Annotated in this window: 107 protein-coding genes and 1 tRNA gene (2 of these 108 only partly in view); 46 read left to right on the top strand and 62 right to left on the bottom strand. The window is 65.9% G+C overall.

Going from position 1 to position 111,073, the window contains the following annotated elements; all coding sequences use genetic code 11:
* Together OIK44_RS18390 and OIK44_RS18385 are read right to left on the bottom strand one after the other, a co-directional pair.
* Positions 1 to 453 carry the 5' end (the start) of an ABC transporter substrate-binding protein gene (locus OIK44_RS18390; RefSeq protein ID WP_273672788.1) on the bottom strand. It extends 573 nt beyond the left edge of the window, so only the first 453 of its 1,026 coding nucleotides appear in the window; the start codon lies at positions 451 to 453; the stop codon falls past the left edge of the window.
* A gap of 34 nt (positions 454 to 487) precedes the next feature.
* Positions 488 to 1,366 carry a TauD/TfdA dioxygenase family protein gene (locus OIK44_RS18385; RefSeq protein WP_273672787.1) on the bottom strand — a complete coding sequence of 293 codons (879 nt, stop codon included), beginning with the start codon at positions 1,364 to 1,366 and terminating at the stop codon, positions 488 to 490.
* A gap of 219 nt (positions 1,367 to 1,585) precedes the next feature.
* Between OIK44_RS18385 and OIK44_RS18380 the strand changes: the two genes are divergently transcribed.
* On the top strand, positions 1,586 to 1,867 hold the full coding sequence (locus OIK44_RS18380) for a hypothetical protein (RefSeq protein ID WP_273672785.1): 282 nt from the start codon (positions 1,586 to 1,588) through the stop codon (positions 1,865 to 1,867).
* Positions 1,868 to 1,939: 72 nt separating this feature from the next.
* On the opposite strand, the gene can is transcribed toward OIK44_RS18380, so the two are convergent.
* From can to OIK44_RS18345, 7 genes are all read right to left on the bottom strand, one after another.
* Positions 1,940 to 2,611 carry a carbonate dehydratase gene (can, locus tag OIK44_RS18375; protein ID WP_273672783.1) on the bottom strand — a complete coding sequence of 224 codons (672 nt, stop codon included), beginning with the start codon at positions 2,609 to 2,611 and terminating at the stop codon, positions 1,940 to 1,942.
* A 104-nt stretch (positions 2,612 to 2,715) separates the two neighbouring features.
* The gene (gene dnaJ, locus OIK44_RS18370; protein ID WP_273672781.1) at positions 2,716 to 3,849 is read right to left on the bottom strand and encodes a molecular chaperone DnaJ; all 1,134 of its coding nucleotides are present in this window, start codon (positions 3,847 to 3,849) and stop codon (positions 2,716 to 2,718) included.
* A gap of 146 nt (positions 3,850 to 3,995) precedes the next feature.
* Positions 3,996 to 5,945 (bottom strand): molecular chaperone DnaK, encoded by a 1,950-nt coding sequence (gene dnaK / locus OIK44_RS18365; protein ID WP_273672779.1) that lies wholly within the window; start codon positions 5,943 to 5,945, stop codon positions 3,996 to 3,998.
* 100 nt (positions 5,946 to 6,045) lie between these two features.
* A complete protein-coding gene (grpE, locus tag OIK44_RS18360; RefSeq protein WP_273672778.1) occupies positions 6,046 to 6,573 on the bottom strand; it encodes a nucleotide exchange factor GrpE in 528 nt (175 codons plus the stop codon).
* Between the two features lie 430 nt (positions 6,574 to 7,003).
* The gene (hemH, locus tag OIK44_RS18355; RefSeq protein ID WP_273672776.1) at positions 7,004 to 8,113 is read right to left on the bottom strand and encodes a ferrochelatase; all 1,110 of its coding nucleotides are present in this window, start codon (positions 8,111 to 8,113) and stop codon (positions 7,004 to 7,006) included.
* Positions 8,114 to 8,274: 161 nt separating this feature from the next.
* Entirely contained in the window at positions 8,275 to 9,942 is a 1,668-nt protein-coding gene (recN, locus tag OIK44_RS18350) for a DNA repair protein RecN (RefSeq protein ID WP_273672775.1), read from the bottom strand.
* A gap of 28 nt (positions 9,943 to 9,970) precedes the next feature.
* Positions 9,971 to 10,873 (bottom strand): NAD kinase, encoded by a 903-nt coding sequence (locus OIK44_RS18345; protein WP_273672773.1) that lies wholly within the window; start codon positions 10,871 to 10,873, stop codon positions 9,971 to 9,973.
* A 248-nt stretch (positions 10,874 to 11,121) separates the two neighbouring features.
* Between OIK44_RS18345 and OIK44_RS18340 the strand changes: the two genes are divergently transcribed.
* The 4 genes from OIK44_RS18340 to gloA all read left to right on the top strand — a co-directional run bounded on the left by OIK44_RS18340 (position 11,122) and on the right by gloA (position 13,928).
* Positions 11,122 to 11,499 (top strand): VOC family protein, encoded by a 378-nt coding sequence (locus tag OIK44_RS18340; protein WP_273672771.1) that lies wholly within the window; start codon positions 11,122 to 11,124, stop codon positions 11,497 to 11,499.
* A gap of 98 nt (positions 11,500 to 11,597) precedes the next feature.
* Positions 11,598 to 12,932 (top strand): PQQ-dependent sugar dehydrogenase, encoded by a 1,335-nt coding sequence (locus tag OIK44_RS18335; protein WP_420213867.1) that lies wholly within the window; start codon positions 11,598 to 11,600, stop codon positions 12,930 to 12,932.
* Positions 12,933 to 13,013: 81 nt separating this feature from the next.
* Complete coding sequence (locus tag OIK44_RS18330) at positions 13,014 to 13,439, top strand: OsmC family protein (protein WP_273672770.1); 426 nt, start codon at positions 13,014 to 13,016, stop codon at positions 13,437 to 13,439.
* 81 nt (positions 13,440 to 13,520) lie between these two features.
* Complete coding sequence (gloA, locus tag OIK44_RS18325; protein ID WP_273672769.1) at positions 13,521 to 13,928, top strand: lactoylglutathione lyase; 408 nt, start codon at positions 13,521 to 13,523, stop codon at positions 13,926 to 13,928.
* A gap of 19 nt (positions 13,929 to 13,947) precedes the next feature.
* Here gloA and OIK44_RS18320 read toward each other — a convergent pair whose 3' ends face one another.
* On the bottom strand, positions 13,948 to 14,880 hold the full coding sequence (locus tag OIK44_RS18320; protein WP_273672768.1) for a LysR substrate-binding domain-containing protein: 933 nt from the start codon (positions 14,878 to 14,880) through the stop codon (positions 13,948 to 13,950).
* 90 nt (positions 14,881 to 14,970) lie between these two features.
* On the opposite strand from OIK44_RS18320, the gene OIK44_RS18315 reads away from it, so the two are divergent.
* The gene (locus OIK44_RS18315; RefSeq protein WP_273672767.1) at positions 14,971 to 15,456 is read left to right on the top strand and encodes a DMT family transporter; all 486 of its coding nucleotides are present in this window, start codon (positions 14,971 to 14,973) and stop codon (positions 15,454 to 15,456) included.
* Positions 15,457 to 15,548: 92 nt separating this feature from the next.
* Here the strand turns inward: OIK44_RS18315 and OIK44_RS18310 are convergent, their stop codons facing one another.
* The 4 genes from OIK44_RS18310 to OIK44_RS18295 form a co-directional block, all read right to left on the bottom strand.
* Positions 15,549 to 16,850 carry a TolC family outer membrane protein gene (locus OIK44_RS18310; RefSeq protein WP_273672766.1) on the bottom strand — a complete coding sequence of 434 codons (1,302 nt, stop codon included), beginning with the start codon at positions 16,848 to 16,850 and terminating at the stop codon, positions 15,549 to 15,551.
* 101 nt (positions 16,851 to 16,951) lie between these two features.
* Positions 16,952 to 17,275, bottom strand: a complete 324-nt coding sequence (locus OIK44_RS18305) for a rhodanese-like domain-containing protein (RefSeq protein ID WP_273672764.1) — start codon at positions 17,273 to 17,275, stop codon at positions 16,952 to 16,954.
* Positions 17,276 to 17,286: 11 nt separating this feature from the next.
* Positions 17,287 to 17,940: a protein-L-isoaspartate O-methyltransferase family protein gene (locus tag OIK44_RS18300; protein WP_273672762.1), complete on the bottom strand. Its 654-nt coding sequence runs from the start codon at positions 17,938 to 17,940 to the stop codon at positions 17,287 to 17,289.
* Between the two features lie 171 nt (positions 17,941 to 18,111).
* On the bottom strand, positions 18,112 to 18,768 hold the full coding sequence (locus OIK44_RS18295; RefSeq protein ID WP_273672760.1) for a TetR/AcrR family transcriptional regulator: 657 nt from the start codon (positions 18,766 to 18,768) through the stop codon (positions 18,112 to 18,114).
* Positions 18,769 to 19,841: 1,073 nt separating this feature from the next.
* On the opposite strand from OIK44_RS18295, the gene OIK44_RS18290 reads away from it, so the two are divergent.
* The 4 genes from OIK44_RS18290 (at position 19,842) to OIK44_RS25715 (ending at position 21,635) form a co-directional block, all read left to right on the top strand.
* Positions 19,842 to 20,270 carry a hypothetical protein gene (locus OIK44_RS18290; RefSeq protein WP_273672756.1) on the top strand — a complete coding sequence of 143 codons (429 nt, stop codon included), beginning with the start codon at positions 19,842 to 19,844 and terminating at the stop codon, positions 20,268 to 20,270.
* A gap of 318 nt (positions 20,271 to 20,588) precedes the next feature.
* Positions 20,589 to 21,173 (top strand): RNA polymerase sigma factor, encoded by a 585-nt coding sequence (locus OIK44_RS18285; RefSeq protein ID WP_273672755.1) that lies wholly within the window; start codon positions 20,589 to 20,591, stop codon positions 21,171 to 21,173.
* Positions 21,170 to 21,409, top strand: coding sequence for a hypothetical protein (locus tag OIK44_RS18280; protein ID WP_273672754.1), 240 nt, complete (start codon positions 21,170 to 21,172; stop codon positions 21,407 to 21,409). Before OIK44_RS18285 ends, OIK44_RS18280 begins: the two co-directional genes overlap by 4 nt.
* Before the next feature lie 31 nt (positions 21,410 to 21,440).
* Positions 21,441 to 21,635, top strand: coding sequence for an ImmA/IrrE family metallo-endopeptidase (locus OIK44_RS25715; protein WP_420213866.1), 195 nt, complete (start codon positions 21,441 to 21,443; stop codon positions 21,633 to 21,635).
* 165 nt (positions 21,636 to 21,800) lie between these two features.
* Here OIK44_RS25715 and OIK44_RS18275 read toward each other — a convergent pair whose 3' ends face one another.
* From OIK44_RS18275 to OIK44_RS18255, 5 genes are all read right to left on the bottom strand, one after another.
* On the bottom strand, positions 21,801 to 22,073 hold the full coding sequence (locus tag OIK44_RS18275) for a DUF4242 domain-containing protein (protein ID WP_273672753.1): 273 nt from the start codon (positions 22,071 to 22,073) through the stop codon (positions 21,801 to 21,803).
* Positions 22,074 to 22,291: 218 nt separating this feature from the next.
* Positions 22,292 to 23,104, bottom strand: a complete 813-nt coding sequence (locus OIK44_RS18270) for an extracellular solute-binding protein (protein WP_273672751.1) — start codon at positions 23,102 to 23,104, stop codon at positions 22,292 to 22,294.
* An 11-nt stretch (positions 23,105 to 23,115) separates the two neighbouring features.
* Entirely contained in the window at positions 23,116 to 25,269 is a 2,154-nt protein-coding gene (locus OIK44_RS18265; RefSeq protein WP_273672748.1) for a TonB-dependent receptor, read from the bottom strand.
* A gap of 138 nt (positions 25,270 to 25,407) precedes the next feature.
* Positions 25,408 to 26,853 carry a hypothetical protein gene (locus tag OIK44_RS18260; protein ID WP_273672746.1) on the bottom strand — a complete coding sequence of 482 codons (1,446 nt, stop codon included), beginning with the start codon at positions 26,851 to 26,853 and terminating at the stop codon, positions 25,408 to 25,410.
* A gap of 121 nt (positions 26,854 to 26,974) precedes the next feature.
* Positions 26,975 to 27,865 (bottom strand): LysR family transcriptional regulator, encoded by an 891-nt coding sequence (locus OIK44_RS18255; RefSeq protein ID WP_273672744.1) that lies wholly within the window; start codon positions 27,863 to 27,865, stop codon positions 26,975 to 26,977.
* 106 nt (positions 27,866 to 27,971) lie between these two features.
* Here OIK44_RS18255 and OIK44_RS18250 point away from each other — a divergent pair, with 106 nt between their 5' ends.
* From OIK44_RS18250 to OIK44_RS18230, 5 genes are all read left to right on the top strand, one after another.
* Positions 27,972 to 28,394 (top strand): DoxX family protein, encoded by a 423-nt coding sequence (locus OIK44_RS18250; RefSeq protein ID WP_273672743.1) that lies wholly within the window; start codon positions 27,972 to 27,974, stop codon positions 28,392 to 28,394.
* A gap of 160 nt (positions 28,395 to 28,554) precedes the next feature.
* Positions 28,555 to 28,815, top strand: coding sequence for a YkgJ family cysteine cluster protein (locus tag OIK44_RS18245; RefSeq protein WP_273672742.1), 261 nt, complete (start codon positions 28,555 to 28,557; stop codon positions 28,813 to 28,815).
* A gap of 236 nt (positions 28,816 to 29,051) precedes the next feature.
* Entirely contained in the window at positions 29,052 to 30,734 is a 1,683-nt protein-coding gene (locus OIK44_RS18240; protein ID WP_273672740.1) for a methyl-accepting chemotaxis protein, read from the top strand.
* Positions 30,735 to 30,895: 161 nt separating this feature from the next.
* Complete coding sequence (locus tag OIK44_RS18235) at positions 30,896 to 31,672, top strand: DeoR/GlpR family DNA-binding transcription regulator (protein ID WP_273672739.1); 777 nt, start codon at positions 30,896 to 30,898, stop codon at positions 31,670 to 31,672.
* Between the two features lie 30 nt (positions 31,673 to 31,702).
* Positions 31,703 to 32,857, top strand: a complete 1,155-nt coding sequence (locus OIK44_RS18230; RefSeq protein WP_273672738.1) for an MFS transporter — start codon at positions 31,703 to 31,705, stop codon at positions 32,855 to 32,857.
* A 13-nt stretch (positions 32,858 to 32,870) separates the two neighbouring features.
* Here OIK44_RS18230 and OIK44_RS18225 read toward each other — a convergent pair whose 3' ends face one another.
* From OIK44_RS18225 to OIK44_RS18210, 4 genes are all read right to left on the bottom strand, one after another.
* Positions 32,871 to 35,090 carry an ATPase, T2SS/T4P/T4SS family gene (locus tag OIK44_RS18225; RefSeq protein ID WP_273672736.1) on the bottom strand — a complete coding sequence of 740 codons (2,220 nt, stop codon included), beginning with the start codon at positions 35,088 to 35,090 and terminating at the stop codon, positions 32,871 to 32,873.
* Positions 35,087 to 36,340, bottom strand: coding sequence for a sensor histidine kinase (locus tag OIK44_RS18220; RefSeq protein ID WP_273672734.1), 1,254 nt, complete (start codon positions 36,338 to 36,340; stop codon positions 35,087 to 35,089). Before OIK44_RS18220 ends, OIK44_RS18225 begins: the two co-directional genes overlap by 4 nt.
* Positions 36,337 to 36,987, bottom strand: a complete 651-nt coding sequence (locus OIK44_RS18215; protein WP_273672733.1) for a GTP-binding protein — start codon at positions 36,985 to 36,987, stop codon at positions 36,337 to 36,339. The genes OIK44_RS18220 and OIK44_RS18215 overlap by 4 nt, the downstream gene beginning before the upstream one ends.
* 82 nt (positions 36,988 to 37,069) lie before the next feature.
* On the bottom strand, positions 37,070 to 37,816 hold the full coding sequence (locus OIK44_RS18210; RefSeq protein ID WP_273672732.1) for a carbonic anhydrase: 747 nt from the start codon (positions 37,814 to 37,816) through the stop codon (positions 37,070 to 37,072).
* A gap of 292 nt (positions 37,817 to 38,108) precedes the next feature.
* On the opposite strand from OIK44_RS18210, the gene OIK44_RS18205 reads away from it, so the two are divergent.
* The 4 genes from OIK44_RS18205 to OIK44_RS18190 all read left to right on the top strand — a co-directional run bounded on the left by OIK44_RS18205 (position 38,109) and on the right by OIK44_RS18190 (position 43,268).
* Positions 38,109 to 38,942: an undecaprenyl-diphosphate phosphatase gene (locus tag OIK44_RS18205; protein WP_273672731.1), complete on the top strand. Its 834-nt coding sequence runs from the start codon at positions 38,109 to 38,111 to the stop codon at positions 38,940 to 38,942.
* 7 nt (positions 38,943 to 38,949) lie between these two features.
* Positions 38,950 to 40,770 (top strand): DNA helicase RecQ, encoded by a 1,821-nt coding sequence (gene recQ, locus OIK44_RS18200; RefSeq protein WP_273672991.1) that lies wholly within the window; start codon positions 38,950 to 38,952, stop codon positions 40,768 to 40,770.
* A 73-nt stretch (positions 40,771 to 40,843) separates the two neighbouring features.
* Complete coding sequence (locus tag OIK44_RS18195) at positions 40,844 to 41,812, top strand: LysR substrate-binding domain-containing protein (protein ID WP_273672730.1); 969 nt, start codon at positions 40,844 to 40,846, stop codon at positions 41,810 to 41,812.
* Between the two features lie 169 nt (positions 41,813 to 41,981).
* Positions 41,982 to 43,268 (top strand): Glu/Leu/Phe/Val family dehydrogenase, encoded by a 1,287-nt coding sequence (locus tag OIK44_RS18190; RefSeq protein WP_273672728.1) that lies wholly within the window; start codon positions 41,982 to 41,984, stop codon positions 43,266 to 43,268.
* Positions 43,269 to 43,386: 118 nt separating this feature from the next.
* Here OIK44_RS18190 and trmB read toward each other — a convergent pair whose 3' ends face one another.
* The 3 genes from trmB to OIK44_RS18175 all read right to left on the bottom strand — a co-directional run bounded on the left by trmB (position 43,387) and on the right by OIK44_RS18175 (position 45,055).
* Entirely contained in the window at positions 43,387 to 44,067 is a 681-nt protein-coding gene (gene trmB / locus OIK44_RS18185) for a tRNA (guanosine(46)-N7)-methyltransferase TrmB (protein ID WP_273672726.1), read from the bottom strand.
* Between the two features lie 107 nt (positions 44,068 to 44,174).
* Positions 44,175 to 44,248: transfer RNA gene (locus OIK44_RS18180), tRNA-Gly, on the bottom strand.
* A 399-nt stretch (positions 44,249 to 44,647) separates the two neighbouring features.
* Entirely contained in the window at positions 44,648 to 45,055 is a 408-nt protein-coding gene (locus OIK44_RS18175; protein ID WP_420213865.1) for a helix-turn-helix domain-containing protein, read from the bottom strand.
* A 289-nt stretch (positions 45,056 to 45,344) separates the two neighbouring features.
* Between OIK44_RS18175 and OIK44_RS18170 the strand changes: the two genes are divergently transcribed.
* The 4 genes from OIK44_RS18170 (at position 45,345) to OIK44_RS18155 (ending at position 48,426) form a co-directional block, all read left to right on the top strand.
* Positions 45,345 to 45,785, top strand: coding sequence for a hypothetical protein (locus OIK44_RS18170; protein WP_273672724.1), 441 nt, complete (start codon positions 45,345 to 45,347; stop codon positions 45,783 to 45,785).
* Positions 45,786 to 46,476: 691 nt separating this feature from the next.
* Positions 46,477 to 47,355 (top strand): hypothetical protein, encoded by an 879-nt coding sequence (locus OIK44_RS18165; protein ID WP_273672723.1) that lies wholly within the window; start codon positions 46,477 to 46,479, stop codon positions 47,353 to 47,355.
* Positions 47,356 to 47,494: 139 nt separating this feature from the next.
* Positions 47,495 to 47,947 carry a hypothetical protein gene (locus tag OIK44_RS18160; protein ID WP_273672722.1) on the top strand — a complete coding sequence of 151 codons (453 nt, stop codon included), beginning with the start codon at positions 47,495 to 47,497 and terminating at the stop codon, positions 47,945 to 47,947.
* Between the two features lie 74 nt (positions 47,948 to 48,021).
* Complete coding sequence (locus tag OIK44_RS18155) at positions 48,022 to 48,426, top strand: hypothetical protein (RefSeq protein WP_273672721.1); 405 nt, start codon at positions 48,022 to 48,024, stop codon at positions 48,424 to 48,426.
* 163 nt (positions 48,427 to 48,589) lie between these two features.
* Here the strand turns inward: OIK44_RS18155 and OIK44_RS18150 are convergent, their stop codons facing one another.
* The 17 genes from OIK44_RS18150 to OIK44_RS18070 all read right to left on the bottom strand — a co-directional run bounded on the left by OIK44_RS18150 (position 48,590) and on the right by OIK44_RS18070 (position 67,931).
* Positions 48,590 to 49,285, bottom strand: coding sequence for a DUF4197 domain-containing protein (locus OIK44_RS18150; protein WP_273672719.1), 696 nt, complete (start codon positions 49,283 to 49,285; stop codon positions 48,590 to 48,592).
* A 92-nt stretch (positions 49,286 to 49,377) separates the two neighbouring features.
* Entirely contained in the window at positions 49,378 to 50,964 is a 1,587-nt protein-coding gene (locus OIK44_RS18145) for an SEL1-like repeat protein (RefSeq protein WP_273672718.1), read from the bottom strand.
* A gap of 6 nt (positions 50,965 to 50,970) precedes the next feature.
* Complete coding sequence (locus OIK44_RS18140) at positions 50,971 to 53,154, bottom strand: putative bifunctional diguanylate cyclase/phosphodiesterase (RefSeq protein ID WP_273672717.1); 2,184 nt, start codon at positions 53,152 to 53,154, stop codon at positions 50,971 to 50,973.
* Between the two features lie 7 nt (positions 53,155 to 53,161).
* Positions 53,162 to 55,252, bottom strand: a complete 2,091-nt coding sequence (locus tag OIK44_RS18135; RefSeq protein ID WP_273672715.1) for an HDOD domain-containing protein — start codon at positions 55,250 to 55,252, stop codon at positions 53,162 to 53,164.
* Positions 55,253 to 55,489: 237 nt separating this feature from the next.
* Positions 55,490 to 56,773 (bottom strand): multidrug effflux MFS transporter, encoded by a 1,284-nt coding sequence (locus tag OIK44_RS18130; RefSeq protein ID WP_273672713.1) that lies wholly within the window; start codon positions 56,771 to 56,773, stop codon positions 55,490 to 55,492.
* A 62-nt stretch (positions 56,774 to 56,835) separates the two neighbouring features.
* Positions 56,836 to 58,050 carry a THUMP domain-containing class I SAM-dependent RNA methyltransferase gene (locus tag OIK44_RS18125; protein ID WP_420213864.1) on the bottom strand — a complete coding sequence of 405 codons (1,215 nt, stop codon included), beginning with the start codon at positions 58,048 to 58,050 and terminating at the stop codon, positions 56,836 to 56,838.
* Between the two features lie 81 nt (positions 58,051 to 58,131).
* Positions 58,132 to 58,749, bottom strand: a complete 618-nt coding sequence (locus OIK44_RS18120) for a 2-hydroxychromene-2-carboxylate isomerase (protein ID WP_273672711.1) — start codon at positions 58,747 to 58,749, stop codon at positions 58,132 to 58,134.
* Positions 58,750 to 58,759: 10 nt separating this feature from the next.
* Entirely contained in the window at positions 58,760 to 59,191 is a 432-nt protein-coding gene (locus OIK44_RS18115) for a CopD family protein (protein WP_273672708.1), read from the bottom strand.
* Positions 59,192 to 59,255: 64 nt separating this feature from the next.
* A complete protein-coding gene (locus tag OIK44_RS18110; RefSeq protein ID WP_273672706.1) occupies positions 59,256 to 60,521 on the bottom strand; it encodes a glutamate-5-semialdehyde dehydrogenase in 1,266 nt (421 codons plus the stop codon).
* 10 nt (positions 60,522 to 60,531) lie between these two features.
* Complete coding sequence (gene holA, locus OIK44_RS18105; protein WP_273672704.1) at positions 60,532 to 61,548, bottom strand: DNA polymerase III subunit delta; 1,017 nt, start codon at positions 61,546 to 61,548, stop codon at positions 60,532 to 60,534.
* 9 nt (positions 61,549 to 61,557) lie between these two features.
* Positions 61,558 to 62,118 carry an LPS-assembly lipoprotein LptE gene (locus OIK44_RS18100; RefSeq protein WP_273672703.1) on the bottom strand — a complete coding sequence of 187 codons (561 nt, stop codon included), beginning with the start codon at positions 62,116 to 62,118 and terminating at the stop codon, positions 61,558 to 61,560.
* Positions 62,119 to 62,136: 18 nt separating this feature from the next.
* Positions 62,137 to 64,779 (bottom strand): leucine--tRNA ligase, encoded by a 2,643-nt coding sequence (gene leuS, locus OIK44_RS18095; RefSeq protein WP_273672702.1) that lies wholly within the window; start codon positions 64,777 to 64,779, stop codon positions 62,137 to 62,139.
* A gap of 238 nt (positions 64,780 to 65,017) precedes the next feature.
* A complete protein-coding gene (locus tag OIK44_RS18090) occupies positions 65,018 to 65,344 on the bottom strand; it encodes a barstar family protein (protein WP_273672699.1) in 327 nt (108 codons plus the stop codon).
* A 1-nt stretch (position 65,345) separates the two neighbouring features.
* Complete coding sequence (locus OIK44_RS18085) at positions 65,346 to 65,774, bottom strand: ExbD/TolR family protein (RefSeq protein WP_273672696.1); 429 nt, start codon at positions 65,772 to 65,774, stop codon at positions 65,346 to 65,348.
* An 8-nt stretch (positions 65,775 to 65,782) separates the two neighbouring features.
* Positions 65,783 to 66,487, bottom strand: a complete 705-nt coding sequence (locus OIK44_RS18080) for a MotA/TolQ/ExbB proton channel family protein (RefSeq protein ID WP_273672695.1) — start codon at positions 66,485 to 66,487, stop codon at positions 65,783 to 65,785.
* Positions 66,488 to 66,505: 18 nt separating this feature from the next.
* Positions 66,506 to 67,315, bottom strand: a complete 810-nt coding sequence (gene dapB, locus OIK44_RS18075) for a 4-hydroxy-tetrahydrodipicolinate reductase (RefSeq protein WP_273672693.1) — start codon at positions 67,313 to 67,315, stop codon at positions 66,506 to 66,508.
* Between the two features lie 16 nt (positions 67,316 to 67,331).
* Positions 67,332 to 67,931 (bottom strand): outer membrane protein assembly factor BamE, encoded by a 600-nt coding sequence (locus OIK44_RS18070; RefSeq protein ID WP_273672692.1) that lies wholly within the window; start codon positions 67,929 to 67,931, stop codon positions 67,332 to 67,334.
* A 76-nt stretch (positions 67,932 to 68,007) separates the two neighbouring features.
* Here OIK44_RS18070 and fur point away from each other — a divergent pair, with 76 nt between their 5' ends.
* Positions 68,008 to 68,436: a ferric iron uptake transcriptional regulator gene (fur, locus tag OIK44_RS18065; RefSeq protein WP_273672691.1), complete on the top strand. Its 429-nt coding sequence runs from the start codon at positions 68,008 to 68,010 to the stop codon at positions 68,434 to 68,436.
* A 42-nt stretch (positions 68,437 to 68,478) separates the two neighbouring features.
* Here fur and hrcA read toward each other — a convergent pair whose 3' ends face one another.
* Both hrcA and OIK44_RS18055 read right to left on the bottom strand, forming a co-directional pair.
* A complete protein-coding gene (gene hrcA / locus OIK44_RS18060) occupies positions 68,479 to 69,495 on the bottom strand; it encodes a heat-inducible transcriptional repressor HrcA (RefSeq protein WP_273672690.1) in 1,017 nt (338 codons plus the stop codon).
* 79 nt (positions 69,496 to 69,574) lie between these two features.
* Positions 69,575 to 70,282, bottom strand: a complete 708-nt coding sequence (locus OIK44_RS18055) for an HAD family hydrolase (protein WP_273672689.1) — start codon at positions 70,280 to 70,282, stop codon at positions 69,575 to 69,577.
* A 250-nt stretch (positions 70,283 to 70,532) separates the two neighbouring features.
* Between OIK44_RS18055 and OIK44_RS18050 the strand changes: the two genes are divergently transcribed.
* Both OIK44_RS18050 and OIK44_RS18045 read left to right on the top strand, forming a co-directional pair.
* Positions 70,533 to 71,123 carry a hypothetical protein gene (locus OIK44_RS18050; RefSeq protein WP_273672687.1) on the top strand — a complete coding sequence of 197 codons (591 nt, stop codon included), beginning with the start codon at positions 70,533 to 70,535 and terminating at the stop codon, positions 71,121 to 71,123.
* A 67-nt stretch (positions 71,124 to 71,190) separates the two neighbouring features.
* A complete protein-coding gene (locus tag OIK44_RS18045) occupies positions 71,191 to 71,826 on the top strand; it encodes a hypothetical protein (protein ID WP_273672686.1) in 636 nt (211 codons plus the stop codon).
* Between the two features lie 219 nt (positions 71,827 to 72,045).
* Here OIK44_RS18045 and rsmA read toward each other — a convergent pair whose 3' ends face one another.
* The 4 genes from rsmA to OIK44_RS18025 form a co-directional block, all read right to left on the bottom strand.
* Positions 72,046 to 72,825 carry a 16S rRNA (adenine(1518)-N(6)/adenine(1519)-N(6))-dimethyltransferase RsmA gene (gene rsmA, locus OIK44_RS18040; RefSeq protein WP_273672684.1) on the bottom strand — a complete coding sequence of 260 codons (780 nt, stop codon included), beginning with the start codon at positions 72,823 to 72,825 and terminating at the stop codon, positions 72,046 to 72,048.
* Between the two features lie 30 nt (positions 72,826 to 72,855).
* A complete protein-coding gene (gene pdxA, locus OIK44_RS18035; protein ID WP_273672683.1) occupies positions 72,856 to 73,938 on the bottom strand; it encodes a 4-hydroxythreonine-4-phosphate dehydrogenase PdxA in 1,083 nt (360 codons plus the stop codon).
* Positions 73,939 to 73,942: 4 nt separating this feature from the next.
* Complete coding sequence (locus OIK44_RS18030) at positions 73,943 to 75,301, bottom strand: peptidylprolyl isomerase (protein ID WP_273672680.1); 1,359 nt, start codon at positions 75,299 to 75,301, stop codon at positions 73,943 to 73,945.
* Positions 75,302 to 75,407: 106 nt separating this feature from the next.
* Positions 75,408 to 77,633, bottom strand: coding sequence for an LPS-assembly protein LptD (locus OIK44_RS18025; protein WP_273672677.1), 2,226 nt, complete (start codon positions 77,631 to 77,633; stop codon positions 75,408 to 75,410).
* A 98-nt stretch (positions 77,634 to 77,731) separates the two neighbouring features.
* Between OIK44_RS18025 and OIK44_RS18020 the strand changes: the two genes are divergently transcribed.
* The 4 genes from OIK44_RS18020 (at position 77,732) to OIK44_RS18005 (ending at position 82,034) form a co-directional block, all read left to right on the top strand.
* Positions 77,732 to 78,790 (top strand): aminoglycoside phosphotransferase family protein, encoded by a 1,059-nt coding sequence (locus OIK44_RS18020; protein WP_273672675.1) that lies wholly within the window; start codon positions 77,732 to 77,734, stop codon positions 78,788 to 78,790.
* Positions 78,791 to 78,853: 63 nt separating this feature from the next.
* On the top strand, positions 78,854 to 79,561 hold the full coding sequence (murU, locus tag OIK44_RS18015) for an N-acetylmuramate alpha-1-phosphate uridylyltransferase MurU (protein ID WP_273672673.1): 708 nt from the start codon (positions 78,854 to 78,856) through the stop codon (positions 79,559 to 79,561).
* The gene (locus OIK44_RS18010; RefSeq protein WP_273672670.1) at positions 79,558 to 80,892 is read left to right on the top strand and encodes an aminopeptidase P N-terminal domain-containing protein; all 1,335 of its coding nucleotides are present in this window, start codon (positions 79,558 to 79,560) and stop codon (positions 80,890 to 80,892) included. Before murU ends, OIK44_RS18010 begins: the two co-directional genes overlap by 4 nt.
* Entirely contained in the window at positions 80,889 to 82,034 is a 1,146-nt protein-coding gene (locus tag OIK44_RS18005; RefSeq protein ID WP_273672668.1) for an FAD-dependent monooxygenase, read from the top strand. The genes OIK44_RS18010 and OIK44_RS18005 overlap by 4 nt, the downstream gene beginning before the upstream one ends.
* 21 nt (positions 82,035 to 82,055) lie before the next feature.
* On the opposite strand, the gene OIK44_RS18000 is transcribed toward OIK44_RS18005, so the two are convergent.
* Entirely contained in the window at positions 82,056 to 83,078 is a 1,023-nt protein-coding gene (locus OIK44_RS18000) for a M20/M25/M40 family metallo-hydrolase (protein ID WP_273672666.1), read from the bottom strand.
* Positions 83,079 to 83,212: 134 nt separating this feature from the next.
* On the opposite strand from OIK44_RS18000, the gene OIK44_RS17995 reads away from it, so the two are divergent.
* On the top strand, positions 83,213 to 84,172 hold the full coding sequence (locus OIK44_RS17995; protein ID WP_273672664.1) for a GGDEF domain-containing protein: 960 nt from the start codon (positions 83,213 to 83,215) through the stop codon (positions 84,170 to 84,172).
* Here the strand turns inward: OIK44_RS17995 and OIK44_RS17990 are convergent.
* From OIK44_RS17990 to OIK44_RS17980, 3 genes are all read right to left on the bottom strand, one after another.
* On the bottom strand, positions 84,169 to 85,629 hold the full coding sequence (locus OIK44_RS17990; RefSeq protein ID WP_273672663.1) for an NAD(P)(+) transhydrogenase (Re/Si-specific) subunit beta: 1,461 nt from the start codon (positions 85,627 to 85,629) through the stop codon (positions 84,169 to 84,171). The genes OIK44_RS17995 and OIK44_RS17990 overlap by 4 nt on opposite strands.
* The gene (locus tag OIK44_RS17985; protein ID WP_273672987.1) at positions 85,626 to 85,961 is read right to left on the bottom strand and encodes an NAD(P) transhydrogenase subunit alpha part 2; all 336 of its coding nucleotides are present in this window, start codon (positions 85,959 to 85,961) and stop codon (positions 85,626 to 85,628) included. The genes OIK44_RS17990 and OIK44_RS17985 overlap by 4 nt, the downstream gene beginning before the upstream one ends.
* A gap of 86 nt (positions 85,962 to 86,047) precedes the next feature.
* Positions 86,048 to 87,160: a Re/Si-specific NAD(P)(+) transhydrogenase subunit alpha gene (locus OIK44_RS17980; RefSeq protein WP_273672662.1), complete on the bottom strand. Its 1,113-nt coding sequence runs from the start codon at positions 87,158 to 87,160 to the stop codon at positions 86,048 to 86,050.
* Between the two features lie 371 nt (positions 87,161 to 87,531).
* On the opposite strand from OIK44_RS17980, the gene OIK44_RS17975 reads away from it, so the two are divergent.
* Both OIK44_RS17975 and mnmA read left to right on the top strand, forming a co-directional pair.
* On the top strand, positions 87,532 to 88,011 hold the full coding sequence (locus OIK44_RS17975) for an NUDIX hydrolase (protein ID WP_273672660.1): 480 nt from the start codon (positions 87,532 to 87,534) through the stop codon (positions 88,009 to 88,011).
* A 26-nt stretch (positions 88,012 to 88,037) separates the two neighbouring features.
* A complete protein-coding gene (gene mnmA / locus OIK44_RS17970; RefSeq protein WP_273672659.1) occupies positions 88,038 to 89,144 on the top strand; it encodes a tRNA 2-thiouridine(34) synthase MnmA in 1,107 nt (368 codons plus the stop codon).
* Here the strand turns inward: mnmA and OIK44_RS17965 are convergent.
* From OIK44_RS17965 to OIK44_RS17955, 3 genes are all read right to left on the bottom strand, one after another.
* On the bottom strand, positions 89,127 to 89,540 hold the full coding sequence (locus tag OIK44_RS17965; protein WP_273672986.1) for a response regulator: 414 nt from the start codon (positions 89,538 to 89,540) through the stop codon (positions 89,127 to 89,129). The genes mnmA and OIK44_RS17965 overlap by 18 nt on opposite strands.
* Before the next feature lie 43 nt (positions 89,541 to 89,583).
* Entirely contained in the window at positions 89,584 to 90,360 is a 777-nt protein-coding gene (locus OIK44_RS17960) for a 5'-3' exonuclease (RefSeq protein WP_273672657.1), read from the bottom strand.
* 110 nt (positions 90,361 to 90,470) lie between these two features.
* A complete protein-coding gene (locus OIK44_RS17955; RefSeq protein WP_273672656.1) occupies positions 90,471 to 91,142 on the bottom strand; it encodes a glutathione S-transferase in 672 nt (223 codons plus the stop codon).
* 156 nt (positions 91,143 to 91,298) lie between these two features.
* Here OIK44_RS17955 and OIK44_RS17950 point away from each other — a divergent pair, with 156 nt between their 5' ends.
* Entirely contained in the window at positions 91,299 to 92,903 is a 1,605-nt protein-coding gene (locus OIK44_RS17950; protein ID WP_420213869.1) for an FMN-binding glutamate synthase family protein, read from the top strand.
* A 72-nt stretch (positions 92,904 to 92,975) separates the two neighbouring features.
* On the opposite strand, the gene OIK44_RS17945 is transcribed toward OIK44_RS17950, so the two are convergent.
* The 4 genes from OIK44_RS17945 to OIK44_RS17930 are packed head-to-tail and all read right to left on the bottom strand — an operon-like array spanning position 92,976 to position 95,650.
* Entirely contained in the window at positions 92,976 to 93,188 is a 213-nt protein-coding gene (locus OIK44_RS17945) for a hypothetical protein (protein WP_273672654.1), read from the bottom strand.
* 20 nt (positions 93,189 to 93,208) lie between these two features.
* Positions 93,209 to 93,481, bottom strand: coding sequence for a DUF6587 family protein (locus tag OIK44_RS17940; protein WP_273672652.1), 273 nt, complete (start codon positions 93,479 to 93,481; stop codon positions 93,209 to 93,211).
* Position 93,482: 1 nt separating this feature from the next.
* Positions 93,483 to 95,375 (bottom strand): ferrous iron transporter B, encoded by a 1,893-nt coding sequence (gene feoB / locus OIK44_RS17935; RefSeq protein ID WP_273672650.1) that lies wholly within the window; start codon positions 95,373 to 95,375, stop codon positions 93,483 to 93,485.
* Between the two features lie 2 nt (positions 95,376 to 95,377).
* Positions 95,378 to 95,650 carry a FeoA family protein gene (locus OIK44_RS17930; RefSeq protein ID WP_273672649.1) on the bottom strand — a complete coding sequence of 91 codons (273 nt, stop codon included), beginning with the start codon at positions 95,648 to 95,650 and terminating at the stop codon, positions 95,378 to 95,380.
* 360 nt (positions 95,651 to 96,010) lie between these two features.
* On the opposite strand from OIK44_RS17930, the gene OIK44_RS17925 reads away from it, so the two are divergent.
* The 3 genes from OIK44_RS17925 to bfr all read left to right on the top strand — a co-directional run bounded on the left by OIK44_RS17925 (position 96,011) and on the right by bfr (position 97,776).
* Positions 96,011 to 96,226, top strand: coding sequence for a (2Fe-2S)-binding protein (locus tag OIK44_RS17925; protein WP_273672985.1), 216 nt, complete (start codon positions 96,011 to 96,013; stop codon positions 96,224 to 96,226).
* 8 nt (positions 96,227 to 96,234) lie between these two features.
* Entirely contained in the window at positions 96,235 to 96,945 is a 711-nt protein-coding gene (locus OIK44_RS17920; RefSeq protein ID WP_273672648.1) for an energy transducer TonB, read from the top strand.
* Between the two features lie 360 nt (positions 96,946 to 97,305).
* Positions 97,306 to 97,776 (top strand): bacterioferritin, encoded by a 471-nt coding sequence (gene bfr / locus OIK44_RS17915; RefSeq protein WP_273672647.1) that lies wholly within the window; start codon positions 97,306 to 97,308, stop codon positions 97,774 to 97,776.
* Between the two features lie 84 nt (positions 97,777 to 97,860).
* Here the strand turns inward: bfr and OIK44_RS17910 are convergent, their stop codons facing one another.
* Positions 97,861 to 98,475, bottom strand: a complete 615-nt coding sequence (locus OIK44_RS17910) for a glutathione S-transferase N-terminal domain-containing protein (RefSeq protein ID WP_273672644.1) — start codon at positions 98,473 to 98,475, stop codon at positions 97,861 to 97,863.
* A 182-nt stretch (positions 98,476 to 98,657) separates the two neighbouring features.
* Between OIK44_RS17910 and purB the strand changes: the two genes are divergently transcribed.
* From purB to OIK44_RS17865, 9 genes are all read left to right on the top strand, one after another.
* A complete protein-coding gene (gene purB, locus OIK44_RS17905; protein WP_273672642.1) occupies positions 98,658 to 100,037 on the top strand; it encodes an adenylosuccinate lyase in 1,380 nt (459 codons plus the stop codon).
* A gap of 117 nt (positions 100,038 to 100,154) precedes the next feature.
* Complete coding sequence (locus tag OIK44_RS17900; RefSeq protein ID WP_273672640.1) at positions 100,155 to 100,679, top strand: cytochrome b; 525 nt, start codon at positions 100,155 to 100,157, stop codon at positions 100,677 to 100,679.
* 19 nt (positions 100,680 to 100,698) lie between these two features.
* The gene (locus OIK44_RS17895) at positions 100,699 to 101,256 is read left to right on the top strand and encodes a YceI family protein (protein ID WP_273672638.1); all 558 of its coding nucleotides are present in this window, start codon (positions 100,699 to 100,701) and stop codon (positions 101,254 to 101,256) included.
* A gap of 28 nt (positions 101,257 to 101,284) precedes the next feature.
* Positions 101,285 to 101,854, top strand: a complete 570-nt coding sequence (locus OIK44_RS17890) for a YceI family protein (RefSeq protein ID WP_273672637.1) — start codon at positions 101,285 to 101,287, stop codon at positions 101,852 to 101,854.
* Positions 101,855 to 102,063: 209 nt separating this feature from the next.
* Positions 102,064 to 102,333 carry a GlsB/YeaQ/YmgE family stress response membrane protein gene (locus OIK44_RS17885; RefSeq protein WP_273672636.1) on the top strand — a complete coding sequence of 90 codons (270 nt, stop codon included), beginning with the start codon at positions 102,064 to 102,066 and terminating at the stop codon, positions 102,331 to 102,333.
* Positions 102,334 to 102,547: 214 nt separating this feature from the next.
* A complete protein-coding gene (locus OIK44_RS17880; RefSeq protein ID WP_273672634.1) occupies positions 102,548 to 104,707 on the top strand; it encodes a S46 family peptidase in 2,160 nt (719 codons plus the stop codon).
* A 180-nt stretch (positions 104,708 to 104,887) separates the two neighbouring features.
* Positions 104,888 to 106,576 (top strand): M14 family zinc carboxypeptidase, encoded by a 1,689-nt coding sequence (locus OIK44_RS17875; RefSeq protein ID WP_273672632.1) that lies wholly within the window; start codon positions 104,888 to 104,890, stop codon positions 106,574 to 106,576.
* Positions 106,577 to 106,690: 114 nt separating this feature from the next.
* Positions 106,691 to 108,823 (top strand): FUSC family protein, encoded by a 2,133-nt coding sequence (locus OIK44_RS17870; RefSeq protein ID WP_273672630.1) that lies wholly within the window; start codon positions 106,691 to 106,693, stop codon positions 108,821 to 108,823.
* Positions 108,824 to 108,933: 110 nt separating this feature from the next.
* Positions 108,934 to 109,857 (top strand): EamA family transporter, encoded by a 924-nt coding sequence (locus OIK44_RS17865; RefSeq protein WP_273672627.1) that lies wholly within the window; start codon positions 108,934 to 108,936, stop codon positions 109,855 to 109,857.
* Positions 109,858 to 109,867: 10 nt separating this feature from the next.
* On the opposite strand, the gene OIK44_RS17860 is transcribed toward OIK44_RS17865, so the two are convergent.
* Positions 109,868 to 111,073, bottom strand: partial view of a S9 family peptidase gene (locus OIK44_RS17860; RefSeq protein ID WP_273672625.1) — the 3' portion only. It continues 741 nt past the right edge of the window; only the last 1,206 of its 1,947 coding nucleotides appear in the window; the start codon falls outside the window, past its right edge; the stop codon is at positions 109,868 to 109,870.

Here is a 111,073-nt window from a genome sequence, read left to right as displayed (position 1 = left end):
CGTCACGGCCGGCACGGCGATGCGGTCCTTGTCCGTCAAGTCGGCCAGCGTCTTCACCTTCGGGTTGTTGCTGATCAGGTAGTAGGGGAAGTTGCCCAGCGAGGCGACGCCCTTGACGTTCTGCTTGCCCGCCGTGCGGTCCCACATCGTCAGCAACGGCCCCAGGCCGGCGCTGGCGATGTCGATCGAACCGGACAGCAGCGCGTCGTTGACGGCCGGCCCGCCCGACAGCTTGATCCACTCGACCTTGGCGTCGACGCCCTCGCGCCTGGCGTATTTTTCGATCAGCTTTTGCTCCTGCGCGATGTTCAGCAGCAGATAGGTGACGCCGTGTTGCTCGGAGATGCGGATGCGCCCCTCGGCCAAGGCCGGCGCCGCCGTCATCAGCGCGCCGCACATCAGGGCCAGGCCGGCGGCCAGCAGGCGTTTCGGGATCGGGGCAAGCAGGGACATGGGCACTCCATAAAAAGGTGGTAAAGCGGAAAAATCAGAAGGGGATGTCGCCTTCGATCGTCGTGCGGTACAGCCTGCGGCGCTGCGTGGCCGGGCAGCCCGCCGCCAAATGCAGCAGCGAGCGGTTGTCCCAGAACACCAGGTCGCCCGGCAGCCAGCGGTGGCGGTAGATGTGCTCGGGCTTGACGCTATGGGCGAACAGTTCGGCCAGCAAGTCCCGGCTCTCGTCGTCCGGCAAGCCGACTATGCGGGTCGTAAAGTGCTCGCTGACGAACAGGGCGCGCCGCCCCGTTTCCGGATGCACGCGCACCACCGGATGGACGACCGGGCGCACCTCGTCGATCTGCGCCTGGGTCAGCGGCGGGCGGAAGGGGTTGCGGCGCTGCAGCTCGGCATACTGGGCCAGGTAGTTGTGCTCGGCGCGGGCGTTGCGCACGGCGTGGCGCAGCGCCACCGGCAGGCTTTCCCAGGCCAGGTGCATATTGGCGAACAGTGTGTCGCCGCCATCCTGCGGCAACTCCTGGGCATGCAGCATCGAGCCCAGGCTGGGCACCTCCTTGTACGACAGGTCCGAATGCCAGAACTGGCCGGCGTCGCCCAGGCCCGTCGGCTGGCCATTCTCGAAGATATTGGAGATCTGCAGCACCTGCGGATGCCCCGGCAACTGGAACTGGCGCAGCACATGGATTTGCAGCGGGCCGAAGCGGCGGCTGAAGTCGATCTGCTGCTGCGGCGTGATGCGCTGGGCGCGGAACACCAGCACATGGTGGTCCAGGTGGGCGTGGTGGAGGCGGCGGAAATTGGCGTCGCTGAGGGGCTGCGCCAGGTCGAGGCCGACCACTTGCGCGCCCAGCGGCGCATCGAACAGTTCGATCCGGAAATGCGCGGCGGCGGGGGCAAGGACGGCGGACATGATGGGCGTTCGGGAGCTGAAAAGCCCAGTCTATGCCGGCCCGCGGCATCTGCAAACGAAGCATATCCGATATGAATATGCGGATTCCGGCCCGCTTTATGTATAATTTAACGTTTCCGAAAGGAAATTTTTACATTATTAAGCGGCCCAGCGCCGGCATCAGGGAGAGAAAACATGATTATTTGGGGTTCAGGCGGTAACAACATGGATCTGGGACAGGTGGATACGCGTGCCTGCCCAAGCTGCGAAAAAGAGCGTCCCTTCAATTTGCTGCTGCAATACAAATACCGCCACGTGTATTACTTCCGCTGGGTGTCGAAGCGGGTGTATCACGTCGCCTGCAGCGTCTGCAACCGCGGCGCCCAGGTCGACACGAAAGAGACGCAAGCGAAGCTGGAGAAGGATCCGATTCCCTTCATGACGCGCAGGGGTTGGATGTTCCTGGCCGCCCCCTTCGCCGCCGTGTTCCTGTACGCCTTCCTGCAACCGCTGCTGGGTTAACGGCGCGCGGACCAGGCCGCGCACCCGCCGGGGCGCCGGCGCCGATGCGGCGCCGGCCCGGCCCTGGCCGCGTCAGGCGATGGCCGCGTAACGGTGCAGGCGCTGCGCCAGGCGCGGCGCCAATTCATGCGCGGCGCCGACGGTGATGTCTAGGTCGTTCAGCAAGCCGTCCTGCAAACCGTACACCCAACCGTGCACGCTCACTTGCTGGCCGCGGTCCCAGGCATCCTGCACGATCGTCGTCTGGCACACATTGACCACCTGCTCGGTCACGTTCAGCTCGCACAGGCGGTCGGCGCGCTGGCGGCTCGTCAAGACGTCGCCCAGGTAGCGCTCGTGCTTCTGGTGCACATCCTGCACGTGGCGCAACCAGTTGTCGGCCAGGCCGATGCGCGTGCCCGTCATCGCCGCGTGCACGCCCTTGCAGCCGTAGTGGCCGACGATGATCACATGCTTGACCTTGAGCACGTCGATGGCGAACTGCAGCACCGACAGGCAATTCAAATCGGAATGCACGACAACATTCGCGATGTTGCGGTGGACGAAGACATCGCCGGGCGCCAGGCCCAGCAACTCGTTCGCCGGCACGCGGCTGTCCGAGCAACCTATCCACAGGTACTCGGGCGACTGCTGGGATTCCAGCTTCTTGAAGAAATTCGCCTCCTTGGCCACCATTGACTCGGCCCAGGCGCGGTTGTTCTGCAACAGCGAGGCCAGAGCCGATACGCTTTTCGGTTCGTCCATATTCTCCCATTCACATGTAATAAGACCGCAGAAGCGCCCGAAAAGGGCGATTCCGCGGTCCGTCAGACAGGGGCGCCGGGGCGCCCGATCCCTCTTCGACAGGCTTACTCGAAGAAGTCCTTGACCTTGTCTTTCCAGGTTTTGCTCTGCGGACTATGCTTGGCGCCGCCCTCGCTGGTCGACTTCTCGAAGTCGCGCAGCAAGTCCTTCTGTTTTTCCGTCAGCTTGACGGGCGTTTCGATGGCCACGTGGCAGAACAGATCGCCCGCGTAGCCGGAACGCACGCCCTTGATGCCCTTGCCCTTGAGGCGGAAGGTTTTCCCCGACTGGGTGCCTTCAGGAATCGTGAACGACACCTTGCCCGACAGCGTAGGCACTTCGATCTCGCCGCCCAGGGCCGCTTTGGTGAACGAAATCGGCATTTCGCAATGCAAATCGTCGCCTTCGCGCTGGAACACGGCGTGCGGCTTGATGTGGATTTCCACATACAGGTCGCCCGCCGGGCCGCCATTCGTGCCCGGTTCGCCGTTGCCGGACGAGCGGATGCGCATGCCGTTGTCTATGCCGACGGGAATTTTCACTTCCAGCGTCTTGTTGCGCTTGATGCGCCCCGCGCCGCCGCACGGCGCGCAGGGGTCGGTGATGACCTTGCCGCTGCCGTGGCATTTCGGGCAGGTTTGCTGGATGCTGAAGAAACCCTGCTGCATGCGCACCTGGCCGTGGCCGGCGCAGGTCGAGCAAGTCGACGGCGCCGTGCCCGGCTTGGCGCCGGAACCGTGGCAAGTGTCGCACTTGTCCCACGATGGCACGCGGATGGTCGTGTCGAAGCCGTGCGCCGCCTGCTCCAGCGTAATTTCCAGATTGTAGCGCAAGTCGGCGCCGCGGTAGACCTGCGGGCCGGCATTGCGGCTGCGTCCGCCGCCACCGCCGAAGATGTCGCCGAAGATGTCGCCGAAGCTGTCGGCGAAGCCGCCCGCGCCGCCGCCGAAGCCACCGCCGCCGCCCATGTTCGGATCCACGCCGGCGTGACCGTAGCGGTCATACGCGTCGCGCTTTTCCGGATTGGTCAGCATCTCGTAGGCTTCTTTGACTTCCTTAAACTTTTCTTCCGATTCCTTACTGTCCGGATTGCGGTCCGGATGGTATTTCATCGCCAGCTTACGATAGGCTTTCTTGATCTCTTCTTCCGAAGAGTTCTTCGCGACACCGAGTGTCTCGTAAAAATCACGCTTTGCCATGTTGTCGGCACCTTGCAGTCTATCTACTGATGTACTAATTACACGAAAAAGCCGAGTCGAGTACCGTTCTGGACGGTCGCTCGGCTCGGCATGTCAGCGCGGCATCCGCCGCGCCGTAGCGCACGACCTAAAAGTCGTTAAACAGCTCACTTACTGTCTTTAACTTCCTTGAAGTCGGCGTCGACGACGTCGTCTTGCTTGGCGTTCGACTCAGCCGCGCCGGACGCTTGCTGCTGCGCGCCTTCGGCGCCGCCGGCGGCCGCTTGCTGCGCCTGCATGTCAGCGTACATCTTCTCGCCCAGCTTCTGCGAAGCCGTGGACAGCGCGGCAACCTTGGCGTCGATCTCGGCCTTGTCGGCGCTCTTCAGCGACGTTTCCAGGTCGGTGATCGCGGCGTCGATTTTTTCCTTCTCGCCCGCTTCCAGCTTGTCGCCGTACTCGACCAGCGATTTGCGGGTCGAATGCACCAGCGCGTCGGCCTGGTTGCGCGATTCCGCCAATTCCTTCACTTTCTTGTCTTCTTCGGCGTTCAGCTCGGCATCCTTGACCATCTTCTGGATTTCCGCCTCGGTCAGACCGGAGTTGGCCTTGATCGTGATCTTGTTTTCCTTGCCGGTCGCCTTGTCTTTCGCGCCCACGTGCAAGATGCCGTTGGCGTCGATGTCGAAGGTCACTTCGATCTGCGGCGTGCCGCGCGCTGCCGGCGGGATGCCTTCCAGATTGAATTCGCCCAGGCCCTTGTTGCCGGCGGCGATTTCGCGCTCGCCCTGGAACACCTTGATGGTCACGGCCGGCTGATTGTCGTCGGCCGTCGAGAACACCTGGCTGAACTTGGTCGGGATCGTGGTGTTTTTGTGGATCATCTTGGTCATCACGCCGCCCAGGGTTTCTATACCCAGCGACAATGGCGTGACGTCCAGCAGCAGCAAGTCCTTGCGCTCGCCCGACAGCACGGAACCCTGGATGGCCGCGCCGACGGCGACCGCCTCGTCCGGGTTGACGTCCTTGCGCGGGTCCTTGCCGAAGAATTCCTTGACCTTTTCCTGCACCTTCGGCATACGCGTCATGCCGCCGACGAGGATGATGTCGTCGATGTCGGACACTTTAACGCCGGCATCCTTGATCGCGGTGCGGCAAGGTTCCATCGTCGCGCTGATCAGCTCTTCCACCAGCGATTCCAGCTTGGCGCGGGTCATCTTCAGGTTCAGGTGGACCGGCGCGCCATTGGCCATGGCGATGTAGGGCTCGTTGATTTCCGTCTGTTGCGAGGACGACAGTTCGATCTTCGCGCGCTCGGCCGAAGCCTTGATGCGCTGCAGGGCGATCGGATCTTTTTTCAGGTCCAGACCGTTGATCTTCTTGAACTCTTCGATGATGTAGTCGATGACGCGCTGGTCGAAGTCTTCGCCGCCGAGGAAGGTGTCGCCGTTGGTCGACAGCACTTCAAATTGTTTTTCGCCATCAACGTCGGCGATCTCGATGATCGACACGTCGAAGGTGCCGCCGCCCAAGTCGTAGACGGCGATCTTGCGGTCGCCCTTTTCCGTCTTGTCCAGGCCAAAGGCGAGGGCAGCGGCGGTCGGTTCGTTGATGATGCGCTTGACGTCCAGGCCGGCGATGCGGCCGGCGTCCTTGGTGGCCTGGCGCTGCGAGTCGTTGAAGTAGGCCGGCACCGTGATGACGGCTTCCGTCACTTCTTCGCCGAGGTAGTCTTCGGCCGTTTTCTTCATCTTGCGCAGCACTTCGGCGGAAATTTGCGGCGGCGCCAATTTCTTGTCGCGCACGCCGATCCAGGCGTCGCCGTTATCGGCCTTCATGATCTGGTAAGGCATCAGCGCGATGTCTTTTTGTACTTCTTTCTCGTCGAACTTGCGGCCGATCAGGCGTTTCACGGCGAACAGCGTGTTCTTCGGGTTGGTGACGGCCTGGCGCTTGGCCGGCGCGCCGACGAGGATTTCGCCATCTTCTTGGTAAGCAATGATCGACGGCGTCGTGCGCGCGCCTTCGGCGTTTTCGATTACCTTTGGCTGACCGTTTTCCATGATGGAAACGCAGGAATTCGTGGTTCCCAGATCGATACCGATAATTCTACCCATGATTTTTTTTCCTTATTTGCTAAAGTTCAGATGGTTCTTATATGTGGAAAAACTGTGTGCTTTCAAGATGTCTTGATGCCGCACGGCTTATTATTTGTATTTATTTTGCTTGCGCGGTGGTAACGATGGCCGGACGCAACAGGCGGTCCGCAATCATATATCCTTTTTGCAACACTGCCACGACCGTATTCGCCTCCTGCTCCGCCGGCACCACGGCGACGGCCTGGTGCTTCATCGGATCGAGCTTCTCGCCCTGCACCGGCATGATCTCCAGCAGGCGGTTTTTCTCGAACGCGGACGACAACTGCTTCAGGGTCATCTCGACGCCCTCTTTCAAGGAGTCCAGCGACGGCGACTCCACCGTCAAGGCCATCTCCAGGCTGTCCTTGACCGGCACCATGGCTTCGGCGAAGCTTTCGACGGCGAATTTATGCGCCTTCGCGACGTCTTCCTGGGCGCGGCGGCGGATGTTCTCGCCATCGGCCTTGGCGCGCATGAAGGCGTCGTGCATTTCAGCAAGACGGGCTTCCGTGCTGGCCAGCTGCTCTTCCAGGGTCGGTTCGGCGGGAGTCGATGGCGCGGCCTCGGCCTGCGCATTAGGTACAGCGGGGTTTTCCTGATCTTGCATCTAAAAGACTCCTACAATCAATGACTTAAATTAGTTTGGCGATACTTCTTTACAACACTCCCGGCAGATGGGGCTATATCCTACTGTTTCAAGGGATATACCAAACCGGACTGCGGCGGGGGCGGCGGCGCCGTTACAAAACTTTGCCGGCGGGGAGATTCTCTTTTGCGCCACAGCGTCTACTATGTAGATGACAGACTGCTGAGCACGCAACACACGCCGTTCCGGGAGCGCATCATGAAAGTGCCGATCATCGCCGCCACCATCCTCGCCTACGCCATCCTTGCCGCGGCGTGGATATGCTACAGCGAACTGGCGCTGCCCTGAGCCGGCGGCAAGCGGCAATTGCCCGCAAGTTCACGCGACAGCCGGCTATTTTAACAGCGTCGCCGCCGCCCCCGCCACTGCGGCCATGCGCGGCGTCCCCGGCCTACTGCCGCGCGCCCAACTGCAGGGCCGCCGCGCGGGCCGCCGCGGCGTCGCGCTGCCCGGCCTCGCGCTGGGCCGCCGTCTTCATCGTCGGCCAGCCGATGATGTGCTGCTCGGCAATTTCAGCGAGGCCGGCGATGAAGGCCGGCGCCTCGTTCAGGCAGGCGATGTAGTGGAACTGCTTGCCGCCGGCGGCCTCGAAATCGTGCCTGGCCTCCATCGCGATCTCTTCCAGCGTTTCCAGGCAATCGCTGGTGAAACCGGGGCACAGCAGATCGACGCTGGTGACGCCGTCGCGGGCCAGTTGCTGCAAGGTGGGCGCCGTGTACGGCTGCAACCACTCGGCCTTGCCGAAGCGCGACTGGAACGTCACCACATACTGCTCCGGCGCCAGGCGCAGCTTGGCGGCCAGCAGCCGCGCCGTCTTCAGGCACTGGCAATGGTAGGGGTCGCCCAGCAACAGCGTGCGCTTGGGCACGCCATGGAAGCTCATCACCAGCTTGTGCGGGCGGCCGTTGGCCTCCCAGTGCGCCAGCACGGCGTCGCGCAGGGCGTCGATATACCCCTCGTGGTCGTGGTAATTTTTAACGAAGCGCAACTCCGGCACATTGCGCACCTGCGCATAATGGGCGAACACAGCGTCGTAGATCGAGCCGGTGGTCGTGGCCGAATACTGCGGATAGGCGGGCAGGATGGCGACCCGCTCGCAGCCCTCGGCCTGCAGCTTGGCCAGCACCTCGGGCAGCGACGGCGAACCGTAGCGCATCGCCATCACGACGCTGACGCCGTCGTGGCCGCGCTCGCCCAGGGCGCCGCGCAGCAACAGCGCCTGCTTCTGCGTATGCACCTTCAGCGGCGAGCCCTCGCGCGTCCAGATCGAGGCATACTTCTGCGCCGACTTACCCGAGCGGAACGGCAAAATCAGCAAATTCAAGATGAACCACCAGAGCAGGCGGGGGATTTCGACGACGCGCGGATCGGACAAAAACTGCTTCAGATAGCGCCGCACGGCCGAGCGCGTCGGCGCGTCGGGCGTGCCCAGGTTCACCAGCACAACGGCGCTGCGGTCGACACTGCCGTGAATATAAGAAGGTTCGGGAAGAAAGGACATGGGGGCGTCTAAAGGCGGTGAACGGAAACAGCCTGCATTATAGACACATTGGGGTCAGGTCTAGACATGGCGGTTTTCGGCGCAGAAACCGCCATGTCTAGACCTGACCCCTGTTGTTTTTTAGGCTAAAACCGTCATGTCTAGACCTGACCCCATTGTTGCTAAGAGGCGAGCAGCTCGCGCGCGTGCTTGCGCGTGGTGGCGGTGATTTCCAGGCCGCCCAGCATGCGCGCCACTTCTTCGACGCGCGCCTTGGCGTCGAGGATGTCGATGCGCGATGCCGTCTTGCCGCTCGCTAGCGTGCTTTTCGCCACCTGGAAGTGTTGGCTGGCCTGGCTGGCCACTTGCGGCAGGTGGGTCACGCACAGCACTTGGCGCTCTTGCCCCAGGCGCTTGAGCAGGCGGCCAACGACTTCGGCCACGCCGCCGCCGATGCCGCTGTCGACTTCGTCGAAGATCAGCGTCGGCGTCGTCGTCGCGTTCGAGGTGATGACGGAGATCGCCAGCGCGATGCGCGCCAGTTCGCCGCCCGACGCCACTTTGGCCAGCGGCCGCGGCGCCGTGCCGGCGTGCCCGGCAACGAGGAATTCGATGTGTTCGAGGCCGCCGCCGCTCGGCTCGCAGGGGTGCAGCGCCACTTCGAAGCTGCCGCCGCCCATGTTCAGTTCCTGCATCGCCGCCGTGACGGCGCCGCCCAGCGCCTGCGCCGCCACGCGCCGCGTCAGCGACAGTTTGCCGGCCTCTTCCAGGTAGGCGGCCAGCTGACCTTCCTCTTGCCGGCGCAAGCCCTCGATGTCGCTGGCCTCGGCCAGTTGCTGCAGCTTGGCCGTCAGCCTGGCGTGCTCGTCGCACAGTTCTTCCGGGGCGACGCGGAATTTGCGCGCCATGCCGTGCAGCGCTTCCATGCGCGCGTCGAGCCGGCGCAGCCGCTCGGGGTCGAGTTCGACCCGGTCCAGGTAGGTGTTGAGCGCGTAGACGCCTTCCTGCAGCTGGATGCGGGCCGATTCGATCAGGTCGATGACCGGCTGCAGCGCGGCGTCCACCGACACCAGCTTGCCCAGTTTCTGGTTCAGCAGCGACAGTTGCGACAGGATGGGCTGGTCTTCCTGCTCGGACAGGGCGCCCAGCGTTTCCTGCGCCCCTTCGAGCAGGCTGGCCGCGTGCGACAGGCGGCTGTGCTCGCCGGTGATGTCGGCCCACTCGCCCGGCTTGGCGGCGAGCTTTTCCAGTTCGCCCACCTGCCATTCGAGGCGCTCGCGCTCGTAGAGCACGTTGGCGGCGTTGCTTTCGTATTCTTCGCGTTGTTTGACGAGGGCGCGCCAGCTTTTGTAGAGGCCGGCGACGGCACGCGCGCCCGCCTCGGCGCCGCCGTCGCGGCCGGCCGCCTGGGAGTCGAGCAGGGCCCGCTGCGCCTCCGTTTTCAGCAGCGACTGGTGGGCGTGCTGGCCGTGGATGTCGACGAGCAGGTCGCCCAGTTCGCGCAGCTGCGCCGCCGTCGCCGCGATGCCGTTGATGTAGGCCTTGCTGCGCCCGGCGTTGTCGATGACGCGGCGCAGCAGCGCGCCGCCCTCGTCGCTGGCGAATTCGTTGGCCGCCAGCCAGGCGCCGGCCTGGGCGCCGACGCCGAAGTCGGCCGTGATGTCGGCCTTGGCCGCGCCCTCGCGCACGACGCTGGCGTCGCCGCGCCCGCCCAGCGCCAGCGTCAGCGCGTCGATCAGGATGGACTTGCCGGCGCCGGTTTCCCCCGTCAGCACGCTGAAGCCGGCGGAAAATTCCAGTTCTATCGAATCGACTATGACGAAATCGCGGATGGACAGTGTGCGGAGCATGGGCGCTTTGTGTGAGGGTGGATGGGGGCTAGTGCAGCTTGCCTTCGCCGGACGGGTATTCGTTCCAGTGCAGTTTTTCGCGCAGCGTGTCGTAGTAGCTCCAGCCTTGCGGGTGCAGGAAGGTGATCGTGTGCGGCGAGCGGGTGATGACGATGCGGTCGTTCTGGATCAGGCTGGCGAAGGTTTGCATGTCGAAGTTGACGCTGATGTCGCGCCCGCGGACGATTTGCACTTCGATGCGGCTGCTGTCGGGCAGCACGATGGGCCGGTTCGACAGGGCGTGCGGGGCGATCGGCACCATGACGATGCCGCCCAGCGTGGGGTGCAGCAGCGGCCCGCCGGCCGACAGCGCGTAGGCCGTCGAGCCGGTCGGCGTGGCGATGATCAGGCCGTCCGAGCGCTGGTTGTACATGAAGTGGCCGTCGACGTCGACGCGCAGTTCGGCCATGCCGGCGCCGGCGCCGCGCGCGACGACGACGTCGTTGACGGCCATGCCGGTGTGGATGGCCTGGCCGTCGCGCAGCACGCTGCCTTCGAGCAGGGTGCGGCGCTCGGCGCGGAATTTGCCGCCGAGGATGTCGGCCAGCACCGGCAGCATGCGTTCGAGGGGAATGTCGGTCATGAAGCCGAGCCGGCCCTGGTTGACGCCGATCAGCGGCACGCCGTAGGGCGCCAGCTGGCGCGCCATGCCCAGCATGGTGCCGTCGCCGCCCATGACGATGGCGGCGTCGGCCTGGGCGCCGATCTCGGCCGCGCTCAGCGCCGCCACGCCGGGAAAGGCCAGGTGGGCCGCCGTCTCCGCCTCGAAGACGACGCGCCGCCCCTGGCCGCGCAGGAAGTCGAGCAGCGTTTGCACCGACTCCTCGATGCCGTCGGTGTGCTGGCGCACGACCAGGGCGATGGTGTGGTTCTTGGCAGGCGTAAGGGGCATAGCAATCTCGGGAAATGTTTACCTGTGGAAATATCTAGTAAAGTAGCATATCATGCAACCTTAGCTAAAGCTTCAAGCCGAAATCCCCACCGCCGGCCGTTTTCCCGGGGGAACGACATGCCGGGCGCCAGCGCGTCCACGCATCGACATACTGTATATATTCACAGTATAGAGCGGACTGGGCCTGGCTGCAAGTGGGGCGCGTAACGACCTCTCTCTCTAAAAAAAACGATTCGAGGAAACAGAGTATGGCAAAAGTATTGGGCGTGGGCGGGATTTTTTTCAAATCGAAAGACCCGAACGGGCTGCTGGCCTGGTATCAGCAGCATCTTGGTTTGCCGCGCGAGTCCTCGGATTACGCCAATTTCTTCCCGAAGATGATGCCGCAGGGCGGCTGCACCGTGTTCAGCCCGTTCGAGGATGCCACGACGTATTTTTCGCCGTCCGAGAGCGGCTTCATGTTCAACCTCGTCGTTGACGACCTCGACGGCGCGCTGCGCCAGGTGCGCCTGGCCGGCGCCGAGCTGGTCGGCAAGATCGCTTCTTACGAATACGGCCGCTTCGGCTGGTTCCTCGACCCGGACGGCAACAAGGTCGAGTTGTGGGAGCCGTCCGCGTCGGAGTAGGCGCCGCAATCGCGCGACCGCCGCGCCGGCAAATCGCTAAGATGGTGGCAGCAGATAGGCAGGCAGCGATCCCCTCCACCGCACAGCGAGGCGCCACCATGGGCAACAGCGAAGGCCGCAAGATCCGCTGGCCGCAGCGCGCGGCGCTGCTGGCCGCGCTGTGCGCGCTGGCCGCCCGCGCCGCCGTGCCGATGCCGCCCGGCTTCGGCCCGAACCCGGCGCTGCCCGAGCCGCGGCATTCGCTGATTCCGACCATCAACGCCGCGCCGGCCAAGCCCTGGCAGGGCGACGCCCGGCCGCTGGTGGCGCCCGGCTTCGCCGTCAGCGCCTACGCCCGCGACCTGGCCCATCCGCGCTGGCTGTACGTGCTGCCGAACGGCGACGTGCTGGTGGCCGAAACCCAGGCCCCGCCCAAGCCCGCCGACGGCAAGGGCATCAAGGGCTTGATCCTGCGCTCGCAAATGAAGAAGGCCGGCGCGGCCGGCGACAGCGCCAACCGCATCACCCTGCTGCGCGATATCGACGCGAACGGCGTCGCCAAGACCCGCAGCGTGTTCCTGCAGGGCTTGAATTCGCCGTTCGGCATGGCGCTGGTCGGCGAGGACTTGTACGTGGCCAACACCGACGCGCTGCTGCGCTTCCCCTACCAGCAGGGCCAGACGGCGATCACGGCGGCGGGCGTGAAAGTGATGGACTTGCCGGGCGGACCGCTCAACCATCACTGGACCAAGAACCTCGTCGCCAGCCGGGACGGCGCCTTTTTGTATGTCGCCGTCGGCTCGAACAGCAATGCCGGCGAGCGCGGCGTCGAGGCGGAGGCCGGCCGTGCGGCGATCTGGCAGTTCGAGCGCGCCAGCGGCAAGGCGCGCCTCTACGCCAGCGGCTTGCGCAACCCGGTCGGCATGGATTGGCAGCCGCACAGCGGCGCGCTGTGGGTCGCCGTCAACGAGCGCGACGAACTGGGCGACGACCTGGTGCCCGACTATATGACGCAGGTCAAGGACGGCGCCTTCTACGGCTGGCCCTACAGCTACTTCGGCCAGCACGTCGACGCCCGCGTCAAGCCGCCCCGCCCGGACCTGGTGGCGCGCGCCGTCGCGCCGGACTACGCGCTGGGCGCGCACACGGCGTCGCTGGGGCTGGCGTTCTACGACGGCCAGCTGTTCCCCGCATCCTTCCACGGCGGCGCCTTCATCGGCCAGCACGGCTCGTGGAACCGCAAGCCGCACAGCGGGTATAAGGTGATCTTCGTGCCGTTCAGCGAAGGCCGGCCGTCCGGGCCGCCGCAAGACTTCGTCGCCGGCTTCCTCGACGAGTTCGGCAACGCCCGCGGCCGCCCCGTCGGCGTCGCCGTCGACGGCGCCGGCGCGCTGCTGGTGGCCGACGACGTCGGCAACGTCGTCTGGCGCGTCACGCCGGCCGCGCGCCGCTAGCGGCCCTGTATGTGCGGCATCGCACGGAAGGGAGAGTTGAAGCGGCGCATGATGGATTCTTAACAAGAACGGGAGTACATCATGAAAAAGTCAGGAACAGCGGTCTGGAGCGGCAACTTGAAAGAGGGCATGGGCAGCATCTCGACGGAAAGCGGCGCGCTCGACAACGTCCAGTACGGTTTCAATGCGCGCTTTGAACAGGGGCCCGGCAGCAATCCCGAGGAATTGATCGGCGCGGCCCACGCGGCCTGCTTCACGATGGCGCTGTCGGGCCAGCTGGGCGAGGCGGGCATGACGGCGCAGCGCCTGATGACGACGGCGACGGTGACGCTGGACAAGGGCGCCGACGGCTACGCCATCACGGAAGTGCACCTGAACCTGGTGGCGACGATAGCGGGCGCCAACCAGGCCGCGTTCGAGGCGGCGGCGCTGCGCGCCAAGCTCGGCTGTCCCGTGTCGAAGCTGCTGAACACCCACATCACGCTCGACGCCCGCCTGGAAAACTAGGCCGGCTGCGGCCGGCCCCGGCACGGAAACGCCAAAGCGCATAGAATTCTGGTTTTTAGCCCCACACCACCAAGGATTACGATGCGTATTTTGCACACCATGCTGCGGGTCGGCGACCTCCAGCGCTCGATCGACTTCTACACCGCCGTGCTCGGCATGAAACTGCTGCGCACCAGCGACAATCCCGAGTACCAGTACACGCTGGCCTTCCTCGGCTACGGCGCCAACCCGGACCACGCGGAACTGGAACTGACCTATAACTACGGCGTGCACAGCTATGACCACGGCAACGCCTACGGCCACCTGGCCATTTCCGCCGACAACATCTACCAAGCCTGCGAGGCCGTCAAGGCGAACGGCGGCAACGTCACGCGCGAAGCCGGTCCGGTCAAGGGCGGCAACACCGTGATCGCCTTCGTCACCGACCCGGACGGCTACAAGATCGAACTGATCGAGCGCAAGTTCGACGGCCAGGGCGGCGGCCTGTAAGCCCTGCCTGGGACGCCGGCTAGCCGCCGGCACCGCCGGACGTTACCGCGTCCCGCTCCAGCGCGGCGCCGCGCAGGGCCACGCGCAACCAGCTCAGGCCGGCGTCGCCCTCGGCCCGGCTATGCCAGATTTGCTCGAACACAAACGGCGCGATGGCGAACGGCGGCTCCACCAGCGCCAGCCCGGCGGCGCCGCCGCGCAAGGCGCGCCGCGCCACCGTCAGCACCAGATCGGTGCCGGCCAGCACGGCCGGCGCCACCGCCCAGTGCGGCAAGCGCAGCGCGATGCGCCGCGTCCAGCCGTGCCGCGCCAATTCCGTATCGACCTCCGTCGCCATCGCCCGGTCCCCCGACGCCACCAGCACGTGCGGCCGCGCCAGATAGGCGTCCAGCGTCAGCGCCGCGCCGTCCGGCAGCGTCGCCGCGTCCAGCGCGCAGACGAAGCGCTCCTCCAGCAGCGTCTCGCGGCGCAGCGTCTCCGGCGTGTGCGGAAACACGCCCAGCGCCAGGTCGATGTCGCCGTCGACGACGCCGGCCGCCATCGACTCGCGGCTGGCGTAGACCACGCTCAGGTCGATGCCGGGGGCCTCGGCGCGCAACCGCCGCATCAGCCCGGGCAAGACGATCGCCGCGCCGTAGTCGGACATCGCCAGGCGGAAGGTGCGGCGCGCCGTCGCGGCGTCGAACACGGCCCCGCCCAGCACGGAGCGGACATGCTGCAAGGCGTCCGCGAGCGGACGCGACAATTCCAGCGCGCGCGCCGTCGGCTGGAAGCCGCCGCGTCCGCGCACCAGCAAGGGATCGTCCAGCAGCGCGCGCAGCCGCCCCAGCGCGTGGCTGACGGCCGGCTGGCTCATGTGCAGGCGCGCGGCCGCGCGCGACAGGTGGCGCTCGCTCAGCAGCGCCTCCAGGATGACCAGCAGGTTCAAGTCGACGGCGCGCAGATTATTCATTTCATGCATACATTGATGACAAAATACGAATTGGAGTTAATGTTAGCGACATAATACTATGGGCGCCCATTGATCTGAAGGAGCTCCACCATGCACAACCTCTTCGCGCTGCTGGCCTTGCCCATCGCCCTGGTCGCCGGCGCCGTCGTGCCGCTGCAGGCCGGCGCCAACGGCGCGCTGGGCCGCGCGCTCGGCCATCCGCTGTGGGCCAGCGTCGTCTCGCTGGGCGTCAGCGCCATCGTCGCCGTCACCGTCATGCTGGTGCTGCGCGTGCCGGCGCCGGACTTCGCGCTGGCCGCCCGCGGCCCGGCCTGGGGCTGGCTGGGCGGCGTCGCCGGCGTGTTCTATCTGACGGCCGCGCTGATCCTGGCGCCGCGCCTGGGCTCCGGCCCGTTCATGGCGGCCGTCATCGCCGGCCAGATGCTGGCCTCGCTGGCGCTGGACCGCTACGGCTGGTTCGGATTCGCGGCCAAAGCGGCCACGCCGCCGCAATTGCTGGGCGCCGCGCTGATCATCGCCGGCGTCATCAGCATGCAGTGGCCGGCGGCGGCGGGCCTTGCCGCCAAGACGGCGTAAGGCCGGCAAAACCGGCGGGGGAAATAGACAGGGGCGACGAACCGGGGTGAGCCCGGTTCGTCGCCCCTGTTTTTCGGGACGGCGGCGGCGCCTTAGCGCTGCAGCAGGGAATTGACGGCGGCCAGGTCCGCTTCCTTCAGCGTGCCGGCGGCCGACTTCAGGCGCAGGCCGTTCATGATCGTATCGTAGCGCGCCTTCGCCAGATCCTTTTGCGTCGAGAACAGTTGCTTCTGCGCGTTCAGCACGTCGATGTTGATGCGCACGCCAACCTGGTAACCGAGCTTGTTCGACTCCAGCGCCGACTTGCTCGACACCTCGGCCGCTTCCAGCGCCTTCACCTGCGCCAGGCCGCTGTTGACGCCCAGGTAAGCCTGGCGCGCGCCCTGCGAGGCGTTGCGGCGGGCCGACTCCAGGTCGCTGCGCGCCTTGTCTTCCTGGGCGATCGATTCGCGCACCTTGCTCGTCACGGAGAAGCCGCTAAACAAGGGCACGTTCCAGCTCACGCCGATGGCGTTGTTGTTGCGCCCGCCGGAGCCGGTGGTGTAGGTGTGGCCGGCGTTGGCGACCAGGTCGACGGTCGGATAGTGGCCGGCGCGGCTGCGGGAAATATCGCGCTTGGCCGACTCCAGCGACAGTTGCGCGCCGACGACGCCATAGTTTTGCTGCTCGGCCGAGGCGATCCACGGCTCCACGGCGGCCGGCTCGGGACGGCTGATGGCCACGCCGGCGCGCATCGGCGCCAGCGCCGTCGGCGCATCGCCGATAATCGTTTGCAGCGCGGCGCGCTTGATGTCGAGGTCGTTGAGGGCGGCAAACTCCTGCGCCACCACCAGATCGTAAGCGGCCTGCGCCTCGTGGGTGTCGGTGATGGTTTGCGTGCCCACCTCGAAATTGCGCTTGGCCGAGGCCAGTTGCTCCGTCGTCGCCACTTTCTGCGCCTGGGTCGCGCCCAGATTGTCCTGCGCCGTCAGCACGTCGAAATACGCCTGCGCGACGCGCGTGATCAAGTCCTGCTGGGCCTGCGCGAACTGCGCCTGCGACGCGGCCTCGGCCAGCTTGCTTTGCTGGTACTGCTGCCAGTTGGCCCAGCGGAACAGCGGCTGCGACAGCGTCAAATTATAGGTATTGGTGTGGCTGGAAACCGTCGCGCCGCGCGAGGCGCCCAGCATTTCATCATGCCCGCGGCTGTTGCTGCCGGAGATGGCGGCGACCGGCAGCAAGCCGGCCAGACCCTGCGGCACCTGTTCCCGACCCACGGCAAGTGCGGCGCGCGCGCTGGCGTACTGCGCGTCGTTGGCCAGCGCCTGCTGATACACTTGAACGAGGTCGGCCGCCTGTGCACTGAGCGAGAAAAAAGCGCCAGTAATGAGCACGGCGATAAGGGGTTTCCGCATTGAATTTCTCCGTTGAAATCGTCAAAAAAAATTATCGAATCACAGCTAGTGTCGTGCACCGGAGAAAACGCCGCCGCGGCCGTGGCCGGGCGGTATCCGGATCAATACTTCGGCATTGCGCCATCGACTTGCAGCGCCCAGGCATGCACGCCGCCCGTCAAATTGCTGACGCGGGCAAAGCCGTTGCGCTCCAAGAAGGCCGCGACCTGCATGCTGCGCGCGCCGTGGTGGCAGATGCAGACGATGGCCGCGTCCTCGTCGAGGTCGTCGATGCGGGCCGGAATCGTGTTCATCGGCATCAGCGTCGCGCCGTCGATATGGCAAGTGTCGAATTCCCACCCCTCACGCACGTCCAGCAACAGCGGGCGCGGGCGGGAAGGGTCGGCCAACCAGGCGGCGAGCTCGGGGGCGCTCACGTGGTCCATGGTTGAACCGCTTAAAACGTGAAACGGGACGGCGTCGTCGCCAGCGTCAAGGGCTTGACGCTGGTTTCGAACAACTTCACCGTATCGTAGGCGGCCTCGGAAACCCGCGTGATCAAGTGCGCCGACATGACGGGCGCGCTGCCGACGACGGCCAGGATGCGGCCGCCCACCTTAATCTGCTGCATGAACGCCTCCGGCAACACCGGCACGCTGGCGGAAATGACGATCACGTCGAAGGGTGCGCCCTTGGCCCAGCCCTGCGCGCCGTCGCCCAGTTCCACGGTGACATTGCTAACGCCATTCTCGGCCAGGTTCTTCTCGGCCAGCGCCTTCAGCTCCGGCGAGATTTCGACGCTCGTCACATGGCGGCCCTTGAAGGCCAGCAAGGCGGCCATATAACCGGAGCCGGTGCCGATTTCCAGCACGTTTTCATGCTTTTTCAAGCCCACTTCCTGCAAGATGCGCGCCTCCAGCTTCGGCGTGAACATCGCCTCGCCGCCCGGCAGCGCGATCTCGGTATCGACGAAAGCCAGGTTCTTGTAGGCCAGCGGCACGAAATCTTCGCGCTTGACGACCGCCAACAGGTCCAGCACGTCCTGGTCCAGCACGTCCCAGGGGCGGATTTGCTGTTCGATCATATTGAAGCGGGCTTGTTCGATGTTCATCTTTAGACTCGGTGAGAAAAATAATAATCCGCCATTTTATCGCTGAACTGACGGATAGCGCATGTTAACGACAATGACGGTGCGGCGCAGGAATTTGCGACGATCTGCAGATTTAAGGGAGTGAACATTAGAAAAACGGCAACCGGACGGGTTCTGGCCGCAGCGCCAGCCTCACGGCGCGGCCACCGCGACGGCGCCGTCGGCGCGCAAACCGCGCAGGCTCAGCTCGATGAAAGCGGCCATATACGCCTGCGTGTCGATGTTCTTTTTGTCGCAAGGCAGATACGAATTGTTCCACATCATCAGCATGATGATGGGCGCGCTAAGGATATTCGTCACCAGGGCTGCGTCGACGGGACGGAACTCGCCGCGCGCGACGCCGCGCTCGATGATGCGCGCGACCAGCGCGTTGCCGCGCGCGACCACCTCCTCGTTATAGAAGACGGCCAGCTCGGGGAAATTACCCGACTCCGTCATCATCAGCTTGGTCAGGCCGCCCGAGCTGGACGAACCGACCTTTTCCCACCACGCCATCAAGATGGAGCGCAACAAATTCACGCTCGACTCGTCCGTGGCAAGGCCGCCCTCGGCTTCGCCAATCGCATGGACAATGTTTTCCCGCACCACGGCCTTGAACAACTCCTCCTTGTTCTCGAAATACAGGTACAGCGTGCCCTTCGACACGCCGGCGCGCTTGGCGACATCCTCCAGCCGGGTCGAGGCGAAGCCGCGCTCGACGAACAAAGCCAGCGCGGCGGCGAGCAACTCCTGCGGACGGGCATCCTTGCGCCGCTCCCAGCGCGGCTTGCTATCTATCGGGTCTTGCATATCATTCCATCCAGCTACTTACTTTTGAGTCATTAATATAGACCCCTGCGCGCTTAGCGTCAAGCGCGGGCGTTGGTGTTACGTTCGAATAGAGTCTTGAATGGAAGAGCAGAGGCCTGAATGCGGGAGCGGGTCCAAAGAATAAAACCTTGAATGGGTGAATCGTGTGGCTGCTCACCCTTAAAATCATAATGTTGTGCTCGCTAAAGCGCGGAGATCGACCTTGACGGAATTGCTGGTCCTTGACTTCAGGCCGACCGATTGGCCGGCAAAGCGCCATCAGACACTACGGTCCCGATCATGGCTGCAAAACGTGGTTGGCGATCCAGGAGCAGCCGTATCGGACCTGAAGCCGACGCACATTGTTTGGCGCGGCCAGATAGTCTGGCACTGTGGTCCGCAACTTTGATGATGCTGGCGATTTCCCGCTTGGAACATCCGTACCGAAATGGGGCCGCAGAACTTCATGGATTTTACGCATGCATAATCTTTTATTGGTCAAGCAATCCTCCGGAAAATCCGGCAAGTCGCCACAGTTACTCCCTTGCTGCATGCGTCCTTCAGTCGCTCGCAGGGCATTTCGCTTGACATCGGACTCTCGACCGAAGGCGCCTAACTTTACGCTGACGCAATTACGCCTTGCTGCTACCTGAACGATGGAAAATTGCTGCCTTTTACACCGGGCTCGCCCCCCCCTTTGTAACTATGATGGACCGCAAGGATAGACGTCATATGCGGAGTTATATTGATCAGAGGCCGCTCACATCGACGTTCACACCGGCTCGAACATTTCCATCGCTTACGGGCCGGTAGCAAGACAGCTTGGATGCGGCTCATCACCAATGTCGTGTTGTGGAAGGCCAAAACATTCGGTGTGCATACGCCGATGTATGTGCTGGCCGATCTGGAGCGAATTCGCGGTAAACGCGTTACCTTTCGCTGAGTCACAGACTGATGGCTTATAAAAATCTGGCGATCACACCACAGGATTATTTTCAAGACGGAAATCCTTTTAATTAATCAGTTATTTCCCCTCTGATTCACGTTGGGCTCCGACTGCAGAAAGGCTAAAAATGACTACAAAAGATTGGCTGGAAATTCTGGTGGTTCCGGTGACGCTCGCTCTGCTAGCGCTCGTTTGGCCGCTCATTCAAAGTTGGAGCCGCAAGAGGGCGTTCATGAGTCTAATTCAAAGGGAACTTCGCGAGCTTGGCCCCTACCCGGAACTCGCAGTGAAAAACGATTGGGCTGATCATCTTCAAAAAACATTTGTTCATCAGCGAATCTTTCAGGATGCCTCGACCAATCGGGATTTACTACTCAGCCTCGCCCCCAATGTCACCTACTATCTATCCCAACTGTGGAACGCGCATGCAATGAGGGACTACGCCCAATGGCACCATTGCCTGAAAAAGCTGCTGCCTTTTGACAAGACCACAAGCCTGGCCACAATACTTGCAAAATGGGAGCAGTTGCAGGTGGGGTATGAGGCGAAATCGTAACCGGATGCATAGCAGCGTTACCGGTATCTTAACTGGAATTTCCGTTGCCGTGACCTTGGCATTTCCAATTTGTGGATCGTGTGGATCGGCCAAAAGTCCCAACGCAGGATAGGTTTCAAGTTTCGTGCAATCATGTTCCACATCACAGCATGGCCCTGTTTCGCGCCAAGGCCATGCTTGACGAATTAATCGCACGAAACTTGGCACCTATAGGTTCCCTCCAAGACGATGCCGTGGACGCTTGTCGAGCGAAAAATTCTTAAGGCAGGAACGTCCACTGTGAGCTGCTGAAGAGTCTTAGGAAGGAAGCGCCCGTCCATGCCTGCGATTCCAGAATCCGAAGAGCGCTTGACTAAGGCTGAAGTGGAGGCTGCCCTCGCTGCCTTTCAAGCGGCTGACTGGCAACGTGCCAAGATCATTGCGACCATCTTTTGCGCCGGGTTGACTGGCTGGGCTGCTGACGATCTGTTACAGGAGGCAATGTTCAAACTGCTTAGTGGTACACGGGTCTGGCCACGCCACATTCATCCGTTGGTGGTGCTCAAAACCGTCATGCATAGCATTGCGAGTAACGCGCGCAAACGCAACGAGCTAAGCCCTATCGACGCGAACGTGGTCGTGGACCCGTTTGAAGTCGACGTGGACGACAAAACCCCAGCCGCTCACGGTACGGTGACTGTGACACCGGAAGACGACACATCAAGCAAGCAGCAAATCGCTGCCCTCTATGCGGCCCTTGGCGGCGATGAGGACTTGGAATTATTGGTGCTCATATGGGCAGACGGCATGCGTGGGGCGGAAGCACGCGAAGAGCTGGGATGGGATGAGAAGAAGTATGACGCGGTTCGCAAACGGCTGCTCCGCAGGCTTGCGGCGCTGGATCCTCACCGGAGGAAATCATGATGACCAAAGCAATAAATGAATTTGAGAACTTCATCGACGCTGTGGTCGATGAACTGATTGCAATACCAGACGACCAAGTGCTGAACGACGTTGTCCCTGCTACGGTACAGGCGGAAGGATTGCGCCGTCTCCAGGCGGCGAAGGTACAAGCAGGGCAAGTTCGACTTGCTGCTGCAAAGGCAGCCGTTTCAACCGTCAGCGCGTGGCCGAGGCCATTGCCTTCGATTCAAACGTAGAAGCGATCTATGAAGCGATGATCGACTGCTATTGCTCGTAGGCCACCATGATCGTGCAATCGCCACTATCAATCCGTCAGGGGTGCGCGGGCGCGAGCGTTTTTCCGTTGCGCATGAGCTGGGTCATTGGCATCTTCATAGAGGCAGTTCCTCCCACTGCAGGGCTGATGACCCTAGCGCGAATCTTTCGTCTGACCGAGCGCATGAGAAAGAGGCGGACAGTTGAGCGTTTCAAGAAGAGCGAACCTATCCACAGTCCGCAGATCCGAAGAAGTCTCCTGGCCAACGGCAGCTACTTCCAGCCTAATGCTGCCAGGATACTTCCTGGTAGTGCTGCAACCGAATTCCGGTTAGTAGAGGCATTCTGCCGCCAGGCAGTGGCTTAGCGGCACTACTCCGCCGTAGTGGGATCAATTACCGAGGTCACTTCGGACACGCGGTTTGCGGGGAAGCCGCCTTGCTGGGCATGTTCGCGAACCAGCTCTTCATTCGCAGCGATGTAAACGCAGTAGATTTTGTCGCCAGTAACATAGCTTTGGAGCCATTGAATTTGCGGCCCCATCTTGCTTAGCACGCCACACGACTTCTGCGAAATGGCTTGAAGTTCTTGCCCTGATAACTTTCCGGCCCCCGGGATATCACGTTCAATAACGTACTTTGGCATGGCACTCTCCTTAGATGATTTCCGGGCGAACACTACACTCGCCGGCTCCGCTCGTCATATATGTCGCGACACCTAATAGTTATACACTACACGGGCCGGTTAGCATTGTTAAAATTACCATGGAATACCGATATGTTATAACTGTTTGCTTCATTGTGAAGCTCTTGACCTAAAGACTCAGGCTGGCTTCAGCGGGCCAAAAATGCCCCAGCCGGCGATTACTCGTTGGCCGGCAAGCCGACGCTATGGAAACCGTGTTCTTCCAGCACGCGCTGGCCGGCGGGCGACAGGACGAACAACGCGAATGCCGCCGCCGCCGGCCCGGCCTGCGGCGCGACCGCCAGGCCGTAGTCGGCCACCGGCGCCAAGGCCGGCAGGGCCACGCTTTTGAGCGCCGAGCCGGCGCCTTGCCGCATGCCCGAGCAATAGCCCAGGGCCATGTCGATGTCGCCGGCGGCGATCAGCGCGGCCGACGACGGCGGCGACGGCCGCTGCGGGTCGGGTGGCCCGCCATAGCGTTGTTGCGCGCGCGCCGTCAGCGCGGCGTAAGCGCCCGGGTGCTCCACATCAAGGCGACGGAACAGTTCCCAGGCATAGTCGCCGCCGGGGTCGGATTTCGGCGTGGAGGTGGCCACGCGCGTGGACGGCGCCAGCAGCAGCGCCAGCACCGTGTCGCTGGTGACGGGCGTGCCGGCCTTGACCAGCGCGCACATATTGTTGCGGGCGAAGAGCACCGCCGGTCCGGCTAGGCCCGCCCGGCTCAGCGTCTGCGCATGGGCCAGCGCGGCCGACGCGTAGACGTCGTAGGGCTGGCCCTTTTCGATGCGTTCGCGCAGCCAGCCGGCGGGACCGTTTTCCATCGTCACCGGCGACTCCGGGTGCAGCGCCTGCCAGCGCGCGATGATGGCGCCGAAGGCTAGGCGCAGGCTGCCCGCGGCGAGTACGTGGACAGGTTCGGCCAGCACGGCCGAGGGCGCCAGCGCCAGCAGCAGCGCGGCGGCCACGCGCCGGCAGGTGGGGTGGATGGCCATGTTTGTTTCCCTTATAAATTCATTTGCAGCGACGCCTGCACGGTGCGCGGCGCGCCCAGCGTGCCGGTGCCATTGCCGGTGCCGCTGTAGCCGTTCTGGCCGCCCGGCGCGATGTTGGCCCAGTAGCGCCGGTCGCCGACGTTGTTGAGCGCCAGGCGCCAGGTGGCCGCCTGGCCCAGCACGGCGCCGGCGTAGCGCAGGCCCAGGTCGGCCGTGCCGTAGCCGCTGACCCAGGTGCTGTTGCTGTTGTTGCCGGGGCGGCGGCCCGTGCCGCTGACGCTGACGCTGAGGAACAGGCCCGGCACGGCGCCCAGCCGGTAGTCGGCGACGGCGCTGGCGACGCGGCGCGCCAGCCCGAGGATTTGTTTGTCGCCGCCGCCAGCCTGGCCGGCATTGCGCAGCCGGGCATCGAGCAGGGTCAGGCCGGCAAACACGTTGAGCTGCGGCGTGGCCGCGCCGGCCGCGCCCAGTTCAAGGCCGCGGTTGATTTGTTCGCCCAGCAGCTTGTAGCGCTGGTCGGACGGGTCGGTCGCGGCAAACGGCCGGGCGATGCGGAACACGGTGGCGCTCAGGTTCAGTTCGCGCCATTGTTGCTTGTAGCCGGCTTCCCATTGTTTGCTGCGGTAGGGCGCCAGATTCTCGCCGGCATTGCGCGTGCCGCTGGGCGCCCCGTCGCCCTGCTGGAGGCTGTCGGCGTAGCTGAGGTAGACGCTGCCGGCCGGCAGCGGCTTGAACATGACGCTGGCGGCCGGACTGAGGCCGCGGCCGCTGTAGCGGCTGGTGGTGGCGCCCAGCTTGTTGAAATTGCTCACCTCTATCCAGCTCTGGCTGGCCGCCAGCGTCGCCGACCAGCGCGCGTTAATGCGGACGGTGTCGCCCAGCGTCAGCGTTTGCTGGCGGGTGTGGACTGAGCGGTAGTGTTTGCCGAAGTCCGGCCATTGCGGTTCTTTGAAGGGCTGCGGGCGCTCCAGGCTGGCCGAGCCCAGCGTAATGGCTGCCGTGTTGTAGGGGGTGTAGCGATCCCAGCCGAAGCCGGTGCTGGCCAGCACCAGTTGGTGGGCCAGTCCGCCCGCTTGCAGTTGGCCATCGAGGGCGAAGGTGTAACTGCCGATCGTGTCGCGGCTGTATGTGGTGGTGGCGGCCGTGGTCGTGTAGTTGCCGGCGTTGCTGGTGAGCGTGTTCGACGGCGCCGTCGACGCGCGCCGGCCGATCTGGCGCTGGACGCCGCCGCGCCAATACCAGCCGCCGCCCAGGCCTTGGCGGAGGCGGGCGCTGACGGTGTCGGTCACATTGTCGTCGCCGGCATAGGTCTGGCCATAAGGCCGCGTCGGATCGGGGGCGGCCGGGAAGTCGACCTTGTTGGCCAGCAAAAACGTGCCGGCGTAGCCTTTGCGCAGGTAGCGATAGGTGCTGGCGTTGGTTTCCAGCACGGTGTCGGCGCCCAGGCGCGCGTCGATGGCAACGCTGGCCAGCCGGCGCCGCAGGCGGCTGCCGTCGACATAGCCTTCGCCGCTGTCGTCGAGCAGGTTGAGGCGATAGCCGAAACGCTCGGCGGCGCCGAAGCTGCCGCCGAGGTCGGCGTGCGCCAGCAGACCGCCCGCGCTGGCATAGCCGACGCTGAGCCGGCGCAGCGGCGCGGCGGTCGGACGCTTGAGCACATAGTTGAAGGTGCCGGCCGGATTGGCCGGCCCGTACAGGGCGCCGGCCAGGCCGTTGAGCACTTCGATGCGCTCGAACTGTTCGGCGGGATAGTCGGTCGTGGCGGCAATGTTCATGCCGTCGATGCGCGTGTTTTGCACGACGCCGGCCTGCAAGCCGCGCGTTTGCGGCCGCACGTTCTCGCCCTGCACCGACGGCAGGTGGCGGAAGGCGTCGCGCACGCTTTTCATCTGCTGGTTTTCGATCAGCTCGGCCGGCACCACGCTGACGGCATGGGGCGTGTCGAGCCAGGCCCGCTGGCCGAGCGGGCCGAGGCCGACGCTGTCGACGCGATATGGGCCGGTCCCGGCGCTGCGCTTGCCCACCAGCAGGACGGTCCCCGCGTCCGGCAGCGCGGCGCCGGTTTCCTGCGCCGAAACCGGATGGGCCGCCGCCAATGCGGCCGCGGCCGACAGTAGCGCGGGGCTGGCGGCGCCGGAAAGCCGCCTCAAAACGGGGTACCACATGGGAATCTCCTACGATGTCTGCGCTTGATGGCGCTGTATACTAGCGTATATAGCGATTCCCGCAGGCATCATTTCGCTTGCCGACTCACCCTGAAGTCAAGGAAATCCCACAAGGCGGACCGGCCGCACCGCCCCGCCTCACTGGGGCGGCAGGGCCTTGGCGGGCGCGGCGTCCGCCTTCAGCGCGTCGACGCGCCCGCGGACGATGGCTTGCGCGAACTCCTCGGCGAAGCCGGGCGCCATGCGCCACCCCTGCCCGCCCGCGTCGCGTTCGAAGCTGAATTCGCCCCGCAGGATGGTGGTGGAGCCGACGCCGATGGCGGCCAGCAACGGGTCGTTGCGCTCGACCAGCAGGCGGCAGGCATATTGCGTGCCGGCCTTGACGGCGCGGCAGGCGCCCAGCGGCTCCAGCTCGGCGATCTCGCGCGCGCGCTCGGGCGCGTTGGGGCTGAGCGCGCCGGGACGGCGCATGTCGGCCAGCATGCGCTCGCGCCGCCCGTGCGCGGCGGCGCCCGGCAGCGCCTCGACGCCGGCGCGGAAGGCCCGCTCGACATTGTCGCGTCCCACCGGCTCGGCCTTGTTGCCGAAGTGGCCGTCGGCGTCGATGTGGCTGAAGCGCGCCTCCACCATGGCCCGGTCGGCTCCGGTGATGGTGAACGCGTCCTTGCCGACGGCCGAGGGGGCGATCGTATAGGCATATGGCATCTTTTCGCCGTGGACGTCGAGCGTGCCGGCGCAGCCGCGCACCCGCTTGGCCGCCGCGTAACCGATTTCCTGGATGTCGCCCAGGGTTGGCCGGTCCACCGGCACGTCGAGGCCGCCGTGCAGGATGTCGGAGCGCGCCGCCACTTGCGCCCTGAACAGCATGCCCTTGACCGAGCGGGTCGTCGCCTCGGCGTCGCAGGCGGGCGCCGCGTCGGGCGTCAGCATATTCCAGCTGGTCGCGCCGACCACGACGGCCAGCCCGGCCAGCCACAGCCAGGGCGAACCCGGCAATAGCTGGCGCCAGAAGGCCGCGTAATACGCCTTGCGCAGCTTTGCCAGGATCTCGGCGGCATCTTCCACGATCTGCACCCGTTCGCGCGCGCTGTCGACCAGGCGCTCGGCGCGCACGCGAACTTGCAACGCATCGAACTGTTCGCGTTCCAGCAACTCCGTCATCACCATCCAGGCCAGCGCCGCCGCCGGCGAGGTGAACGCCTCCCCCGTCGGCACCTCCGGCAGCGCCTTGTCGCGGTCGGCCTCGTCGAGCAAGCCTTCGACGTGCAACGTTTCCAGGACGTCGCGGTTCATGCTGCCGCGCAGCACATGCAGGCTCTTCAGGGTCTGCTCCAGCACCGCCTTGCGCTCCTCGAACGCTTCGCCCATGCGCCTGGCCAGCAGGCGCTCGGCGGCCTTTTCCTCCAATTGCTCCTCGGATACGACGCCGCGAAACAGCAGCCACAGGAGGTTGCGGACCAGATCCGCGTCGTCGGCGATCTCGCCGTATTGCGGGTGCGCCAGCGCCATGTCACGCTGCGCTTCGCTGATCAGGTCAAGCGAAATCAAGCTGTCAAAGGGGGATGGATGCGTGTCGGTCGTCATGGTTTCTGCAGTCAAATAAGTTGCGCTTATTGACTATAATATAAGAAATACCACGCAAGCCCGGTTCCGTAGGCCACGCAAGCAACAATGTTATTTTTTTAACTCACGCTGCCGCCGCGCCTCACTGCTGCTTGAGGCGCTTGATGAACCAGCGACCGGCCGGGCCGGGCGGCGCGTCCTTGCGGTGGATCGCGCGCATGGAAAACACGGGGCCAACCGCCGGGTCCGGCTCCAGCTCGATCTGCATCAGCGCGCCGCGCGCGAGATCGTCGGCGACCATCGGCAACGGCATGCTGCCCCAGCCCAGGCCGGCCAGCAGGAAGGCGTGCTTCGCGCCCAGGTCGGCCAGGCGCCACGTCTGCGCCGCCAGGACGCCGAAATGCCGCCCCTCGGTCAGCGTCGAGCGGTCCGTCAGCACCAGCTGGACGTGGGCGGCGGCGACGCTGTGCGCAATCACGCCGCCCAGCGCGGCCAGCGGATGCCCGGGCGCCACCACCCTGACGGCCGGCACCGACAACAGGTATTCGGCGTTGCAGTCCTGCGGCAGGTCCGGCAGCGAACCGAGCACGCCGATGCGGCAGCGGCCGTCGAGCACCGGCTGCAGCACGGCGCCCAGCGCCTCCACATGCAGGCGCAGCGGCGTGCCGGGAAACGCCGCGTGGAAAGCGCGCACCACGTCCGTCAACGCGGCGATCGGGTACATGACGTCGACCACCACCGCCAGTTCCGGCTCCAGCCCCTCGGCCAGCGTGCGCGCCTTGGCCTTGAAGTCGTCCATGCTGCCGGCCGCGACGCGGGCGGCGCCCAGCAGGGCGCGCCCGGCGTCCGTCAACTGCGGATAGCGCCCGCTGCGGTCGAACAGCGCCAGGCCGATCTGCAACTCCAGGTTCGCCAGCGTCTGGCTGACCACGGATTGCGCCCGCCGCAGCTTGCGCCCCGCCGCCGAAAAACTGCCCTCGTCGGCGGCGGCGATAAAGGTGCGCAATTGATCCATCGACATTCCATCCAGCATGTATCGCCCCATCAGATATATATCATCGAAATATATAGGCTTCCGCGATACATTGCCAGTCTTTACTATGAACACATCGCCTCACCAACAACCAGGAGCCAACACCATGAACACCACGACCACCGCACAAACGTCCCTGCCAACCATCGGCCGCATCCTGATGGCCGCCATTTTCCTGATCAGCGGCGTGGGCAAAATCGCCGCGCCGGCCGCGACGATAGGCTACATCGGCGCGATGGGCCTGCCCTTCCCCACCCTCGCCCTGCTCGGCGCGATCGCAGTGGAAATCGGCGGCGGCCTGGCCCTCGCGCTGGGCTTGCAGACGCGCCTGACGGCACTGGCCTTGGCCGCCTTTTCCATCGTCACCGGCCTGGCCTTCCACCACGCCATCGGCGACCAGAACCAGATGATTCACCTGCTGAAAAACTTCGCGATGGCCGGCGGCCTGCTGCAAGTGGTGGCCTTCGGCGCCGGCGCATACAGCCTCGACAACCGCAAAGCCGCGCCTGCGCTGTCGCGCGCCGCCTAAGCGGCAGCAGGCAAGCCGCACCGCCCCCGATCCGCGCAGGATGGGGGCGGCGGGCGTGTATACTTGGGGTTTGGCGCATTCCGAAATGGAAATGCCGCCCCCATCGATAACCATTCCCGGAATGTCCGCTGGCCAGCCGCTTGTCAACTAAAGAGATACTATGAACTGTCGTGATGGTTGTGGCGCCTGCTGCACCGCTCCTTCCATTTGCAGTCCGATACCTGGAATGCCCGATGGGAAACCTGCCGGTGTCAGGTGCGTCCAGCTTGGGGACGACAATCGCTGCCGCATCTTCGGGAAACCGGAACGGCCACCGTTCTGCGGCGGGTTGCAGCCGTCGGAGGAAATGTGCGGGACCAGCCGCGAACAAGCTATTCGCTGGCTGGACGAATTGGAGCGCGCTACCGCGCCTGCAAACTGAAAGACGAAACTGATATTGGCGTGCTTAAATGACGCACGCAGTTGCGCACTAGGTTGAAGCACGCCGAAGACCAAAGCCAAACCCGCGAGCGCCCTCCCGGCAAGCCGCATCACTTTCCACGCACACCTGTGCCGCGCAACTCCATAGCCCTAACGACCTAGTCAGAACAGCGCATGCTGGAAAACGGCAAAGGGGCGTATATTCAATGCGCTCTACATGGAAAAAGATCGTGGAAAATGAACTTCTCAGAATTGAAAATCGGTACCCGGCTGACGCTCAGTTTCGGCGCCGTCTGCTCCCTCCTGATCCTTATCGTCGCCATCGGCCTGGCGAAGTTGGCGGTGCTTAACGACGGCACTTCCGGCATCGTGCATAGCAATTGGCCGAAGATTTCCATGGCCTCGCAGTCCATGACGCAGATCAACAACATCGCCGTTGCGCTGCGCAATATGATGCTCAACGACGACAAGGCCGATTACCAGAAACAGGCCGTCATCATCGAGCAATCGCGCGCCGTCATCAAAGACAATATCGATCAATTGCAGCGCGCGATGGTGACGGACAAGGAGAAGGAGCTGTTCCAGCAAATCGCCGCCCATCGCAGCACCTATCTGGTCGGCCAGGAACATCTGGTCACCCTGATCGCGGCGGACCAGCGTGAAGATTCCAGAAACTATCTGAACCATGAATTGCGTCCGGCGCTGGCCGCCTACAAGGACGCCGTCAACAGCATGATACGTTACCAGGTCGAGCACATCGAGGCGGCCGGCGCGCTGGCCGACGCCACCTACGCCAGCGCGCGCAAGCTGATGCTCGCGTTCGGCGCGGCGGCCTTGCTGCTGGCGGCCGCCGTCGGCCTGCTGATCACGCGCGGCCTGCTCAGGCAGCTCGGCGGCGAACCGAGCCACGCCGCCCACATCGCCGAAACCATTGCGCAAGGCAATCTGGCCGTGGCGCTGGACGTCAAGGCGGGCGACCACGGCAGCCTGATGTTTGCGATGCAGTCGATGCGCGACAAGCTCGTCCACATCATCGGCCAGGTGCGCAGCGGCACCGAGACGATCGCCACGGCGTCCACGCAAATTTCCGCCGGCAATATGGACTTGTCCAGCCGTACCGAACAACAGGCCAGCGCGCTGGAGCAGACGGCGGCGTCGATGGACGAGCTGACCAGCATCGTCAAGCGCAACGCCGACAACGCCCAGCAAGCCAACGAGTTGGCGGCCTCGGCGTCGGCGGTGGCGGTCCAGGGCGGCGCCGTGGTGGAGCGCGTCGTCGCAACCATGCACGACATCAATACCTCGGCCGGCAAGATCGGCGACATCATCGGCGTCATCGACGGCATCGCCTTCCAGACCAATATCCTGGCCCTGAACGCGGCCGTCGAGGCGGCCCGCGCCGGCGAGCAGGGGCGCGGCTTCGCCGTCGTCGCCGCCGAGGTGCGCAATCTGGCCCAGCGCAGCGCCGCCGCCGCCAAGGAAATCAAGACCCTGATCGGCGACTCCGCCGAGAAGGTGGCCGCCGGCAGCAAACTGGTGGGCCAGGCCGGCACGACGATGCAGGACATCGTCGCGCGCGTGAAGCGGGTGGCCGGCATCATGAACGACATCACGGCCGCCAGCCAGGAGCAGAGCGATGGCATCACCCAGATCAATCAGGCGATCTTCCAGATGGATGGCGTGACGCAGCAGAATGCGGCGCTGGTCGAGCAAGCCGCCGCCGCCGCCGAGTCGCTGCAAGACCAGGCCCGCCGCCTGACCGAGGTGGTCAGCGTGTTCCAGTTCGACACGCTGGCTGCGCCGGTGCCGGCGCAGCGCCTGCCGGCGCCCGCCAGGCCCCTGCCGCCCGCACGCAAGCCGCAGCAAAGACTGGCCGGCGATGCGGCCGCGGCTGAAACGGCGGCGTGCATGAACGAGTAAGAACGAACTCCGCAGGAAATAGCAGGGAGTGTTTTGGGGGGCAGACTTGACGGTCTGTCCCCTTTTTTTCATCCATGCCAGCGCTTGGCCACGGTAGGAAACGCTTGACTAATTTTGCACGTTTTCGTATATTTATGCGCATTCATGCACGATTCAAGCTTATGTCGACTCCCAACCTGCTGCTCAAAGAACGCCACGCCCTGATCCAACAACGCTTGCTGGCCGAAGGCCGCGTGCTGGCGCTGGACCTGGCCACGCAATTGAACGTGTCCGAAGACACGATACGGCGCGACCTGCGCGATCTGGCCGCGGCCGGTTTGTGCAAGCGCGTCTACGGCGGCGCGCTGCCGCTGCCGCCGACGCCCGGCACGCTGAGCGAACGCCGCAGCGAGGCGCCGGACCGCAAGGGGCGCCTGGCCCAGGCCGCCATCGGCCTGGTGCGCGCCAACAGCGTGCTGTTCTTCGACGCCGGCTCGACCAATCTGGCCATCGCCGAGGCCCTGCCGGACTTGCCGCTGACGGTGGCGACGAATGCGCCGGCCATCGCCATCGCCCTGCTGGACCGGGCCAATATCGAGGTCATCCTGATCGGCGGGCGCATCGACCGCGGCGCCGGCGCCAGCCTGGGCGCGAAGGCGCTGCGCGACGCCGAACTGATCCGCGCCGACCTGTGCTTCCTCGGCGCCTGCGGCGTCGACGCCGACGCCGGCATCACCGCCTTCAGCCACGAGGAGGCCGAGTTCAAGCGCGCCGTCGCCGCCATGAGCCAGACCGTGCTGGTGGCCGCCACCAGCGAAAAGCTGGGCACGGCCGCGCCGTTTTCCGTCCTGCCCGCCGCCCGCCTGAGTCATCTGGTGGTCGAGCACGACGTCGCCGCCGAGCGCCTCGACGCCTTCGCCGCGCTCGGCGTGCAACTGCTGCGCGCCCGCCCCGCCTGAACCGCCTTCCACCCTACACGAGACGCCTATATGAACCCCATCGGTCCCCCGCAACGCCGCGCCACCCGCCTCGTCTTCCTCGCCGCCGGCCTGGCCATGGCCGCCTGGGCGCCGCTGGTGCCCTACGCCAAGGTCCGCCTCGGCTTGAGCGAGGGCACGCTCGGCTTGCTGCTGCTGTGCTTGGGCGCCGGCTCGCTGCTGGCGATGCCGCTGACGGGCGCGCTGGCGGCGCGCTTCGGCTGCCGCCGCGTGATCCTCGCCTCGGGCGCGCTGCTGTCGCTGGCGCTGCCGGGGCTGGCGCTGGCCGCCAGCCCCGTGCAACTGGGCCTGGTGCTGCTGCTGTTCGGCGCCGCCATCGGCACCTTCGACGTCTGCATCAACATCCAGGCCGTCATCATTGAAAAGGCCGGCGGCGGCGCGCTGATGTCGGGCTTCCACGCGCTGTTCAGCGTCGGCGGTTTCGCCGGCGCCGGCCTGATGGCCCTGCTGCTGTGGCTGAGGCTGGACCCGGCCTGGGCCTGCGCCGCCATCGTCGCGCTGCTGGCGGCGCTGCTGCGCGCCGCCAGCGGCCACCTGCTGCGCGACGCCGAGCCGGACGGCCGCGCCGCGCCGCTGTTCGTCATGCCGCACGGCTCGGTGATCGTCATCGGCCTGCTGTGCTTCATCGTCTTCCTGGCCGAGGGCTCCATCCTCGACTGGAGCGCGCTGTTCCTGACCGGCAGCCGCGGCGTCGACGCCGCGCGCGGCGGCCTCGCCTACGCCGCGTTCGCCATCGCCATGACGGCCGGCCGTTTCAGCGGCGACTACATCGTGCGCCGTTTCGGCGGCCAGCGCGTGCTGCTCGCGGGCGGCCTGTGCGGCGCCGCCGGCTTCTTTCTGACGGTGCTGGCGCCGTCCGTGGCCGGCAGCCTCGCCGGCTTCGTGCTGATCGGCCTGGGCGCGGCGAACATCGTGCCGATCCTGTTCACGGCCGCCGGCAAGCAGCGCGCCATGCCGGCCAGCCTGGCCGTGTCGGCCATCACCACGCTCGGCTACGCCGGCATCCTGGCCGGGCCGGCCGTGATCGGCTTCGTCGCCCACGCCACCAGCCTGAGCATGGCCTTCGCCGGCCTCGGCTGCGCGCTGCTGCTGGTCGCCGCCAGCGCGCGCATCGGCGCCCCCGCCGGAAGCGGCCCAGGGGGCTGACCCCGGCTTGCCATCAGCCCGGCCCCAGCACGCGCAACACCTCGTCGAGCGTCGTCACGCCGCTCTGCACCTTGTAATAGGCGTCGTCGCGCAGCGTCGAAAAGCCCTGGCCGCTGGCATAGGCGGCCATTTCCGTGACGGGCGCGACGGTGGCGATCAAATGCCGCAGGTGGTTGTCCGGCACCAGCAATTCGTACAGGCCGAGCCGGCCCTTGTAGCCGCTGCCGTGGCAGGCCGGGCAGCCGCCGCCCCGGTAGGCGCGCGTGATGCCGCTGGCGAAGCGCCCGCCCAGATGCTTGAGCAACTGCGCGTCCGGGTCGACTTCCACACGGCAGAAATCGCAGCTGCGGCGCACCAGCCGCTGCGCGATGACGGCCTCCAGCGCCGTGGCGATGACGAAGGGTTTCAAGCCCAGGTCGAACAGCCGCGACACGGACGCCAGCGCGGAATTCGTGTGCAGGGTAGAGAACACCTGGTGCCCCGTCAGCGCCGCGTGGAAGGCCACCTCGGCCGTCTCGAAGTCGCGGATTTCGCCGATCAGGAGCACGTCCGGGTCTTGCCGCAAAATGGAGCGCAAGATCAGCGGGAAGGTCATGCCGATTTTCTCGCGCACCAGCACCTGCCCCGCCGTGTCGAGGTAGTACTCGACCGGGTCTTCGATGGTCAGGTAATTCTTTTCCGACGTGGCGTTGTTTTGCAGCAGGCTGTACAGCGTCGTCGTCTTGCCGCTGCCCGTCGGCCCCGTGGCCAGGATCATGCCCTGCGGCTTGCCGCAGGCGCGGCCGATGCCGGCCAGGTCGGCCGGGCCGAAGCCCAGTTCGTCGAGTCGGACCACGGCGGCGTTGCGGTCGAGGATGCGCATGACGATTTTCTCGCCGTTGATCGTCGGCAGCGAGGAGACGCGCAAGTCGACGACGCGCTTCGGCGTCTTCACGGCCAGGCGGCCGTCCTGGGGCCGGCGCCGCTCGGAGATGTCGAGTTCGGCCATGACCTTGATGCGCGACACGATGGACTGGTGCATATTGTGCGGGATCTGGATCTTGTCGCTGAGCACGCCGTCGATGCGCAGCCGCACCACCACATTCTTCGCCCGCGGCTGGATGTGGATGTCGGACGCGCCCAGCCGGATCGCCTCGACCAGGATGGAATTGACGAGGCGGATGGCCGGCGGCTCGTCCGTGCCCTGCAGCAGCTCCTCCAGGCTTTGCTCGTCCTCGTCCTCGATGAGGATTTCGATGCCCTCGTAGGGGTCGGCGGCGCCGAACTCGCCGGCCGCGTCGGCAAGCTCGCCGGCGCCGCAGCCGTAGACGTCGGCGATCTTGCGCTGGATCGCCGCCATCGCCGCCAGCACCGGGGCGATTTCCAGCCCCGTCACGAAGCGCAGGTCGTCGAGCAGGCCGACGTCGAGCGGGTCGGCCATCGCCAGCGTCAGGCGCCGGCTCTCTATCTTCAGCGGCACGATCTGCTGGCGCTGGCACAGCGCCGTCGGCACCAGCGCGGCGACGCCGGGGTCGACGCTGAACTCCTCCAGCGCCACCTGCTGGATCAGCAATTCCTTGCCGATGAACTCGTGCATCGCCTGCTCCGTCAACCAGCCCCGTTCGACGATCAGCTTGATCATCGGCGCCTTGCGCTGCTGCTGCACGCGCATCAATTCCTGCACCTGGGCGTTGTTGAGCATGCCGCGCTTGTTCAGCATGACGGCCAGCTGGCTGCGGTTGGACACGCCGAACTTCGCCAATTGCTCGATTTCCGCCCGCTTCGCCTGGTTGTCGCGCTTCAGGCTGTTGTTTTTCTGGATCAACTGGTGCTGCTCCAGGGCCAGCGCGACGGTGACGCGCAGGTCGTCGTCGTCCCAGGGCTTGAGGATGAACTTGTAGACGGCGCCGCTCTTCATCGCGGCGACGACGGCGTTGACGTCGGCGTGGCCGGTGAGCATGATGCGTATCGTGTCCGGGCACAGCGCCCGCGCCCGCTTCAACAGCTCGCCGCCCGTCATGCCCGGCATCATGTAGTCGCTGACGAGCAGGTGGAAGGCTTCGGCGCCCAGCAGCGCCAGCGCCTGCTGCGGGTCCTGGCACAGCACGACGTCGTAGTTTTCCTGGCGGAAGACGCGGCGCAGCGCCGCCAGCACGCCGGGCTCGTCGTCGACCAGCAGCAGGCGGTAGCGCGGCGGCGCGGCGGCCGCCCCCTCGGGCGCGGCGGCGTCCGTGAACAGGTGGCTGTAGCTCACGGCGGCCCCGCCAGCGGCAGCTCGACCGTGACGCGGGTGCCGGCCGTGGCGCCGCGCCCCAGCGCGATGGCGCCGCCGTGGGCGGCGGCGATGTCGCGCGCCACCGTCAAGCCCAGCCCCATGCCGGCGCCCACGGCGCGCGTCGTGAAAAACGGCTCGAACACGCGCGCCGCGATGGCCGGCGCGATGCCGCAGCCGTCGTCCTCGACGACGAGGCGGATGGCGGCGCCGTCGACGCCGCCGCTGACGCGTATCAGGCCGGCGTCGGCGACGGCCAGGCGGGCGTTGTGCAGCAGCGCCAGCAGCATCTGGCGGATGCGCCCGGCGTCGCAGCGCAGCGCCGGCATGGGCGCCAGCCGCACCTCCAGCGTCACCGTGTCCGGCAATTGCCCGGCGACGATGGCGGCGGCGGCGCGCACCGCCTCGGCCACGTCGGCCGGCGCGGCGCCGGCGCTGTCGACGCCGGCATAGGCTTTCAGGTTCTGGACGATGTGGGCGACGCGGTCGGCGCCGGCGCCCGACTCGGCCAGCAGGGCCGGGAAATCCTGCAGCAGCGCGTCGACGTCGTGGCCGCGCCAGGCCGCGTCGGCGGCCGCCGCGTCGCCGCGGCGGTAGGCCAGCAGCACCTCGGCCAGCGCGCCCACATACTCCTTGGCGCTGCCCAGGTTGCTGCGGATGAAGCCGATCGGGTTGTTGATCTCGTGCGCCATGCCGGCCGCCAGCGTGCCGACGGCGGCCATTTTCTCCGTGTGGAAGATCTGCCGCTGGGCGTGCTCGATGGCCTGCGTCTGCGCCGCCACGCGCTCCTCCAACTGGGCCGACAGCGCCCGGTAGCGCCGCTCCGACTCCAGCAGGGCGACATGCTGGGCCTGCAGCGCGTGGTAGTCGGCGTGCGCCGATTCCACATGCAGCTCGGCCGCCATGCGGTAGCGCTCGGCGACGGCCAGCACCAGTTCCAGCCAGGCGGCCGCATCGGCCACCCCGGCGGCCGCGCCGCTCAGGCGGCCGAGCACGTCGATGCCCAGCCGCAGCGGCGCCTCGGCCGCGGCGTCCGGCGCGCCGTCCGGGCCGGGGCCGTCGCGCCCCGGGCCATCGAGGCCCGGGCCGAGCACGCGGGCGCCGCCGGCGTCGCGCACTTCCCAGCGCGGCCCCAGCGCCCGCTCCAGCAGGGCCGGCAAGTGGCCGCGCGGCAGCGCCCGCAGCAGCTCGGCCAGCGTCGGCTCGCGGTCGAAGCGGGCCGGCGCGTTCACGGCCGCGCCCCCAGCGCCGCGCAAAAGGCGGCGCGCGTCAAGCCGTGGGCGGCGCCCAGCGCGAACTGGCGGTCCAGGCTGTCGTACAGCCCGTCCAGCAGGGCGGCGAAGGTGGCCAGCACGCCGCCGCCCTCGAGCGCGGCGGCGAACAGCAGCGGCCACGGCGCCTGCGCCCAGCGCGCCGCGATTTCCGCCTCGCTGAGGATGTCGGGCAGGTCGCGCTTGTTGAATTGCACCACCAGCGGCAGGACGGCGCCGTCCAGGCCGAGGATGGCCAGGTTGGCCATCAGGTTTTCGAAGGAGCTGGCGTTGTTGCTGGCCTGGTGGCGCCGCGAGTCGGCGACGAAGACGACGCCGTCGGCGCGCGACAGCACGGCCTTGCGCGTGCCGTCGTGGGCCACCTGGCCGGGCACGGTGAACACCTTGAACTTGACCAGCAGGCCGGACGGCGCCGTGAAGCCCAGCGGCAGCAAGTCGAAAAACAGGGTGCGGTCGCCATCCGTCTCCAGCGTCATGATGTCCCCCTTGAGCTCGGCCGCCAGCAAGTCGTGCAGGCGCGTCAGGTTCGTCGTCTTGCCCGACATGGCGGGGCCGTAATAGACCAGCTTGACGGTCAGGCGGCGGCGTTGTTCATCCAGTTCGGCCATGATGGATCGGCATACCTCGGGGCGGCTCGGGGGCGGGCGCGGCGCGCGGGACGGATGTGTGCGCGGACGCGCCCGGGCGCTGCTATTCGCTCGCTTCCACCGTGCGCCCGTTCAGGGCTTGCACCGGGCGGGCGTTCATCGGATACAGTTTTTGGAAGGACTTCAATTGCGCGGCCGACAAGCTCACCGGCTGCTTCAGCACATGCCACAGCACGCCCTCGCTGCACGGCGGCGTCGTCAGCGAGCCGACATAGGCGTAATAGCCGCGCCGGGCCGGCAGCACGGCTTCCGGATTGATACCCTCATCCAGCTCGCGGCTCTCGTTCGCCTTGGCCGGCAGCGCGTCGAATACGCCCCGCAGGGCCGGATTGCTGGCGCCCTTCTGGAACAGCACGGCGACGACGGCCAGCTTGCCGGCCTCGCTCTTGTGGACGAAATGGGCCACCAGCGGATAACTGACGCCGTTGACCTTTTCCTCGCTGGGCGTGTGGAAGTGGAATTGCAACAGCTTGTAGTCGCCGTCCGCCAGGCGTATCGCGCCGCCCTCGGCCAGGTTCACCTGCACCGTGTGGCCGTTGTTGACGACGCTGGCGCCGCCGGGCGCGTAGGCGAAGTCGATGGGCGCCAGCTTGGCCTGCCGGGCGCCGCGGATGTCGATGGGCGATTGCTGCTTGCCCAGCTTGCAGCCGGAGAAGCCCTCGTCGAGCTCGCTCCAATGGGCCGGCCCGCCATGGCCCTGGTAAGTCCAGTGCGCGGGCTTGTCTTCGGCCAGCGCGACGCTGCAAACTGCGCTCAGGCCACAGGCCACCAGCATTGAATTGAATTTCATCAGAAAATCCTTTCAGCGTTTGTCAGACTACGGAGGAAGTTACTACCGGGAAGGGAGCCACGGTCCGGGCCATGCATCTGAACAATGGCAACACCGATGCTAGCGCGGCCATGCGCGCCGGTCAACCGCCGTGCGCGCCATGTGTGCACGGCGCCGCACCGGCCGCGCGGCCGCGCGCCTGCGCTGAATCAGATTCGCCGGCCGCTATCGTGGTAAGCTTCGACCCCGCGCAGCGGTCAGGCGCCATCCGCGCCTCCCCCTCAACAAACTAGTACGTACCAGAACAAAATTTATGGATTTCATTCTCGCGCTCAAAGCCGTCATCATGGGGCTGGTGGAAGGTTTCACCGAATTCCTGCCCATTTCCTCGACCGGCCACCTGATCCTGGCCGGCAGCCTGCTCGACTTCACGGGCGAAAAGATCAAGGTCTTCGAAATCGTCATCCAGGCCGGCGCCATCTTCGCCGTCTGCTGGGAATACCGGGCCAAGATCGCCAGCGTGCTAAGCGGCCTGGGCAGCGACGCCAGGGCGCGCAAATTCGTCCTCAACCTGCTCATCGGCTTCCTGCCGGCGGCCGTCCTCGGCCTGATCTTCGCCAAGAAAATCAAGGCCGTGCTGTTCGCCCCGGTGCCGGTGGCGCTGGCCTTCATCGTCGGCGGCGTCATCATCCTGCTGGTCGAGCGCCACGCCCGCGCCAACCCGGTGTCGGTGCGCATCCACGCGGTCGACGACATGAGCATGCTCGACGCCCTCAAAGTGGGCCTGGTGCAAGCCTTCGCGCTGATCCCCGGCACCAGCCGCTCCGGCGCCTCCATCATCGGCGGCATGGCGCTGGGCCTGTCGCGCAAGGCCGCCACCGAATTCTCCTTCTTCCTGGCGATCCCGACCCTGCTGGGCGCCACCGTCTACTCGATCTACAAGGAGCGCGCGCTGCTGTCGCTGGCCGACCTGCCGCTGTTCGGCGTCGGCACGCTGGCCGCCTTCGTCTCGGCCTTCCTGTGCGTGCGCTGGCTGCTGCGCTATATCAGCACCCACGACTTCACCTTCTTTGCCTGGTACCGCATCGTCTTCGGCCTGGTGGTCATCGCCAGCGCCCATTTCGGCTGGGTAGTGTGGGCGGATTAAAGCAATGATGAACCAGGACCTACAAGCGCAAGCGCTGCACCAGCTGCAAACCGTCTTCGGCTATCCGGCCTTCCGCGGCCAGCAGGCGGACATCGTCGACCACGTGTCGCACGGCGGCGACGCGCTGGTCCTGATGCCGACCGGCGGCGGCAAGTCGCTGTGCTACCAGATTCCGGCGCTGCTGCGCGACGGCGTCGGCGTCGTCATCTCGCCGCTGATCGCGCTGATGCAGGACCAGGTCGACGCCCTCGCCGAGGTCGGCGTGCGCGCCGCCTTCCTGAACTCAACCCAGACCTACGAGGAAGCCAGCCGCATCGAGCGGCTGGTGCGCAGCGGCCAGATCGACCTGGTCTACGTGGCGCCCGAACGCCTGATGACGCAGCGCTGCCTGGACCTGTTCCAGGCCTCGAAGATCGCCCTGTTCGCCATCGACGAGGCGCACTGCGTGTCGCAGTGGGGCCACGACTTCCGTCCCGAATACATCAAGCTGTCGGTGCTGCACGAGCAGTTCCCCGACGTGCCGCGCATTGCCCTGACGGCGACGGCCGACCCGCAGACGCGCGCCGAAATCGCGCTGCGCCTGCAACTGGCCGACGCGCGCCAGTTCGTCTCCTCCTTCGACCGCCCCAACATCCGCTACCAGATCGTCGAGAAGGCCAACGGCCGCAAGCAGCTGCTCGACTTCATCACCACCGAGCACGGCGGCGACTGCGGCATCGTCTACTGCCTGTCGCGCAAGAAGGTCGAGGAGACGGCCGAGTTCCTCAACGAGAACGGCATCCGCGCCCTGCCCTACCACGCCGGCATGGACTACGCCAAGCGCAGCGCCAACCAGGCCCGCTTCCTGCGCGAGGAGAACATCGTCATGACGGCGACCATCGCCTTCGGCATGGGCATCGACAAGCCGGACGTGCGCTTCGTCGCCCACCTCGACCTGCCCAAGAGCATCGAGGGCTACTACCAGGAGACGGGACGGGCCGGCCGCGACGGCATGCCGGCCAACGCCTGGATGGCCTACGGCCTGCAGGACGTGGTGCTGCAGCGGCGCATGATCGACGAGTCGGACGCCGACGACGGCTTCAAGCGCGTGCTCGGCGTCAAGCTCGACGCCATGCTGGGCCTGTGCGAAACCCTCAGCTGCCGGCGCATGCGCCTGCTGGAATACTTCGGCGAGCCGGCCACGCCCTGCGGCAACTGCGACACCTGCCTGATGCCGCCGGTGTCCTTCGACGGCACGGTGCCGGTGCAGAAACTGCTGTCGGCCATCTACCGGGTCGACCAGCGCTTCGCCGGCGGCCACGTCATCGACGTGCTGCGCGGCGTCGAATCGGAGCGCATCAAGACCTGGCACCACGACTCGCTGTCGGTGTTCGGCATCGGCGCCGAGCGCAGCGAACTGGAATGGAAGGCGATCCTGCGCCAGTCCATCGCGCTGGGGCTGGTGACGGTCGACCACGAGCAATACAGCTCGCTGAAGCTGACCGACGCGGCGCGCCCGGTGCTCAAGGGCGGCCAGAAGGTGCAGCTGCGGCAGTACCAGAAACCGCTCAAGACCAAGCGCACCTCGACGGCCGCGAAAGGCTACGCCGAGACCGACCTGTCGACCCAGGAACAGGCGATTTTCGACAAGCTGCGCTGGTGGCGCGTCGAAACGGCGCGCACCCACAACGTGCCGGCCTACGTCATCTTCGTCGACGCGACGCTGCGCGAAATCGCCAAGGCGCGCCCGACCTCGCTGGAACACCTGCGCGGCGTCTCCGGCGTCGGCGAGAAGAAGCTGGCCTCCTACGGCGAGGAAATCGTCGCCATGATCAGCGAAATGCTGTAAGCGGCGGGCGCGCAATCCGCACAATTGCGCGCGGTTCGCGTGCAATTGCGGCCAAAGCCGGTTACGATCACGCATGGAAACCAAATGGCTGGAAGACTTCATCTCGCTCGCCGAGACCAACAACTTTAGTCGCTCGGCGGCCTTGCGCCACGTGACCCAGCCGGCGTTCTCGCGGCGCATCCAATCGCTGGAAAACTGGCTCGGCACCGACCTCGTCGACCGCACCTCCTACCCGACCAGCCTGACCCCGGCCGGCGTGGTCTTCTACGAGCAGGCGCTGGAAATGCTGGGCCAGATCAACGGCGTGCGCGCGCTATTGCGCGGCAAGCGCGCGGCGGCCCAGACCAGCGTCGACTTCGCCGTGCCGCACACGCTGTCGCTGACCTTCATGCCGAAATGGCTGACGGCGCTGGAGCACGGCTTCGCGCCGATCAACAGCCGGCTGATGGCCCTCAACGTCCACGACGCCGTGCTGCAACTGGTCGACGGCGGCTGCGACCTGCTGCTGTGCTACCACCACCCGCGCCAGCCGGTGCAGCTCGACCCGGGCAGCTACGACATGCTGGTGCTGGGCCGCGAGGCGCTGCGCGCCTACGCCCGCTGCGACAAGGCGCGCACGCCCGACTTCGCCCTGCCCGGCAGCGCCGCCGAACCGCTGCCCTTCCTGTCCTACACCAACAACGCCTACCTGGGGCGCATGGTCGAACTGATACTGACGGACGCCAGACAGCCGCTGCACCTGGCAACCTGCTACGAGACGGACATGGCCGAGGGCTTGAAAATGATGGCGCTGGAGGGGCGCGGCGTGGCCTTCCTGCCCGAGTCGGCCGTCACGCGCGAACTCAAACAGAAGCAGCTGGCGCGCGCCGACGGCGGCGCGCCGGGCTGGGAAATCGACATGGAAATCCGCCTCTACCGCGAACGCCCGTCGCCGCAGCGGCCGGGCAAGCCGATGGTCGAAAGCCTGTGGCAATACCTGGAGCAGGCGCAGAAAAGCCGCGCCGGCAAGCGCCGCGCGCGCGCCGCCGCGCCGCGCCAATAAGCCGCCGCGGGCGGCCGGGCACCATACCACTTCAACAACTATGCATGATACGCATAGTTAAATGCGCACAAAGCATTAGCCTGCCCCTGGCACTTGGCCTACGATTCGGCTCTCGCTGCGCGCGCGCGTTTGCGCGACGCCACTCAACGTATCGTCAGGAGCATGAAGCATGACCCGTCAACACGAACTGCCTTCCTATCTCAATCCACAAGAACTGGGACCTTGGGGCGTCTACCTTGAACAAATCGACCGCGTCACCCCCCACCTTGGCAGCCTGTCGCGCTGGGTGGAAACGCTGAAGCGGCCAAAGCGCATCCTGACAGTTGACGTACCAATCGAGCGCGACGACGGCACCATCGCCCACTTCGAAGGCTACCGCGTGCAGCACAATATGTCGCGCGGCCCGGGCAAGGGTGGCGTGCGCTTCCACCAGGACGTGACCCTGTCCGAAGTGATGGCCCTGTCGGCCTGGATGACGGTCAAGAACGCGGCCGTCAACGTGCCATACGGCGGCGCCAAGGGCGGCATCCGCGTCGATCCGAAAACCCTGTCGCGCGGCGAACTGCAACGCCTGACGCGCCGCTACACCAGCGAAATCAGCATCATCATCGGACCGACCAAAGACATTCCTGCACCGGACGTCAACACCAATGAACAGGTGATGGCCTGGATGATGGACAGCTACTCCATGATCGGCGGCAATATGTCGACGGGCGTCGTGACCGGCAAACCCATCTCGCTCGGCGGCAGCCTGGGCCGTCGCGACGCGACCGGCCGCGGCGTCTACGTCGTCGGCTGCGACGCCGCCGCCAAGATCGGCATGTCGATCGAAGGCGCCAAAGTCATCGTCCAGGGCTTCGGCAACGTCGGCGGCGTGGCCGCGCGCATGTTCGCCGAAGCGGGCGCGAAAGTGGTGGCAGTGCAAGACCACAAAACCACCGTCGTGCATCCGGGCGGCCTGGACATTCCACGCCTGCTGGCCCACGTTGCCGAAGTCGGCAGCGTCGAAGGCTTCCCCGGCGCCGACAGCTTCGTGCCGCGCGAACAATTCTGGGGCATCGACTGCGACATCCTGATTCCGGCCGCGCTGGAACAGCAGATCACCGCCGAAAACGCGGGCCAGATCCGCGCCAAGATCATCCTGGAAGGCGCCAACGGCCCGACCACGCCGGCCGCCGACGACATCCTGACCGACAAGGGCGTGCTGATCATTCCAGACGTGCTGGCCAACGCCGGCGGCGTCACCGTCAGCTACTTCGAGTGGGCGCAGAACTTCTCCAGCTTCTTCTGGACCGAAGAGGAAATCAACTCGCGCCTGACCCGCATCATGCGCGAAGCCTTCGACTCGGTATGGCAAGTGTCGCAGGAAAAGAAAGTGTCGATGCGCACCGCCACCTTCATCCTCGCCTGCACCCGCGTGCTGCAAGCGCGCGAAGTGCGCGGCCTGTACCCATAATGCGGCAGCGGGCGCCGGCGCACATGTGCCGGCGCCCGCCGCAAGCGCGGGACGTAAAAAAAGCAGACCTCGGTCTGCTTTTTTTACGTCCGCGACAGCCAGGTGCCGCGGCCGCGCCTTACTTCTTGACGAACACCAAATCCCACACGCCATGCCCGAGCCGCAAACCGCGGTTCTCGAACTTGGTCAGCGGACGGTAAGCCGGCTGCGGCGCATAGCCTTCCGCGGTGTTGGCCAAACCCTCCTCGGCGCCGAGCACCTCCAGCATCTGCTCGGCATACTCCTGCCAGTCGGTGGCGCAATGCAGATAGCCGCCCGGCGCCAGGCGCTCGGTCAGCAGCTTGACGAACGGCCCCTGGATCAGGCGGCGCTTGTTGTGGCGCGCCTTGTGCCACGGGTCGGGGAAGAACACATGCACGCCGGCCAGCGAATTGGCCGGAATCATATGCGTGAGCACCTCCACCGCGTCGTGCTGGATCAGGCGCAGATTCGTCAGCTCCTGTTCGCCGATCTGCTTGAGCAGGCTGCCGACGCCGGGCGTGTGCACCTCGACGCCGATGAAATCCTTCTCCGGCATGCCCTTGGCGATGTGCGACGTCGTGTCGCCCATGCCGAAGCCGATTTCCAGCACCGTCGGCGCGCTGCGTCCGAAAGCCTGGGCGAAGTCGAGCGGCGCCTTGTTAAATTCGAGCAGGAACTGCGGCCCCAGCGTTTCCAGCGCGCGCGCCTGGGCGATCGACAGACGGCCGGCGCGCGTGACGAAGCTGCGGATGCGGTGTTCGGTCGGATCGTACATCATTGGCCGGGCTGGGCCGTTTTGGGGCGTATCTGAGGACATGGGAATGAGGGAGGTAACGGGTAAAAGAACTGCCGGGGCGCCGCTGCGGCGTCGAACCAAGGCGAATCTGGAGCGGGTGAAGGGAATCGAACCCTCGTCGTAAGCTTGGGAAGCTTCTGCTCTACCATTGAGCTACACCCGCGAAGCCTGCATTTTACGCGGCTTTCATCGCTGTTGCAACGCCGCATCATGGCTACTGTGATGGAAAACAAGATGGCCGATTTTATTGAGATGTGATGGCCGAATAAACAACAGCTTCCTCCAAAAGCGGAAGTCCTGCTTTCCCCGGAATTCGCCTCGAAGCAGTTACTCAAACCAGCTATCTTCTATAGTTTTTCATACTTTTACTCTTTATTTTTAGGGGCATTGCACTTTTTAGTGTCATCGTAATTTTTTACTCCAACTCACTAATTTTGCGCACGAACCGTAAGAAGAATAGGGAATTACACGGCATCTTTCCTCAATAAATTTATGAAATTTCAAATAATTCGATCCCGTATTTTTCCCATCTAAGAAATTTCTTATCTAAACACTATTATCCTCAGCGCTGATCGTCAACAGAAGCGAATCTAGTGCTTCGTGTTCGTTTGCTGGCAGGATTGACCCGGTCAGATTGACCCGTCCTCCATACCCTCGCGAACGCCGCGCCCCTGTCGTAAGACCCCTCTAACCCCAATTCCTTTAAGTCCTCACGAATCTGTTTTAGCGTGCGCCGTTGCTTGCGCGTCCGTGCTGCTTCAGTCTTGAGTAGCGCGGAAAGCTGGAACGCGTATTTGTCGATGGCGCGGGTGGAACGCCGCTCGGCGTAGGCCGGCTCTATGGTTTCCGAGCGCAGGTAGCGTCGAACGGTGCTTCTGGAGATGCCCAAACGCCTGGCGATCTCTCTCAATGGGACCTGGTCGCGAATGTGCCAGCGTCGAATAATGCCTAGTAATGCCACGTCGATCACTCCAATTCCCCACTCAATGTAGTGAGTAGGATTGTGTCTTATACGTGGGTCAGTTCGGCTTGCAAATTATGCGGTGAAGTGAGTCAGATTTCGCTGCAAATCAATAACATGCTGAGGGGACAGAATCGCTATTAACATCAGATGCTGGATCGTCTAAAAAACAAAAATTTTAAGCAGCCAGCACACAGCGCAGCGGCACCCGTTCCCTGCACTTTGAGTAATTACTAAAGAATAAAGTGATTCTGTCGTTAGTAGAGGTACGAAATCCCTCGTTATCCTAAATATACATATGAAAACCTATCTTTTTGCAGCTATCACCGTCGCATTGGCCGCCTGCTCCTCGCCCCCGACCCAACCCACGACGTTCAACGTCAACAGCGCGGACTTTTCCACCGCCTCAAACGAGAATCTTTGCTCCGTATATGGGTACCGTGCCAACCGTTCAGGCGAGGCCAGAGGGGAATTGATGAAGCGCGGAGTTTTCACCGCTAAAGATTGGGCAAATATCGATGCTCACATTGTTATTCCTGGCATGTCAGAATGTGCAGTCAACGCTGCGTACTTTGTCAGCGTGGCGAAGGTGGAAGGAGCTGTAGATGCATCAGGCAAGCGGATCAGTAGGACGCTAGTTTATGCGTGCAATACATCACCTGTTCCAAACTGTCCTTACACGCAAGTGACATTCCAGAATGGCGTGGTCGTTTCAGTGACACCTAGAAGCACACTTTAAACGCTCGTTGTACCTCTGGAAAGAACCGAAGTTGCGGTCGTGAGTCTCACATGCCCTCATGACGAATCCAGGCGTTGACGCAGAAATTTCTGAGACTGATCCCTCGGGGCGGTCAGAATTTTCCCTGCAAATGTGGGTTCGGCAGGAATCCCCGTTCGCACTGAGCGACAGCACGGCCAACAGTCAGATTTTTCGGTCTGCCATCACAGCGTATCAGTAGCTTTTTCGACTAAACGTGGGGTCGGAAATGTGATGGCAAGTAACTTTTTGATTAAGGTGGAGTTTTGGTGTGATCGCATATTCATGCGCTTCAGAGTCGCACGAACAGTGGCTCTTGACGAGGTGGAGGAGCTTGGGAAGCTTCTGCTCTACCATTGAGCTACACCCGCGAAGCCTGCATTTTACGCGGCTTTCATCGCTGTTGCAACGCCGCATCATGGCTACTGTGATGGAAAACAAGATGGCCGATTTCACTGAGATGTGATGGTTTTCTCGCCCGGCACTATTAACCATTACGGACAAGCAAATTCATTAAAGTGCATGGCGCCGATTTTATTCGCGCCCGCAACCGCCTGCATACCGGTATTTATGTATGTGTGTTGCCATTCCTGTCGTAGATAGGACACAATGCGGCCTGAATATGTTTCGACATCCGGAAAGTGAAATCCCTATTCTTCAAAAGGAAGATGACATGAGCAATTTAAGCATTCCGCAAACCGCCAAAGCAATTGCGGTGTTTTCCCATAGCCGGATAGTGCCAATTTTCTTTGCGGTATTCGCAGTGATCCTGGCAGCAGTGTCGGGTTTTGTGCTGTATCTGGGTACGACCCTTCCCCAAAAAACGCTGAACGACTCCGCTGCCGTGACGCTGCGTAACGGCGCCAAACTGGGGACTCACAGCAATATAAACATTATCTATGGTGCTGCGGCCTTTCTGGCGCTGCTGGCGCTGTTGGTGCTGGTGATGCGCGCGGTGATGCTCAAGCGGCAGAAGAGCCGTTTTGAACTGCATGAAGACGGTGTGGTCCACGAATCTGCCGGCACGCGCAGCTACGCCGCATTTGCCGACATCCAGGACTTGTATCTATTCGCAGCCGGAAAAACCGCCATGGCCGGCATGATCAATAATTTTGCGTATCGCACGGGCTCCGACAAGCCGTGGATACTGGCGTCTGGAGAACTCAAGGGCTTCTATGATTTCATGGACGAGTTTCGCTCCCGTTACGTGTCGCACCGTATGCCCGTTTTAAAGCAGAAGCTTGCCGACGGCAAGCGCGTGAACTTCCACTACATTAGTAGCGGCGAAGTTTACAAGAAGCGATTCTTCGGCGATTTCCTGAATTTCAAGACCCAGGAACTGGCGTTGTCGGCCGAGGGGCTGCATGTGGACGGAGTAACCTGGCCTCGCGCAAGCCTGAAGTGCATGAATCTGAATGATTGGACCGAGAAAGTGACCATCAAGGATACGGCGGGCGGCACCGTGTTTTCTTGCATCGGTACGGGCATCCTGAGTTTCGATCTGTTCACCAATATGATCGACGAAGAGATCATTCAGACATCGTATGCCTGACAGGGTCTGCGCGGCCCGGGTGTGCTTTCGGTCTTGCGTGCCGCGAGCGCGCGGTGGCCGCAGAGACGAGATCAATGGGGCTTCCACGTCAAGGAATATGCCGCGTCGCTAGTGGCCACATAGATATTGGAAGATTTGCATGAGTAACTCCATTGCAGTAAACAAGTGGCTGAAAATGGCAAAAGATGATGATGTTGTTGTTGATCCCAGCAACATTAATCACGAAGCGATAGAAAACATGTGGTGCTTTTCGCCTTTAGAGGATGAAGCGCCAACGATCAATGCAGAAGATATTGTCGATTTCATCAGTCAGGTTATCGAGGATAGAAGGAGAAAGCTAAGAGATAAAGAAATGCTGTTCTATTGCTGGCATGACTTTCAATGTAGCCAGCTTCGCTTCAGCCTTGTTTCAAGATCACATGGTCGGCTTCCATTTGGCTGCGAGTTGAGCGAAACGAAAGAGTTATCGATCATTGCGAACCGCGTGGTGAACGAGGACTGGCGCAACGACGACCACATGCAAGACGCCTTGGAACAAGAGCATGGGCAACAGCGTTTCGCTCTGCAGGTTTTTGTTACGAATGTTCCATGAGTCAGCTCTTACCGACAAGGCTCTGCAGGTTTGCATTTGTGCTTGCGGGGAGACGGCGTTGATAGCCTGCGGCTTTGATTGACGATAGCGAATATTGCAGCAATTCCGTGCAGACACGACAATTTGGCCGGCGAAATGATAAGCTTACAACTCATACCAACGCACAGTCAGGCGCGCACATGAAAGAAAACGAGGCACTTACAACGGCCGGATCAACGGCAGCGGAGGATGCATCGGCCGAGCGGCGCGCAGCCATGCGGGCCCATGCCAAGGCCGACAAATTCCACGTCAAGATTTTTCTCGGCGTGTTCGCCGCCAGCTTCGTCGGCCTGTGCACGTATGCCATGCTGTTTGAAAATGAAAACGGCAACGGCCTGCTGTCGGCCGTTTTCCCCGCTGCAGTGATTTCCCTGCTGATCGGCGCGATCCTGCTGGCCGCCATCAAGACCGCCATCCGGGTCGCGGCGCACTTTCGCTAGTGTCCTGAATCACAAGTTCGTTGAATCATAAATGTGACGAAATCGGCCTGAGACCAGGAGCAAAGCACAGCAAGGCCGGGGCCTTGCGCGCATTTGCGACGCAGTATCAGGGTGATTCTCGCCATATTTATTCAACGAATCTGTGATTCAGGACACTGGCCGCTCACTTCAAGCTGCCGAACACCTTGCTGATGATGGCGCTGCCATACGAAATCGGATCGCGGCGTATGGCTTTTTCCTCTTCGCCTATCATCAGGTACAGGCCGTCGAGGGCGCGCTGGGTCACATAGCTTTCCACCGTGGCTTGCTGTTGCGGCACCAGGCCGGCCTTCGCCACCTGTCCCATCGTCGCGTTGTATTTGCCGGCCAGCCCGGAGCGGTCCGTCACCGATTTCACCATCGGCAAAAATTTGACGGCCAGCGGCGCGGATGTCTTTTCCTTGAAAAAATCCGTCACCGAGGTGTCGCCGCCGGTCAGGATGTTTTTCGCGTCGGTCACGCTCATCGACTTGACGGCGTTGACCAGCAGCGGCTTGGCCAGCGGAATGGCCGATTCCGCCGCCCGGTTCATCGACAGTACCAGCTCGTCGAGCTGCTGGCCACGGCCCGTCATTTTCAGCAGCGGGCGGGCTTGCTCCAGAATGCCGGGAAGCTGGATTTTGACCTTGTCGTTGTTGAGGAAGCCGTTCTCGACGCCGAGCTTGGCAACGGCCGCGGCCGACCCGGCCTCCAGCGCCGCCTTCAGCCCGCTGTTGGCGTCCTGTTTACTGATGCTGTCCAGGGGGCCGGCGATGGCGGCGGCGGCAAACGCCAGCGCGCACGTCAGCGCGGCGGCACGGGGGAGGTTCAAACGTGGCATGGTTTTTCCTTTGGAGGGAGGATATTGTGTCCACGACATTAACACATCCCGCGCCGCCCTGATGCCGCATCGGCGGCGCCGGGCAACGGGGTTCAGCCGGGCAGCAGTTCCAGCCGCTGGCGGGCGTGCGCGAGCTCGCCCGCACCCATGCGCGCGGCCGCCTGGCGCATGAATTTGGCGGCGCCCTCGGCGCCGTTTTTGTCGGCCATCGACAGCCACAGGTAAGCTTGCACCGGGTCGGCCGGCGCGCCCTGGCCGCTGGCATACATCAGCCCCAGGTTGAGCTGGGCGCGGGCGTGGCCCTGCCGGGCCGCCTTCACATACCAGGCGTGGGCGGCGGCGTAGTCTTGCGGCACGCCCTGGCCGTTGTCGTAGCGCAGGCCAAGCGTGAACTGGGCCAGCGTGTGGCCCTGCCCGGCCGCCTTGCGATACCAGGCCAGCGCCTGGGCGCCGTCGGGCGCCGGGCCGTCGTCGCGGTCGTGCAGCAGCGCCAGCATGTATTGCGCGGCCGCGTAGTCCTGTTCGGCGGCGCGGCGATACCAGGCCAGCGCCAGGGCCGCGTCGCGCGGCACGCCCTGCCCCGTGTCGTAGCGCAGGCCGAGGTCGAACTGGGCGCGCAGGTGGCCCTGGTCGGCCGCCTTGCGATACCAGAACACGGCTTCCTGGTGGTCGGCCGCCATGCCGTAGCCGTGGTCGTACAGCAGGCCGAGGTGGTATTGCCCGGCCGGGAAACCCTGCTCGGCCGCCTTTCTGTACCACTGCTGCGCCAATCCGTAGTCTTGCGCCACGCCCTGGCCGTGCTCGTAATGCAATCCCAGATTGTTTTGCGCCCCGGCGTGGCCTTGCTCGGCCGCCTGGCGATACCAGTCCAGGGCCTGGGCCTCGTCGCGCGGCACGCCCTGGCCGTTGTCGTAGATCAGGCCCAGGTTGAATTGCGAGCTGGCATGGCCCTGCGCGGCGGCGCGGCGATACCACAGCACCGCCTTCTGGCTGTCCTGGGCCACGTTCTCGCCCTTGTCGTAGCGCAGCGCCAGGTTGAACTGGGCCGGCGCGTAACCCTGCTCGGCGGCCTTGGCGAACCAGACCAGTCCCTGCTGGCGGTCTGGCGCGACGCCCTGGCCGTTGTCATAGCGCAGCCCGAGCTTGAACTGGGCGCGCGCGTGGCCCTGCTCGGCGGCCTTGCGATACCAGGCAATGGCCAGGCCGAAGTCCTGCGGCACGCCCTTGCCGTTGTCGTACATCATGCCGAGGTTGTTTTGCGCGCCGGCGTCGCCCTGCTCGGCCGCCTTGCTGAACCAGTGCATGGCCTGGGCGCTGCTGGGCGCGACGCCGTGGCCCTTCGCGTACAGCCAGCCGAGGTTGTACTGGGCCGCCGCGTAACCCTGCTCGGCGGCCAGCCGATACCAGTGCGCGGCCTGCTCGTAGCTCTGGCCGACGCCCTGGCCCTTCTGGCACATCACGCCGAGGTTGTACTGGGCCTGCTCCAGCCCCTGGGCCGCCGCCAGGCGATACCAGGCAAAGGCTTGCGCGTGGTCTTGCGCGACGCCCTGGCCGTTGCAGTACATGAAGCCGAGGCTGTGCTGGGCGTTGGCGACGCCGCGCTCGGCCAGCGCCTTGACGCGCAGGTATTCGGCGCTGGAGTGGGCGGCGTCGGCCGCGCTGCGGTTCGCTGTCTGCATGTATCCTTAGGCCCGCTGCGCCTGCAGCACGGCGATGAAATTCTCCAGCGAGATCGGGCGGTGGTACAGATAGCCCTGCATCGTCGAGCAGCCGCTGGCCTGCAGGTAGCGCGCCTGCGCCTGCGTCTCGACGCCCTCGGCGATCAGGTGCAGGCCCAGCCCGCGGGCGATCGAGATGATCGCCAAGATCACCGGGAAGTGGCCGTTTTCGTCGTGGATTTCCTTCACAAACGACTGGTCGATCTTGATCGTGTGGATGGGGAAGCGGTGCAGGTAGGACAGCGAGGAGTAGCCGGTGCCGAAGTCGTCGATGGCCACGGAAACGCCCAGCAGGCATAGTTTGTTGAGCTGTTCGATGGCGTACTGCGGGTTGCGGATGCAGATGTTTTCCGTGATTTCCACTTCGATCTGCGCCGGCGCGATGCCGTAGCGGCCCAGCGCGCCGCGCATTTTTTCAAAGAAGTCGCCGCGGTCCAGGTATTGCGGCGACAGGTTCAGCGACAGGCGGACGTGCTCGCCGCCGGCCGCGTTCCAGCGCGCCAGGTCGCGGCACAGGGCGTCCAGCATCCAGTCGGAGATCGGCAGCATCAAGCCGTTCTCCTCGGCGAAGGGGAGGAACTCGCCGGCCGACAGCAGGCCGCGCTGCGGGTGGTTCCAGCGCATCAGGCCCTCGGCGCCGACGATGCGGCCGGTGGCCACGTCGACCTGCGGCTGGTAGTACATTTCCAGCTCGTTCAGTTCGAGCGCCTTGCGCAGGCTCTGCTCCAGCGCGATCTTCTGGTGCGACGCGTCCAGCATCGAGTTATGGTAAAAACTGTGGCCGTTCTTGCCCAGCGCCTTGACCTGGTACATGGCGATGTCGGCGTGGCGCAGCAGCTCGTCGATGGTTTCGCCGTCGCCGGGATAGATGGCGATGCCGATGCTGGCCGAGATGTGCACTTCGTGGCCGTCCAGGTCGAAGGGCTGGTGCAGGCTTTCCAAAAACTTGTCGGCGATGGCTTTCGCGTCCTGGCGGTCGCGCAGCTCCGGCAGCACGATGGTGAACTCGTCGCCGCCCTGGCGCGCCAGCGTGTCGCCGCGGCGCAGGCAATCCTTCAGGCGCAGCGCCACCTGCTGCAGCAGCTCGTCGCCCTTGACGTGGCCGAGCGTGTCGTTGACCAGCTTGAAGCGGTCCAGGTCGATGAACATCACGGCCAGCTCGGCCTGCTTGCGCTTGGCCTGGATCACGGCCAGGCCGAGGCGGTCCTTGAACAGCATGCGGTTCGGCAGGTCCGTCAGGATGTCGTGGTAGGCCTGGTAGGAGATCACTTCCTCGGCGCGCTTGCGGTCGGTGATGTCGCGCGCCACGCCGTAGGTGCCGAAGAAGGCCTGCCGCCGGGAGCCCTGCTCGGGCGCCGGCATGCCGATCGCGTGCATGCCTATCATCGTCAGGGTGTTGCTGAAGGTGCGGTCGCCGCCGTTGCCGGTGCGGCACTTCAGGCGCAGCTCGACGTGGCGCGAGACGCGCTCGTCGAGGCGCCGCTCGCTCATCGCGTAGCGGGCCCGCTCCTGGTCCTCGTCGTGCACCAGCGTCGCGTAATGCCGGCCGATCAGCTCCTCGCGGCTAAAGCCCAGCAACTGCTGCACGCGGTCGTTGACGAAGGTGATGCGGCCCTCGTGGTTCAAGGTGTAGATGATGTCGGGCGAGCTGTCGACCAGGTAGCGGTACATCTTTTCCGAGTTTTCCAGCTGCGCGGCGATGCGCGCGTTGTCGAGCGCCAGCCGGCGCTTTTGCAGCGCGTTGTCGACCGTCTTCAACAGCTCCTCGCGGCTGTAGGGCTTGCGCAGGTAGTCGTAGGCGCCGCGCTTCAGGGCGCCGATGGCGGCGTCGATGCCGACCTCGCCGCTCATGACGATGACATCGCCCTCGATGCCGCGGTCGTTCATGTAGTCCATGATCTCGTGGCCGCTCATGTCGGGCAGGCGCAGGTCGAGCAGGATCAGGTCGAAGCGCAGCTTGGCCAGCTCTTCCAGCGCCTCGCTGCCGCAGGTGGCCGTGACGAGCTGGTAGTCGCGCCCGCGCAGCAGTTCGTACAGCGAGGCGAGCAGCCTGGGCTCGTCGTCGACCAGCAGGATGCGCGCGCCCTGGCCGGGGGCGCAGGCGGCGGCGTCGGCGGCGATGTGGATGGCGGCGGCGGAGTTCGCGTTCATTCTGGCCTCAGGCGGGGTCGAGCGCCCGCGTCACCGCGCCGGGCTGCCGGCTGGCGCCGCCGCGGGCCGGCAGCAGGATTTCGAACGAGGTGCCGTTGCGGCCGCTGCGGCAGCTGATCATGCCCTGCATCTTCTTGACGAGGCCGTGGACGATGGACAGGCCGAGGCCGTGGTGGGCGCCGTCCTTGCCGCTGCGCACGGGCGAGAACAGGTTCGCCAGCACCTCGGCCGACAGGCCGGGGCCGCTGTCGCTGACGCACAGCTCGACGTACAGGCGGCGTTCGCGGTTGACGTGGCCGCGGTTGCAGATTTCTATGGTGCCGCCGGCCGGCATCGCCTCGACGGCGTTCTTGACGAGGTTCACCAGCACTTGCTTGAGCATGTCGGCGTCGGCCTCGACCTCGGCCGGCTCGTCCAGCATGCGCGCGACGATCTGCACCGAGGCCGGCACGAAGCCGGTGGCGCGGAACAGGCGCAGCACCTCGGCCGCCACGCGCGCGGCGTCGGCGACGCGGCCGCCCTCGCTGGGCTGCAGCTCGGCCAGGCCGCCGACGAGCTGGCCGACGCGGTCGATTTCCTCGTTCAAGATGGCCATTTCGCCGACGACGGCTTCGTTGCGCGCCAGTTTGCTGTCGAGCACGCTCAGATAGTTCTTGATGATGGCCAGCGGATTGTTCACCTCGTGGACGACGCGGCGCGAGGCCTCGCGGTATTCCTCGGCGACGTGGGCCAGTTGGCGGCGCGCGTGGCCGCGCTCGCTCATCGACGTCTCCAGCGCGACGGCGGCCTGGTGGCCGAACGATTGCAGGAAGCGCTCGCGCTGCTGGTAGCCGGCCACCTGCCAGGCGTGCACGCCGCCGATCAGCACGCCCAGGCAGCGCTGGCCGGCCAGCAGCGGCAGGCAGACCAGGCTGTCGGTGCCGAGGATGCGGAACAACTGGTCCTCGACGATGCCCAGCGCCGCGTCGGCGCGGCCGACGAAGGCGAGGCGGCGCTGCAGCGCGGCGGCCGCCAGCGGCCCGCCCTTGGCCAGCGGGATGGCGAATTCGGCCAGGCGCTGCTGCTGTTCGCCGCCGGCCGCGCCGACCAGGGCCAGGCCGGTGGCGTTCTCCAGCAGCACGACGGTGGTGCCAAAATCGAACAGGATGCGCGCCGAGCGGGTGATCGAGTCGAGCAGGCCGGCCTCGCCCTGCTGGCGGGCGAAGGTCTGGCCCATTTCCGACACCAGCACCATATTGCGCACCTCCTCGGAGAGGCGCTGCTGCACCGGGTCCGGCGGCGCCGGCGCGACGGCCGGCGGCGCCGCCACGTCGTCGGCGCCGGCCAGGTCGATGCCGAGCTGCTCTGCCGCCTTCGCCACCTGGCGCGCGGCCGCCTTGGCGATGATCGCCAGCGCGCTGTCGCCCAGGCCGCACAGGCGCGACGCGTCGGCGATGGCCGTCTGCTGCTCTTCGTGGCAGCACAGCAGATGCGCCAGGCGGACGATGCGGATCAGCGGGTGGGCCGACTCCAGCCGCGCCACCGGCTCGTGGTGGTAGAGCACGCTGTCGGCCAGGAAGGAATCCAGATGCCAGCGCTCGATCAGCCAGGCGCCCGCCTCGGAATGGGTGATTTGCAGGGTGCGCTGCTCGACGGCGCACAGCGCGTCGTCGTCGCGCGCCATGAAGTTGAAGCCGTACTCCTTCGGCGCCGTCGCCAGCAGCGCCAGCCGGCCGACGTTGTGCAGCAGGCCGGCCAGGTAGGCTTCCTCGACGTGGGCGTAGCCGCTCGCCTTGGCGATGTCGCGGGCGAGCACGGCCGCCGTCAGCGAGCTTTTCCAGAAGGCGCGCAAGTCGGTGCCGGCGGAATGGGGGAAGCTGTTGAAGGTCTGGAACACCGACTCGCTGATGACCAGCGTCTTGATCATGTCCGTGCCCAGCGACACCAGCGACTGCTCCAGGCCGACGTTGCGGCTGTGGCGCTGGTAGGCCGAGCTGTTGGCCACGGCCAGTATCTTGCTGGTCATGCCGGCGTCCTTGGCGATCAGCGCCGCCAGCTCCGGCATGCCGGCGTCGTCCGCCTGCAAGTGCTCGATCAGCTTGATCAAAATCTGGGGCATGGCCGGCAGCCTGGCAATCAACAGGCGATTGCGGATATCGTGGTCAGAATGATGCATCGTATCAAGCACTGCCGCCAAAAGAAGGTCGGATCGGAGGGGCGCTGAACGGCGCAGCGCGGCCATGTTTTACTGAAGCGGCCTTCCGTTTAGCACGGGCCGATTCCACAAAAAAGCAATATTAGCATAAAGCACCGAATAACTTGCAATTAAGAAAATTTAGTTAAGGATTACTTATGCCTACGGCGCCGCCGCGGACGCGCGCCAGCGCTCGCGGAACAGCCGCGACGTCAGCCACAGGCCCAGCGAAATCAGCGCGCAGGCCAGCTGGCCGCCGGCCAGCCACAGCACCGAGTGCGACAGGAAGGGCGCGACGACGCCGGCCACGACGGCGCCCAGCAGCGTCTGGGCGAACGATTGGCAGGACGCCACCGTGCCGCGGATGTGCGGGAACAAGTCCATCGCCAGCATCGTCGCGCCCGGCGCGACGAGCGACATGCCGAAGGTGTAGAAGAACATCGGCGCCACCGACCACGGCAGCGCCGGCGCGAAGAACAGGTGGTAGCCGACGTTGCAGGCGGAGGCGCCCAGCAGCAGGCAAAAGCCGTAGCCGATCTGCCGCGCGAAGCTGATCTTGCCGGCGATGCGGTTGGCCGCCAGCGCGCCGAGGAAGATGCCGCCGACGGAGGGGATGAACAGCCAGCCGAACTGGTCCGGCCCGAGGTGCAGATGGCGCGGCAGCATCACCGGCGCGGCCGTGATGAACAGGAACAGGCCGGCGAAATTGAAGGCGACCACGCCGGCCTTCATGTGGAACAGCGGCGCGCGCAGGATCTGCCGGTAGTTGCGCGCGATGTAGCGCGGATTGAAGGGCTGGCGCTTGTCCGGCGGCAGCGTTTCCGGCAGGCGCTTGTAGCAGAACCACAGCAGCAGCAGGGTGTAGGCGAACAGGAACAGGAAAATCGCCCGCCAGTCCAGCAGCTTGACGATCCAGCCGCCCATGATGGGGGCGATCGCCGGGGCGATCGAGAAAATCATCGTCACCATCGACAGCAGGCGCGCCGCCGGCGCGTCCGAATACAGGTCGCGGATGATGGCGCGGCCGACGACCACGCCGGCGCCGGCCGAGACGCCCTGCAGCACGCGGAAGGCCCACAGGTAATGCACGCTGCTGGAGGCGGCGCAGCCGAGCGTGCCGATGGCGAACAGCGCCAGCGATCCGAGGATCAGGTTGCGCCGGCCGAAGGAGTCCGACAGCGCGCCGTGCCACAGCACCATGCCGGCGAAGGCCAGCATGTACAAGGTCAGCGACTGCTGCACCTCGATGGCGCTGGCGTTCAGCGAGCCCTGGATGGCCGGGAAGGCCGGCAGGTAGGTGTCGATCGAGAACGGGCCGAGCATGGCCAGCAGCGCCAGCATCGTCGCCAGCGCGCCGCGGCTGAGCGGCGCCATGTGGCTGGGCGGCGGCGGCGGCACCGGCGCGACTGGGTCGGCCGGCAACAGCGGCGTGGGCGTGGGGAACATGGACATCCTCGGGTGCGGCGCGGGCCGCGGCAAAGCGCCCCGCGCGGGTCGGTCGAATCGCGTCAGGCCGCGGCGGGGCCCTTCGGCTTGGCTTCTTCGCGGCGGTTGTAGCCGGCCACCATGTCGAAGCGGAACAGGCGGCATTCCAGCGCGCCGTTGAAGAACGGCGTCTTGCGCGCCTCCTTCAGGCGCAGCAGCTTGGGCAGGCCCAGGTCGGCCGTGAACAGGAACACGGTCCAGCCGGCGAAGCGCTGCTTGAGCGTCGTGCCCATGGCCGAGTAGAACGACGCCGACAACTCGTCTTCCGGCAGCGTGCTGTCGCCGCGCACGCCGATACGCTCGCCGTATGGCGGGTTGGTCAGCATGATGCCGGCGCCCTCGCGCGGCGGCTTGACTTCCTGCGCCTCGATCTGCTTCAGCGGCACCTCGAACATGACGCCGGCGCAGCGCAGGTTATGGCGCGTCATCGCCACCATGTCGCCCGAGATGTCGCTGCCGAAAATGGTCGGCTCCAGCGGCAGCGGGTTCGGCTTGATGGCCTTCTTCAGCGCGTTCCAAGGCTGCGGCTTGAAGTCGTTGAAATTCTCGAAGGCGAAGTTGCGGCTGGCGCCGGGCGGAATGCCCTGCACCATCTGCGCCGCCTCGGCCAGGATGGTGCCGGAACCGCACATCGGGTCGAACAGCACCATGCCCGGCTTCCAGCCCGACACGCGCAGCAGGCCGGCCGCCAGGTTTTCGCGCAGCGGCGCGTCGCCCGTCTCCTCGCGCCAGCCGCGCTTGAACAGCGCCTCGCCCGAGGTGTCCAGGTACAGCGTGAAGGTGTGCGCGTCGAGGAAGCCGACGATGCGCATGTCCGGCGTCTTGGTGTTGACCGACGGGCGCTCGTTGAACTGGTCGCGGAAGCGGTCGCAGATCGCGTCCTTGATCTTCAGCGTGGTGAATTCCAGGCTGCGCAGCGGCGACTTGACGGCGGTGACGTCGACGCGGATCGTGTGGTGCACGCCGAACCAGTCTTCCCACGGCTGGGCCAGCGCCAGGTCGTAGATGTCGTTCTCGGTCTTGTAGCCCGAGTGCGCCATGCGCATCAGCACGCGCGAGGCGATGCGCGAATGCAGATTGACGCGGTAGGCGTCGCTCAGCTCGCCGGAGCAATGCACCCCGCCCGGCACCTGGTTGTGGACTTTCAGGGTCGCGCCCTGTTGCTGGGCGATCTCGCCCAGTTCTTCGGCCAGCGCCGCTTCCATGCCGCGCGGGCATGGGCAAAAATAGGAAGCCATGTAGGTGTACCTTTTATCCGTTGAAAATCAAAAAAACATGGGCGCAAGCGCCGATATAGCATAAAACCCGGGGTCGGCCCCCTAACCCTGGCCGGCCGCGCCGGCGAAGGCGCGCTCCAGGAAGTCCAGCCGGTCCTGGCCCCAGTAGCCTTCGCCGTCGACGATGTACCAGGGCGAGCCGAACACGCTGGCCGCCGTCGCGTCTTCCGTGTTGCGGTCGTACTCGGCCTGCACGCTGGCCGTTTGCGAGGACTTCAACAATTGGCGGCCGTCCAGCTCGCAGGCGTTGGCGATCTGCACCAGCGTTTCGTCGTCGCCGATGTTGCGCTCCTCGGCCCACATGCCGGCCATGATGGCTTGCGCCAGACCGAGGGCGGCGTCGACGCCCAGCGCCAGCCGGGTCGCAATGATCAGCCTGGCGGCGGCCTCCGGCGACACGGGGTAGAACTTCGGCTGCAGGTTCAGCGGAATCTGCAGGAAGGCCGACCAGCGCGCCAGCTCCGCCAGGCGGTAAGCCTGGCGCTGCGGCGCGCGCTTGGCCAGCGGCAGGCCGCCGGACACGCCGAACACCTTGCCCAGGTCGAAGGGGCGCACCTCGATCTGCACGCCGTGCCGCTTGGCCAGCGCCACCATGCGCGCGTGGCCCAGGTAGGCCCACGGCGAATGCGGGGCGAAGAAATATTGGCAGACTTTGCTCATGCGGCCCCCGTCAGAAAGGCTTGACGACGACCAGCACGACAATCGCCAGCAACAGGATCACCGGCACCTCGTTAAACCAGCGGAACCAGACGTGGCTGCGCTTGTTGACGCCGTTCTCGAATTTTTTCAGCAGCGAACCGCAGGCGTGGTGGTAGCCCAGCACCAGCGCGACGAAGGTCAGCTTGGCGTGCATCCAGGCCGGCATCTTCATGCCGCCGGCGGCGCCGCCGTACTGCAGCCACAGCAGAACCAGGCCGAACACCAGCGCCGGCAGCGCCAGCACCGTCATGAAACGGTACAGCTTGCGCGCCATCAGCAGCAGGCGTTCGCTGGTCACCGTCTCGCTTTCCTGCGCCAGATTGACGAAGATGCGCGGCAGGTAGAACAGCCCGGCGAACCAGGAGGTGACGAAGACGATGTGTAAGGCTTTGATCCAGAGCATGAAGTTCCCGGTGTAGAGAGTGGAAGCATGGCGAAACCGGCGGCGCCGCCGCGGGTCCGGCAAGCTAGTTGCGTACTTCGCCGTGGCCGAACACCACGTATTTGAGCGAGGTCAGGCCCTCCAGGCCGACCGGTCCGCGCGCGTGCAGCTTGTCGTTCGAGATGCCGATTTCGGCGCCCAGCCCGTATTCGAAGCCGTCGGCGAAGCGCGTCGAGGCGTTCACCATCACGGACGAGGAGTCGACCTCGCGCAGGAAGCGCATGGCGGCGCTGTAGTCCTCGGTGACGATGGCCTCGGTGTGCTTGGACGAGTAGCGGTCGATGTGGTCCATCGCCTCGTCGATGCCGGCCACCACTTTCACCGACAGGATCGCCGCCAGATACTCGGTGCGCCAGTCCTCCTCGGTGGCGGCGGCCAGGTGCGGATAGCCGGCCAGCAGCGCGTGCGCCTCGGCGTCGGCGCGCAGCTCGACCTGTTTTGTCGCGTACAGCGCGGCCAGCTTCGGCAGCACCTGCGCGGCGACCGGGCGCGCCACCAGCAGCGTCTCCATCGCGTTGCACGGGCTGTAGCGCTGGCACTTGGCGTTGAAGGCGATCGCCAGCGCCTTGTCCAGGTCCGCCAGGGCGTCGATGTAGACGTGGCAGATGCCGTCCAGGTGCTTGATCATCGGCACGGTCGCCTCTTCCATCAGGCGCGCGATCAGGCTCTTGCCGCCGCGCGGCACGATGACGTCGACGTACTGCGGCATGGTGATCAGCGCGCCGACGGCGGCGCGGTCGGTGCTGTCGACCACCTGCACGGCGTCCTCCGGCAGGCCGGCGCCGGCCAGGCCCTCCTTGACCAGCTTGGCCAGCGCGCGGTTGCAATGGATCGCCTCCGAGCCGCCGCGCAAAATCGTCGCGTTGCCGCTCTTGATGCACAGGCCGGCCGCGTCGATGGTGACGTTCGGCCGCGCCTCGTAGATGATGCCGATGACGCCCAGCGGCACGCGCATCTGCCCGACCTGGATGCCGCTCGGGCGGAATTTCATGCCGCTGATCTCGCCGACCGGATCGGCCAGCGCGACGATCTGCGTCAGGCCCTCGACCATCGTGGCGATGGCGCCGTCCGACAGCGTCAGGCGCTCCAGCAGCGCCGGCGCCAGGCCGTTGGCGCGCGCCGCGTCGAGGTCGAGGCGGTTGGCCGCGCGCAGCAGATCGGCATCGCGCACGATGGCCGCGGCGATCAGCGTCAGCGCGCGGTTGCGCGTGGCGCCGTCGGCCTTGGCCATCGCCCGCGAGGCGGCGCGCGCCTGCCGGCCGAGCTGTTGCATATACTGTTCGATATCCATCGTCACTCCCTTAGCCCCGCGCCACTTTCAGCGCCAGTTGCAGCATTGCGTCCCAGGCGTCGCCGGCGTAGGCCTTGGCGCGCAGCCCCTTGATCATCTTGTCCACCTGCGCCGCCTGCCGCAGCGCCGCCTCCAGCGTCGGCAGCGCGATGCGCCGCAGGGCCGGGTCCATCATGCGCTCGCGCGGCCCCCAGATGCGGTACTCCTTCAGCAGCGCGCCCAGCGGCCGCCCCTGCGCCATCCCGGCCTTCAATTTTAACAGCGTGCGGATTTCCTCGGAGACGGCCCACAGCACCAGCGGCAGCGCCTCGCCCTCGCCCTTCAGGCCCTCCAGCATGCGCACCAGCCGCGCCGCGTCGCCCGACAGCATCGCCTCGCTGAGCTTGAAGACGTCGTAGCGCGCCACGTTCAGCACGGCGTCCTGCACCTGCTCGTGACTGAGCTTGCCCGCCTCGTGCAGCAGGCCCAGCTTCTGGATTTCCTGGTGCGCCGCCAGCAGATTGCCCTCGACGCGGTCGGCGATGAAGTCGACGCTGTGGCGCTCCGCGCTCTGCCCCTGCGCGGCCAGGCGGCCGGCGATCCAGGCGGGCAGCTGCGGCCGCTCGACGGCGGCGATTTCGATGTAGACGGCGGCCTGCTGCAGGCTGGCGACCCAGGCCGCCTTCTGCGTCGCCCAGTCCAGCTTGGGCAGGGTGATCAGCGTCAGATTGTCCGGACTGAGGTCGCGCGCGTAGCTTTGCAAGGCCGCGCCGCCGTCCTTGCCCGGCTTACCGGTCGGGATGCGCAGCTCGATCAGCTTCTTGTCGCCGAACAGCGACAGCGCCTGGTTCGCCGCCAGCAGCTCGCCCCACTTGAAGCTGCGCTCGACGGTCAGCACCTCGCGCTCGGAATAACCCTGCGCGCGCGCGGCGCGGCGGATCTTGTCGGCCGCCTCCAGCGCCAGCAGATGCTCGTCGCTGCTGATCACATACAGCTGCGCCAGCGGTTTACCGAGATGGCCGTCCAGCGCTTCAACCCGCAATTGCATCGCGCTATCCTAAGGCTTGGCCGGCGCGGCCGGCACCACCGACATCGCCGGCAGCACCGGCTTCACGGCCGCGATACGGCGCAGCATCTGCTGCACCATGTCCGTCTTCATGTCGCGGTACAGCAGCGCCTCTTCCGTCTCCTTCGCCAGCAACTGCGATTCGTTGAAGGTGATCGGACGCGTCAGCGCGATGGTCGTCGGCCCCAGCAACTCGCGGCCCTCGCGGTCCAGCACGCGGAACACGATCGTGTAGCTGAGCAGGTACTCGCGCACCCGGCCCGTGCCGCTCAGCGACAGGATGGTCTTGCCGCGGGTCTTGTCCGGGTCGCTCAACACGTCGACGACGCCGTCGGCGCCGGCGCGCGCCGACACGATCTCGGTGCCGCCGTTGGCGCGGATGTTGCGCTTCAAGTCGATCGCCAGCGGCGACGCGTCCGGCAGCGTGACGAACAGGGTCGCGAACGGCAGGTTGAAGCTGCCGTCCGAGCCGCGCAGGTGGAAGCCGCAGGCCGACAGCGCCAGCGCCGCCAGCATTACCAGGCCGAGCAGACGGCCCCGTTGCATCGTCATGAAGTCGCTCATCGTCGTTTACACCACTATGCTGATTAACTTGCCCGGCACGACGATGATCTTCTTCGGCGTGGTCTCGATGTACTTCTGCACACTCTCGCAGGCCAGCGCCTGCGCTTCGATGCTGGCCTTGTCGGCGTCCTTGGCGACGGTGATCGAACCGCGCAGCTTGCCGTTCACCTGGATCATCATCTCGATCTCGGCCTGCTCCAGCGCGGCCGGGTCGACCTGCGGCCACGGCGCGTTCAGGATGTCGCCGTGCACCTTGGCGTAGCCGAGCTCCTGCCACAGCACATGGGTGATGTGCGGCGCGACCGGATTCAGCAAGCGCAGGAAGATCGACAAGCCCTCGGCCAGCAGCGCGCTGGAGGCGGCGCCGTCGTCCAGCTTGGCCGACTCCAGCGTGTTGAGCATCTTCATGCAGGCCGACACGACGGTGTTGTACTGGATGCGCTTCAAATCATAGTCGGCCTGCTGCAGGATCTTGTGCAACTCGCGGCGCAGGGTCTTCTGCGCCTCGCTGGCGGCGGGGGCGGCGGCCGAGGCCAGCGCCTGCGCGATGCGCGGCGACTGCGCGTAGCTGTAGGCCCAGACCCGGCGCAGGAAGCGGTTGGCGCCCTCGACGCCGCTGCCCGACCACTCCAGCGTCTGCTCCGGCGGCGAGGCGAACATCGTGAACAGGCGCGCCGTGTCGGCGCCGTACTGCTCGATCTGCGCCTGCGGGTCGATGCCGTTGTTCTTCGACTTGGACATCTTCTCGGTGCCGCCGATATGCACGGCCTGGCCGTCGGCCTTCAGCGTGGCGCCCTGCGGGCGGCCCTTGTCGTCCAGCGTCAGGTCGATGTCGGCCGGATTGAACCAGGTCTTCTTGCCGGCCGCGTCCTCGCGGAAATAGGTTTCGTTGAGCACCATGCCCTGCGTCAGCAGATTGACGAAGGGCTCGTCGAACTTGACCAGGCCGAAGTCGCGCATGATCTTGGTCCAAAAACGGGCGTACAGCAAATGCATGACGGCGTGCTCGATGCCGCCGATATACTGGTCCATCGGCATCCAGTAATCGTTGCGGGCGTCGACCATCGCGTCCTTGCTGCCCGGCGAGGTATAGCGCATGTAATACCACGAAGAATCGACGAAGGTATCCATCGTGTCCGTCTCGCGGCGCGCCGGCTTGCCGCACTGCGGACAGTCGCACTTCAGGAAAGCCTCGTGCTTGTTGAGCGGGTTGCCGCTGCCGTCCGGCACGCACTCTTCCGGCAGGATCACCGGCAAATCCTTTTCCGGCACCGGCACGACGCCGCAATCGGCGCAATGGATCATCGGGATCGGCGTGCCCCAGTAACGCTGGCGCGAAATGCCCCAGTCGCGCAGGCGGAACGTGACCTTCTTCTCGCCCAGGCCCAGCGCGGCCAGGTCCAGGGCCACCGCGTCGACGGCGCCGGCGTAAGCCAAGCCGTCATACTTGCCCGAGTTGACGCAGACGCCGCTGTCCTTGTCGCCGTACCACTCCTGCCAGGCCCCGGTCGAATATTCCTTGCCCTCGACGGCGATCACCTGCTTGAGCGGCAGCGCGTATTTTTGGGCGAACAGGAAATCGCGCTCGTCGTGCGCCGGCACGCCCATGACGGCGCCGTCGCCGTAGGTGATCAGCACATAATTGCCGACCCAGACCTCGACCTGGGCGCCGGTCAGCGGATGGCTGACGAACAGGCCGGTCGGCATGCCCTTCTTCTCCATCGTCGCCATGTCGGCCTCGATCACGCTGCCCAGCTTGCACTCGGCGATGAAGGCGGCCAATTCCGGGTTCGACTGCGCGGCGTGGGTCGCCAGCGCGTGCTCCGGCGCGACGGCGCAGAAAGTCACGCCCATCACCGTGTCCGGGCGGGTCGTGAACACATACATCTTGCCGTCGCCGATGGCGGCGCCGGACGCGTCCTTGATCTGGTGCGGGAAAGCGAAGCGCACGCCGGTCGACTTGCCGATCCAGTTGGTCTGCATCGTGCGCACGCGCTCGGGCCAGCCCGGCAGCTTGTCGTCCACATAGGCCAGCAACTCGTCGGCATAATCGGTGATGCGGGCGTAATACATGGGGATTTCGCGCTTCTCGATGAGCGCGCCGGAACGCCAGCCGCGGCCGTCGACCACCTGCTCATTGGCCAGCACGGTCTGGTCGATCGGATCCCAGTTAACGGTGCCGGTCTTCTTGTAGATGATGCCTTTTTCCAGCATCTTCAGGAACATCCACTGGTTCCACTTATAGTATTCGGGGGTGCAGGCCGTCATCTCGCGCGACCAGTCGATCGCCAGGCCCATCGACTCCATCTGCTGCTTCATGTGGGCGATATTCGAATACGTCCACTGCGCCGGCGGCACATTATTGGCCATCGCCGCGTTTTCGGCCGGCATGCCGAAGGCGTCCCAGCCCATCGGCATCAACACGTTATAGCCATTCATCCGCAGATAGCGGTACATCACGTCATTGATCGTATAGTTGCGCACGTGGCCCATATGCAGCTTGCCCGAAGGGTAAGGCAGCATCGAGCAAGCGTAATACTTGCCCTTAGGGAAACGCGGGTCGTGCTCGACGGCTTTATAGGCGTCGATCGCCTTCCAGTGGGATTGGGCGGCTTGTTCGACGTCGGCGGGACTATATTTATCTTGCATGATGTGCGGCCAAAAGTGAATATGAACCGAACATTATACTGGTTCGCGCCTGCGCCGCTAACAGCAGGGGACAAGCAGGGGACAGACCACGCCAACAGCAGGGGACAGACCACGATTTATGTGCACTAACAGCAGGGGACAGACCACGATTTCCGTGCAATATTTCCTTGGAAATATTGCACGGAAATCGTGGTCTGTCCCCGGACTACTACGGAAATCGTGGTCTGTCCCCGAACTACTAGCGCAGCACCAGCTTCAGCGCCGGCTTTTCGCCGTAGTCTTCGTAGCGTTCGTTGATGCCGGCGATGCAGAAGGTCATTTCTTCGAGGATGTCGGGCGCCTGCTGGCGCATGGCCTCGGCGTCCTGCACGACGACGTCCAGCGTGTCGTCGGCCTTCAGCAGGAATTGCGTCATGCCGTCTTCGTCGCGCAGGTAGCTCAAGCAGTCGACCCAGGCGTCCATGGTGTCGGCGTAAAACTCGGGAAAGCCGAAGGCGTGCCGGCATTGTTCGTGGAAGCTGCTCCAGTCGGTGATGGCGCTGCCGTTGAGTGTGGCGCTAGGCATATTATTTCTTTTCTTTGTGTGGGTCGGTGACAAAACTGAGCTTGCTCAGGCCGTTCGACTGGGCCGCCGCCATCAGTTGCGCCACCGCTTCGTAGCGGGTGGCCTTGTCGGCGCGCAGTTGCAGTTCCGGCGGCTCCGGCAGCGCGGCGGCCTGCGCCAGGCGCGCCTCCAGCTGCGCCGGCGTGACGGCGTCGTTGTTCCAGAAGACGCCGCCGTCGGCGTCGATGGCCAGCGTCACCGTCGCCGCCGGGTTCAGCGGCGCGGCCGCCGCCTGGGCACGCGGCAGGTCGAGCTTGACGGCGTGCGTGAACATCGGCGCGGATATGATGAAGATGACCAGCAGCACCAGCATCACGTCGACCATCGGCGTGACGTTGATGTCGGCCATCGGCGGCTGTTGCCGGTGGTGGTTGAAGCTGCCAAAAGCCATCGTGCCTCCTAGTTGCCGTACGCCGCCAGCGCACGCGCGCGCGCCCCCGTCGTCAGGTAGACGTGCAAGTCGTGGGCGAACGCGTCCAGCTCGGCCAGGGTCAGGCGGTTGACCCGGTTAAATCCGTTATAGGCCAAAACGGCGGGAATTGCCACCATCAGGCCGATGCCAGTCATGATCAGGGCTTCGCCGACGGGACCGGCGATCTTGTCGAGCTGCATTACGCCGGCCGTCGAGACGGCCGCCAGCGCATGGTAAATACCCCAGACGGTGCCGAGCAGGCCGACGAAGGGCGCCGTCGAGCCGATCGACGCCAGCACCGTCAGGCCGCTTTCGAGACGCTGGGTGCCGCGGTGGATGGCCAGGCGCAGGATGCGGGTGATTTGCTCGGCCGGCTCCATTTCGCCGCCCAGCGAGTGCGCGGCGCCGCCCGCCAGATGGGCGGCGCCGTGCCGCGCCAGCGGCGCGTACACTTGCTCCGGGTCGGCCAGCGCCAGCGCGGCGACGGCGTCGCCCATGCTGGGCGCGGCCCAGAACGCGTCCAGCGCGGCGGAGCTGCGGCGCACCCGCCACGCGCTCCAGCCCTTGGAGAGGATCAGATACCAGCTCACCAGCGACATCAGCAGCAGCAAATAGGCGACGGCGTGGCTGATCGCGTCGCCCTGCGACCAATACCGGGCCAGGCTGAAATGGTTTTCCAGGGTAGGGTTCATGGTCGCCCGGATTTCCGCTTAGCGCTTCAGCGCCAGCACGTCCTGCATGTCGTACAGGCCATTGGCCTTGTCGGCCAGGAAGCGCGCGGCGCGCAACGCGCCGTGGGCGTAGGTGACCCGGCTGCTGGACTTGTGGCTGATTTCGATACGCTCACCGATGCCGGCGAACAGCACCGTGTGGTCGCCGACGATGTCGCCGCCGCGCACCGTCGCAAAGCCGATCGTCGACGGGTCGCGCTCGCCGGTGACGCCTTCGCGGCCGTAGACGGCGCAATCCTTCAAGTCGCGGCCCAGGGCGTCGGCCACCACTTCGCCCATCTTCAGGGCGGTGCCGGACGGCGCGTCGACCTTGTAGCGGTGGTGCGCCTCGATGATTTCGATGTCGTAGCCCTCGGACAGGCTTTTCGCCGCCAGTTCCAGCAGCTTCAGCGTGACGTTGACGCCGACGCTCATGTTCGGCGCCAACATGATGGCCGTCTTCTCGGCGGCGGCGGCGATGGCCGCCTTGCCGGCGGCGTCGAAACCGGTGGTGCCGATGATCATCTTGATGCCGTGCTCGGCGCAATACGCCAGGTGCCGCAGCGTGCCTTCCGGACGGGTGAAGTCGATCAGGTAGTCGGCGCCCGCCAGGCCTTCGGCCAGCTCGACGGCGATGGGCACGCCGGCCGGCTTGCCGAGGAAGGCGGCGGCGTCCTGGCCGATGCCGGGCGCGCCGGCAACGTCGAGGGCGCCGGCCAGCGTCGCGTCGGGCGCCTCGGCGATCGCTTCGATCAGGATGCGGCCCATGCGGCCGCCGGCGCCGGCAATGGCAATTTTCAGTACAGTCATCGCTACTCTCCCGGAATTATTTGGTCGCGCCGGGCGTGGCCGGGACGGGCGCCGGAACCGGCGCGGCGGCGGCCGGCGCCGGATCAACCTTGGCCTCGGTCTTGGCCTCGGCCTTGGCCTTGGCCACGGCCGGGCCGGCGATGCGGGCGATGTATTCCTTCTCGGTCGGCAAATTGCCGCCCTCGAAGCGCTCCACCTTGCCGTCCTTGAAGAAGACCACGACACGGCTGGTGGTCAGCTCGCCGTTGCCCTTGGCCAGGCGGAACGGGTAGTCCCAGCGCTCGGCGTGGAAGATATCGGTCAGCAAGGGCGTGCCGAGAAGGAAGCGCACCTGCTCGCGGGTCTGGCCCACTTTCAGCTGCGCCAGCATCTCTTCCGAAATGAAGTTACCCTGCTGAATCACCGGACGGTAGGGCGAGAAAATCCACAGGAACTTTTGCAGCGGCGTGATCGACGTCGTTTGCGCGCCGTCGGCGGCGACGGGCTTGTCGGCCGGCGCGCCACGGCTCGCACAACCGGACACTGCCAGCGCGGCACAGACCAGGCCGGCGAGCAAGGGCGCCTTAAATTGAATACGGTGCAAGAAAGATGGCGATAAAGCCGTTGTTACGCGCATAAGTGACCTCAATTCGATTGAGCATAAGTGCTAAAACGCTATATGATAAAGCACATGAACCAACTCCGAGCAAAACATGAGTAACAATCCTACCGACCTCAAAGCCAGCGGCCTGAAAGCCACCCTGCCCCGCCTGAAAATCCTGGACATTTTCCAGAACAGCAGCGTCCGCCACCTGACGGCGGAAGACGTCTACAAAGTCTTGCTGGCGGACAATATGGACGTCGGCCTGGCCACCGTCTACCGGGTGCTGACCCAGTTCGAGCAGGCGGGCTTGCTTAACCGCAATCATTTCGAAACCGGCAAGGCCATCTTCGAGCTCAACGAAGGTTCCCACCACGACCACCTGGTCTGCCTGGACTGCGGCCGCGTCGAAGAGTTTTTCGACGACGAGATCGAGCTGCGCCAGCAACGCGTGGCCGAGGCGCGCGGCTTCAAGATCGCCGAACACGCGCTGGCGATCTACGGCAACTGCGTCAAGACGGCCTGCCCGCACCGGGCCTAAGCGGCGTCGGGGCGGCGCGGCCCCGGCGGGCGAGCGCCCCCTTCAATGATGGCTGAGCGCGTTCGATAACAGCTTGGCCGTGATGTCGACGATGGGGATCACGCGCTCGTAAGCCATGCGCGTCGGCCCGATCACCCCCAAGGTCCCGACGATCTTGCCGTTGACCTCGTATGGCGCCGTAACGACGCTCATCTCGTCCATCGGCACCAGGTTCGATTCGCCGCCGATAAAAATCTGCACCCCCGTCGCCTTGCTCGACACGTCCAGCAATTGCATCAGCCCCGTCTTTTGCTCGAACATGTCGAACATTTGCCGCAGCGAACTCATATTCGACGACAAATCGCTGACGCTGAGCAGATTGCGCTCGCCGGCGATGATCATGTCGTCCGAATGGTCGGCCATCGCCTCGCTGCCGGCCTCGACGGCCGCCTGCATCAAGCGCCCCATATCGTCGCGCAACTGGCGCAGCTCGCCCTGCAGGCGGATGCGCACGTCGTCGAAGGACAGGCCGCCGTAATGCTGGTTGATGTAATTGGCCGACTGCACCAGTTGCGCCGGCGTGTAGTCGGCCTCCGTCAGCAGCATGCGGTTTTGCACGTCGCCCGTCGGGCCGACGATGACGAGCAGGATGCGCTTTTCCGACAGGCGCAGGAACTCGATCTGCTGGAACACGGACTCGCGCCGCGGGCTGAGCACGACGCCGGCGAACTGCGACAGCGAGGACAGCATCTGCGCCGCGTTGGCGATCATTTTCTGCGGCTGCTGGAACTGCAGGCGCATGCCCGCCTCGACCGAATGCTCGTCGATGTGCTGCACCGTCAGCAGCGTGTCGACGAAGATGCGGTAGCCGCGCGGCGTCGGGATGCGCCCGGCCGAGGTGTGCGGGCTGGCCACATAGCCGAGCTCCTCCAGGTCGGCCATGATGTTGCGGATGGTCGCCGGCGACAGCTCTAGGCCGGAAATTTTCGACAGCGCCCGCGAACCGACCGGCTGGCCGTCGGCGATGTAGCGCTCGATCAAGGCTTTGAGCAGGGTTTGGGCACGGATATCGAGTGGCATAAGTCTCTTCTCGGCAGACGCGGGCTGCGTTTACTCAGTGTGAAACGCCATTATGCACGCTGGCAGGCGCGCCGGCGCATCATTCTTCGGCGTGGCCGTCGAGCCAGCGCAGAAGATCGTCAAATGAGGCGCAAATGGCGTCCGGGCGGATGCCGGCCGCCACGTGCTCGCTGCTGGCGCGGCGGTTCATCCACAGCGCGCGCATGCCGGCGTTTTGCGCCCCCGCCACGTCCAGCCGCAAATCGTCGCCGACATACACGGCCTCGGCCGGCGCCACGCCCAGCGCCGCGCAGGCGGCCGTGAAGATGGCCGGGTCCGGCTTGGCGCGGCCGAACTCCCTGGCCGCCAGCGACACCGTGAAATGCCCGGCCATGCCGATCACGTCGAGGTCGGCGACGCCATTCGAGATCGAGCCGAGCAAGACCCGGCCGCGCAGCCGCGCCAGGCCCGGCAACACGTCCGCATACGGCGTGACGGCATTGCGGGCGGCCTGGAACAGCGCCATCGCCGGCTCGACCTTGGCGACGTCCTCGCCGGCCGCCTCGAAGGCGGCCAGCAGGCCGATGCGGCGCAGCTCGCCCAGGTCGACGAGCAACTGCGGCCGCTCTTCCAGCAGCGCCAGGCGACGCTGGCGCAGCGCGTCGATCGAGAACTGCCGGGCCACGCCGGGCGCGTGCTGCCCCAGCCAGTCGTGCAATAGCAACTCAGCGCGGGCGATGACGGGGCCGATCGGCCACAGGGTGTCGTCGAGGTCGAACAGGATGGCTTTCGGGGGGATCGGGGGCATAAACGGCAGAATGGGTTCGCAACAGATGGCGGTATTGTCGCATTTATCCGCGCGGCGGACAGCGGCCCCCCGCCGCCTTTGCGCTGGCGCCGCGCCGCAAAGGCGCTTCAAGCAAAAAATTGTTACAGGGAGATACAAGAGACAGGGCAACAATGTTGCTGGATAGACTAAAATGGCTGCCGAAAACCTTGAACCACGCGGCGCCGGCATCCGAGTTGCGCTTTGACCTTATTCGTTTTTTGGAGAAAGTATGAAAAGTTTGTATCTGCGCACGATCGTCGCCCTGGCCTGCGTCGCCGGTTTGGCCGCGTGCGGCGGCAAAGGCAATGGCAACGTGGTCCTCGGCGGCAGTGTCGTCGGCCTGAAAAAAGACGGCCTCGTGCTGATGAACGGCAGCGCCACGGCGCCGGTGCCCAAAGGCGCCAGCGGCTTCACCTTTACCCAATTGATCGGCTCCGACACGCAGTACGACGTGAGGGTCAAGACGGACCCGCAAGCGGCCCATTGCACCGTACAGGGCGGCAGCGGCAAGTCGTCGAACTACAATGTCAATAACATCGTGGTGACCTGCGTCACCGAACACCACCCGCTGGGCGGCGAGGTTAGCGGCCTGGACGCGACGGAGAGCCTGACCATCCTGAAAGCGCCCGAAACGCTGGCGATTACGAAAAACGGCCCGTTCACGCTCAAGGATGTCGATGACGGCGACGCCTACGCGGTGAGCCTGCTGCCCGCCTCCATTCCCGCCGCCAAAAAATGCGAAGTGACGAACGGCGGCGGCGTGATGGGCAAAGATCCCATCAACAACGTGAAGGTCGTCTGCGTGCCGAAGCCGGTCTAGGCCGCCTCCCCGCTTTCGGCGCGGCCCGCGGGCCGCGCCCTCCCCATCTTATTCCCTGGAGACTTACATGAAGTTATCTTACCTGCGCGCCAGCGCCATCCTGGCCGCCACCCTGGGCCTCGCCGCCTGCGGCGGCAAGCAATCCTTCGACGTCAGCGGCGTGATCATCGGCCTCACTCAGGACGGCCTGAAGCTGTCGAACAATGGCGAAATACTCGAACCGAAAAAAGGCGCCACCAGCTTCACCTTCTCGCAGCGCGCCGACTACGGCCAAAACTATGACATCCGTATCGAGAAGTCGGCACAGCACATGCAATGCGGCATTTCGGGCAATACCGGCTCGGCCGGACATTACACCTCCATTTCCGCCGTGGTCAGCTGCATCCTGAATAGCAACTCCCTCAGCGGCACCGTGGAGGGCCTGCCGCCCGGCCAGATCATCCGCCTCGCCAACGGCACCGTCGGCACCGTCGACGTGACGGGCGGCGCGGACGCCAGCAAGTTGACCCCGTTCGCCTTCGCGGCGCCGGTCTACTATGACGCGCCGTACAACGTTCAGGTTGTGCCTATCCCGCCTATCGTGCCGCCGCCGGCGACAGCCAAGCCGCTGACGGTCAATTGCACCGTGAGCGCCGCCAGCGGCGCCGGCATCATGCCGGACGGACCTGTCAAGACGCTGGAAGTGAAGTGCACGCCGAAATAAAGGCGCGGGGAGAGATATTCAAATATCGAATGATTGGTATTTGAAATATAAATTGGAGTTATATGCGGCGATGCAGCATACTGCATCTGTCTCCTCCAACTCTTCCAAGAATTGGATTTAGCCCGCTTTCACCAGCGGGCTTTTTTTTGCCCGAAAATTGCCTGGCAGAGCGCGCTTGAACGGCAAACTCGCCCCTCAAGCTTACCCGCCCGGCAACGCTCAGACCGGCGGCTGCAGCAGGTTGGCCAGCGCCACGTACTGGGCCAGGCCCACCGTCTCCGGGCGCAGCGTCGGATCGATGCCGGCCGCGGCGATCTGCGCTTCCGTGAACATGCCGGCCAGGCAGTTGCGGATCACTTTGCGGCGCTGCGAGAACGCCTTCATGACGACCGCTTCCAGCGTCGCCTGGTCGCAGGCCAGGCGCTGCGCCACCGGCACCATGCGCACGATCGCCGACTCGACCTTGGGCGGCGGGTCGAAGGCCGTCGGCGGCACGATGAACAGCAAGCTCATGTCGTAGCGCCACTGCAGCATCACCGACAAGCGCCCGTAGGCCTTGCTACCCGGCTCGGCCACCATGCGCTCGACGACTTCCTTTTGCAGCATAAAGTGCTGGTCCTGCACCTGCGCGGCGAAGTCGGCCAGGTGGAACAGCAGCGGGCTGGAGATGTTGTACGGCAGATTGCCGACGACGCGCAGCTTCTTGCCCTCGGCCACGGGCAGCGCGCCGAAGTCGAATTGCAGCGCGTCGCCGGCGTGTATCGTCAGCTTGGCCGGGTTGAAGGTCTTTTCCAGGCGCGCGACGAGGTCGCGGTCGAGTTCGACGACGTGCATTTTGTCGAGCCGCTTGAGCAGCTGCTCCGTCATCGCGCCCAGGCCGGGGCCGATTTCGACGAGGCTGTCGTCGGGCTGGGGCGCGATGGCGGCCGTGATGTCGTCGAGCACGTATTTATCGTGCAGGAAATTCTGGCCGAAGCGCTTGCGGGCAATGTGTTTCATGATGGTCTTCTGTTGGTGGGACGCGGCAAATCAGCCGGCGCCGTTGTTGCGGGACGCGCGCACCATGTGCACGGCCGTGTCGATGGCCGCCTCCATGCTGCCGCAGTCGGCCAGGCCCAGCCCTTGCGCGGCCAGGTCCAACGCCGTGCCGTGGTCGACCGAGGTGCGGATCAGCGGCAGGCCCAGCGTGATGTTGACGCCGTGCCCGAAGGTCGCGTACTTCAGCACCGGCAAGCCCTGGTCGTGGTACATGGCCAGCACGCAGTCGGCCTCGCAAAGGTATTTCGGCTGGAACAGGGTATCGGCCGGATACGGGCCGCGGGCGTCGATGCCGCGCGCCCGCGCCGCCGCGATGGCCGGCGCGATCGTGTCGATTTCCTCGCGCCCCAGGTAGCCGCCCTCGCCCGCGTGCGGGTTCAGGCCGGCCACGAGGATGCGCGGCGCGGCGATGCCGAATTTGCGCCGCAGGTCGGCGTCGATGATGTCCAGCGTCGTCGCCAGGCCGGCCGGCGTGATGGCCGCCGCCACCCCGGCCAGCGGCAGGTGGGTGGTGGCCAGCGCCACGCGCAGCGGCGCGGCGCCGCCGCCCGGTTCGCCGGCCAGCATCATCACGACCTGGGCCGTGTTGGTTTGCCCGGCCAGGTATTCCGTGTGGCCGGAAAAGGCCACGCCGGCGTCGTTGATGGTGCTTTTTTGCAGCGGCGCCGTGACGATGGCGTCGAAGCGGCCGGCCGCGACGCCCTCGACGGCGGCGTCCAGCGTGGCCAGCACGGCCCGGCCGTTTTCCTTGTCGAGCACGCCGGGCACGACGTGCGCGGCCAGCGGCACGTCGACGACGGCCAGGCGGCCCGGGCCGAAGTGCGGCAGGCCGCCGTGGCGCAGCGCCTGCAGCGACAGCGCCGCCAATTGCATGGCGGGATCGATCAGGCTGGCCGTCAGCGCCAGGAAGGCGGCGTCGCCCAGCAGCACGCAGTTGACGCGCTGGCGCAGCGCCCAGGCGGCGCGCAGGGCGATTTCCGGGCCGATGCCGGCCGGCTCGCCGACGGTGACGGCGATGACGGGACGCGCCGCGGCGCGCCCCGGAACGCTCCGGGCGCTGGTGGGCTCGCTCATGGGCTTACTTGTCGTCGCCGCGCATTTCCACGTAGGCGCGGTCGCGCACCTGGCGCTGCCAATCCTCGGTGGCGTCGACGAGCTTGCGCTCGCGCAGCGCGTTGCGGGCGGCGGCGCGCTGTTTTTCCTTCGACACGTCGTCGCTCTTGCGCTCCAGCACCTCGATCAGGTGGATGCCGAAGCTCGTTTCGACGGGGTTGCTGACCTGGCCCGGCTGCAAGCCATCCATAACCGCCTCGAACTCCGGCAGGGCGTCGCCCGGGTACAACCAGCCCAGCTCGCCACCCTTGGCGGCCGTGCTGTCCGTCGAGAACAGCCGCGCCAGCTCCTCGAACTTGGCGGTCTTGTTGTCGAGGCGCTCCTTCAACTCGGCCAGCTTGCGCTTGGCGTCGGCGGCCGACATCGTCGGCGTCACCGCGATCAGGATGTGCCGCGCGCGCGTCTGCTGCACGGCCGCGGTGGCCTGGGCCTCGGCGGCGCTGCGCTTGTCGACCAGCTTCAGGATGTGGAAGGCACCGGCGCTCTTGATGATGGGGGTGACCTGGCCCGGCTTCAGCTTGCCCAGTTGCTCGGCGAACAGCGGCGGCAGCCGCTCGGGGCTGCGCCAGCCGATCTCGCCGCCCTTCAGCGCGTCGGCCGCGTCCGAATACGTGCCGGCCATCTTGGCGAAGTCCGCGCCGGTGCGCAACTGGCGCATCACCTCCTCGGCGCGGGCTTTGCGGGCGCCGATCTGCTCGGGCGTCGCGTTGTCGGGGATGCGCACCATGATTTGCGCCAGGTTCAGCTCGACCTGCTCGCGCGCGGCGGCCTGCTCGGCGGCCATGAAGCTGTCCACCTCGGCCTCGGAAATCTGCAGCTTGGCGTCGACCTCGTGCTCGCGCAGGCGCTGCATGATGATCTCGTCGCGGATATCTTCGCGGAAGGCGGCGAAGGTGGTGCCCTCTTTTTCCATCTGGTTGCGCAAGTCCTGCACGGTGAGCTTTTGCTGCTCGGCGATGCGGCCGATGGCGCGGTCCAGCGTGGCGTCGTCGACGCGCACGCCCATCTCCTTGGCCAGTTGCATCTGCGCGCGCTCGACGATCATGCGTTCGAGCAGTTGGCGGCGCAAGTCGGCCGGCTCGGGCAGGGCCACGTTCTGCGCCTTCATGCGCCGCTCCACGGATTCGATGCGGGCCGCCAGTTCGTTGCGCGTGATGACGTCGTCGTTGACGACGACGAGGATGGAATCGATCGCGTTGGCGCCGGCCGGGACGAAGCCCTTGGCCGCCGCCGGGGCCGCCTTGGCGTCCTGCGCCCAGACACTGGTGGCCGTGGCGCCGGACAGGGCGCACAGCAAAACCGCTGCAATTTTGAGTTGGTGCATACTGGCATTCCGCATAATGTGTAGAGCGCTCATGAGTTCAGGTGGATAAAAAAACCGCCGCCGCCGGCCAGCTGTCAGAGCCTGGCCGGCGGCGCAAGTTCCGGTGTTAGCGGGTGGCCGGACTGAGCCTTTGGTAACCGGGGATCTTCGTCGACAAGACCTCCAGTGCGTTGCTGCCGAAGCCCAGGTTGCTCGACAGGCCGATCAGTTCGAGCTGGAAGAAAATCGGCGTCGACACGCTCTTCGCGGTCGTCACGAAGCGCTGCGCGCCCATGCGGAAGACCCAGCAGTCGCGCTTGTATTCGAGGCCGACCAGGCTTTCGATGATACGCTTGTCGAGCACCGAGTAGTTGATACGGCCCACGCCATACCAGCGCGACGACAGCGGCCACTGGGCCGACACCTCGGTGTTCTTGAAGCTGCCGCGGTAGTTGCGCTGGCCGACGTTGAGCACCTTCTTCGGCCCCGGCTGCCACTGCAGGCTGTAGTTCCCGCTGATCATGCGGCGGTCGCTGGCATTGTACTGCAGCGCGCTGTCGAAGCCCCAGGTTTCCGAGATGCGCCCGGCGGCCGCCAGCAGCATGTCGGAACGGCTCGGCGTGTTCGGCGAGGTCGCGCCCAGTTGCACCTTTTGTTCGGTCAGATAATAGCGCTGGCCGAAGGTCAGGCGCAAGCGCTCGGCGCCGCTCGGTTCGAGGAAGCGCGAGGTCAGCGCCGCCGTCACCTGCTTGGTGTCGCCGATGCGGTCGGCGCCGACGAAGCGGTTTTCGCTGAACAACTGGGCCAGCGTGAAACCGGCGTCGGCCGTGTCGAACAGGGGCAAGCCGCTCTGCTCGCGGTACGGCGTGTAGACGAAGAACAGGCGCGGCTCCAGCGTCTGCGTGACGGCGCGGCCGAACAGCTTGGCGTCGCGTTCGAACACCAGGCCGCTGTCGACGGAAACGGTGGGCACGGCGCGCGTCGGCGCGCGGTCCTTGAACTGGCTGTTGCTGACGACGTTGTCGTCGAGCTGGTAGGCGCTGGCGTGCAACATCAGCTTGGGCGTGATGAAGTAGCCGGGGCGGATGAAGGGGTAGCTCAGCTGCGGCACGACGACGGCGCGGTTGCCGCGCACCTGGTCGGGGTGCCAGAAGCGCGTCAGCTCGGCGTCGACGGCCCAGTCGAAGCCGCCGACATCGAAGCGGCCCACGTGCAGGTTCAGCGACGGCAGGCGGTCATACGGGCGCGGCACGAACAGCGTCGGGTCTTGCAGCACCTGGTAGTTCTGCGCGCGCGCCGTCAAATTCCAGTATTCGCCGCGGTATTCGCTGTAAATCTCGCGCAGCAGCTGCCGCTCGGCGCTGCTGGCGACGGTCTTCGAGAAGTCGCTCGGATAGTCGTCGTCGGAGGCGGTGCGCACATTCCAGCCGTAGCTCAGGCCCGGCGCCAGCGCCTGCAGGTGCGACGAGGTCAGCGCGTAGCGGTCGCCCTTGTACAGGCGGTCGCGCGGCAGGTATTCGATCAGCGTCTCGCCGGCGTAGCTGCCGGCCGCCGTCTCGCCGATGTAGCGGCCGTTGGCGCCCAGTTGCAGGCCGCGCCGCTGGATATAGCGCGGGTACAGCGTCAGATCGCGGTTCGGCGCGATGTTGACATAATAGGGCATCGTCAGGTCCAGGCCGTTCTTCGAGGCGAAACCCACCGTCGGCGCCAGCCAGCCGGAGCGGCGCGCGCCCGACAGCGAGAACGAGATCGCCGGCGTGCCCAGGATGGGCACGTTCTTGAAGTAGACGATGGTCTTGCCGCCGGTGCCGACGTCGCGCCCGGTGTCCAGGTTCAGGGTGCTCGACTTCAGATACCAGTCCGGGTTCTCGCCCTCGCAGGTGCTGTAGGTGCCGTCGACGACGACGGCTTCCTCCGGATTGATGAAGTCGACGCGCTCAGCCTTGCCCTGGCCGTTGCTGGTGGCGATCTTATAGGTCGGCTTGAGGACGAAGCCGCGGCCCGTCTCCATGTTCAGCTTGAGCAAATCGCCCGTGTAGTAGTCGCCGAAGCGCCACAGCCGCACCTTGCCGCTGGCGTCGACCTCGTCCTCGACCATCTTGTAGCAGGCCGTGTCGGCGTTCAGCTTGGTCTGGTCGCGCGTGACCACGGCTTCGCGTTGCAGCGTCAGCTCGCGCTCCGGGCGGCCTTCGATGTGTTCGGCGCGCAAAACCGTCGGCGCGTTCTTGTCGTCGACGCGTGGCGGGCGCTTCTGCGCGAAGGCGTGGCCAGGCACGGCGGCCAGCGCGGCGGCCAGGGCGCTCAGGGCGAAAGCCCGGCGCTGCGACGAGGGGGGGGCTGTAAACCAGCTCATGAATTGAAGGGTTGAAACACCATGGCAGGCGCTTTTTTGATTTGAATCCCTTATTATATGGGAATCTTCACCTTCCCCCAGATTCCACAGGTCGCTTTATGTCCATCACCCCCACTTTATCCGCCGCGCCGGCCACCGCCGACGCCCGTCTGACCCTATTGCAAGCCTGGCTGAGCGATTTGAACCTGGTGCTGCCGGCGTCGGCGCGCCCCGCTTCGAGCGACGCCAGCTTCCGCCGCTACTTCCGCGTCGACGCCCTGCCGGCCACCCGGGCGGCGCACGGCGCCACGCTGATTGTCATGGACGCGCCGCCCGAGCGCGAGAACGTCGCCGCCTTCGTCAAGGTGGCCGCGCTGCTGGCCGAGGCCGGCGTGTCCGTGCCCGCCATCGTCGCGCAAGACCTGGAACGGGGCTTTCTGCTGCTGTCCGACCTGGGCACGCGCACCTACCTGCAGGTGCTCGACCACGACAACGCCGCCGTGCTGTACGCCGAGGCGCTGGAGGCGCTCGTCAAGATCCAGCAGCGCAGCCAGCCCGGCGTGCTGCCCGAGTTCGACCGCGCCTTCGTGCTGCGCGAAATGAATCTGTTCCCCGAATGGTACATCGGCCGCCATCTGGGCGCGACGCTGACGCCGGCCCAGCAGACCCAGCTCGACGCCGTGTTCGAGGCGATCAGCGCCAACGTGCTGGCCCAGCAGCAGGTCTTCATGCACCGCGACTACCATTCGCGCAACCTGATGTGGATGGACGAGGGCAACCCCGGCATCCTCGACTTCCAGGACGCCGTCTACGGCCCCGTCACCTACGACCTGGCCTCGCTGCTGCGCGACGCCTATATCCAGTGGGACGAGGAAATGGTGCTCGACTGGGTGATCCGCTACTGGCAGCGGGCCAAGAAGGCCGGCCTGCCGGTGAATCCGGACATCGACGCGTTCTACCGCGACTTCGAGTTCATGGCCCTGCAGCGCCACCTGAAAATCCTCGGCCTGTTCACCCGCCTGAACTACCGCGACGGCAAGGCCACCTTCATGGGCGACCTGCCGATCGTGCTCGACTACGTGCGCAAGACCGCCAACCGCTACAAGGAGCTGAAGCCGCTGGTGCGCCTGCTCGACGCGCTGGAGAACAAGGCGCCGGAAGTCGGCTACACCTTCTAAGACGCTGCGCGCGCGCCGCCCGCCGGCCGCGCCGCCCCCCCACACCCACATTACGAGCCCCCCATGAAAGCCATGATTTTCGCCGCCGGACGCGGCGAGCGGATGCGTCCCCTCACCGACACCTGCCCCAAACCGCTGCTGAAGGTGCGCGGCCGCCCGCTGATCGTCTGGCACGTGCTGAACCTGGTGCGCGCCGGCATCACCGACATCATCGTCAACCACGCCCACCTGGGCGGGCTGATCGAACAGACGCTGGGCGACGGCAGCCAGTTCGGCGCGGCGATACGCTATTCGCCCGAAGCGCAGGCGCTGGAGACGGCCGGCGCCATCGCCCAGGCCCGCCACCTGCTCGGCGAGGAACCCTTCCTGGCCGTCTCGGCCGACATCTACATCCCCTACTTCGACTTCGCCCAGGTCAAGGACGTGCTGGCCGACAAGGACGTGCTGGGCAATCCCTACCCGGCCGAGCAGCGCGACATCGCCTGGTTGTACCTGGTCGACAATCCGCCCTACCACCCGGACGGCGACTTCGGCCTGACCCTGTACGCGCTGAACAACGACGGCGCGCCGCGCTGGACCTTCGGCAACATCGGCGTCTACCGCCCGGAAATGTTCGACGGCATCGCCGCCGGCAGCCACGCCAAGCTGGGCCCGCTGATCCGCCAGTACGCCGAACTGGGCCGCGTCGGCGGCGAAGTCTACGCGGGCGCCTGGGCCAACGTCGGCACGGCCGCCGACCTGGCCGCGCTGAACGGCGGGACGGCGCCATGACGGCCCACGCGGCCCGCCGCGCCGCCCTGCTGGCCCAGATGGCGCCGGGCGGCGTGGCGGTGCTCGCGACGGCGCCCGAAGTCACGCGCAATAGCGACTGCGACTACCCCTACCGCCACGACAGCTATTTCTACTACCTGAGCGGCTTCGGCGAACCCGAGAGCGTGCTGGTGCTGGTGGCCGGCGGCGCGCGCGGGCCGGCCCGCAGCATCCTGTTCTGCCGCGAGAAAAACAGCGAGCGGAAAATCTGGGACGGCTTCCGCCACGGCCCCGACGCCGCCCGCCTCGCTTGCGGCGTCGACGCCGCCTTCGCCATCGACGAGCTGGACGCGCAGATGGGCAAGCTGCTGGCCGACGCGCCGGCCCTGTATTACGCGCACGGCGGCAGCGCCGAGCTGGACGCCCGCGTCAAGCTGTGGCTGGGCGACGTCAAGCGCCAGGCGCGCAGCGGCGTCACCGCCCCGGCCGTCGTGCACAACGTCCTCGGCCTGCTCGACGAAATGCGCCTGTTCAAGGACGACGGCGAACAGGCCACCATGCGGCGCGCCTGCGCCATCTCCGGCCAGGCGCACGCGCGGGCCATGCGCGCGACCCGTCCCGGCATGCGCGAATACGCGATCGAGGCGGAACTGCTCTACGAATTCCGCCGCAACGGCGCGCAGTTTCCCGCCTACAGCCCGATCGTCGCGGCCGGCGCCAACGCCTGCGTGCTGCACTACCACGCCAACAACGCCCTCGTGCGCGACGGCGAGCTGGTGCTGATCGACGCCGGTTGCGAGCTGGACGGCTACGCCGCCGACATCACCCGCACCTATCCGGCCAACGGCCGCTTCAGCGCGCCGCAGCGGCAGTTGTACGAGCTGGTGCTGGCGGCGCAGGCGGCGGCCCTGGACGCCGTGCGGCCGGGCCAGCGCTACCAGGCCATCCACGCCGCCGCGCTGGCCGTGCTGGCCCAGGGCATGCTCGACCTGGGCCTGCTCGACAGGGACAAGGCCGGCAACGCCGACGACGTCATCGCCAACCAGAGCTATCTGCAGTTCTACATGCACGGCACCGGCCACTGGCTGGGCATGGACGTGCACGACGTCGGCGCCTACCGCGAAACGGCGCGCGAGGGCAAGCCGTGGCGGCCGCTGCAGCCGGGCATGACGCTGACCGTCGAACCCGGCCTCTACGTGCGCCCGGCCGCCGGCGTGCCCGAGGCATTCTGGCACACCGGCATCCGCATCGAGGACGACGTCCTCGTCACGGCCGACGGCCACGCCGTGCTGAGCGGGGAGGCGCCGAAAAGCGTCGCCGCCATCGAACAACTGATGCAAGAAAACGCATGAACACCATAGACAATCTCGACATCGCCATCTGCGGCGCCGGCCCGGTCGGCATGGCGCTGGCCGCCCTGCTGGTGCAGCAGGGCGCCGCGCCGCAGCGCGTCGGCCTGCTCGACGCCAAAACGCTGGCGCAGGCCAGCGACGACCCGCGCTCGATCGCGCTGTCGCACGGCAGCCGCCAGATCCTCGAACGCATCGGCGCCTGGCCGATCGCCGCCACCGGCATCGAACAAATCCACGTCTCGCGCCGCGGCCGCTTCGGCCGCAGCCTGATCGACCGCGCCGAGCACGGCGTCGAAGCGCTCGGCTACGTCGCCTGCTACGGCGCCGTCGTCACGGCGCTGGGCGCCGTCTGCGCCCAGCTGGGCGTGGCCACGCTGCGCCCGGCCCTGGTGCGCGGCGCCGCCGAGGACGGCGACGCCGTCACGCTGACGCTAGACGAGGGCGCGGCCGGCCCGCGGGCGCTGCGCGCAGCGCTGGTGGTGCAGGCCGAAGGCGGCCTGTTCGGCGACCAGCAGGAGCGCGCCGTGCGCCGCGACTACCGGCAAAGCGCGATCATCGCCCAGATCCAGGTCAGCGCGATGCAAGCGCGGCGCGCCTTCGAGCGCTTCACCGACGACGGCCCGCTGGCGCTGCTGCCGCAGGGCGACAGCTACGCCCTGGTCTGGTGCGTGCCGCCGGCGCGCGCCGCGCAACTGCTGGCGCTCGACGACGCCGCCTTCCTGGCCCAGCTCGGACTGGCCTTCGGCGGCCGGCTGGGGCGCTTCACGGCGACCTCGGCGCGCTTCGCCTACCCGCTCGGCCTGAACGCCGGCCCGGCCGCCAGCGCCCGCTCGGTGGCCATCGGCAACGCCGCGCAAACCCTGCACCCGGTCGCCGGCCAGGGCATGAACCTGGGGCTGCGCGACGCCGCCGTGCTGGCGCGCCTGCTGGCGCGCGACGCCAGCCCGGCCGCGCTGGCGCAGTTCGCCGCGCAGCGCCAGCCCGACCGCGACCTGACCGTGCGCCTGACCGACACGATGGCGCGCGCCTTCACGGGCGGCGGCCCGCTGCAGACGCTGCTGGGCGCCTCGCTGGGCCTGATCGACGCCGTCGGCCCGGCGCGCAGGCTGCTGGCCGAGCTGATGATGTACGGCCGCCGCTGACGGGGCCGGCGCCGCCCCGGACTAGGGCGAAATGCTGTCGAGCTCGCGCTCCATGCGCGCCGCCACATCCACCAGCAGATTGCTGACGCGGACGAAAAACGCCGCGTTGATGTGCGCGTAGGTGTCGCTGGGCGCGTGGTAGTCGGCGTGGTCGGCGACGCCGAAATACAGGAAGGGGATGCCGGCCTCGTTAAACGGCGCATGGTCCGAGCTATCGTTCCAGCTCTCCACCAGGCCGGCCGCCAGCAGCGGCCGGTCGTGCCCGAGCAGCACCCGCACGCTGCTGCGCGCGGCCGCCTGCGCCAGCAGCGGTTTCAGGGCCGGCCACGGATAGGTGCCGGCGACGAAGATCTCGTTGCTGTCGTTGTGCGCCAACATGTCCAGGTTCAGGTTGGCGCGCAGCTGCGCGCGCGGCACCGGCGGCGCCGCCACGAAGGCGCGCGCGCCCTGCAAACCCAGTTCCTCGGCGTCGAAGGCGGCGAACAGCACGGAATGGCGCGGCGGGTGGGCCTTGAAATAGCTGGCGATGGCCAGCATCGCCGCGACGCCGGAGGCGTTGTCGTCGGCGCCAGGATACAGCTTGCCGCCGCGCACGCCGAGGTGGTCGTAATGGGCCGACACCACCAGATAGCGCTGCGGCGCGGCGCTGCCGCGGATGTAGCCGACGATGTTGGCGGCGTCGGCATACGCGGTGCGGTAGGGCCGCCCCGGCGTGAACAGATTGGCCACGCTGCGCGTGCTGAAGGCGAACGGCTGCAGGTAGTCGGCGCCGAACGGCAGCAGGCCGATGGCGCCGAAGCGCTCGCGCAGATAGGCGCGCGCCCGGTGGCTGCCGGCCGTGCCGGTGCGGCGCCCCTCGAAGGCGTCCGAGGCCAGCGTGCGCACGTCGTCGAGCAGCACGCTCCGTTCGACCGGCCCGCCGGCATCGCGGGCGGCGCCCGGCAGCGGGCGCGCCATGCGCGCCTCCTCCGCCGACTGCGCCAGCGCCAGGTACAGGGCCGACGCGCCCGCCGCCAGGATCATGCTCAAGAGGATTTTCTTCATGCTCGCCCGGCGCCGTCAAAACGCGTCAGCATAGCGCATCGCGGCGCGGCAGTGAAAAGAAAGCGTCGGCCGAACGAGCACTCAATCGTTTCCGGTGAGACAATGCAAGATACCTGATAACTGGCGCACGCTCCATGACAGACGCTCTGCCCGCAATTCTCCTCTCCCGTTTGCTCGACGACTCGATGGACGCCGTCATTATCATCGACGATCATTGCCACATCCGCTACCTGAACGGCGCCATGCAAAAACTCAGCGGCTACGGCGGCGGCGAACTGCTGGGGCAGGACCTGGACGGCCTGCTGCCCGACTCGCTGGGCGCCCACCACACGGCCTACGTCAACGGCTACATCGAGGCGAACCGCGTCTCCAGCGTGCTGGGCAAGGTGCGCACCTTCGCCATCCGCCACCGCGACGGCCACCTGATCCCCATCGAAATGAAGTCGATCGACCTGGGCCATATCGGCGGGCGGCGCTATTTCGGCGCCTTCATGCTCGACGTGCGGGCCCAGCGCGCCATGGAAGAGAAGAACGCCAGCCTGCTGGCCCAGCTCGAACAGCAAGCCATGTGCGACGCGCTGACGGGGCTGCCGAACCGGCGCGCCTTCGAGGCGGCGGCGGCGCAGGCGCAGGCGCGCATCGCCCGCAGCAGCGCGCCGCTGACGGTGGGCGTGGCCGACATCGACCATTTCAAGAGCATCAACGACCAATACGGCCACGCGGCCGGCGACGCCGTGCTGCGCGCCGTCTCGCAGGCGATCCGCGAGGCGGGCCGGCTGACCGACATGGCGGCCCGCCTGGGCGGCGAGGAATTCGGCCTGCTATTCCCCGACGCCACGCTGGAGCAGGCCGTGCAGATCGCCCAGCGCGTGCGCCGCGCCGTCGCCGCCACCCGCACCACGGCGCCGGACGGCACGCCGCTGGCGGTGACGATCAGCATCGGCCTGGCGAAGCTGGCGCCCGGCGGCAGCTTCGACGGCGCGCTGTCGGACGCCGACAAGGCCCTGTACCGGGCCAAGCATGGCGGCCGCGACCGCGTCGCCACGGCGCCGCTGCCGCATGAAGCCAAGGCGGCGCCGCTGGCTACCCCCTAGTCGACCGCCTTGACCATGTCCTCGATGACCTTCTTGGCGTCGCCGAAGACCATCATGGTCTTGTCCATGTAGAACAGCTCGTTGTCCAGGCCCGCGTAGCCGGCCGCCATCGAGCGCTTGTTGACGATGACGGTCTTGGCCTTGTACGCCTCCAGAATGGGCATGCCGGCGATCGACGATTTCGGGTCTTTCGCGGCGGGGTTGACGACGTCGTTGGCGCCCAGCACCAGCACCACGTCGACCTGGCCGAACTCGCTGTTGATGTCCTCCATCTCGAACACCTGGTCGTAGGGCACCTCGGCCTCGGCCAGCAGCACGTTCATATGCCCGGGCATGCGCCCGGCCACCGGGTGGATCGCGTACTTGACGATGACGCCCTTGTGGCCCAGCTTCTCGACCAGCTCCTTGAGCGCGTGCTGGGCGCGCGCCACGGCCAGGCCATAGCCGGGCACGATGATGACGGTTTCCGCGTTGCCCATCAGGAAGGCGGCGTCGTCGGCGGAGCCCGATTTGACGGGGCGCTGCTCGGCCGCGCCGCCGCTGGCCGCGGCCGCCGTATCGCCGCCGAAGCCGCCCAGCAGCACGTTGAAGAAGGAGCGGTTCATCGCCTTGCACATGATGTAGGACAGGATCGCGCCGGACGAGCCGACCAGCGAGCCGGCGATGATCAGCATCGAGTTGTTCAGCGAAAAGCCGATGCCGGCCGCGGCCCAGCCGGAATAGCTGTTGAGCATGGAGACGACGACCGGCATGTCGGCGCCGCCGATGGGGATGATGATCAGCACGCCCAGCGCGAAGGCGATCGCCGCCATCACGAGGAAGGGCGCCCAGGCCGGCGCCGCGCCCGGCGTGAAGCAGAACACCAGGCCGAAGCCGAGCATCGCCAGCGCCAGCGCCAGGTTCAGCATGTGCTGGCCCTGGAAGCTGACGGGCGCGCCCTGGAACAGGCGGAACTTGTACTTGCCCGACAGCTTGCCGAAGGCGATCACGGAGCCGGAGAAGGTGATGGCGCCGACGAAGGTGCCGATGAACAGCTCGAAGCGGTTGCCGATCGGCAGCGCCTCGCCGTGCCGGGCGATGTTGAAGGCCCATGGTTCGGACACGGCGGCGACGGCGATGCAGACGGCCGCCAGGCCGATCAGCGAGTGCATCGCCGCCACCAGTTCCGGCATTTTCGTCATTTCGACGGTTTTCGCCAGGTAGGCGCCGATGCCGCCGCCAACCACGATGCCGAGGATGACGAGGCCGAAGCCGATGCCCTGGCCGGCGCTTTGCAGCGACTGCAGCTTGAAGATCAGCGCCACCGTCGTCAGCGCCGCGATGGCCATGCCGGACATGCCGAAGGCGTTGCCGCGGCGCGCCGTGGCCGGCGAGGACAAGCCCTTCAGGGCCTGGATGAAGCACACCGAGGCGATCAGGTAGAGCATCGTCACGGTGTTCATGGTGATGAAGTTCATGCCGCCTCCCCCTGCTGCTTGGCCTGCGGCGCGGCGAGCGCCTTGGGCGCCTTCTTCTTGAACATTTCCAGCATGCGCTGGGTGACGAGGAAGCCGCCGAACACGTTGACGGCGGCCAGCGCCACGGCGAGCGTGCCGGCGATCTGCCCGACCGCCCCCTCGGTGAGGCCGGCGGCCAGCATGGCGCCGACGATGATGATGGCCGAGATGGCGTTGGTGACGGCCATCAGCGGCGTGTGCAGCGCCGGCGTGACGGTCCAGACGACGTGGTAGCCGACGTAAATCGCCAGCACGAAGATGATGAGGTTGGTGATGGTATGACTGACCTGCATGAATTCATTTGCGTCCATAATGCCTTCCTTTTACCCGATCTGAGAATGACAGGCCCGCGGCCCGTCCGCATTGCCGCCGCCGCGCCCTATTTGCGCAGCACCTCGCCGCCCGCACACACCAGGCTGGCCTTGATGATCTCGTCCTCGCGGTCGATCACCAGCGCATGGTCCTTGTCGACGATGAGCTTCATGAAGTCGAGCACGTTGCGCGCGTACAGCGCCGACGCGTCGGCCGCCACCAGCGTCGCCAGGTTCGGCTCGCCGACGATGAAGACGCCGTGCTTGACGACGGTCTTGCCCAGCTCCGACAGCGGGCAGTTGCCGCCCTGCTCGACGGCCAGGTCGACGATCACCGAACCGGGCTTCATGGCCCTCACGGTGTCCTCGGCGATGAGCACGGGCGCCGGCCGGCCGGGGATCAGCGCGGTGGTGATGATGATGTCGGCCTGCCTGGCGCGCTCGTGCACCAGCTCGGCCTGGCGGCGCATCCAGTCGGCCGGCATGGCCCGCGCGTAGCCGCCCGAGCCCTTGGCGATGTCGCGCTCCTCGTCCGTCAGGAAGGGCACGTCGATGAATTTCGCGCCCAGCGACTCGACCTGCTCCTTCACCGGCGGGCGCACGTCGGACGCCTCGATGACGGCGCCCAGGCGCTTGGCCGTGGCGATCGCCTGCAGGCCGGCCACGCCGACGCCCATGATCAGCACGCGCGCCGCCTTCACCGTGCCGGCCGCCGTCATCAGCATCGGCATGAAGCGCTGGTAGGTGTTGGCCGCCACCATCACCGCCTTGTAGCCGGCGATGTTGGCCTGCGAGGACAGCACGTCCATCGACTGGGCGCGGGTGATGCGCGGCACCGCCTCCAGGGCGAACGCGGACAGGCCGTGCGCCGCCATCGCCGCGATGTTGTCGGCGTCGAAGGGGTTCAGCATGCCGATCAGCACGCTGCCGGACGCCATCAGGGCGCGCTCCTCGGCGCTGGGCGCGCGCACCTTCAGCACGACGCCGCAGCCGAAGGCCTCGGCGGCGCTGCCGATGCGCGCGCCGGCGGCCACATAGGCCTCGTCCACCGCGGAGGCCATCACGCCCGCGCCCGCCTGGACGATGACTTCGTGCTTGGCCGCGAGCTTCTTGACCGTCTCGGGCGTCGCAGCGACCCGGGTTTCACCGGGCCGTGTTTCGGCCGGTATGCCTATTCTCATGAAATGCCTCCAAAGATTGATAAACTGACTAGAATCTACCACGGAAAGTACGCAAGAAAATCTTTTTGGCCGGGCAACTATTAGGGGGCGGCCACTACTTGGCCGCGCCGCCGGCGCGCCCCCGCCTGCCCGGCGCGCGGCCCGCCACGGGCGGCGCAGGCACCGATAAACAACACTTTCGCCGCCGCCCGCGCGCCCGCCTCCCGCCATGGCGGGCGCCGCCCCGCGCCGCGACCGGCGCCCCGGCAATAGACCACAGATTTTTGACGGAAACATTGTCATTTATCAAATGGTCCGCGCGCCGGCCGCACGGCAGCCGGAACCGGGCGCCCAGAACAGGCTAAAATGTCGGCTCTTTCAAGGATGGAACCATGCCGAGAATCTGGAAACCCTCTGTCACCGTCGCCGCCATCATCGAACGCGACGGCCTGTTTTTGCTTGTGGAAGAAGAGACCAGCGACGGCATCCGCCTGAACCAGCCGGCCGGCCACCTGGACCCCTTCGAATCGCTGGAGCAGGCGGTGGTCCGCGAAACGCTGGAGGAGACGGCGCACGATTTCACGCCGACGGCGCTGGTGGGCATGTATATGTCGCGCTACCGCTCGTCGCGCACCGGGCTGGACGTGACGTACCTGCGCTTCACCTTCTGCGGCGAGGTCGGCCAGCGGCACGACCGCCCGCTCGACGACGGCATCATCCGCACGCTGTGGATGTCGCGCGACGAGATGGCGGCCTGCCCGGAGCGCCACCGCAGCCCGCTGATGCTGCAATGCGTGGACGAATACCTGGAAGGGCGGCGCGCGCCGCTGGGACTGCTGCACACGCACGCCTCCGTCTTCAACGGCGAGTGACACAACAAATTATTTGGAATAGCAAGATGAGCAAGAAAAAAGTCGTGATCGGCATGTCAGGCGGGGTCGACTCCTCGGTCGCGGCGTGGATGTTGAAGGAACAGGGTTACGAGGTGATCGGCCTGTTCATGAAAAACTGGGAAGACGACGACGACTCCGAATTCTGCTCCTCGCGCCAGGACTGGATCGACGCGGCCAGCGTGGCCGACGTGATCGGCGTCGACATCGAGGCCGTCAACTTCGCGGCCGAATACAAGGACCGCGTGTTCGCCGAATTCCTGCGCGAATACCAGGCCGGCCGCACGCCCAACCCGGACGTGCTGTGCAACGCCGAAATCAAGTTCAAGGCCTTCCTCGACCACGCCATGCACCTGGGCGCCGACTTGATCGCCACCGGCCACTACGCGCGCGTGCGCCAGGCCGGCGAACGCTTCGAGCTGCTCAAGGCCGTCGACGCCAGCAAGGACCAGAGCTATTTCCTGCACCGTTTGAACCAGGCGCAGCTGTCGAAGACGCTGTTCCCGCTGGGCGAAATCCCGAAAACCGAGGTGCGCCAGATCGCCGCCAAGCTGGCGCTGCCGAACGCGCAGAAGAAGGATTCGACCGGCATCTGCTTCATCGGCGAGCGCCCCTTCCGCGAATTCCTCAACCGCTACCTGTCGTATCAACCGGGGCCGATGAAGACGGCCGACGGCAAGACCGTCGGCGAGCACGTCGGCCTGAGCTTCTACACGCTGGGCCAGCGCAAGGGCATCGGCATCGGCGGCGTCAAGTCCTACCAGAACGCCGACGGCAGCAGCGACGCCTGGTATGTGGCGCGCAAGGACATCGCCAGCAACACCCTGTACGTGGTGCAGGGCCACGACCACCCGTGGCTGCTGTCGTCGGCCTTGACGGCCGACCAGGCCAGCTGGATCGCCGGGGCCGCGCCGGCGCCGCGCGCGCTGGCGGCCAAGACCCGCTACCGCCAGGCCGACGTCGCCTGCGCGCTGACGCCGGACGGCGCCGGCGACTTCGCGCTGCGCTTCACGGACGCCCAGTGGGCCGTCACGCCGGGCCAGTCGGCCGTGCTGTACGACGGCGACGTCTGCCTGGGCGGCGGCATCATCGCCGCCTCAACCGGCCTGGCCTGACCCGGCGGCGGCGCTGGCCTGCTGCTGCTTGCGCACCATCGCGATGACGGTGTTGCGTATCGTCTTCAGCACCGTGTCGGCGTTGAAGGGCTTGACGATGAAGCCGCTGACGCCGCTGGCGTGGGCCGCCTGCAGCGAGGCGGCGTCGATGCCGGCCGAAACCATGAAGATCAAGGTTTTCGGCCACTGCGCGCGGATGGCCTCGACCACCTTGCTGCCGTCCTCGACCAGCTCGCGCGCGATGCAGACGAAGTGCGGGTGGTGCTTGACCAGCAGGGCCAGGCCCAGCGCGCTGGTGTGGGTCTGGCCGCAGACGTCGTAGCCGCCGTCGGTCAGGACCGTGTTCAGCAGGCCGCGCGAGATGGCGCTGCTGTCGATGAGAACCGCTTTTAACATCATAGAAAATCCCAATACTGTACGTTGTTGTCCAGACGCGCCGTCAATGGTGGTCCCATGCGAGCATATTCCACGTCACGCCGAGGCGCACGTCCGTCTTTAATTGCACCAATTGACGAGAAAGATACAGTATATCGCGTTCTTTCCGCAGCCTTTCTCCCAGCGGCCCCTTCAAAATGCCGGCGCCGGCCATCACCGCGTCCAGGTTGCCGTAGGCGCGCAACAGCTTCGCGCCCGTCTTCAGGCCGACCTTGGAAACGCCGGGGATGCTGTCAGTGACGTCGCCCATCAGCGCCAGCAAGTCCGGCAGCAGCTCGGGCGGCACGCCGAACTTGCGCTCGACCCAGGCGTGGTCGTGCCATTCTCCCTTGAAATGGTCCCACAGCAGCGCGCCGTAGGCGATCAGGCCGTGCAAATCCTTGTCCGTGCTGGCGACGACGGCATCGCCACGGCCCTCGTGCAGCCAGCGCATGACGGCCGTGCCGATGACGTCGTCGGCCTCGACCTCGGGGATGACGACGACGCGCAGGCCGAAGCCGGCCAGCTTCTCATAGAAGGCCGGCAACGCCGCGCGCAGCTCGGCCGGCATGGGCGCGCGGCCCTCGCGATAGCCGGCGTAGAGCGCGTGGCGCCAGGTCGGGCCGCCGAAGTCGAAGGCCGGCAGCACATGGGTGGGCGCGTGGCCGTTGATGAGCTTCTTGAACGAGGACAGGGCGTGGCGCAGCGCGATGTCGGCCTTCTCGGCCGAATCCGGCTCCGGGCTCGCCTCGTAGACGCGGCGCACGATGTTCAAGCCGTCGATAGCGAGTAGTCTGGCCATGCGGTGAGTGGGTAGCGGTGGAATCGCGCATTTTACCTCCCGGTGGGGACAGACCACGATTTCCAGGAAACTATTTCTCGGAAATCGTGGTCTGTCCCCGGCTGGCGGCCCTACTTCAGCAGTTCGTAGGGGCCGCCGCGCTCCAGCGCGCGCTGGTAGGCGGGGCGCGCATGGATACGCCGCAGGAAATCCATCAGCTTCGGCCGGCCCGCGTCGAGGCCGCCGCGGGCGGCCGCAGCCTCCAGCGGAAAGCTCATCTGGATGTCGGCGGCGGAAAAGTCGGCGCCGGCGAACCATTCCGCCCGGCCCAGCTCAGCCTCCATATAATCGAGCTGCTGGACCAGGTTCGGGGTGATGAAACCCTTCTTAACCTTGCGCGCGATGGCCCGCGCGATCGGCCGCACGAAGAAGGGCATCGGACCGCTCTCGACCTTGTCGAACACCAATTTCATCAGCAGCGGCCCCATCGCCGACCCCTCGGCAAAGTGCAACCAGTAAGTCCAGCGCAGGCGCTCCGGCGTGCCGGCGGCCGGCGCCAGGCGGCCCTGGCCGTAGCGCTCGAGCAGATACTCGACGATGGCGCCGGACTCGGCCACCGTGTCCGCGCCATCCGTGATGACGGGCGACTTGCCGAGCGGGTGGACGGCGCGCAGCGAAGCCGGCGCCAGCATGGTTTTCGGGTCGCGCTCGTAGCGCTTGACCTGGTAGCCCAGCCCCAGTTCTTCGAGCAGCCAGAGCACGCGCTGCGAGCGCGAGTTGTTGAGATGGTGGACAACGATCATGGGGGCTTTCCCGTGTGAGAGTGGATGGCGCGGCGGCCGGCGCCGCCCCCACGAGTATAAGGGCGGCGGCGCAAAAACGGACCGGCATAGCTTCCGTACGGAAACAGCGGTACACTCGCTGCCAGTTTGTCCGCCCTCACCGGAGTCCGTATGCGCCTGTTTTCCACCCGTTACCTTGCCTTCATCGCCGTCGCGGCCGCGTGCGCGCTGTCGCTGGCGCTGGCCGGCCCCCACTGGCTGACGCTGCTGGCGGGCGCCCTGACGGCGCTCGGCGTCGCCGACCTGCTGCAAACGCGTCGCGCGCTGCGCCGCAACTACCCGCTGCTGGCGCATTTCCGCTTCCTGCTCGAAAGCATACGCCCGGAAATCCGCCAGTACTTCCTCGAAGACGACACCGAGGCGAAACCGTTTTCGCGCAACCAGCGCAGCATCGTCTACCAGCGCGCCAAGGTGGAAACGGACAAGCGCCCCTTCGGCACCCAGCTCGACGTCTACGCCGCCGGCTACGAATGGATCAACCACTCGATCGCGCCGGCCGCCGTGGCCGACCACAATTTCCGCATCGACATCGGCGCCCACCCCGACTGCCCACGCGCCCAGCCCTACTCGGCCAGCGTGTTCAACATCTCGGCGATGAGCTTCGGCGCGCTGTCGGCCAACGCCATCCTGGCGCTGAACGGCGGCGCCCGCGTCGGCGGTTTCATGCACGACACGGGCGAGGGCAGCATCAGCCAGTACCACCGGCAAAACAGCGGCGACCTGGTGTGGGAGATCGGCTCCGGCTACTTCGGCTGCCGCCAGCCCGACGGCAGTTTTTCCGAGGCCAACTTCATCGCCAACGCGACGGCGCCGCAAGTGAAGATGATCGAACTCAAGCTGTCGCAGGGCGCCAAGCCGGGCCACGGCGGCGTGCTGCCCGGCCCCAAGGTGACGGCGGAAATCGCCGCCACCCGCGGCGTCATCGCCGGCGTCGACTGCATCTCGCCGGCCCGCCACGCGGAATTTGCGACGCCGCTGGAAATGCTCGCCTTCATCGAGCGCCTGCGCAATCTGTCGGGCGGCAAGCCGACCGGCTTCAAGCTGGCCATCGGCCACCCGTGGGAGTTTTTCGGCATCGTCAAGGCCATGCTGGCCAGCGGCATCACGCCCGACTTCATCGTCGTCGACGGCGGCGAGGGCGGCACGGGCGCGGCGCCGGTCGAGTTCACCGACCATGTCGGCACGCCGCTGCAAGAGGCGCTGCTGCTGGTGCATAACACCCTCGTCGGCGCCAATTTGCGCGACAAGATCAAGATCGGCGCCTCCGGCAAGATCATCACGGCCTTCGACATCGCCCGCACGCTGGCGCTGGGCGCGGACTGGTGCAACTCGGCGCGCGGCTTCATGTTCGCGCTCGGCTGCATCCAGTCGCAGAACTGCCACACCGACCGCTGCCCGACGGGCGTGGCGACGCAAGACCCGCAGCGCCAGCGCGCGCTGGTGGTGCCCGACAAGACGGCGCGCGTGGCCCACTTCCACCAGAACACGCTGAAGGCGCTGGCCGAGCTGATCGCCGCCGCCGGCCTGAGCCACCCCTCGCAGTTGCGGCCGCACCACCTGGTGCGGCGCATCTCGCCGAACCAGGTCAAGCTGGCGTCGGCGCTGCTGCCCTACCTGGAGCCGGGCGAGCTGCTCGACCCCAGCCAGTTGTCGCGGCTGCCGCCGGTGTTCGGCCTGTACTGGCCGGTGGCCCAGGCCGAATCCTTCCACCCGCTGAGCTAAGGCGCGGGAGGGCCCCCGCCTTGGCGCCCCCGCCTTGGCGCCTCGCCTCGGCGCTCCGCCTTGGCGTTCCGCTTATTTACCGGCCACCCGGGACTTCGCCAAACGCCGGGATTGCTCGATGTCGTCCGGGGTCATTTTCTTCTGTAATTTCTTGCTGGCCGTTTCCGCCATCATTTGCGGCACGAGATCCTCTCCCGCCATGGCGATCAGATACCACTGGTTCGCCGCCACCAGATTGGCGGCTCCCGCGCGAGCGCGACTAAGGGTGGCGGGGAGTGGTGGCACGAGGCGGCCGCCGGGGAGGCTTACTTGCCCGGCCGGGCGTGCACCTTGATGACGCGCTTGGCGTCGACAGCTTCGAGCGGCGGCGCCGGCTCGCTGCTGCAGGAGCCGCAGCTGGCGCAGCCGTCCGTGCAACTGGGCGCCGTCTTGAACAGCGCCGCCATCCTCGCCTCGCTGGCGCCGCAGCGCGTCAGCGCGGCGACGATGCGGCGGCGCCAGGCGGCCGGCAAGTATTTGCCCGCCGCATGCAGGACGGCGGCGGCGACGATGCAAACGACGATCGCTTCTTGCCACATATCAGGCTCCGGTGAAGTACAGGGCGATGCGGTAGGTCAGGAACGAGGCCACGTAGGCCAGCGCGAACATATAGCCGGCCATCAGCAAGGGGTAGCGCCAGCTGGCCGTCTCGCGCTTGACCACGCTCAAGGTCGACAGGCACTGCGGCGCGAACACATACCAGGCCAGCAGCGACAGCGCCGTCGCCAGCGACCAGGACTGGGCGATCAGCGGCTCCAGCGTGCCGGCCAGCGCGTCGCCCGTCTGCGACAGCGCGTAGACGGTGCCGAGCGCGCCGACGGCCACTTCGCGCGCCGCCATGCCCGGCACCAGCGCGATACAGATCTGCCAGTTGAAGCCGATAGGCGCGAACAGCACTTCCAGGCCGCGGCCCAGCAGGCCGGCCAGGCTGTAGTAGATGGGCGGATGGGTGGCGCCCTCGGGCGCGCCGGGGAAGCTGCTGAGGAACCACAGCAGTATCATCAGCGTCAGGATGATCGTGCCGACGCGCGCCAGGAAGATCTTGGCGCGCTCCCACAGGCCGACGGCCAGGTTGCGCAGGTGCGGCCAGTGGTAGCTGGGCAGCTCCATCATCAGGGGATGCAGGCGGCTGCCGCCCATGCTGCGCTTCATCACGTAGGCGACGGCCATGGCCGAGATAATGCCGGCGAAATACAGGACGAACAGCACCAGGCCCTGCAGGCTGAGGAAGCCGGCCACCTCGCGCTCGGGGATGAAGGCGGCGATGATCAGCGCGTACACGGGCAGGCGCGCCGAGCAGGTCATCAAAGGCGCGATCATGATCGTCACGAGGCGGTCGCGCGGATTCTGGATCGTGCGCGCCGCCATCACGCCGGGAATCGCGCAGGCGAAGCTCGACAGCAGCGGGATGAAGGCGCGTCCCGACAGGCCGACGCCGCCCATCAGGCGGTCCAGCAGGAAAGCGGCGCGCGGCAGGTAGCCGCAATCCTCAAGGCTGAGGATGAAGAAGAACAGAATCAGAATCTGCGGCAGGAACACCAGCACGCTGCCGACGCCGCCCAGCACGCCCTCGACGAGCAGGCTGCGCAGCACGCCCTCGGACATGTGCGTGGCCAGCATCTGGCCGAGGCCGTCGACGCCGTCCTTGATCATTTCCATCGGCGTCGCCGCCCACGTGAAGACGGCCTGGAACACGAGGAACATCAGCAGGGCCAGGATGGCCGGCCCCAGCACCGGATGCAGCACCACGTCGTCGATCTTTTCCGTCCGGGTGCCCCTGTCCTGGCTGTCGTTGCTGGCGACGGCCAGGATGCGCCGCACTTCGCGCTGGGTCTGCTCGACGCTGACGGCGTCGATGGCCGACAGCGGCTGGACGCTGCCCTGCGCCAGCGGCGCCATCTCGTCGAGGGCGCGCAGCAGCGACTTCTCGCCGCCGCCCTGCACGGCGACCGTCTCCACCACCGTCATGCCGAGCTCGCGGGCCAGTTTGTCGGCGTCGATGACGATGCCGCGCTTCTTGGCCACGTCGACCATGTTCAGCGCCAGCAGCATCGGCAGGCCGAGGCGCTGGACTTCCAGCACCAGGCGCAGGTTCAGGCGCAAATTGGTGGCGTCGACGACGCAGACGATGGCGTCGGGCACGCGCTCGCCGGCGCGCAGGCCGGCGACGACGTCGCGCGTGATGGCCTCGTCCGGCGTCGTCGCCGACAGGCTGTAGGCGCCCGGCAAGTCGATGACGCGGAAGACCCGCCCGGCCGGCGACGTGAAGCCGCCCTCCTTGCGCTCGATGGTCACGCCGGCGTAGTTGGCCACCTTCTGGTGCGAGCCCGTCAGGCGGTTGAACAGCGCGGTCTTGCCGCAGTTGGGATTACCGATCAGTGCGATGACCGCCTGGTGCGCCACGGGCTGCACGGTGTTGTCGACAGCGCCCATGCTCACTCCGGTTGAATCGCGATGCAGGCCGCCTCGAAGCGGCGCAGGGCGAAGGTAGCGTTGCCGACCTTGATGGCGAGCGGGTCGCCGCCCGGCATGCCGCGTTTCAGCATGCGGATGCGCTCGCCCGGCACGAAGCCCAGCTCCATCAGCCGGCGCGCCAGGTCGACGCCTTCGTCGAGCTGGCCCGGGGCCGTCGGCGAGACATGGATGACGGTGCCGCTCTTGCCCGCCGCTAAGGCATCAAGGGTGATCAGGGTCGGCGCAAGAGTCATGAGCGAAGCTTCCATTAAGTGAACAGAGGGCGCAGCGTGGGCCTGCGGCGGCGATGCCGGCAGGCTTGAAAATTCGGAGCGGACTGCGGCTATTATAAGCGGTAATGCGAATTGTTTCTATTTGGCCCCCTTAAGCCATCCTTAAGCCTCCCCGTTTGCGGCGCCGCGCGCCCCCTGCGCCAGTAGGGTTAAACGACGGCGGGCCGCGCTTTCCGCATCAAATCGCTTGCAAATTTTTCTGCTTTGCGGGACAATGCAAAACGTAATGATAATGATTCTCATTAAAACGAATGCAACGATGCCTTAGCGGCATGAATTCCTCCTTTGTACATATTGAGTATTAAGCCAGAAGGTGCCACGATGATTGTATGTGTCTGCAACAACATATCTGATCGCGAAATCCGCCAAGCCGTGGATCTCGGCTTGAGCAGCATGGCCGAATTGCGCCGCGACCTAGGTGTCGCCACCTGCTGCGGCAAATGCCACAGCTGCGCCAAGGAAGTCTTGCAAGAACACATCAGCAACCAAACCCCACTGCAGGAGCGCGTGTTGCAACGCCCCGCACTGACGATATAAGGAAAGCGATGAACACGATGACGATGGCGGGCCCGGGCGAAGCGGGCTTGGCTCAGGAGCTGCTGGCCGCGCTGAAGGCCAAACGCAAACAATTCACGCCGCTGGCGTCGATCATCATCCTGCACATCGTGCTGTTTTACGCGCTGCAAAACGGCATGCTGCGCCAGGTCGTCCACGCCGCGCTGCCCGAGGCGATCATGGTCAGCTTCGTCGCGCCGCCGGAACCGCCCAAGCCGAGCGCGCCGGCCGTCCCGAAAACCGTGCAACTGAGCACGCCGCAGCCGCGCACCATCGTGCCGCCGCTGCCGCTGCCGCCGCTGACCACGGCGCCGAGCGAACCGACCATCACCGTGCCGCAGCCGACGGCCGCCGTGGCCGCGCCCGCCGCCGTTCCCACCAGCGCGCCGGTGGTGGCCGCGCCGGCGCCGCCCACGCCGCGCCTCGTCAACGTCAACAGCGTCGAATTTCTCAAGGAATTGCAACCGGTCTACCCGAACATTTCCAAGCGCCTGCGCGAGAGCGGCACCGTGGTGCTGCGCATCCTGATCAACGACCGGGGCCAGCCCGAACAGGTGACCGTGGAAAAATCCTCCGGCTTCGCCAACCTGGACGAGGCGGGGCGCCAGGCGGGCATGCGCACGCTGTTCAAGCCCCTGCTGGAAAACGGCAGAGCCGTGCCGGTCCTCGTCACCGTGCCGATCAACTTCCAGCTCAGTTAAGCGGGCCGCCCCGCCGCGGGCGGGCGTCCGGCAACACCCATCATTGCTTGTTTCAGTCTGCCACCTTCTCCCCGAGGCGGCAGACTTTTTTTGCCCGCTAAGCGCGAATCACAATAGTTCCGATTTGCAAATAAACGACGATCGCGCCATTCTGTTGTCAAACTCCTGAGAATGGGATTTGTTCTCACATTTTCCGGGTGCGCGCGGCGTGAAATCCCCGTGTGGCGCTCTGACAAAGGGCCGATCTGCGCTATCATGCTTGCAATGCGGGAATACCTGCGGCCCGGCGTCCAGCCGGCCCGGCAGCACCGCGGCGCCGCTGGCGCGATCCCCTTTTCAACACCACATTAGGAAGCCATCATGAAGGGCGATAAAGAAGTCATCCGTCTGCTCAACGCACAGCTCACCAACGAACTGTCGGCCATCAACCAGTACTTCCTGCATGCGCGCATGTACCGTCACTGGGGCCTGGAAAAGCTGGGCAAGAAAGAATACGAAGAATCCATCGGCGAAATGAAACACGCCGACAAGCTGATCGACCGCATCCTGATGCTCGACGGCCTGCCGAACCTGCAAGCGCTGCACAAGCTGCTGATTGGCGAAAGCACGCCGGAAATCCTCGAATGCGACCTCAAGCTTGAGCGGGCCGCCCACGCCACCGTCAAGGAAGGCATCGCCACCTGCGAAAAAGCCGGCGACTACGTCTCGCGCGACCTGTTCCTCATGATCCTCGACGACACGGAAGAACACATCGACTGGCTGGAAACGCAGATCGACCTGATCGGCAAAGTCGGCCTGCAAAACTACCTGCAAAGCCAGATGGGCGAATAAGCAGTAAAAGCAACAATGGGGTCAGGTCTAGACATGGCGGTTTTCAGCACGAAAACCGCCATGTCTAGACCTGACCCCATTTTTTCATTGTGGCACGGTGTCTTTGAACGAGGGCCGCTCGGCCAGTTTGTCGTACAGCTTGGCCAGGTTGGGGTGGGCGCCGCGCCAGTCGATTTCCGGGAAGCGGAAGCTGAGCCAGCCCAACGCGCAGCCGACGGCAACGTCGGCCAGCGTGTAGTGGATGCCGGCGCAGTAGGCGCTCTCGCCCAGCCGCTGCGACAGCGCCGCCAGGCCCAGGTGGACCTTGCTCATTTGCCGCTCGATCCAGGCCGCGCTTTGCTGTTCGGGCGCGCGCAGGGTGCGCTCCAGCCGCACCAGCACGCCGGCGTCGAGCACGCCGTCGGCCAGCGCTTCCCAGCATTTGATGTCGGCCCGCTCGCGGCTGTTGCCGTTCGCCGGCAGCAGTTTGCACACGGGCGTCAGGGTGTCGAGGTATTCGGCGATGACGCGCGAGTCGATCATCGCGCTGCCGTCTTCCATCATCAGGCAGGGCACTTTGCCGAGCGGATTGGCGAGCTGGATCGTGGTTTCCGGCACCCACACGTTTTCAAGCTCGAACACGCAGTCGAGTTTTTTCTCGGCCAAAACGATGCGGACTTTGCGGACATACGGGCTGGTGAGGGAACCGATTAGTTTCATAGATGCTTATAGTAGGAGATTGGATGCCAGTATAACATCGGCACCCGCGCGCCGGCGCGGCGCGCCCCGCCCGCGCCGCTTGCCGCGCCAATGCGGCTTTGCGCCGCTTTCCGGTGGTAAAATCCTGCTTTGGACGCCCGCCGTCCGCACGTCCACCTTTTATTTAACTTGCGTCCGCTCCCATGACCTCTACTACTCCGTACTCCACGCTGTCCGCCCTGTCGCCGCTCGATGGCCGCTACGCCAGCAAGACCGACAAGCTGCGCCCGATCCTGTCCGAAGCGGGTTTCATGCACCACCGCGTGAAAGTGGAGATTTCCTGGCTGCAGGCGCTGTCGCAGGCGGGCTTCGCCGAGATCCAGCCGTTCTCGGCCAGCGCCAGCGCGCTGCTCGACAAGATGGCGGCCGACTTCAGCGAGGCCGACGCGGCCCGCATCAAGGAAATCGAGGCCGTCACCAACCATGACGTCAAGGCCGTCGAGTACTGGCTCAAGGAGCAGGTCAAGGACGTGCCGGAGCTGGTCGCCGCGTCCGAGTTCATCCATTTCGCCTGCACCTCGGAAGACATCAACAACACTTCGCACGGCATGATGCTGAAGGCCGCCCGCGACGGCGTGATGCTGCCGGCCCTGCAGGGCCTGGTGGCGCGCCTGACGCAACTGGCCCACGACAATGCCGACGTGTCCCTGCTGGCGCGCACCCACGGCCAGGCGGCCAGCCCGACCACGCTGGGCAAGGAGATGGCCAACGTGGTCGCCCGCCTGCAGCGCGCCGTGCGCCGCATCGCCGACGTGGAAATCCTCGGCAAGATGAATGGCGCCGTCGGCAACTACAACGCCCACCTGTCGGCCTACCCCGAGTTCGACTGGCCGGCCTTCTCGCAAGCCGTCATCGAGCAGCGCCTCGGCCTGACGTTCAACCCCTACACCATCCAGATCGAGCCGCACGACTACATGGCCGAGCTGTTCGACGCCTTCGCCCGCGCCAACACCATCCTGCTCGATTTGAACCGCGACATCTGGAGCTATGTGTCGCTGGGCTACTTCAAGCAAAAGACCAAGGCCGGCGAGATCGGCTCGTCGACCATGCCGCACAAGGTCAACCCGATCGACTTCGAAAACTCGGAAGGCAACCTGGGCCTGGCCAACGCCGTGCTCAAGCACCTGGCCGAGAAGCTGCCCGTGTCGCGCATGCAGCGCGACTTGACCGATTCGACCGTGCTGCGCAACATCGGCGTCGGCCTCGGCTACACCCTGCTGGCCTACGATAGCTGCCTGCGCGGCTTGAACAAGCTGGAAGTGAACCACGCCCGCCTCGAACAAGACCTCGACGCCACCTGGGAAGTGCTGGCCGAGCCGGTGCAAACGGTGATGCGCCGCTATGGCATCGCCAACCCCTACGAGCAGTTGAAGGAGCTGACGCGCGGCAAGGGCATCTCGAAGGAGGCGCTGCAGGAATTCGTCAACGGCCTGGCCATTCCCCAGGACGCCAAGGACTTGCTGCTGGCGATGACGCCGTCGAACTACATCGGCATCGCCGCGCAACTGGCGCGCGCGATCTAAGCGCACGGGCGCCGCCGGCGGCAGCCGGCGGCGCAGCTTGCGCAGCATCCAGCGAGCGCGCCGCGCATTTCTTTGGTAGTATTAGTCCTAACGCGTACTATACCCGGAAAGCCGCCCATGCAACGCTACACCAAAACCGCCATGCTTTTGCACTGGCTGATCGCCCTACTGATCATCGCCGCCTTCGGGCTGGGCCTGATCATGACCGACATCCCCGGCCTGACCCCCACCAAGCTGAAATACTATTCCTGGCATAAATGGCTGGGCGTGACCGTGCTGGCGCTGGCCGCGCTGCGCCTGCTGTGGCGCAAAGCCAACGTGCCGCCGCCGCATCCGGCCAGCATGGCCGCGTGGCAGAAAATGGCCGCCGACGGCATGCACGTCGTCCTCTACATCCTGATGTTCGCCGTGCCGCTGTCGGGCTATTTCTACACGCTGTCGGCCGGCATCCCCGTGGTCTACCTGGGCCTGTTCCAACTGCCCGTGCTGATGGCGGCGAACCCGGAACTTAAGCCGGTCTTAAAGGAAGTGCATTATATTCTGACCATGGGCATGGCCGCCGCCGTGCTGGCCCACGCGCTGGCCGCGCTGAAACACCATTTCATCGACCGCGACGGCGTCTTGCGACGCATGCTGCCTTAACTTCACTGACAGGACCCCCATGAAAATCACGCAACGCGCCCTCCTCGTTTCCCTGCTCGGCCTGTCCCTGGCCGCCGGCGCCGCCACGCTGCTGAAAACCGACCCGGCCAAGACCAGCGTGTCGGCCGTGTTCAAGCAGATGAACGTGCCGGTCGAGGCGAAGTTCAAGAAATTCGCCATCGCCATCGACTACAACGCGGCCACGCCGGACGCCGCCAAGGCGACGGTCGAGATCGACACCGCCAGCCTCGACCTGGGCGAAGCGGACATGAACAAGGAAGTGGCGAAGAAGGAATGGTTCAACTCGGCGCAATTCCCGAAAGCCAGCTTCGTCTCCAGCGGCATCAAGGCGGCCGGCGCGGGCAAGCTGAACGTCTCGGGCAAGCTGACCATCAAGGGCAAGACGGCCGACGTCAGTTTCCCGCTGACGGTCAAGACGGAGGCCGGCAAGCAAGTGTTTGAAGGGGCCCTGCCGATCAAGCGCCTGGCCTTCAACATCGGCGAAGGCGAATGGAAGGATACCGGCATGGTGGCCGATGAAGTGACCATCAAGTTCCACGTAACGGCAGCACCTTAACCGCTCTTCTCACCTACAAAGGATACGCATGAAACTACAGCACCTGGTCGTGGCACTGCTGGCAGCCGGCGCCACGTCGGCCTTCGCCGCCGACACCTACAATATCGACCCGACCCACACCTATCCGAGCTTCGAGGCCGACCACATGGGCCTGTCGGTCTGGCGCGGCAAGTTCGGCAAGACCAAGGGCACGGTGACGCTGGACCGCGCCGCCAAGACGGGCGCGCTGGACATCAGCATCGACGCCGCCTCCATCGATTTCGGCTTCGACAAGATGAACAGCCACGCCCGCGGCGCCGACATGTTCAACGTCGAGAAATTCCCCGCCGTCACCTACAAGAGCACCTCGTTCAAGTTCGACGGCGACAAGCTGGTGGCCGTCGACGGCGAGCTGACGATGCTGGGCGTGACCAAGCCGGTCCAGCTCAGCGTCAACAAGTTCCGCTGCATCATCCACCCGCGCCTGAAGCGCGAAGTGTGCGGCGCCGACGCCTCGGCCGAATTCAAGCGCACCGACTTCGGCTTGAACTACGCCACGCCGGCGTTCGCGCCGGAAGTCAAGCTGGCGATCCAGGTCGAGGCCATCAAGGCCGAGTAAGCCCGCGCCGCGGCCCGCGCCCCTTTCCCCCGCGCAAACGGGGCAGAGGGGCTTTTTTACGCCCGCATGCTTGCCGTGCTGCGCTACATCAAAGGGCCGCCGCGTCCAATGTTCGATGCCGCACGGACGCCCCGCACCGCCCTCCCTAGAATTTGCTGACCGGCGGGCCTCCGCCGGCCGCAACCCATCACACGCCCGGGAGGATCGGTATGAACTTCATCATTTGGATTGTTATTGGCGGCATCATCGGCTGGCTCGCCAGCATGATCATGAAAACCGATGCCCAGCAAGGCATCTTTCTCAACATCGTGGTCGGCATCGTCGGCGCCTTCCTGGGCGGCTGGCTGCTGTCGCCGCTGTTCGGCAGCGGCACCATCAACGCCGACGATTTCAGTCTCGTCTCCCTGCTGGTGTCGCTGGTGGGCGCCATCATCCTGCTGGCCATCGTCAATTTGTTGCGACGGGGAAAAGTGCGCTAGGGCCGCCAGGCGCCAGTCTGTTACAAAGATGAAAACGCCGCGCGGGCGGCGGGACCGACGGCGGGACCGAACGGCGGCGGCGGCCCCGCTTTCGCCGGAGAAATTATGGTTGACTATTGAGGAATCGATAAGGATACTCTAGGTCGCCCGCTGAGAATACCACTGGGCACGACCTAATTCGACCCTCCCCACCATTCATAAGATAAAAACTCGAATGAAAAAGACCCTCATCACGCTCGCCATCCTGAGCACCACCGCCGCTGCCCACGCCGACGAAGGCATGTGGATGCCGCAACAGCTGCCACAAGTAGCCAAACAATTGAAGGCCGCCGGCCTGAAGCTCGATCCCGCCACGCTGACCAAGCTGACGGAATTCCCGATGGGCGCGATCGTCAGCCTGGGCGGCTGCTCGGCGTCCTTCGTGTCGCCGCAGGGCCTGGTGGCGACCAACCACCATTGCGTCTACAACAGCGTGGCGCACAATTCCACCAAGGACAACGACTTGCTGGCCAACGGCTTCCTGGCCAAGACCTTCGCCGATGAAGTGCCGGCCGCCCCCGGCAGCCGCATTTTCGTCACCAAGGACGTCAGCAACGTCAGCGACAAGGTCATCAGCGCCGACGTCGCCAAGCTGACGGGCAAGAAGCGCAGCGACGCGATCGAGAAAAACCAGAAAAGCATCGTCGCCGAGTGCGAAAAAGACGCCGGCCACCGCTGCACCGTGTCGGCCTACTACGGCGGCCTGGAGTTCTACCTGATCAAGCAACTGGAAATCCGCGACGTGCGCCTGGTGCACGCGCCACCGGCCGGCGTCGGCAAGTTCGGCGGCGACACCGACAACTGGATGTGGCCGCGCCACACCGGCGACTACGGCTTCTACCGCGCCTACGTCAGCAAGGACGGCAAGGCCGCCGACTTCAGCAAGGACAACGTGCCTTACGTGCCGAAGCTGTCGCTGAAGCTGGCCAAGGAAGGCGTCAAGGAGGGCGATTTCGTCATGGTACTGGGCTACCCGGGCCGCACCAACCGCCACCGCCTGCCGTCCGAAGTGTCCTACACCTTCGACTGGAACTACCCGGCCTTCGTCAAGGCGTCCGGCGAGAACCTGGCCATCATCGCCCGCGAAACGGCCGGCAATGAAGACACCCGCCTGAAATACGCGGGCCAGGTGGCCGGCACCAACAACTACTACAAGAACCGCCAGGGCATGCTGGACTCCTACGCCGGCAGCGACTTCCTGGCCCGCAAGACCAAGGAGCACGACGAGCTGAAAGCCTGGGTCAACGCGACGCCGGCCCGCAAGGCCGAGTTCGCCGGCGACATCGAGCGCGTCGAAAAGCTGATCGCCGAGCGCGACGCCGACAACAAGCGCGACTTCTTCCTCGGCTACGCCCAGCCGCGCCTGCTGAGCACGGCGCGCTCGCTGTACCGCCTGGCCAATGAAACGCTGAAGCCGGACGCCGAACGCAAGGCCGGCTACCAAGTCCGCGATTTGCCGCGCTTCAAGGCCAGCGTCGCCGCCACCGAGCGCAACTACGACGAAAAAGTCGACAAGGCCCTCGTCTTGAACAGCCTGAGCAAGTACGCCGCGCTGCCGCAAGCCCAGCGCCGCGCCGCCTTCGACGCCGCCTTCGGCATCAAGGACGGCATGACGCAGGCCGAGCTGGTCGCCGCCATCGACACCCTGTACGCCGGCAGCAAGCTGGGCGACAAGACGGAACGCGCCGCCTGGCTGGAACGCAAGCCGGCCGATTTCCAGGCCAGCAACGACAGCTTCGTCAAAGCCGCCGTCGCCCTGTACGAGCCTGGCCTGAAACTGGAAGCGGAAGAGGAAGAGCTGGGCGGCAACATCCAGCAAGCCTACGCCAACTACATGAAAGCGAAAATCGCCTACATGAAGAGCAAGGGCCAAGCCGTCTATCCTGACGCCAACAGCACGCTGCGCGTGACCTTCGGCCGCATCGCCGCGCGCGACCACGGCGCCGACGGCACCACCTGGACCGCCTTCACCACCGTCAACGGGGTGGCCGCGAAAGCCACCGGCAAGGGCGACTTCAACGCGCCGGCCGCGCAACTGGCGGCGATCAAGGCCAAGGACTTCGGCAAATACGCCGACGCCAAGCTGAAATCGGTGCCGGTCGACTACCTGGCGACGCTGGACATCACCGGCGGCAACTCCGGTTCCGCCGCGCTGAACGCCAAGGGCGAGTTCATCGGCCTGGCCTTCGACGGCACGCTCGATTCGATCATCTCGGATTGGGACTACAACAAGGCCAACACCCGCTCGATCCAGGTCGACCTGCGCTACATGTTGTGGAACATGAAGCACATCGACAAGGCCCACAACCTGCTCAAGGAAATGGGCGCCGAGTAATCACGGCGTAGCGCGCCGGCCTCCCGCCATGCGGGCGCCGGCCGGCCAGGCCACACCCGCGGGTGTGGCCTTTTTTTTGCCCGCCGGCGCCGCAACGGGCGGCGGGACGGATGCTACAATTCCACTCCCGACGGCCCCCTTATCCAGCGCGCCGTCCCAGCCCTCCGGACCCAGACCGCCATGCAAGCAGACCTGCTCACACCCTACGAACTCGGCAACAAAAACCAGACCACGACCTGGCTGGAATGCATCAACTTCTACAAAGACCTCGCCGCCCGCTACCCGCAGGTGCTGCGCTTCGAACAAATCGGCGTGTCCGACGCCGGCGTGCCCCTGCATGCCGGCATCGTCAGCGCCGACGGCGTCTTCCAGCGCGAGCAGATCAAGCGCGCCGGCCGCCCGGTCTTTTTCAACAACAACGGCATCCATCCGGGCGAACCGGAGGGCGTCGACACCTGCATGGCCCTGGTGCGCGACCTGTGCGTCGAGCCGGCGCGCCTGGCCGCGCTGGGCCGCACCGTGCTGCTGTTCGTGCCGATCTACAACGTCGACGGCAGCCTGAACCGCGCCGACACCTCGCGCGTGAACCAGGACGGCCCGGAGCAGTTCGGCTTCCGCGGCAACAGCCGCCACCTCGACCTGAACCGCGACTTCATCAAGTGCGACAGCCTGAACGCCAGGGTGTTCAACCAGTTGCTCAGCGGCTGGGACCCGGACGTGATGGTCGACACCCATACCTCGAACGGCGCCGACTACCCGTACACGATGACGCTGATCCACACCCAGGCCGACAAGCTCGGCGGCGAGCTCGGCGCCTTCCTGCGCGGCACCATGCTGCCGCACATCTACGCGGAAATGGCCAACAGCGGCTGGCCCACCTGCCCCTACGTCAACCCCGTCAAGGACAGCCCCGACCACGGCATCGCCGAATTCCTCGAAGTGCCGCGCTTCTCGACCGGCTACGCCGCGCTGCACCACGTGATCGGCTTCATGCCCGAGACGCATATGCTGAAGCCCTACGCCGACCGCTACGCCTCGATGCGTACCCTGGTCGAGGTGACGCTGGCCTTCATGGTGGCCCACGCCGAGCAGATCCAGGGCTTGCGCGCCGCGGCCCGCGCCGCGGCGGCGCAACGCACGCACTGGCCGGTCAGCTGGAAAATGGACGAGGCCAAACCGTCCACCTGGCGTTTCCGCGGCTACGCCGCCAAGTACACGCCCAGCAAACTGGGCAACTACACGCGCCTGTCCTACGACCGCAGCGCGCCGTGGGAACGCGACATCGCCTACTACAACAACTTCGTCGCGGACGTCGTCGTGGCCGCGCCGAAGGCCTACATCGTGCCGCAGGCATGGCGCGAGGTGATCGAGCGCCTGCAGTGGAACGGCGTCGAGATGCGCCGCATCGAAGTGGCCTCGACGGCCCAGGTGCAGGTCTACCACATCGTCTCGGTCGGCACCCGCGCGCACGCCTACGAAGGCCATATGTTCCACGACGAGGTGCAGCTGGAAACGCGCAGCGCCAGCGTGCAACTGCGCCCCGGCGACTACTACATTCCGCTGCAGCAGGAAAACGCCCGCTACGCCGTCGAGACGCTGGAGCCGCAGGCCCACGACAGCTTCTTCCGCTGGGGCTTCTTCAACAGCGTGCTGGAGAAAAAAGAGGCCTTCTCCGACTACGTGTTCGAAGACCTGGCCGAGCAATTGCTGGACGAGGAGCCGGAGCTGGCGCGCCGCTTCGCCGCCTGGCGGGCCGCCCATCCGGAACTGCAGGCCGACCAGGACAAGGTGCTGCATTTCATCTTTGAAAACTGCCAGCGCTACGCCGAGCCGGAATGGCGGCGCTACCCGGTGCTGTCCATCGTCTGAGCCCGCTGGCGGCTCCGAGTTTTAACCGGCAACACAACGCCGCACCGTTACCCCCGGTGCGGCGGGCTTTTTCATGGCCGCGCCCACCCCGCGGCGGCCATCAAGGACACATCCATGCATTACGCCCTGAATCCGCGCACTTTTCTATACAGCCACTATTTCCACCTGGGCTTGCGCTTCGCCATCGGCCTCGTCGCCATCACCCTCGTCACGCTGCAACTGAGCGACAGCGCGACGGCGATGGCCGTCTGCATAGGCGCGCTGTGCACGGCGCTGATGGACATGCCCAGCCCGCTGCGCCACAAGCTCAACGAGATGCTGGCCTCGCTGCTGCTGTGCAGCGCCGTGACCCTGTTAATCAGCCTGAGCGGCCCGACCCACTGGCTGCTGCTGACGATGCTGGTGCTGATCAGCTTCCTGGCCAGCATGATGGTGGTCTACGGTAAAAAGTCGATGCCCCTGCAACTGGCCACGCTGTTCATCATGACGATGTCGATGGAGCACAATATGACGGCGCGCCAGTCCTTCGAGCACGCCGCCCTGTTCATGGCCGGCGGCCTGAGCTACCTGGCGTACTCGATGGCCGTGTCGTGGTGCCTGCGCCACCGCATCAAGCAGCAGGTGCTGGCCGAGGCGCTGTTCGAGCTGGCCGCCTACATCGACATCAAGGCCGACTTCTACGACACCCGCTACCAGCTGAGCGAGCAGTTCAACAAGCTGGTGCGGCAACAGAGCCTGCTGGCCGACCGCCAGCAGGCCTCGCGCGACCTGATCCTGCGCAGCCACCAGAACCGCAAGGACGCCATCGTCGTGCAGGTGCACGTGTGCATGCTCGACCTGTACGAACTGATACTCTCGACGCACACCGACTACGCCCAGCTGCGCGCCCACCTGGCCGACTCGCCGGTGCTGGGCGCCCTGCACGACCTGGCCTACAAAGCGGCGCGCGACATCGAGTCCGTCGCCTACGCCGTCACGCGCAAGCGCGCCTCCTACGCCGCCATCGGCTACGCGCCGGAGTGGCAGGCGATCGAGGCGGAGCTGCAGGCGCTGCAGCTCCGCGGCGCCGCCGGCGAGGCCACCCAGGAGGCGCTGGCCGTGCTGCGCGCCCAGCGCAACAAGATCCGCGCCATCCTGAACATGATCGGCGAGCTGCACCTGGCCAGCCAGGAAGTCTACGCGGCCACGCCGTTCTGGAGCGGCGCCGACATGGCGCCCTTCCTGTCGCAGCAAAAGTACGAGCTGACCATGCTGCTGTCGAACCTGCGCCTGGACTCGCCCGTGTTCCGCTTCGCGCTGCGGGTGGCGATGGCGATCTCCGTCGGCCTGCTGATCGGCGCCAACCTGCCCTACGCCGCCCACAGCTACTGGATCGTGCTGACCATCATCATCATCCTGCGCCCGACCTTCAGCATGACCCGGCAGCGCCGCAGCGACCGCATCATCGGCACCATCATCGGCTGCGTGCTGACGGCGCTGGTGATCAAATTCGTCAGCAGCACCGCCGTCATCCTTACCATCCTCTTCCTCGCCACCGTGGCGACGCCGACCTTCATCTACCTGCGCTACCGCTACACGGCGATCGCCGTCAGCATCATGATCCTGCTGCAAATGCACCTGGTCGCGCCCGACAACGCCCACCTCGTCACCGAGCGCCTGGTCGACACCTTCATCGGCGCGGCCGTGGCGACCGTGTTCAGCTTCGTGCTGGCCAGCTGGGAGTACCAGAGCCTGCCGCGGCTGATCCGCCAGGTGCTGGACGCCAACCTCGGCTATATGCAAGCCAGCTTCGCCCTGCTGCAAGGCCAGAGCGGCAACGACTTCCCCTACCGCATCGAGCGCAAGCGCCTGATGGACAGCCTGGCGGCCCTCAGCTCGGCGCTGGTGCGCATGCTCGACGAGCCGGTCGGCAAGCAGCGTTCGGTGGAAGACATCAACCTGTTCATCGTGCAAAACTACCTGCTGGTGGCGCACGTGGCGGCGCTGCGCTCCATCCTGCGGCGCCACGAAAAGGCCATGCCGGCGGCGGCCGTCAACGCCATGCTGGCGCACAGCCACGTCCAGGTCTGCCGCACGCTGTCGACGGCGCTGGGCGCGCCGCCGGCGACGGCGGCGCCGGACGCCGCGCCGCCCGCCGACGCGTCCGGCTGGTCGGGCTGGCCGCTGGTGCAGCGCCGCATCCGCCTGCTGCAGGCGGACGCCGACAAAATCGTCGTCCACAGCGCCGCCATCGTCCAGGCGATCTGAGGGCGCTGCATCTGATATGCAGGCGGGCACCGGCACTACCCCTGTGAAAATTAACCTGCGGCACTATAATGGAGCGCCCAATATCTGCCGGCCCGCAAGCCGCCCCGACCATGAGCAAGGTGCACCACCATCCCCTGAGCGGGCGCGATCTGCTTGCCGCCCTCGTCGTCGTGCTGGTCTGGGGCACCAATTTCGTCGCCATGAAATTCGCCCTGCGCGACCTGACGCCGCTGCAACTGGGCGCCGGCCGCTACCTGTTCGCCATCCTGCCGCTGGTGTTTCTCGTCAAACCGCCCAAGCTGCACTGGAAATGGCTCGTCATCTACGGCCTGTGCCAGGGCGTCGGCCAGTTCGGCCTGCTGTTCATCTCGCTGCAAATGGGCATGACGGCGGCGCTCGCCTCCGTCGTGCTGCAAACCCAGGTGTTCTTTACCGCCCTGTTCGGCTTCGCCGCGCTGGGCGAGCGCGTCAGCCGGCCGCTGCTGGCCGGCCTCGTGCTGGCGGCGCTGGGCCTGGGCTGCTTCGGCATGCATTATCTGGCGCCGGCCGGCGCGGCCGGCGGCGCCAGCGCCCTCGGCTTCGCCCTTTGCCTGGCGGCGGCGGCGATGTGGGCCGCCTCCAACATCGTCGTGCGCCGCGCCCAGCACTCGACGCCGCATTTCGACGTCGTCCCCTTCATGGTCTGGAGCAGCCTGCTGCCCATCCTGCCGTTCATGCTGCTGTCGCTGGCCTTCGATCCGCCCGCCGCGCGCTGGCACTGGCTGGCCGCGCCATGGACCACCTGGGCCTCGCTGGCCTACCTGGGCTGGATGGCCACCATCGTCGCCTACGCCCTGTGGACCGGCCTGCTCAAACGCCACGCCGTCAACCGCGTCGCGCCGTTCAGCCTCGGCGTGCCGCTGGTCGGCATCAGCACCGGCATGCTGGTGCTGGGCGACGTCATCAGCGCCTGGCAGTGGGCCGGCGTCGCCATGGTGGTGGGGGCGCTGGTGTGCGTGCTGCTGGGCGGACGCCTGCTGGCGAAGGCGTCCTGACCGCGCCGGCTCACTGGCTGGCCGGCCCCAGATAGCGCGCGAACCACGCCAGGGTGCGCCGGCGCACGTCGCGCTGGTTGTCCGGCTTGCGCAGCGCGTGGCCCTCGCCGTCGTAAATCACCAGCGAACTGGGCACGCCCATCGCCCGCAGGCCGCGCCAGAACTCCATCGACTGCGCCGGCGGGCACTCGACGTCGCGCTCGCCCACATACACCAGCGTCGGCGTCTTGGCCGCCTTGATCGACTCGATCGGCGAGGCGGCCCGGTAGATGGCCGGGTCGTCGTAGGCCGAGGCGCCGAAGAAGGGGATCATCCACTGGTCGATGCCGTTCTGGCCGTAGTAGCTGATCCAGTTGGCGATGCCGGCGCCGGCCACGGCGGCCTTGAAACGCTGGCTGTGCGTGACGCCCCACATCGTCATGAAGCCGCCGTAGGAATGGCCCATCAGGCCGAGCCGCTGCGGGTCCACCGGCGCCACCTTGGCGACGGCGTCGATGCCGGCCAGGATGTCGCGCAGGTCGCCGCCGCCGAAGTCGCGCACATTGGCGCGCGTGAACGCCTGGCCCTGGCCGTAACTGCCGCGCGGATTCGGCATGAAGACGAAATACCCTTGCGCGGTCAGCTCGCGCACCAGCGGGTTGGCCTGCTCGCCGGGGCCGACGTAGCGCGGCGAGGCCGCCGCCGCCGGTCCGCCGTGCACGATCACGACCATGGGATAGGTTTTGCCGGCCTCCACTTCAAGCGGTCCGAGCAGCCAGCCCTGGACCCGGTGCTCGTCGCTGCGCCAGTTGATGTTGCGCACCGACACCTGCGGGCCGAAGCCCTCGTTGTCGCGGCTGATCGGGCGCAACTGCGGCAGGCGGCCGGCGACGATGTGCGCGGCGCGCCGGTAATCCTCCTGCGCGGCGGCGGCCATCGTGCCGTCGGCGCTGAAGGACAGGCGGCCGTCGGCGGCGCTGCTGCCGACCGGCGCCGACCACAGCGTGCGCGCCGGGCCGCCGGCCGGGTCCAGCGCCAGCGCCGCCATGTCGGAGCCGACCAGGGCCGTGGCCAGCAGTTGCGGGCCGCGCCAGGCCAGGCCGTTGACGGTGCCGGCGAAACCGGGCGTGATGTTGCGCGGCGTGCCGCCGGCCAGCGCCACCGTGTAGACGTCGCCGCCGATGGAGCCGAAGTCGCTCATCAGGCCGCCGATGAAGGCGACGCTGCGGCCGTCCGG

The organism is Janthinobacterium fluminis (assembly GCF_028595325.1).
GTDB lineage: Bacteria > Pseudomonadota > Gammaproteobacteria > Burkholderiales > Burkholderiaceae_D > Janthinobacterium > Janthinobacterium fluminis.
Note: the sequence above shows the minus strand (reverse complement) of the source record. Positions and strands in the feature narration are given on the sequence as shown.

What these genes read in the sequence shown, in the direction of transcription:
- OIK44_RS18385 (WP_273672787.1), bottom strand. Translation starts at nt 1,366, where the DNA reads ATGTCCGCCGTCCTTGCCCCCGCCGCCGCGCATTTCCGGATCGAACTG.
- can (WP_273672783.1), bottom strand. Translation starts at nt 2,611, where the DNA reads ATGGACGAACCGAAAAGCGTATCGGCTCTGGCCTCGCTGTTGCAGAAC.
- dnaJ (WP_273672781.1), bottom strand. Translation starts at nt 3,849, where the DNA reads ATGGCAAAGCGTGATTTTTACGAGACACTCGGTGTCGCGAAGAACTCT.
- dnaK (WP_273672779.1), bottom strand. Translation starts at nt 5,945, where the DNA reads ATGGGTAGAATTATCGGTATCGATCTGGGAACCACGAATTCCTGCGTT.
- grpE (WP_273672778.1), bottom strand. Translation starts at nt 6,573, where the DNA reads ATGCAAGATCAGGAAAACCCCGCTGTACCTAATGCGCAGGCCGAGGCC.
- hemH (WP_273672776.1), bottom strand. Translation starts at nt 8,113, where the DNA reads ATGTCCTTTCTTCCCGAACCTTCTTATATTCACGGCAGTGTCGACCGC.
- recN (WP_273672775.1), bottom strand. Translation starts at nt 9,942, where the DNA reads ATGCTCCGCACACTGTCCATCCGCGATTTCGTCATAGTCGATTCGATA.
- OIK44_RS18345 (WP_273672773.1), bottom strand. Translation starts at nt 10,873, where the DNA reads ATGCCCCTTACGCCTGCCAAGAACCACACCATCGCCCTGGTCGTGCGC.
- OIK44_RS18340 (WP_273672771.1), top strand. Translation starts at nt 11,122, where the DNA reads ATGGCAAAAGTATTGGGCGTGGGCGGGATTTTTTTCAAATCGAAAGAC.
- OIK44_RS18335 (WP_420213867.1), top strand. Translation starts at nt 11,598, where the DNA reads ATGGGCAACAGCGAAGGCCGCAAGATCCGCTGGCCGCAGCGCGCGGCG.
- OIK44_RS18330 (WP_273672770.1), top strand. Translation starts at nt 13,014, where the DNA reads ATGAAAAAGTCAGGAACAGCGGTCTGGAGCGGCAACTTGAAAGAGGGC.
- gloA (WP_273672769.1), top strand. Translation starts at nt 13,521, where the DNA reads ATGCGTATTTTGCACACCATGCTGCGGGTCGGCGACCTCCAGCGCTCG.
- OIK44_RS18320 (WP_273672768.1), bottom strand. Translation starts at nt 14,880, where the DNA reads ATGAATAATCTGCGCGCCGTCGACTTGAACCTGCTGGTCATCCTGGAG.
- OIK44_RS18315 (WP_273672767.1), top strand. Translation starts at nt 14,971, where the DNA reads ATGCACAACCTCTTCGCGCTGCTGGCCTTGCCCATCGCCCTGGTCGCC.
- OIK44_RS18310 (WP_273672766.1), bottom strand. Translation starts at nt 16,850, where the DNA reads ATGCGGAAACCCCTTATCGCCGTGCTCATTACTGGCGCTTTTTTCTCG.
- OIK44_RS18305 (WP_273672764.1), bottom strand. Translation starts at nt 17,275, where the DNA reads ATGGACCACGTGAGCGCCCCCGAGCTCGCCGCCTGGTTGGCCGACCCT.
- OIK44_RS18300 (WP_273672762.1), bottom strand. Translation starts at nt 17,940, where the DNA reads ATGAACATCGAACAAGCCCGCTTCAATATGATCGAACAGCAAATCCGC.
- OIK44_RS18295 (WP_273672760.1), bottom strand. Translation starts at nt 18,768, where the DNA reads ATGCAAGACCCGATAGATAGCAAGCCGCGCTGGGAGCGGCGCAAGGAT.
- OIK44_RS18290 (WP_273672756.1), top strand. Translation starts at nt 19,842, where the DNA reads ATGACTACAAAAGATTGGCTGGAAATTCTGGTGGTTCCGGTGACGCTC.
- OIK44_RS18285 (WP_273672755.1), top strand. Translation starts at nt 20,589, where the DNA reads ATGCCTGCGATTCCAGAATCCGAAGAGCGCTTGACTAAGGCTGAAGTG.
- OIK44_RS18280 (WP_273672754.1), top strand. Translation starts at nt 21,170, where the DNA reads ATGATGACCAAAGCAATAAATGAATTTGAGAACTTCATCGACGCTGTG.
- OIK44_RS18275 (WP_273672753.1), bottom strand. Translation starts at nt 22,073, where the DNA reads ATGCCAAAGTACGTTATTGAACGTGATATCCCGGGGGCCGGAAAGTTA.
- OIK44_RS18270 (WP_273672751.1), bottom strand. Translation starts at nt 23,104, where the DNA reads ATGGCCATCCACCCCACCTGCCGGCGCGTGGCCGCCGCGCTGCTGCTG.
- OIK44_RS18265 (WP_273672748.1), bottom strand. Translation starts at nt 25,269, where the DNA reads ATGTGGTACCCCGTTTTGAGGCGGCTTTCCGGCGCCGCCAGCCCCGCG.
- OIK44_RS18260 (WP_273672746.1), bottom strand. Translation starts at nt 26,853, where the DNA reads ATGACGACCGACACGCATCCATCCCCCTTTGACAGCTTGATTTCGCTT.
- OIK44_RS18255 (WP_273672744.1), bottom strand. Translation starts at nt 27,865, where the DNA reads ATGCTGGATGGAATGTCGATGGATCAATTGCGCACCTTTATCGCCGCC.
- OIK44_RS18250 (WP_273672743.1), top strand. Translation starts at nt 27,972, where the DNA reads ATGAACACCACGACCACCGCACAAACGTCCCTGCCAACCATCGGCCGC.
- OIK44_RS18245 (WP_273672742.1), top strand. Translation starts at nt 28,555, where the DNA reads ATGAACTGTCGTGATGGTTGTGGCGCCTGCTGCACCGCTCCTTCCATT.
- OIK44_RS18240 (WP_273672740.1), top strand. Translation starts at nt 29,052, where the DNA reads ATGAACTTCTCAGAATTGAAAATCGGTACCCGGCTGACGCTCAGTTTC.
- OIK44_RS18235 (WP_273672739.1), top strand. Translation starts at nt 30,896, where the DNA reads ATGTCGACTCCCAACCTGCTGCTCAAAGAACGCCACGCCCTGATCCAA.
- OIK44_RS18230 (WP_273672738.1), top strand. Translation starts at nt 31,703, where the DNA reads ATGAACCCCATCGGTCCCCCGCAACGCCGCGCCACCCGCCTCGTCTTC.
- OIK44_RS18215 (WP_273672733.1), bottom strand. Translation starts at nt 36,987, where the DNA reads ATGGCCGAACTGGATGAACAACGCCGCCGCCTGACCGTCAAGCTGGTC.
- OIK44_RS18210 (WP_273672732.1), bottom strand. Translation starts at nt 37,816, where the DNA reads ATGAAATTCAATTCAATGCTGGTGGCCTGTGGCCTGAGCGCAGTTTGC.
- OIK44_RS18205 (WP_273672731.1), top strand. Translation starts at nt 38,109, where the DNA reads ATGGATTTCATTCTCGCGCTCAAAGCCGTCATCATGGGGCTGGTGGAA.
- recQ (WP_273672991.1), top strand. Translation starts at nt 38,950, where the DNA reads ATGAACCAGGACCTACAAGCGCAAGCGCTGCACCAGCTGCAAACCGTC.
- OIK44_RS18195 (WP_273672730.1), top strand. Translation starts at nt 40,844, where the DNA reads ATGGAAACCAAATGGCTGGAAGACTTCATCTCGCTCGCCGAGACCAAC.
- OIK44_RS18190 (WP_273672728.1), top strand. Translation starts at nt 41,982, where the DNA reads ATGACCCGTCAACACGAACTGCCTTCCTATCTCAATCCACAAGAACTG.
- trmB (WP_273672726.1), bottom strand. Translation starts at nt 44,067, where the DNA reads ATGATGTACGATCCGACCGAACACCGCATCCGCAGCTTCGTCACGCGC.
- OIK44_RS18170 (WP_273672724.1), top strand. Translation starts at nt 45,345, where the DNA reads ATGAAAACCTATCTTTTTGCAGCTATCACCGTCGCATTGGCCGCCTGC.
- OIK44_RS18165 (WP_273672723.1), top strand. Translation starts at nt 46,477, where the DNA reads ATGAGCAATTTAAGCATTCCGCAAACCGCCAAAGCAATTGCGGTGTTT.
- OIK44_RS18160 (WP_273672722.1), top strand. Translation starts at nt 47,495, where the DNA reads ATGAGTAACTCCATTGCAGTAAACAAGTGGCTGAAAATGGCAAAAGAT.
- OIK44_RS18150 (WP_273672719.1), bottom strand. Translation starts at nt 49,285, where the DNA reads ATGCCACGTTTGAACCTCCCCCGTGCCGCCGCGCTGACGTGCGCGCTG.
- OIK44_RS18145 (WP_273672718.1), bottom strand. Translation starts at nt 50,964, where the DNA reads ATGCAGACAGCGAACCGCAGCGCGGCCGACGCCGCCCACTCCAGCGCC.
- OIK44_RS18140 (WP_273672717.1), bottom strand. Translation starts at nt 53,154, where the DNA reads ATGAACGCGAACTCCGCCGCCGCCATCCACATCGCCGCCGACGCCGCC.
- OIK44_RS18135 (WP_273672715.1), bottom strand. Translation starts at nt 55,252, where the DNA reads ATGCCCCAGATTTTGATCAAGCTGATCGAGCACTTGCAGGCGGACGAC.
- OIK44_RS18130 (WP_273672713.1), bottom strand. Translation starts at nt 56,773, where the DNA reads ATGTTCCCCACGCCCACGCCGCTGTTGCCGGCCGACCCAGTCGCGCCG.
- OIK44_RS18125 (WP_420213864.1), bottom strand. Translation starts at nt 58,050, where the DNA reads ATGGCTTCCTATTTTTGCCCATGCCCGCGCGGCATGGAAGCGGCGCTG.
- OIK44_RS18120 (WP_273672711.1), bottom strand. Translation starts at nt 58,749, where the DNA reads ATGAGCAAAGTCTGCCAATATTTCTTCGCCCCGCATTCGCCGTGGGCC.
- OIK44_RS18115 (WP_273672708.1), bottom strand. Translation starts at nt 59,191, where the DNA reads ATGCTCTGGATCAAAGCCTTACACATCGTCTTCGTCACCTCCTGGTTC.
- OIK44_RS18110 (WP_273672706.1), bottom strand. Translation starts at nt 60,521, where the DNA reads ATGGATATCGAACAGTATATGCAACAGCTCGGCCGGCAGGCGCGCGCC.
- holA (WP_273672704.1), bottom strand. Translation starts at nt 61,548, where the DNA reads ATGCAATTGCGGGTTGAAGCGCTGGACGGCCATCTCGGTAAACCGCTG.
- OIK44_RS18100 (WP_273672703.1), bottom strand. Translation starts at nt 62,118, where the DNA reads ATGACGATGCAACGGGGCCGTCTGCTCGGCCTGGTAATGCTGGCGGCG.
- leuS (WP_273672702.1), bottom strand. Translation starts at nt 64,779, where the DNA reads ATGCAAGATAAATATAGTCCCGCCGACGTCGAACAAGCCGCCCAATCC.
- OIK44_RS18090 (WP_273672699.1), bottom strand. Translation starts at nt 65,344, where the DNA reads ATGCCTAGCGCCACACTCAACGGCAGCGCCATCACCGACTGGAGCAGC.
- OIK44_RS18085 (WP_273672696.1), bottom strand. Translation starts at nt 65,774, where the DNA reads ATGGCTTTTGGCAGCTTCAACCACCACCGGCAACAGCCGCCGATGGCC.
- OIK44_RS18080 (WP_273672695.1), bottom strand. Translation starts at nt 66,487, where the DNA reads ATGAACCCTACCCTGGAAAACCATTTCAGCCTGGCCCGGTATTGGTCG.
- dapB (WP_273672693.1), bottom strand. Translation starts at nt 67,315, where the DNA reads ATGACTGTACTGAAAATTGCCATTGCCGGCGCCGGCGGCCGCATGGGC.
- OIK44_RS18070 (WP_273672692.1), bottom strand. Translation starts at nt 67,931, where the DNA reads ATGCGCGTAACAACGGCTTTATCGCCATCTTTCTTGCACCGTATTCAA.
- fur (WP_273672691.1), top strand. Translation starts at nt 68,008, where the DNA reads ATGAGTAACAATCCTACCGACCTCAAAGCCAGCGGCCTGAAAGCCACC.
- hrcA (WP_273672690.1), bottom strand. Translation starts at nt 69,495, where the DNA reads ATGCCACTCGATATCCGTGCCCAAACCCTGCTCAAAGCCTTGATCGAG.
- OIK44_RS18055 (WP_273672689.1), bottom strand. Translation starts at nt 70,282, where the DNA reads ATGCCCCCGATCCCCCCGAAAGCCATCCTGTTCGACCTCGACGACACC.
- OIK44_RS18050 (WP_273672687.1), top strand. Translation starts at nt 70,533, where the DNA reads ATGAAAAGTTTGTATCTGCGCACGATCGTCGCCCTGGCCTGCGTCGCC.
- OIK44_RS18045 (WP_273672686.1), top strand. Translation starts at nt 71,191, where the DNA reads ATGAAGTTATCTTACCTGCGCGCCAGCGCCATCCTGGCCGCCACCCTG.
- rsmA (WP_273672684.1), bottom strand. Translation starts at nt 72,825, where the DNA reads ATGAAACACATTGCCCGCAAGCGCTTCGGCCAGAATTTCCTGCACGAT.
- pdxA (WP_273672683.1), bottom strand. Translation starts at nt 73,938, where the DNA reads ATGAGCGAGCCCACCAGCGCCCGGAGCGTTCCGGGGCGCGCCGCGGCG.
- OIK44_RS18030 (WP_273672680.1), bottom strand. Translation starts at nt 75,301, where the DNA reads ATGCACCAACTCAAAATTGCAGCGGTTTTGCTGTGCGCCCTGTCCGGC.
- OIK44_RS18025 (WP_273672677.1), bottom strand. Translation starts at nt 77,633, where the DNA reads ATGAGCTGGTTTACAGCCCCCCCCTCGTCGCAGCGCCGGGCTTTCGCC.
- OIK44_RS18020 (WP_273672675.1), top strand. Translation starts at nt 77,732, where the DNA reads ATGTCCATCACCCCCACTTTATCCGCCGCGCCGGCCACCGCCGACGCC.
- murU (WP_273672673.1), top strand. Translation starts at nt 78,854, where the DNA reads ATGAAAGCCATGATTTTCGCCGCCGGACGCGGCGAGCGGATGCGTCCC.
- OIK44_RS18010 (WP_273672670.1), top strand. Translation starts at nt 79,558, where the DNA reads ATGACGGCCCACGCGGCCCGCCGCGCCGCCCTGCTGGCCCAGATGGCG.
- OIK44_RS18005 (WP_273672668.1), top strand. Translation starts at nt 80,889, where the DNA reads ATGAACACCATAGACAATCTCGACATCGCCATCTGCGGCGCCGGCCCG.
- OIK44_RS18000 (WP_273672666.1), bottom strand. Translation starts at nt 83,078, where the DNA reads ATGAAGAAAATCCTCTTGAGCATGATCCTGGCGGCGGGCGCGTCGGCC.
- OIK44_RS17995 (WP_273672664.1), top strand. Translation starts at nt 83,213, where the DNA reads ATGACAGACGCTCTGCCCGCAATTCTCCTCTCCCGTTTGCTCGACGAC.
- OIK44_RS17990 (WP_273672663.1), bottom strand. Translation starts at nt 85,629, where the DNA reads ATGAACTTCATCACCATGAACACCGTGACGATGCTCTACCTGATCGCC.
- OIK44_RS17985 (WP_273672987.1), bottom strand. Translation starts at nt 85,961, where the DNA reads ATGCAGGTCAGTCATACCATCACCAACCTCATCATCTTCGTGCTGGCG.
- OIK44_RS17980 (WP_273672662.1), bottom strand. Translation starts at nt 87,160, where the DNA reads ATGAGAATAGGCATACCGGCCGAAACACGGCCCGGTGAAACCCGGGTC.
- OIK44_RS17975 (WP_273672660.1), top strand. Translation starts at nt 87,532, where the DNA reads ATGCCGAGAATCTGGAAACCCTCTGTCACCGTCGCCGCCATCATCGAA.
- mnmA (WP_273672659.1), top strand. Translation starts at nt 88,038, where the DNA reads ATGAGCAAGAAAAAAGTCGTGATCGGCATGTCAGGCGGGGTCGACTCC.
- OIK44_RS17965 (WP_273672986.1), bottom strand. Translation starts at nt 89,540, where the DNA reads ATGTTAAAAGCGGTTCTCATCGACAGCAGCGCCATCTCGCGCGGCCTG.
- OIK44_RS17960 (WP_273672657.1), bottom strand. Translation starts at nt 90,360, where the DNA reads ATGGCCAGACTACTCGCTATCGACGGCTTGAACATCGTGCGCCGCGTC.
- OIK44_RS17955 (WP_273672656.1), bottom strand. Translation starts at nt 91,142, where the DNA reads ATGATCGTTGTCCACCATCTCAACAACTCGCGCTCGCAGCGCGTGCTC.
- OIK44_RS17940 (WP_273672652.1), bottom strand. Translation starts at nt 93,481, where the DNA reads ATGTGGCAAGAAGCGATCGTCGTTTGCATCGTCGCCGCCGCCGTCCTG.
- feoB (WP_273672650.1), bottom strand. Translation starts at nt 95,375, where the DNA reads ATGGGCGCTGTCGACAACACCGTGCAGCCCGTGGCGCACCAGGCGGTC.
- OIK44_RS17930 (WP_273672649.1), bottom strand. Translation starts at nt 95,650, where the DNA reads ATGACTCTTGCGCCGACCCTGATCACCCTTGATGCCTTAGCGGCGGGC.
- OIK44_RS17925 (WP_273672985.1), top strand. Translation starts at nt 96,011, where the DNA reads ATGATTGTATGTGTCTGCAACAACATATCTGATCGCGAAATCCGCCAA.
- OIK44_RS17920 (WP_273672648.1), top strand. Translation starts at nt 96,235, where the DNA reads ATGAACACGATGACGATGGCGGGCCCGGGCGAAGCGGGCTTGGCTCAG.
- bfr (WP_273672647.1), top strand. Translation starts at nt 97,306, where the DNA reads ATGAAGGGCGATAAAGAAGTCATCCGTCTGCTCAACGCACAGCTCACC.
- OIK44_RS17910 (WP_273672644.1), bottom strand. Translation starts at nt 98,475, where the DNA reads ATGAAACTAATCGGTTCCCTCACCAGCCCGTATGTCCGCAAAGTCCGC.
- purB (WP_273672642.1), top strand. Translation starts at nt 98,658, where the DNA reads ATGACCTCTACTACTCCGTACTCCACGCTGTCCGCCCTGTCGCCGCTC.
- OIK44_RS17900 (WP_273672640.1), top strand. Translation starts at nt 100,155, where the DNA reads ATGCAACGCTACACCAAAACCGCCATGCTTTTGCACTGGCTGATCGCC.
- OIK44_RS17895 (WP_273672638.1), top strand. Translation starts at nt 100,699, where the DNA reads ATGAAAATCACGCAACGCGCCCTCCTCGTTTCCCTGCTCGGCCTGTCC.
- OIK44_RS17890 (WP_273672637.1), top strand. Translation starts at nt 101,285, where the DNA reads ATGAAACTACAGCACCTGGTCGTGGCACTGCTGGCAGCCGGCGCCACG.
- OIK44_RS17885 (WP_273672636.1), top strand. Translation starts at nt 102,064, where the DNA reads ATGAACTTCATCATTTGGATTGTTATTGGCGGCATCATCGGCTGGCTC.
- OIK44_RS17880 (WP_273672634.1), top strand. Translation starts at nt 102,548, where the DNA reads ATGAAAAAGACCCTCATCACGCTCGCCATCCTGAGCACCACCGCCGCT.
- OIK44_RS17875 (WP_273672632.1), top strand. Translation starts at nt 104,888, where the DNA reads ATGCAAGCAGACCTGCTCACACCCTACGAACTCGGCAACAAAAACCAG.
- OIK44_RS17870 (WP_273672630.1), top strand. Translation starts at nt 106,691, where the DNA reads ATGCATTACGCCCTGAATCCGCGCACTTTTCTATACAGCCACTATTTC.
- OIK44_RS17865 (WP_273672627.1), top strand. Translation starts at nt 108,934, where the DNA reads ATGAGCAAGGTGCACCACCATCCCCTGAGCGGGCGCGATCTGCTTGCC.